Source organism: Microbispora sp. KK1-11 (assembly GCF_006874435.1).
Taxonomy (GTDB): domain Bacteria; phylum Actinomycetota; class Actinomycetes; order Streptosporangiales; family Streptosporangiaceae; genus Microbispora; species Microbispora catharanthi.
Map to the genome: position 1 here is coordinate 1 of NZ_VIRJ01000032.1, position 112,473 is coordinate 112,473.

A 112,473-nucleotide genomic window follows, 5' to 3' on the forward strand; every position below is an offset into this window, starting at 1 on the left:
TTGGCCTGCCCCGCACCATGCACCCGCCCCACCCGATCCGCCAACGCACACGTGATCCGATCCCGCGCGAACAGCAACTCCTCAGCCTCAGCAAGACAGATATCCGCATCGTCCGGCAACGGCGCCAGCGCCAACGCCTGCGCCGACTCGCGAAGAGAGCCAACCAGCACCCACGACGATCGGCCTCGACCGGCGCCTGATCCACAAGGACCGGCTCCCGAGCCATTTGCAGCACTGGCACCGTCCTCAGCGGCATCACCTTCGGCCGCATCACTGGCAGCGGTATCGCTGCCGGCGGTGTCGCTGCCGGCGGTGTCGCTGCCGGCGGAGCCCGAGACCTTGTTGTCGGCTCGACAGCCGCAGGAATGTGAGCCCCTGGGCGCCCACAACGGCGAGTCGGCGGTCAACCGGTCCCACCAGTCGCCTTCAGCGTTATTCGAACGACGAGAGCGGTCAGGATCGACAGCAAACAGATCCACTGCGCCCTCCTCGCTTGATTCGAATACGTGTATGAATTCTTTCACGCCCTTGTGCCTTGCACACCCGGTGAGCAGGGAATTGTTGGAGCGACAGGTTGAGCCGTCCGGCTGCGCTCGCGCGCTTGAGGGCCGCGAGGGCTGGCTGTCCGGGGTGCCCCTCTCAGTCGTGTTCGACGCCCTGTGGGGTAAGGGCGCGCGCCGGGCGGGGGAGGCGGGGCGCGCCGCCGTTCCCGCCGCAGGGCCGTCACCGGCCGCAGGAACCCGGGACTTACGAGCTCGCAGGAAAAGAAAGGACAGGAAGGGAACGGAGGTGGCTGCCGGGGCCGTCCCCCATGCCGGGCGCTCACGCGGCTCCGGCCTTCCTGCGCGCCGGACGTGGACCCGCTGCGGGGCCGGCCGCCAGCACGTGCGAACGGAAGGTAGGCCCGGCCCGTGCAGATGCGTGAGAAGCGGACCGGCCGCCCCGTGCAGACGCGTGAGAAGCGCCCGGTCCGTGCAGACGCGTGAGGAGTGCCCGTTAGATCCGGCCGATGTCGGCGGGCAGATCGAGGGCGAGCACGTGGTCGAAGTGGAGGAAGGTCTCGAACTTGGACCCGGGCGCGACCGACTCGTCGGCTTCCAGGTCGCGCAGCAGGCGTAGCGCCGCGGGCGTGTCGAGGTCGTCCTCCAGCGCCCGCTGGACGCGCCCGGAGTGGGCGTCGTCGATCGGACGGCTCGGTGACTCCGCCCATTCGGCCACCCGCCGCCGAAGCCGCCGCAGTTCCTCGTCGGCGGCGTGAAGAGCGTCCCAGGTGAGGTCGATCGGCCGCCGGTAGTGGTGTTCCAGCAGGGCCAGCCGTACGGCGAGGGGATCGAGACCGGCGGCGACGACGCCGGACAGTGGCACGACGTGCCCGGTGTCGGCCGGGCGGCCCTCGAACAGCAGGTGCCCGGAGTGCGCCCAGTGGGCGGCGGCCTCCTGACCTGTGGCGGCGTTCGACTGGGCCCGCGCCCTCTCGTGGTGGGGGAAGCACAGGTCGGCCCTGCCCACGTACAGGTCGAAGTGGGGGCCGAGGAAGCGCAGCGGCGTGGCCGAGCACTCCACGTCGCGGCCGGGGAGACCACGGCCCCAGGGCGCGTCCCAGACCGCTCCGGCGTCGCCGCCGGCCGAATCCCCCTGGGACTCCGCCACCGGCTCCCAGAGGGGCCAGTCGGACGCCGAGCCCGGCTTGCCGGAGATCTCGCCGTACGTGGGGAAGGACGCCGCGTCGAAGAACACCGCCCCCTCCGGGGTCGCGTACGCGTGGCCGCGCTCGATGAGCCGCCCGATGAGCTCGATCACCAGGCCCATCGTCTCGCTGGTCCGGGGGGAGTGCTCGGGGGCGCGCATGTTGAGCGCGAGCGTGTCGGCGTGGAGAGACGCGCCGTTTCCCTCAAGGGCGTCACCGGCATCACGGCCGTCACCGCCGTCTCGGCGAACGAGGTCGGAGACGTTGCGGCACGCGAGCACCCGCAGATTGGCGCGTTCGGCGACGCGGCGGACCAGGTCGGCGAGCAGGGCGGGGCGCAGGTCGGTGAGGCCGGCGGGCCCGTGCGCGGCGCAGGTGTACATCCGCAGAACCCGCGAACCGGCCGGGGCGACGGGCACGACCTGCCGGGTCAGGGTGTCGTGGAGCCGCAACATGCTCCGAGCCTACGTGCTGCCCCCGACATCCCCGCCCCGGCCCCTTGGCCGGGATCAGGTCAGGAAGCGGATGATGTCGCGGTCGCCGCGTTCGCGCAGGCGGTCGAGGACGTCCTCGCGGACGGCCCCCTCGGGCAGGCCGATGCGGGCGCCGATGAGACGCAGGCCCTCGGCCTCCGACGCCACCGGAGCGGTGTACCCGATCAGGTGCAGCGCATGGTTGATCGCGGGCAGCCCGGCGCCCGCCGCGGGCAGGAAGCGGGTCAGCAGCTCGCCGCCGTCGGAGACCGTGAGGAAGACATGGTCACCCTCGGACGCGTTGTACTCCGCGAGAACGTTCCTGATCGAGCCGATGGTCGGCTGGTTGTGCCAGCTGATCACCACCTCGCCCGACGCGGTGGAGGCGGTGAGCTGCCCGCCGGGCGCCATGCCGAGGTGCGCGGCGAAGCCGGTCGGCAGCGGGGAGCCCGAGCCGCGCAGGTGCTCGGCGTTCACGTCGACGCGGTGCCACCAGCGGCCGTCCCTGCTGCGGAAGCAGCGGCGGGTCATCGAGACGTCCCGGCGCGGCTGGTACGGCTCGGCCTGGTCCTGGCCGGCCACCCTGATGTAGCCGCGCTGGGTCCGCTCGAACCCGGGACCTCCGGCGTACGCCCTGATGGAGCTCTCGCTCACGTCGTAGCGGGAGGTCAGGTTGTCGACGACCGTGCTCACGGACGCCTCGCCGCCCGCGCGCTCGATCTCCCGAGTGATCATCTCCCGGATGCCGAGGTACTCGTCGCCGCCCCAGCGCCGCAGGCCGTACTTAGTGCGGTCGAGCCGGATGAACCGCTCGTCGGAGGCGAGCTGGTTGCGGATGCCGACGATGCTGTAGTCCTCGCCGATGCGGCCCTGGATGTCCTCGGGGGTGAGCGGGGCGTGGGCGACCGCCAGCACGGCCTCCGCCTTGTCGCCCATGCTGCGCGGCCAGGGGACGACGTGGCCGTCCATGACCCGCAGGTGCGGCACCGATGCCAGCCAGCGCTCGGCGACGTCCTCCCGGATGCCGAGCTGGGCGACGAGGGACACCGCCTCCTCCAGCGGCCGGGGGCCGTCGGCGAACAGCTGCCTGGTCTTCTCCCTGAGCTCGTCCGCGCCGCCCGCGACCAGCCAGCCGTCCACCTGCTCGTACCCGGTCAGCAGCGTACGGACGAACCGCCAGGCGGGGATCGCGAGAGTGGTCAGCTCGGTGCGGTGCCACGGCACGGCGGCGGCGACGTCGTCGGCGGGCACGGCCGAGCCCAGCCGGGTGCGCAGCCAGGACAGGTGGGCGTTGAGCGGCGCGGCGGCCGGGCCGTTCAGCCAGTCCATCACGTGGTCGCGCAGGTCGCGCTCGATCTGCCGAATCCGCTCGCGGGTGACCGAGAAGCGCTGGGCCAGCTCGTCCAGCGTGGCCCGCTGGGCCTGGCCCGGCTGCTGGGAGGTGTCGAAGTAGAGCCGGTCGCGCGCGATGGCCCGCTGGCGGTCGTCCAGCCGGGCGAAGATCTCGTCGATGATCTCGGGCATCGGCCGCTCGGGAAGGGCCGGAGGGACCGGCGCCCCGGCCGGCTCCCGTGCGGGCTCCGTGGCCAGCAGCTTGTCGATCACGTCGACGTACAGGTCGTGGACGCTCTCCCGGGGGCCGGGCGTCTGGAGGCTCTCCTCCGGGTGGGTGAACCTCAGCAGCGGGAGGATGTCGCCGAGGACCAGGTGTGCCCAGCAGGCGGTGGTGAGGTCGGCGAGCCGGGAGGCGACCTGAGCGGTTCCCACCGCCGCGCAGGCCCGGTCGAGGGGAAGCGCCTGCCACCACGCGTCGGGAAGACCGGGGTCGCTCGCGATCGGCTCTACCTGGCTGGGCGCGGTCCAGCGCAGCGGAGGCACGATGTCGCTAAGGCTGAGGTTCATGCAGGTCCAACCGGCAAGGGGAATATATCCGCAGTTCAGACTAGGGGATCGGACGTCAGGCCGGGATGAAGGGACTGGCGCGCCCCGAATAGGACACGTAGAGCAACTCCCCCGCTCGCGTGCACGCCACGTAGAGCAGCCCCCGTTCGCGTTGCAGATCGTGCGCCCGGGCCGTCGGGTCCTCGTCGGCCGGGGTCAGCGCGTCCGGCGCCGGCACGATTCCGTCAGCCACGCCTATCACGGCCACCCGGCGGAATTCCAGCCCTTTCATGCCATGAAGGGAGGTGACTTTGACCGTGATGCCCGCTTCGCGTAGTGCGGTGCGGGCGGTACGCACGAGGTCGGAGGTACGCGCGGCCACCGCGATCTGGGCGGTCGGCACGCCCTCCTCCAGCCATTCGGCCACGGTGGAGACGAGCCCGGCGATCTCCGCCTCCGCGTCCACGTACTCGCGCACCATCGGACGCGTGCCGTAGTCCAGCGCGCGGTAGCCGTACATCGCGGCGCTGCCCGCGACCAGGCCGTCGGCCGGACCACCGCCGCGCAGGCGCACTCCCCACGACAGGGTCTCGGCGGGCAGCCGGTGGGAGATCTTCAGGCGGAACTGGCGGGCGGGGATGCCCACGTCCGCCAGCGCGACCCGCGTGTCGAACATGCGCTGGTGCGGGTCCCCCAGGATGAACAGGTCGTTCGGGGCGACGGGGACCGCCGCCCGCAGCAGCCGCCACTGGGCCGGGTGCAGGTCCTGCGCCTCGTCCACCACGATGTGCCGGTACGGCTCCCGCCCCGGCGCCTCGTCGCCCAGCAGGTCGCCCACGGCCCGCCCGAGCAGGCCCGCCGCCTCGGAGGCGAGCTGGAGCAGGGTGCGCCGGCCGGACTCGCGCAGGCGCCGTACGACCTGCTGGACGGCCTCCCACACCATCGTCCTGGCATCGGCGTCGAGCTGGACGCCGCGCCCGGGCCGGGCGGCGGACTGATACTCCTCCAGCGTCCGCAGGTTCTGCGCGAGGATCACCTGCTCCCACTCGCGCAGCAGGAACGCGCTGCCGAAGCGCCCGACGGCCGCCTCCTGCCACAGCTCGGCCAGGTCGTCGGAGGAGACGAGGGCGGGGGCGCGGCCCTCCGCCTCGGCGACGATGCGGTGCGCGATCCTGTCGACGTTGCCCACCTCGACGCGCTTGCGGACCACCTCGTCCTTGATGATCATGTCGAGCCGCGCGGACAGCTCGGTCGCGAGGCTCTGGGAGAACGTCACCAGCAGCACCTGGCCGGTGGCCGCGCGAGCCAGCAGAGCCGCCCGGTGCAGCGCGATGACCGTCTTCCCGGTGCCCGCGCCCCCGGTGATCAGCACCGGCTGCTCGTACGCCGGCCAGTTGGCGTACGTGTGCTGCGGCGGGTAGAGGAACGTGCACCAGCCGGGCAGCGTGAGTATGCGTTCGAGTTCCGCGGCGTCGGCGGCGAACGCGGCCCGGTCGGGGCTGCGCCGCAGCGCCGCCAGGAGGTCCTCGGGATCGATCTCGTCGGCGACGCGGGAGCGGCAGGCGTCCAGTTCGCGCCAGGCCGCCGCGAGCGAGCCGCCGCAGGCGAGCGCGGCGAGCGGCGCGTACTGACTGTACGGGAGCAGCGGCTCCACGGCCGCGAGATGCGACTCCGACGTCATCAGCCGCAGCAGCGGCAGCAGGTGGGCGTCGACGCCGATGTTCAGCAGATCGGCGTCGCACCAGTTCTCGAACAGCGGCCGGCCGCCGGTCTCCGACGCGCGGCGCAGGGCCGGCTCGATCCGCTCCAGGGCCTCGGCGTCCCAGGTCTCGACGATCCCGATGGCCGTGTTGACGCCGAACCTGTGCCGCTGCGCGTACGACCACGCCTCGGCGTCCGGCAGCACGGTGAGCAGCCAGTAGACGTCCTCCTGGCGCACCACCACCCCCCGGTGGCGGTCGGCGAGCCGCAGCGTGGCGACGCGGGAGTCGCGGGAGTTGCGCACCCTCTCGGGGTGCGGCGCGGCGGACGCGTTCAGCAGGAATCGGCGTAGCGCGACGGCGACGTCCCGGCGGACCGGCCGGGTGAGCGCGCCGAGCCCGCGCAGGAACTCCGGGGAGATCGCGAGCCGGGGCATCGGCTATCCCAGCAGGGTCAGCAGGTCGCGGTCCCCGCGTTCTCGCAGCCGCGCGAGGAGTTCGGGCCGCCCGACGGGTGCGGTGAGGCCGACGCGCGTCGCGATCACCCGCGCGGCCTGCTCGGGCGTGCCGCTCGGCGCGGTGTAGCCCACCAGACGCAGCGCGCGGCTCGTCTCGTCGCCGCCGTTCGCCGCCGGCAGGTGCCGTACGCGCAGCATGCCCTCCTCGGACAGGGTCAGGAAGATGTGGCTGCCCTCCTCGGCCGAGACCTCGCTGAGAATCCGCTGGAGGGAGCCCAGGACCGGCCGCGCGTGCCAGGACAGGCCGACCTCCCCGCCCGCGCTGCGCACCGTGCGGTCCTCGCCCGGCGCGAGACCGATGTACGCCGCGAACCCGCTCGGCAGCGGCACCTCGCCGCCGTGGAGGTGGTCGCCGGAGACGTCGACCCTGAGCCACCACCTGCCGTCCGGCTGCCGGAAGCACCGCCGGGTCAGCGCGACGTCCTTGAGGCCGCCCTGCTGCCCGCCCGGCTGCCGGTCCTGCTGCCCGCCCGGCTGCCGGTCCGGCGTACTGATCTCCGACGCCTTCTGCGCGCGCAGTTGCGGCACGCTCTCCAGCCACTGCCTGGCGACGTCGGGACGGACGCCGAGAGTGCCGATCATCTCCAGCGCCTGGGGGACGGTCGGCGGGCGCTCGGCCGAGGCGATCAGGTTCCGTGTCCTCTCCCGCAGTTCCTCGATGTCGCCGGCCACGAGCCAGTCGCCGAAGAGGCGGTATCCGGGCAACGTGGCGAGCACGAACCGCCAGGCGGGCACCTCCAGCGAGCGCAGTTCGCGCCCGTGCCACTCGGCCGCCGTGACGAACCGCTCCTTCGGGACCGCGGCCCCGAAGGTGTCGGTGAGCCAGGTCAGATGCTCGTTGTACGGCTTCGCCTCCGGCAGCGCGAGCCAGCGGGACAGCCGGTCGCGCAGGGCCGCTTCGAGGTCCTGGATGACGGCGGGATGGACGGCGAGCAGCCTGGCCAGCTGCTCGGGGTCGGACGGTTCCTCGGAGAAGACCCGGTTCTGCGCCACCATCCAGGTCTGGTCGTCCAGGTCGCCGAACGCCGCGTCGATCAGCTCGGGGATGTCCGCGACCTGCTGTTCCGGGACCTGCTGTTCCGGGACCTCTTCTTCCGCGACCTGTTCCTCCGGGGGATCCTCCACGGGCTCGGAGACCGGCCCGAAGACCGGTTTGGAGACCGGTTTGGAGACCGGCGGGGCCTCCTCCGGGGACATCCGTAAGAACACGGCGGTGAACAGAGCGGTCAGCACGGGGCGGGCCTTGACGAACGGCTGGTCGGCCAGCTCCCGGCCGGACAGCGCGAGCAGGCCGTGCCACGACCCCGCCCGGTCGAGCGCGATCGCGACCTGCGGGTCGTCGGCCTCGTCGGGGTCGAGCACGTGCAGCGCGGGCAGCACGTCGCCGACGGCCGCCGCCGGCCAGTGGTCGACCGCGAGCTCGGTGAGCAGGTCGCCCAGCGCCTCGGCGTCCAGGACGGCGAGCACCCGGTGCAGGGGCAGCGTCCGCCACCAGGCGTCCGGCAGGCCTGGCCGGTCGGCCAGGGCCGTGATGCGGGCAGCGTCACTCCAGCGCAGCGGTGGCACGAGGTCACTCAGGCAGAAGTTCATGCGTTCCCCATCACTCACAAAGACCAGTCCATAGTCTGGCAAATCGCCCCGTCGTGGTGGAGATGTCAGTGACGTTCTGCGGCGAAACGGAGACGGACGTAGTCGGCCATCCAGCCGGTCTCCCGGCGCAGCGCGGGGGCGGCCAGTTCGTTGACCCGGCGCAGCAGCGGCTCCACGGCCGCCGGGGGGACCCGGCCGAGCAGCGAACCGGCGAACATCCGGACCCAGTCGGCCGCGCCGTTCGGGCACTCGTCGAGCGGGGTGGGGCGGTCGAAATACTCCAGCAGCCGGACCGTGAAACCGCCCTTCTCCAGGCGGTGGGCGTACTCGGCGGGGCTGGGGAAGTACCACGGCAGCTCGGGCTCGGGCAGGCCGTACTCCCGCCAGGCGGTGAGCACGGCGGAGGTCAGGGCCGCGCAGTTGCCCGCGCCGCCCATCTCGGCGACGAACCGGCCGCCCGGCCGCAGCGCCTCCCGCACGCAGTCGATCACCGCGTCGGGGTCGCGGCTCATCCAGTGCAGCGCGGCGTTCGAGAAGACCGCGTCGTACGGCTGCGCGACGGTGAAGTCGTAAGCGTCGCCCACGGTGAAGTCGAGTCCGGGATGGTGTGCGATGGCCTGCTCGATCATGGAGTGGGAGCCGTCGATGCCCAGCACGTGGGCGCCGCGCCTGGCGATGTCGGCGGTGAGCACGCCGGTGCCGCATCCGAGGTCGAGCACGCGCTCACCGGGGCGCGGGTCGAGCAGTTCCACCAGCGGCGCGCCCTGAGCCGAGACGTAGCCGAAGGAGCTGTCGTAGGCGCGAGCGTTCCATCGGGTGAGACTGGGAGTTTCGTACCTCAAGATCGGCTCGCATTCTGACACGTGGTGCCCGGTGTCGGGATTGCCGCAATCTCATGCCGACTTGTGAGACTGCTGGGATAACGACACACTTTACGGCTTCCGTCGCCTCCGCGAGATCGGGGGACTCAGCCGACCATCTGGGCCCAATGCGCGGTCACGTATGACTTGGCCTGATCCTGCTCGGGGATGTTCAGGATCACCGGGTCGCCGGACGCCTCCGGCAGCCTGGCGGCGGCGTCCCCGTCCAGCGTGTCGTGCATCTCCATGGCCTCCATCCGGGCGGGCCGCGCGTACGCCTTGAGGAAGAGGTTCTGGCCCTCGTCGGACAGCAGGAACTCCTCCCACAGCCGGGCGGCGGCCGGGTGTGGCGCGTCGGCGCTGATCGCCTGCATGTAGTAGGAGGCGAGCACCTCGTTCTTCGGGATCGTCACCCGCCAGGCCGCCGCGCCGCGGCCGGAGGCCGCCCGCGCCGCGTTCATGTAGTCCCAGTCCACCACCGCGGTCGCCTGGTCGGGCCGGCCGAGCATGCCGCCCTTCTTCAGCCGCGCGAACAGGTCCACGCCCCGCGCGGCGTTCGGCAGTCCGTTGCCGAGCGAGGCGGCCATCACGGCGCTGAACGCCGACGCCACCCGGCGCGGGTCGCCCGGCAGCGCCACGATCGTCCCCGGCCTGACCAGCGCGCCGTACGACGCGGGGGCGGGAACCTTCCTCGGGTCGTAGCCGATCGACATGTATCCGCCGTAGGCGGCGAACCAGCGTCCCCGCTGCTCCTTGGCCTCGTCGGGGATGTCCGCCCAGCCGGTCACGCGGTAGGGCGCGAACAGCTTGGCGTCGGCGACCGCGACCTCCAGGCTGAGATCGAACACGTCAGGCGCCTGATTCGTCCCCTTCAGACGGGCCGCGGTGTCGATCTCCTGCTTGCTGCTCGCCTCCGGCACGATCGAGGTCACCTTGATGCCGTACTTGTCGGAGAAGCGGGCGATGATCTCCTTGTAACCGACCCAGCCGCCCGGCAGGCCCACGACCGTGAGCGCGCCCTCCTTCTTGGCCGCCTCGACGAGCCTGTCCATGGTGCCGAACCCCGACTCCAGGCTGTCGGCCCGGGGGTTCAGGGGCGGCAGCGGCTTGTCCGACGACGACGGCTTCGAGCACGCCGAGGCCGCGAACAGGAGGACGGCCGCCGAGGAGATCGTCACGACGCAGGCACGTTTGGTCACGCCGCGTATGCTCCCCGCGTCGCGGCGGTCGTTCGCGGCGGCGCGCTGAGGCATTACCGAGTCGGCGTCCGCATCATGCACGCCGATTACTGGCGCGGCGATTACCGGGCGGGCGGCGCGGGCGGCACGACCTTGGCCGCGGCCAGGGTGTCCTCGGCGATCTCTACGAGGCTTCCGTCCCGTTTCCGCACGGTGAGCACCCCGTCGTGCCAGGATTCCAACACGCCGACGGCGTCCCGGTGCCCGCCGGGCACCCTGCGTCGCGTCGTCACCCGTTTGCCCACGTCGGCAGGGGTGATGGCGACCACGAGACGGGCTCCGAGCCGAGGGGCCACGACGATTGCCCCCCTCCTGTTCCGGCTAGTCGGCAGGCACCGCAATACTAGGGCTAGCAACCCGCGGTCGAGCCGTGCAACCCAGAAGGAGCCCGAGGTGACGTACGTCATCGCGCAGCCTTGCGTGGACGTCCTGGACAAGGCGTGCATCGAGGAGTGCCCCGTCGATTGCATCTACGAGGGCGAACGCATGCTCTACATCCACCCCGACGAGTGCGTGGACTGCGGTGCGTGCGAGCCGGTGTGCCCCGTAGAGGCGATTTTCTACGAAGACGACCTTCCCGAGCAGTGGAAGGACTTCTACAAGGCCAACGTCGACTTCTTCGAGGAGCTGGGCTCGCCCGGCGGCGCCTCGAAGGTCGGAAAGATCAACAAGGACCACCCGCTCGTCGCGGCGCTCCCGCCGCAGGGCGAGGACCACTGACCGACGCCTGAACCGGCGCGGTCCGTGACGACTGGGGGATTTTCTTTGCTTGTGTTGCCGGACTTCCCATGGGATCGGCTCGTGCCCTATCAGGACCTGGCGCGGGCGCATCCCGGCGGGATCGTCGACCTGTCGGTCGGCACGCCGGTCGACCCGGTGCCCCCGGTCGCCCGTGAGGCGCTCGCCGCCGCCGCCGACAGCCCCGGCTATCCCCTGACGTACGGCACGCCGCGGCTGCGTGAGGCGGCCGCGGGCTGGCTGCGGCGGCGGCACGGTGTCACGGTCGATCCCGCCGACGTGCTGCCGACCATCGGCTCCAAGGAACTGGTGGCCTGGCTGCCGACGCTGCTCGGCGTGCGGCCCGGCGAGCGCGTGGTCTTCCCCGAGCTCGCCTACCCCACGTACGACGTGGGTGCGAGGCTGGCCGGGGCCGAGCCCTACGCGACCGACGGGCTCCTCGCGCTGGGCCCCGAGCGGGTGCCCCTCGTCTGGGTGAACTCGCCGTCCAACCCCACCGGGCGCGTCCTGCCCGCCGAGCACCTGCGCAAGGTCGTCGCGTGGGCGCGCGAGCGCGGCGCGATCGTCGCGTCCGACGAGTGCTACATCGAGCTGGGCTGGGAGGACCACCCGATCTCCGTCCTCCACCCGGACGTGTGCGAGGGCTCCCACGAGAACCTGCTCGCGGTCCACTCGCTGTCGAAGCGGTCGAACTTCGCCGGATATCGCGCCGGCTTCGTCGCCGGCGACCCCCGGCTCGTACGGCGGCTGCTGGAGGTGCGCAAGCACGCCGGCATGATGATGCCCGCCCCGGTTCAGGCCGCGACGGCGGCCGTGCTCGACGACGACGCGCACGCCGACGAGCAGCGGGAGCGGTACGCCCGGCGCAGGGCGGTGCTGCGGCCCGCGCTGGAGCGGGCCGGCTGGCGGATCGAGCACTCGTCCGCCGGGCTCTACCTGTGGGCCACCGACGGCACCGGCTGCTGGGACCAGGTGCGCGCCCTGGCCGAGAGGGGCATCCTCGTCGCGCCGGGCGAGTTCTACGGCGACGCCGGGCGGGGTCACGTCCGCATCGCCATCACCGCCACGGACGAGCGCGTCGATGCGGCGGTGAGCCGCCTCCAGTAGGATCGCCCGCCATGACGACAGCGATCGTGATCGTGCTGGGCCTCGCCACGGTCGTCGTCGTGCTGGGCGCCATCGCCGCGACCCGGCGCACGCGTGCGCGCGAGCCGGTCCGCACTCCGCCCGCCGCTCCGGGGGAGTCGCCCGCGCGTGACCCCGAGGCCGATCCCGACTTCTTCGACCCCCGCACCATCAGGGTGGGCGACACCGTCTACGTGGAGGCCGCCCGCTATCGGGCCGTCGGCGCCCTGCACTGCACGATGCAGGGCGAGAAGTGGACGGAGTACCTGCTGGACGAGGGCGCCCGGCGCTACAACTGGTTGTCGGTCGAGGAACGGCCGGGCAAGGAGGGCGAGCCCCTCCACCTGGAGGTCCTGTTGTGGACCGACGTGCCGACCCAGGGCATGGTGCCGGCCAGGCACATGCTCATCGTGGACGGCCTGGAGTTCTATCCCATCGAGCGCGGCACGGCCGCCTTCCGCTCGGAGGGGACCACCGGGCTGCCCGAGCGCGGCCTGCTCGACTTCGCCGACTACCGGGCCGGCGACGGCCGCCTGCTGTCGTTCCAGCGTGTGCAGGGCGGCCAATGGGAGTCGTCCTACGCCCGGCCGCTCACTCCGGGGTCCATCCGAGTGGATCGGCTTCCCTGATCACACGGGTAGGTTCTGCTTGTGGAACGGCGCCTTACCAAACCTGTCGTGACCGTCATGGTCATCGTCGTCCTGCTGGGCGCGGCCATCTTCTACGGCGCCTATCACCTGCTGAAGCGGACCCAACCGTTCGCTCTCGGCGAACACTGCATGATCAAGACTGCCGACGGCACGCTCGACCTCGACATCGAGCAGGCCCAGGTGGCCGCGACCATCGCCGCCGTCGCTGTGCGGCGCAAGCTGCCCGAGCGCGCCCTTCAGATCGCCTACGTCACGGCGATCCAGGAGTCCAAGCTGGCCAACCTGCCGTACGGCGACCGCGACTCGGTGGGCGTCTTCCAGCAGCGGCCCTCGCAGGGCTGGGGGACGGCCGAGCAGTTGCAGGACCCGGTCTACGCGGCGCGGAAGTTCTTCGCCGCCCTGGAGAAGGTGAAGCACTACCGGACCCTGCCGCTGCACGAGGCGGCCCAGGCCGTGCAGCGCTCCGCCGACGGCTCGGCCTACGCGGAGCACGAGTACAACGCCAAGATCCTCTCGGCGGCGTTCATCGGGCGCGTGCCCCAGGCGGTGCACTGCTGGTACCCGCCGTCCGACAAGCCGGTCACGCCGCAGACCGAGGCCGCGCGCAAGCAGCTCGTGCGCGCGCTCGGCACGGACTCCGCGCCCAAGCGCGGCTGGCTGGTCGCCGCCTGGTACGTCACCCACGCGCAGAAGTACGGCCTGCGCCAGGTGCGCTTCGAGGGCGTGACCTGGACGGCCGCCAGCGGCCACGACGGCTGGCGCAAGGCCACCAAGCCCGTCGCCACCGTGCAGGTCGCGTGAGCCCGTGGATTCCCGTGGATTAAGGTCGGATGGCATGCGGCTTGACCTTGCCCAGGACGTGGGCGCGCTGACGGCGCGACTGGTGGACATCGAATCGGTGAGCGGCGCGGAGAAGGCGCTGGCCGACGCCATCGAGGAGGCGCTCGATCCGCTGCCGCACCTGACGGTGCTGCGGGACGGCGACGCGGTGGTGGCGCGGACCGACCTCGGCCGGGCCGAGCGCGTGGTGATCGCCGGGCACATCGACACGGTCCCGGTGGCGGACAACCTGCCCAGCAGGGTCGAGGACGGCGTGCTGTACGGCTGCGGGACGTCCGACATGAAGAGCGGCGTGGCCGTCCAGCTCAAGCTCTGCCTGCTGGCCGAGCCGAACCGCGACCTGACCTTCGTCTTCTACGACTGCGAGGAGATCGAGGCCGAGCGGAGCGGCCTGCTGCGGCTCACCCGCACCCATCCCGAATGGATCACGGGCGACTTCGCGGTCGTGATGGAGCCGACGGACGGGCTGATCGAGGGCGGCTGCCAGGGCACGCTGCGCGCCGAGATCACGGTGAAGGGCGTGCGCGCGCACAGCGCCCGGTCGTGGGAAGGCGTCAACGCCATCCACGGCGTCGCGCCGGTCCTGGAGACCCTCGGCCGGTACGAGGCGCGGCGCCCGCTGGTGGACGGCCTCCAGTTCCGTGAGGGGCTCAACGCGGTGGGCGTACGCGGCGGCGTGGCCGGGAACGTGATCCCGGATGAGTGCGTGGTGACCGTGAACTACCGTTTCGCCCCCGACCGCACCCTGGAGGAGGCGTTCGCCCACGTCCAGGAGGTCTTCGACGGCTTCGACGTGCGGCTCACGGACGGAGCGCCGGGCGCGCGGCCGGGGCTGACCCACCCCGTCGCCGCGGCGTTCGCCGCCGCGATCGGCGGCACGCCCCGGGCCAAGCTCGGCTGGACCGACGTCGCGCGGTTCTCGGCCCTCGGGATGCCCGCCGTCAACTGCGGCCCGGGCAATCCCGACATCGCGCACACGGCGGGGGAGAACGTGAGCCTGGCCAAGATCGTCGAGAGCGAGCGCCGGATGACGGCCTGGCTGGCCGGATAGCCCGTAGACAGAAGAAAGTGGCTTTCCTCGCCGGCCATTTGGCGGGGAAAGCCACTTTCGTCCCGAGCAGCACCCTCGTTTCTTAGACGGAGCCTCGGCGACGACCGGTTCCGTCCTTCCGAGGATCTTTTCAAGATTCTTCCGGTGCGTTTGGGGCGCGGGGCGCCGGGCAGTGCGAGCGTCTTGCACCGTTCCCGATCCCGACCGTTAGCGTGACCGTCATGAACCACACCCGACCCGAACGCCGGCAGGGTCCGTCGCTGGTCCGCGGCGGACTCGTCCCCGAATCCACCCACGACCAGCGCCTGCTCGACCGTCGCGGCCCCACCGGCTGGCTGCACGAGGATCCCTGGCGGGTCCTGCGCATCCAGTCGGAGTTCGTCGAGGGCTTCGGCGCCCTCGCCGACCTTCCTCCTGCGGTGACCGTCTTCGGCTCGGCCCGCACCGGTCCCGACAGCCCCGAGTACGAACTCGGGGTGAAGGTCGGCGCGGCGCTCGCCAAGGCGGGCTACGCGGTGATCACCGGCGGCGGCCCCGGGGTGATGGAGGCGGCCAACAAGGGCGCGCTGGAAGCCGGCGGCGTCTCGGTCGGCCTCGGCATCGAACTGCCGCACGAGCAGCGCCTCAACGACTACGTGGACCTCGGCATCGAGTTCCGCTATTTCTTCGTGCGCAAGACGATGTTCGTGAAGTACGCCAGCGGATTCGTGGCCCTGCCCGGCGGGTTCGGAACGCTCGACGAGCTGTTCGAGGCGCTGACCCTGGTGCAGACGCGGAAGGTCACCTCGTTCCCGGTGATCATGATGGGCGTCTCGTTCTGGTCGCCGCTGATCGACTGGATCCGCGACACGCTGCTGGCCACAGGGAAGGTCTCGCCGCAGGACGTCGAGCTGGTCTCGGTCACCGACGACCCCGACGAGGCCGTGCGCCTCATCGTGGAGGCCGACCGGCGCTCCGCCACTCAGTAGGGTTGCGACGTGTTCGTCTGCGTGTACTGCTCGTCCAGCCAGAAGATCGACCGCAAGTACGTCGACCTCGCCCGGGAGGTGGGCGCCGAACTGGCCCGCCGTGGCCACGGCCTCGTGAGCGGGGGCGCCATCGTCTCCTGCATGGGCGAGGTCGCCCGGGCCGTCCGCGACGGCGGCGGCCACACGGTCGGGGTGATCCCCCAGGCCCTCGTCGACGTCGAGATCGCCGACACCGACTCCGACGAGCTGATCGTCACCGCCGACATGCGTGAGCGCAAGGGGATCATGGACGCCAGGTCCGACGCGTTCCTCGTGCTTCCGGGCGGCATCGGCACCTTGGAGGAGCTGTTCGAGATCTGGACCTCCCGGGTGCTCGGCATGCACGAGCGGCCGCTGGTCGTCCTCGACCCGTGGGGCCTGTACGGGCCGCTGCGCGACCTGGTCGACGGCATGTACGAGCAGGGCTTCACGCGGCCGAACGTGTTCGACGCGATCTCGTGGGCGACCACGGTGGAGGAGGCGCTCGACATGCTGGAGCGGCCCACCCTCCACCTCAGCCCCACGGGCGAGGAACTCGGCGAGAGCTAGGAGGGCCTCTAGGCCAGGCCGCGGCGGGTCAGGGCGGGGGGCCGGCGGCCCAGCAGGGCCTCGGTCATGTCGAGTGCCTGCCGTACGTCGTGGGACGTCCGGAAGACGCTCGCGCCCGCCCAGGCGTAGGCCGCGGCGGCCGCGATCGCCTCGGTCTCGTCGCCGGGGAGCGTCACCACGACGGTGTGTCCCGCCCGGGCCAGCGCGGACGCCTCCGGCAGCGAGGCGGCCTCGACCCAGCCGGACTCGATCTCGTCGTCGGGCCCGATCACGCGCGTCATGCTTCCATGCTCGCATGCGGAAGAGTTGTGGCACGATTCGTATGTGCTGGTCGTACTCGTCATCGCCGGACTCGCCGTGATCGCCTGTGTGGTCATGGTCTCGCTTGGACACGGCGGCGAGATGGCGGAGTTCCCCCCTGACGCGCCGCCGCTCGAACTGCCCGCGGCCGGCCAGATGACTCCCGCCGATCTGATCGCGCTGCAGCTTCCGATCGGCCTCGTGGGCTACAGCACCCAGGCGGTGGACGAGACGCTGCACCGCGTCTCGGTCGCGCTCGGGGAGCGCGACACCCGCATCGCGGTGCTGGAGCAGCGCGTGACCGAGTTATCGTACGCGCGGCTGCAGGCACGCGAGGAGACGAAGCAGGCCGAAACCAGGCAGCCCGAAACGAAGCAGGCCGAAACGGCTGAAACGAAGCGGGCCGAGGACTCCGAGCGTGAGCAGGAAGTGCCTTCGGCGGCGGCCCGCGAGGGCTGGGACGGCGACCGCGCCGACGCGGAAGAGGCATGGTGACAGTGCACGACGACGGGCTGGTCCGCTGCGGATGGGCGGGCACGACGCCCGACTACGTCGCCTACCACGACGAGGAGTGGGGCCGCCCGGTCCACGGGGACGACCTCGTCTTCGAGCGGATCACCCTGGAGGCGTTCCAGTCCGGCCTGTCGTGGCTGACGATCCTGCGCAAGCGGGACAACTTCCGCAAGGCGTTCGCCGGGTTCTCGATCCCTGCGGTGGCGGCCTTCGACGAGGGCGACGTGGAGCGGCTGCTCGGCGACGCGGGCATCGTGCGCAACCGCGCCAAGATCGATGCGGCCGTGGCCAACGCCCGCGCCGCCCTTGAGGTGCCGGGCGGGCTGTCGGCGCTGGTGTGGAAGTACGCCGAGGAGCCCGGCAGGGTCCCGGCCACTCTCGCCGACGTCCCGGCCCGCACCGCCGGTTCCACGGCGCTGGCCAAGGAGCTCAAGAAGCACGGCTTCCGCTTCGTCGGCCCCACCACGGCGTACGCCCTGATGCAGGCCATCGGCCTGGTCAACGACCACGTGACCGACTGTCACGTCCGTGAGGCCGTCACCGCGCAGGTCACCGGCCTCCGAAGGTAGGGCGTTCCTTGTTGAGGAACGCCTTGGTCGCCGCCAGGTGGTCGGCGGTCGCCGCGCACTCGTCCTGAAGCTCCGCCTCCCGCTCCAGCGCCTCGGCGAGGGAGGACGACGCCGCGTGGTCCAGTGCCGCCTTGGTCGCGGCGTACGCCCGGGTGGGCCCCTGCGCGAGCCGTACGGCGAGGTCGCGGGCGGCGGACACCAGCCGGTCGGCCGGGACGACCTGCCCGACCAGGCCGAGTTCCAGGGCCTTGGCCGCGTTCACGACGTCGCCGAGCAGCAGCATCTCCCGGGCGCGCGCGGGACCCACGAGCCGTTGGAGGGTCCAGGACGCGCCGGAGTCGGGCGCGAGCCCGATCCCGGTGAACGCCATCGAGAACTTCGCGGTCTCGGCCGCCACGCGGAAGTCGCACGCGAACGCCAGCGAGGCCCCCGCCCCCGCGGCCACCCCGTTGACCGCGGCCACGACGGGCTTGCCCATCGTGGCGATGGCCAGCACGACCGGGTTGTAGTGCTCGCGCACGGTGTTCGCCAGGCCGAGGCCCCGGTCGAGGTTGTCGGCGTGCTCGCGCAGGTCCTGCCCGGCGCAGAACGCCCGGCCCGCGCCGGTCAGGAGCACGGCCCGCACCGACGCGTCGTCGGCGGCGCGCCGCACGGCCGCGAGCAGGGCGGTCTTCATCGCGACGGTCAGTGAGTTCATCGCGTCGGGGCGGTTCAGCGTGATCGTGGCGACGGCTTCGTCGACGTCATACGTCACGGTCATCTCGGGCGGCTCCATTCAGGTCGTCGATCAGGTTGCCGTCAGATTGCGCTCGACGAACGCGGCGGCGGCGGGCAGCAGCCGGGCGGCCTCCTGCTCGAAGAAGGCGCGGGCCTTCTCGCCCGGCCAGCCCGGCGGCAGCAGGTCGGCGGGCAGCCCGGGGTCGCGGAACAGGAAGTTGCGCCAGCCGTGCACCAGTCTGCTGCGGACCGCGAAGACCCGGTCATCGGGGGCGTCCTCCGGCAGCGAGCCCACCAGGTCCGCCGCACTGGCCAGCCAATCCTCGTACGCGCTGCCGATGCCGTCCAGGTCCCACGCGCGCGCGAGCAGGTCCCGCGGGTCGCCCTCGTACGCGGCGTCGAACCGGTGGCCGGGCACCCGCAGCGCGTCGAGTTCCGGCGAGGGCCGCGGGCCGATCCAGGTCGTCTCCGACAGCGGCGCGTACCCGAGGAAGGCGAGGTCGGCGCGCAGCCGCTCGCGCCGCGCCCGGTCCCTGACCGGTTCGAGCACCAGGACGTGCCAGCGGCCGGCCCACGGCGCGTCGCCCCGCCGGTAGACGCGGGCCGCCGTCTCGTCGAGTCTGCGTTCGCACTTCGGCGTGACCGCGTACCCCGGTCCCTGCGGCAGCCGTACGGGGTCGAGCCAGCCCTGCCGGACCATGCGGGATATCGCGGTCCTGACGGCCGGCGCCGCGATGTCGAGCGGCGAGAGCAGCCTCACGAGCGCGGCCACGGAGGCACGGCCGCCACGGGTGCGAAGGTGGTCCCCATAGAGATCGAAAAGCGCGGCTCGGGCGTTCACCCCACCCAGTGTGGGGTCACGTCCGGTCCGCCCACAACGCGTGGCCCGTCGCATTGATCCACTGACCGGAGCCGGGCCGTTACCTTTTTGAGCTCGGAGGCGGGATAATAGAACATCACAGAAACGTGAATACGCCGGTTACCCTCCGGGGCGGCCGACAACGCGGGAAGGGATACACGCATGGCGGCGATGAAGCCGCGGACCGGTGACGGTCCGCTGGAGGTCACCAAGGAAGGACGGGGCATCGTCATGCGGGTCCCTCTCGAAGGTGGCGGCCGACTCGTCGTGGAGCTGTCCGCGGACGAGGCCAGCGCCCTCGGTGACGCGCTTAAGAAGGTGGTCGGCTGATCCGTCAGCCGACCTGTTCGATTCACGGCCCTGGCGGCGGGTGATCCCGCCCCGGGGCCGCCCTGTTGGAGGTGGACGTGCCCATCGAGACCACGCCGGTCCTCGCCGGTCCTCACGGTAGTCAGGGTGCTCACGGTGCCGGGCCCGCGCCGGACGCCGACCTGGTGGCCGTGCCTTTCGGACCCGGGCCGACCCCGGCTCCGGCGCCCTGGCTGGAGTCTCCCGTGCCGGTGGACGCGCTGCTGGCGCACTACGAGGCCAAGGGAGAGCCCGGCGAGGTCGTGGAGGTGCCCACCGTCAGGGCCGGCGGCGTGCGGCGCGTCCTGCTGTACGGCACCGGCGACGGCTCGGCCGCCGCGCTGCGCAAGGCCGGGGCGGCCGTCGCGAGGCGGGCCAAGGGCCGGGCGTCGCTGTCGGTCGTCGTCCCCTCGGAGGGGGACGCGGCCGCTCTGGTCGAGGGCGCGCTGCTCGCGGCGTACACGTTCACCATCGGCAACGGCCGCACGAAGCCGGTCGGGGAGATCGTCTTCGTCGGCGGGGACGAGCGGGACCTGAAGCGCGGCGAGGCGGTCGCGCGGGCCACCGCGCTCGCCCGCGACCTCGTCAACACCCCCTCCTCCGTGAAGACGCCCGCCTGGCTCGCCGAGCAGGCGAAGGCGGTCGCCGCCGAGTCCGGGCTCGACGTACGCGTGTGGGAGGAGCCCGAGCTCGGCGAGTTCGGGGGCATCCGGGCGGTCGGGCAGGGATCGATCAGCCCGCCGCGCCTGGTCCAGCTCTCCTACACGCCGGAGAACCCGCGCGCCCACGTGGTGCTCGCCGGCAAGGGCATCACGTTCGACACCGGTGGCCTGTCCCTGAAGCCCACCGAGGGCATGAAGGCGATGAAGACCGACATGGCGGGCGGGGCCGCCGTCATCGCCGCGATGAGCGCGCTGGCGGCCTTCGACGCGCCGGTGCGGGTCACCGGTCTCGTGGCGTGCGCGGAGAACTCCATCTCCGGCTCGGCGCAGCGGCCCGGAGACGTCATCACCCAGTACGGCGGGCGCACGGTCGAGGTGCTGAACACCGACGCGGAGGGCCGTCTCGTGCTGGCGGACGCGCTGGCGTACGCGCACGCAGAACTGGACCCGGACGTCGTGATCGACGTCGCCACGCTGACCGGCGCGGCCAAGGTCGCGCTTGGCGTGAACCTGGGCGCGCTCTACACCACCGACGAGTCGCTGGCCGGGGACCTGATCGCCGCCGGAGAGGCCGGCGGGGAGCGGCTGTGGCGGATGCCGCTCGTCGAGGACTACCGCGCGATGCTCGACTCCGACGTGGCCGACCTGGCCAACGTCGACAAGGCGATGTCGGGCGCGGCGGGGTCGATCGCCGCCGCGCTGTTCCTGCGGGAGTTCACCGGCGGGCGGCCCTGGGCGCACCTGGACATCGCCGGGCCCGCGCGGGCCGCTTCCGACGAGGGCGAGATCACCAAGGGCGGCACCGGCTTCGGCGTCCGGCTGCTCCTGCGCTACCTCACCACCGTTTCCGCGAACGGCGTCTGACGGGCCCGATCGCAAATTCCGCCGCTGCGAACTTTCCGGCGGCTTCCGGTCTCCAACCCTCTGGAAGACACAGGAAGCCGCACAGAACGGAAAAGAACAGCGATGAAGAAGCTGCTGCTCGCCACGGCCGTCGCCGGTCTGGCCTTCGCCACCCTGGGCGCCGCCTCGGTATCGGCCTCCGCCTCCGTCTCCGCCGCGGCCTCGCCGCTCGCCACGGCGCGCATCGGCGACGGTCACGGCAACGCGCTGGCGGAGGCCACGCTGACCGACCGCAACACGATCATCATCTGCGACCGCAGCACCGACCACCGCTACGCGATGGCCAGGATCCGCTACGGCGGTCACACCTACCGCTACATGAACTTCTACAAGAACGTGGACTGCGTCGAGCAGAAGACCAGGAAGATGAACAGCGGAAAGATCGAGCTCTGGGCCTGCGTGAGCACGCCGTACAAGCTGAGGTTCGCCCGCTGCGGGGCGAAGCAGACCCTGGTGAGGGCCTACAAGATGGCCTGAGACGGAGCGGAGCGGTCCGTGGAGCGCTCCGCGGCGCCGGTCAGTCGAGCCTGACGGCGGCCAGCAGCCCGGAGCCGAGCGGCAGCATCAGGGGGCGCAGCCGCTCGTCGTTCCTGACGAGCTTGCCCAGCTCCCGGATCGCGACCGTGTCCGGGTCGCGTTGGGTGGGGTCGGCCACCTGGTCGTCGCAGAAGGCGTCGCCGAAGACGACGACCCCGCCCCGGCGCAGGAGCCGTACCGACTCGGTGAGGTAGTCGATGTACTCCTGCTTGGCCGCGTCGCAGAAGACCATGTCGTAGCCGCCGTCGGCGAGGCGGGGAAGGACGTCGAGCGCACGGCCGCCGATCAGCCGGATGCGGCTGCCGGAGAACCCCGCCTCCGCGAACGTCTGCCGAGCCATGCGCTGATGCTCCGGCTCCACGTCCACGCTCGTGAGCGTGCCGTCCGGGCGCATGCCGCGCAGCAGCCACAGGCCGGAGACCCCGCACCCGGTGCCGACCTCCACCACCGAGCGTGCGTTCACCACGGTGGCGAGGAAGCAGAGCGCCGCTCCGCACCCGGGCAGGATCGGGCGCGCCCCGACCTCGATGCCACGCCGGCGCGCGGTCCGCAGGATGTCGTCCTCCGGGACGAACTCCTCCGCGTACTCCAGGCTGGCCGGTGTCGCCATCGGCCTCTCCCTCCCCTGCTTCATCTTGGACGCAGCCTAGGGGAGTCGGACCGGAACGGGAACTCACGCCACAACGGGGACGTTGCACGCTTTGAACGGTCTTTGTTCGAGACCGCTCAGCCCGCGGTGCGCAGGAAGGGGCGAAACCAGGCACTATGGCTGTAGCGACGATCCTGCAGAGAGGAATGCCGGTGGACGAGCACGACCACCAGGCGGAGACTTCGGTGTCCGACTGGACGCCTCCCACTTGGGAGGAGGTCGTCAGAACTCATTCCGCTCGGGTCTACCGGCTGGCCTATCGGCTGACGGGCAACGTCCACGACGCCGAGGACCTCACTCAGGAGGTCTTCGTCCGGGTCTTCCGGTCCCTGTCGAGCTACACCCCGGGCACGTTCGAGGGGTGGCTGCACCGGATCACGACGAACCTCTTCCTCGACATGGCGCGGCGCAGGCAGCGCATCCGCTTCGAGGGGCTGGCGGACGACGCCGCCGAGCGGCTGCACGGCCGCGAGCCGTCCCCGGCGCAGGCGTACGACGACGCGCACCTGGAGCCCGACATCCAGGCCGCGCTCGACGCCCTGGCGCCGGAGTTCCGGGCGGCCGTGGTGCTGTGCGACATCGAGGGACTGTCCTACGAGGAGATCGCCGCGACGCTCGGCGTGAAACTCGGCACGGTGCGCAGCCGCATTCACCGCGGCCGCGCCCAACTGCGGGAGGCACTCGACCACCGGGCGCCCTCCGCGAACCGGAACGGCGATCAAACCCCCCCTTCAATCAGCAGGGAGGGACTGTGAGTCATCTTGGCGAGCGCGTCTCCGCGCTCATCGACGGCGAACTCAGTCACAACGAGCGGGAACGCGCGCTCGCGCACCTGACGTTCTGCGCGGACTGCCGCGCGGAGGTCGACGCGATGCGGGCGCTGAAGACCCGCCTGCGGTCCATGGATCCGCCCGCCATGCCGGCGGACCTCACCATGTCGCTGCTCCGCATGGCGGAGCCGGGAGGGCCGTTGCCGCCGCGAATGCGGCCCTTTCCCGACCATCCGGCCTTCGGCACCGGAAGGCTCCCCGGCATGCACGCCGCCGGGCCCATGGACAACCGGCCCCGGGGCCGGGACGAGGGACGATCGGGGCCGGGACGGCCAGGAAGGGCCAGACGCGCGGGATACGTCGCCGTGGGAATGGCCGGCGCCGCCGTCGCCCTCGGCACCATGCTCATGGCCGGAGGATCCACGGCCACCCCGAACCCGACACCCGGCCAGATGTTCGTACAGCATCCCGCCCAGAACAGGGCGCCCGTGGTGAGCGTGTCGCCCACCCCGTCACCGAGCGTCACCAGAGGGCTTTCGCGCTGATTCGAGGAATCGGCATACGATCGGACACCGTAGCCGACGTGTGCCGCTTCCCTCGTTACCGCGGCTGCCCAAGCGGATGACGCCGTGTGCGAGGAGTGACTGCCGCGATGACCGACAACACGCGTCCCTACGGCGCGTCGGACCGGCCCGAGTTCCTTCCCGCGGGCGAGGAGCCACAGGGCTCTCCGGGCGGCCCTCCGCCCTCCACCGGCCCGTACGGCATGGGCCCCGGATGGGCTCCGCCGCCGCTGTATCCCGTCGTGCCGCAGCGGGAGCCGCGCGGCCCCAACATCGCCCTGTACGCCGCCCTGGCCGTGGTCATCGCGCTCGTGGCGGCCGGGGTGGCGAGCTGGGGCACGTTCCTGCTGACGCGCCAGTCCTCCGGCATCGACCCCGGATACGCGCTGAGCACGCCGTCGAAGCAGCCCACGGCCCGGCCGCCCGAGTCCGTGGCCGGGGTGGCCGCCAAGGTCCTGCCCAGCGTGGTCTCGCTGGAGGTCAAGGGCAACAGCGAGTCCGGCACCGGATCGGGCTTCGTCATCAAGGGCGGCTACATCGTCACGAACAACCACGTGGTGGCCGTCGCGGGACAGGCCGGGGAGATCCGCATCCGCTACAACGACCGCACCTCCTCGGGGGCGCGCGTCGTCGGCCGCGACCCCAACTCCGACATCGCGGTCGTCAAGCCCGACGGGACCGTCAAGGCGCCGGAGCTGCCCCTCGGCAACTCCGACGGCGTGGTCGTCGGCGACCCGGTCATCGCGGTCGGCTCGCCCCTCGGCCTGTCCGGCACGGTGACCACCGGCATCGTCAGCTCGCTCAACCGGCCCGTCGAGGCGGGCGGCAGCACCGGGTCCGACTACGCGCTCATCAACGCGATCCAGACGGACGCCGCCATCAACCCCGGCAATTCGGGCGGCCCCCTGGTCAACGCCGCGGGCCAGGTGATCGGGGTGAACTCGGCGATCGCCACCGTCGGCGGGTCCCTGCTCGGCCAGCAGTCCGGCAGCATCGGCCTCGGCTTCGCGATCCCGGTGAACCAGGTGCGCCGGATCGCCCAGGAGCTCATCACCACCGGGACGGCCCGCACCTCCAGGATCGGCATCACGATCGACCAGAGCTACCAGGGCCAGGGGGTGCGGATCGCCACCCAGACCGCGGGCGGCGCCGTGCCGGTCACGCCGGGAGGTCCGGCCGCGAAGGCGGGCCTGCACGCCGGGGACGTCATCCTGGAGGTCGACGGCCAGCCCGTGAGCGACAGCAGGGAACTGATCGTCACCATCCGCAGCAAGGCCCCCGGCGACCAGGTGCGGATCAAGTTCCGGCACGACGGCGAGGTGCGGACGGCGACGGTCACGGTCGGCGCGGCTCCCGCCCCCAGCGCGCATCCCTCATGAAGCAGGGCGTCCCCTGTCCACAGCTTGGGGCGCGGGCATTAGTCTGATTTCAGCGTCGCACGTGCAGGAGGAGATCGCCATGTTCGGACTCGGCTGGGGGGAGGCCCTGGCGCTGGTGGTGATCGCCCTACTCGTCTTCGGACCGGAGAAGCTTCCTCAGGCAGCCTCGCAGGCGGGCCGTACGCTGCGGCAGCTCCGGCAGATGGCCAACAACGCGAAGGCCGACCTGCAGGCCAACATGGGGCCCGAGTTCGCCAACTTCGACCCGGCCGACCTCAACCCCAAGAACTTCGTGCGCAAGCACCTGCTCGACGACCTCGAGAAGGACTGGAACGACACCTCGGCGACGACGACGGCCGAGCCGGTCGCCCCCACGCCGGAACTGGGCGTGGGGGAGATCCCGCCGTACGACAACGAGGCGACCTGACCCGCTCTAGTGCTTGACCGGTGAGATGTCGAGCTTCAGGCCCTTGAGGCTGGTCGACTTCTTGCCGAGCCCGGTCGCGATCCGGCGCAGCTCGGCGGCCGCCGGGGCGTCGGGGTCGGTCAGCACGAGCGGCTTGCCCTCGTCGCCGCCCTCACGCAGCCGCATGTCGATCGGCACCTGGCCGAGCAGCGGCACGCGCGCGCCCAGCGTGCGGGTCAGCGCGTCGGCCACGGTCTGGCCGCCGCCCTCGCCGAACACCGAGATGCGCTCGTCGCAGTGCGGGCAGGGCAGCCACGCCATGTTCTCGATGACGCCCGCGATCTGCTGGTGGGTCTGGGCGGCGATCGACCCGGCGCGCTCGGCCACCTCGGCGGCGGCCTGCTGCGGGGTCGTCACGACCAGGATCTCGGCCGTGGGCAGGCGCTGGGCGACCGAGATCGCGATGTCGCCGGTGCCCGGGGGCAGGTCCATCAGCAGGACGTCGAGGTCGCCCCAGTAGACGTCGGTCAGGAACTGGTACAGCGCGCGGTCGAGCATCGGGCCGCGCCACACCACCGGCGTGTTGCCCTCGGGCTTGAACATGCCGACCGAGATGACCTTGATGTCATGCGCCACCGGCGGCATGATCATGTCCTCGACCTTGGTGGGCCGCTCGCTCACGCCGAGCATGCGCGGCACCGAGTGGCCGTAGATGTCGGCGTCCACGACGCCGACCTTCAGGCCCTGGGAGGCCATCGCGGCGGCGAGGTTCACCGTGACCGACGACTTGCCGACGCCGCCCTTGCCGCTCGCGACGGCGAACACGCGGGTCAGCGAGCCGGGCTTGGAGAAGGGGATCTCCTTCTCGGGCCCGCGGTCGCCGCGCAGCTTCGTCTGCAGTTCCTTGCGCTGCTCGGCGCTCATGACGTCCATGTCCACGTGGACGCGGGACACGCCGTCGATCCGGGATACGGCTCCGGTGACGTCGCGGGTGATGGTGTCCTTCAGCGGGCAGCCGGCGACGGTCAGGAGCACGCCAACGCGCACCACCCCGTCGGGGGAGATGTCGACGTTCTTGACCATGCCGAGCTCGGTGATCGGCCGGCGGATCTCCGGGTCGTTCACCGTCGCCAGCGCGGCCATGACCAGTTCAGGGGATGGTGCCATGAATCCATGCTATGGACTCAGCGGGAATCCTCCGAACCCGCCCCGCGTGATCTGGCCCCGGCCTCGCTCAGCTCCTCCTGCAGGCGCTGGAGCTCGGAGCGGATGTAGTCGCGCGTGGCCACCTCGCCGAGCGCGATGCGCAGGCCGGCGATCTCCCGGGTGAGGTACTCGATCTCGGCCTGGTTGCGCTCGGCCGTCACCCTGTCCTGCTCGTACTGGATGCGGTCGCGGTCGGCCTGCCGGTTCTGCGCCAGCAGGATCAGCGGCGCGGCGTACGACGCCTGGAGCGAGAGCATCAGGGTCAGGAAGATGAACGGATAGGGGTCGAACTTGTACGGCGCGAACACGTTCCACGCGAGCCACACCCCGACGAACACGGTCATGTAGACGATGAACCGCGCCGTGCCGAGGAACCGCGCGAACCGCTCGGAGAACTCGCCGAACGCCTCGGGGTCGTAGTACAGCCGCAGGCGGGGAGTCAGCTCGCGCGGCTGGTCGAGACGTTCTGTCATGGGCGTTCCCGCCAGTCCTCCGGAAGCATGTGGTCGAGCACGTCGTCGACGGTCACCGCGCCGAGCAGCCGGCACAGCTCGTCCACGACGGGGACCGCGACCAGGTTGTACGTCGCGAGGTAGGCCGCCACCTCGTGCACCGTGAGCTCGGGCCTGATCGGGTCCACCGTGATGTCTATCACGCTGCCGAGCAGCGTCGACGGCGGCTCCCGCAGCAGGCGCTGGAAGTGCGCCATCCCCAGGAAGCGCCCGGTCGGCGTCTCGCTCGGCGGGCGGGTGACGTACACCTGGGCGGCGATGGCGGGGGGCCGCTCCTCCTGGCGGATGTGCGCGAGGGCCTCGGCCACGGTCGAGGTCGGCGGGAGGATGACCGGCTCGGTCGTCATCATGCCGCCGGCGGTGAACTCGCCGTAGGTCAGCAGCCGCCGGACCGGCGCGGCCTCCTCCGGCACCATGAGCCGCAGCAGTCCCTCGGCCTGCTCGGTGGGCAGCTCCTGCAGCAGGTCGGCGGCGTCGTCCGGGCTCATCTCCTCCAGCACGTCGGCGGCGCGCTCCTGGTGCAGCCGGCTCAGCACGAGCACCTGGTCGCGCTCGGGCAGTTCCTCCAGGACGTCGGCGAGCCGGTCGTCGTCCAGGGCGGCGGCGACCTCGGCCATCCGCTTGGTGGGCAGCTCGTGCAGCATGTTCGCCATGTCGGCCGGGCGCAGCGCCTCGAAGACGGCGAGCAGGTTGGCCGCGCCCTGGTCCTTCTGGATCCCGGTGAAGCCGGTGACCTCGTCCCAGTCCACGATCAGCGTCTCGCCCCTGCGCCGCGTCCCGCGGCGCACCGCCACCTTCGTGATGAGCCAGTCGGACGGCCGGGGCTGCTCCATGGCCAGGTCCTGTACGGTCACCCGCTCGCCCTTGTACTCGACGGTGCGGTCGAGCATCTCCCCGATGGCGAGCGTCTCGGCGTCCCGGCACTCGAACCTGCGCATGTTGAGCTTGCCGGTGAAGATGAGGGCGCGGGCCTCGATGCTGGTGATCCTGGTGATCGGCAGGAAGACGCGGCGGCGTGGCTGGACCTCGACGACGAAGCCGTGGACCCTGGGGAGCAGCGGTCCCCGCAGCGAGACGACGACGTCCCGGATCCGGCCGATCTGGTCGCCGGCCGGGTCGAAGACCGCCAGCCCCGCCAGGCGGGCCACGAAGATCCGATCCACTCTGTCAGGTTACGCAAGGATGCGGACCGCTCCGGGTTATGACAGGATCAAAGCCGTTTATTGGTAATTACATGGGCAGGTGACGATGAGGGCTGTCAGCCTGGCGATCGCGGGCGTCTCGGCCTTCTGCTTCGGGTTCTCCGGACCGATGGCGAAGATCCTCGGCGTGGCGGGGCTCGCGCCGCTGGAGGCCGTGTGGGTCCGCATGGCGGGGGCCGGCGTGCTCCTGCTGGCGGTCCTGGCCGCCGTCAGGCCGCGCGCGCTGCGCATCCCCCGCGACCGCCTGCTGTTCTTCGCGGCGTACGCCGTGATCGCCGTGGCCGCCGTGCAGGCCCTGTACTTCGTGGCCATCACCCGGCTGCCGGTCGGTGTGGCGCTGCTTATCGAGTACACCTCTCCGGTGGTGGTGGTCCTGTGGGTGCGGTTCGTCCGGCGGCTGCGGCTGCCGCGCTCGGCCTACCTGGGGGCGCTGATCGCGGTCGTCGGGCTGGCGATCGTCGTGCAGGTCTGGGAGGGGCTGCGCCTCGACGCGCTCGGGCTGCTGCTCGCCCTGGTCGCCGCCGCCTGCTGCGCCGGATATTTCCTAATGAGCGATTCGTTCGGGGACGACGTGGACACGCTGGGCCTGATCGGCTGGGGCATGCTCGGCTCGGCGGTGGTCCTGCTGCCCCTCTCCCGGCCCTGGAACATCGACTGGCCGGCGTTCACCCGCGCCGTGGAGGTCTCCGGTCACACGGTGCCGGTCGCCGCGGCCGGCGTCGTGCTGGTCGTGGTGGCCACCGTGGTCGCGTACGCGACCGGGGTCACGGCCGTGCGGCGGCTGTCGGCCGCGGTCGGGGCGACGGTCGCCTCGGTGGAGGTCATCGCGGGGGCGGTGATCGCCTGGGTGCTGCTCGGAGAACGGCTGGGAGCCGCCCAGATCGCCGGAGGCGTGATCGTGCTCGCCGGGGCACTGCTGGCCCAGACCGCGACCGTACGGCTCGGCTCGGCGCACCACACCGCAGAGGTGGCCGAGACCGTACGCGTGTGAGGCTCAGGCGCGGGCTGGTTCAGGCGCTGGGTGGTTCGGGTGCGGGGGTGAGCCGTACGACGGTGGACTCCTCGGCCCAGCGGGCGGTCAGACCGGCGGCGTCGCGGGCGTTCAGGCGCTCCTTGGCCAGCGCGGCCACGGCCTCGGGGGCGGCCGCCTGGTCCGCCACCTCGGCGACGGCAGGGAAACGGACGAGTTCGGCGCCGTTGTCCTTGCTGCGCAGCACGACCTCGATCTCGCCCCGCCCGGCCGCGAGCTCGGCCAGCCCGGGCAGGGACTGCTCCCCTCCGCCGGTCACCACGTAGACCGCGCCGTCGTGCCACACGTGCCAGGCCAGCCGGACCCCGGAGGGCAGGCCGAGCCACAGCACGTTGGACTTCTTCGCGCCCTCTTCGATCACCGGGAGGTTCATGCCTCCCAGCCTATTGACCGCGCTACGGTGTGCCCATGCGCGCTCGACGTTCGTGCCTGGCGGTGCCGGGCAGCAACCCGCGTTTCCTGGACAAGGCCCAGGGCCTCGCCGCCGACGAGGTCTTCCTCGACCTGGAGGACTCCGTCGCCCCCGGTGCGAAGGACGAGGCGCGCCGCAACGTCGTCGCCGCGCTCAGGGAGGGCGACTGGACGGGGAAGACGGTCGTCGTCCGGGTCAACGACCTCACCACCCGCTGGACCTACCGGGACGTCATCGAGGTCGTCGAAGGCGCCGGCGACCGGCTCGACTGCCTCATGCTGCCGAAGGTCGGGGACGCCTCCCAGGTGGCCTGGCTCGACACCCTTCTCGGCCAGATCGAGCGGGCCACCGGCCTGCCCGAGGGCGGCATCGGCATCGAGGCGCAGATCGAGGACGCCCGGGGCCTCGTCAACGTCGACGACATCGCCGCCTCCTCGCCCCGGCTGGAGACGCTGGTCTTCGGCCCGGCCGACTTCATGGCCTCGATCGGCATGCGGACGCTCGTCGTGGGCGAGCAGCCCCCCGGGTATGGCGAAGGGGACGCCTACCACTACATCCTCATGCGCATCCTGATGGCCGCCCGCGCGCACGGCCTCCAGGCGATCGACGGGCCATACCTGCAGATCCGCGATCTGGACGGCTTCCGCCGGGTGGCCATGCGGTCGGCCGCCCTCGGGTTCGACGGCAAGTGGGTGCTCCACCCGTCGCAGGTGGAGGCGGCCAACGAGGTGTTCTCGCCGTCGCAGGAGGATTACGACCACGCCGAGCTCATCCTCGACGCGTACGAGTACTACACGACGGTCGAGAAGCGGGGCGCGGTCATGCTGGGCAACGAGATGATCGACGAGGCGTCGCGGAAGATGGCCTTGGTGGTGGCGGCCAAGGGCCGCGCCGCCGGCCTTCCCCGGTCAGGCTCCTTCACCCCGCCCAGCTGATCACCCGCGGCACGCGAAGAATGGACATATGAACGAACCACAGCCGGGCCCGGATCAGGCCGCCGGCCCGAACCAGCTGCCCGGTCCCTACCTGGCGCCCGGGCCGTACGCGGGCGGGACCGCCTGGCCGGCCGGTCCGCCGCAGCCGCTGCGACAGCCGCTGCCGCAGCCGCCGCCACACCCTGCGGCCCAGCCGCAGTGGTCGTATCCGGGGCCGTATGCGTGGGGGCCGCCCCCGCGTACCCGCTGGGACGTCCCGCCTCCGCCCGGCACCCGCTACGACCGCCTGGCCCGGACGCCGTTGCACCGCTGGTGGCGGCCGATCGTCGGCACCGTGGCGATCATCGTGGTCTTTCTGGCGCTCTCGATCCTCGTCGGCCTGGTGGCCTTCGTGGTCTCGCTCTTCACCGGCGTGCCCATGGTGCGGACGGGGACCCGGCTGTTCGCCGATCCCGTCCTCGACCTCGGATTCCAGCTGGGGGTCATCGCGCTGCTGCTGCCGCTGGTGCTCGGCGCGGCGTGGCTGTTCCAGCGAAGACCGCCGGGGTCGCTGTCGTCGGTGGCCCTGCGGCTGCGGTGGCGGTGGCTGGGGGCCTGCCTGCTGGTCGCGCTGGTGGCGGTCGTGCTCGGTCAGGCGGTCGAGGCGGGGACGCTGATGTCCGCCGGCGTGGATCCCGGATTGCGCTGGGCGGGCTGGGAGGAGTTCCTCCCGGCCATCATCGTGATCCTGCTGCTGGTGCCGTTCCAGTCGGCGGCCGAGGAGTACGCCTACCGCGGGTGGATCATCCAGGGGTTCGGGGCGTACCTGCGCACTCCGTGGCCGGCGATCCTGGTGGGCGCGGCGGCCTTCGCCGCCTCGCACGGCTACACGGGCTGGGGGATCGTCTACGTCTTCGCGTTCGGCATGCTCATGGGGTGGCTGGCGGTCCGCACCGGCGGACTGGAGGCGCCGATCGCCCTCCACGTGACCAACAACGTCGTGGCGTTCGGAGTCGTCGCGGCCTCGGGGGACATGGGAAGCGCGATGGAACAGGGCGAGGTGCCCTGGGAGGCGCTGATCGGATCGGCCGTCCAGTTCGCGGTTTTCGGCATCGGCGTGCTGATAATCGCCCGAAAGTGGGCAATTCAGACTCTCTCCCGATAAATCTCACTAGAGAGGTATGGCCCCCGCGCTTTTCCCGTGTTGCTCTGGATTCGTGATGGGGTATCACTGTGATCGCTTTGCCGTACGACAGGTGGAACGGTCCGGATTGACCTCTCCGGGGAGGAGGTACTGAGCGTGGCCTCAGGCCCCCACGAGCGCGACCGCCGGCGCGACGCAGGCGAACCCTCCTCCGTGCCTCCGCCGGAGCTGCATCACCGGCCGCCCGGCCCGTCCCCGTGGGCGCTGCCTCCGTTCGCGGCCCCGATTCCCGAGGACATGGCACCGGATGACGCGGGTGAGCCGGGGGACGACGAGGACACCCGGCCGTACCCCAGGATCGGCGACCCGGACTTAGGCGATCCCGACTTACGCGGCGACGTCTGGGCCCCGCGCCCCGGATCGGACGCGGGCGGCGGGCCGGAGCCGGACGCACGGCGCGACCGCGGGCCCAGAACAGGCCGCAGGCCGTACGCGGCGCCGTACGGGACGGGGCCGTCCGGGACGGGCGAACCGCGGCACAGCCGCTCCGGCGGACGAAGTCCCGAGGACCCCGGCGAGCCCGGCGACGCCGGCGCGACCGGCCCGCCCGGCCGCGCGGACGCCCCCACGACCTGGCATGGCGAGGGTGCCAGGTCGGCGGGGGAGACGGCACAGGAGTCCACAGCGCAGGATGAGGGCCGGCGCCGCCGGATCGTGAACCGGCCGGACAAGCTGGTCGCCTCAGGCCCGCCCCGGCGGCGGCGTGCCCAGATCCCCCGCGAGAACCCGGACGGGCCCGGCGCCCCCGAAATCGACACCCCTACGCCGGGACCGCTGCGCGAGCACGACGCCGATGAGCACGACCCCGGCGAGCGGGGGGAGCACGTGTGGGCGCACACGCCACCCGAGCCCGCCTCCCGTCACGGAGTGGGAGAGCCCTCCGGCATTCGCATGAGCCCCGAGATCCCGGTCGAGCCCGAGCACGACGACGAGCCGGTCGAGCCGGTCGAGCCGGTCGAGCGCATCGGGCGTCCGCCGGGAGGCCGCCCGGCCCGTCCCGACGTGCTCGTGGCCGTCGGCCCGTCCCGGGGGAGCGGCGGGCGCCGCCACAGGCGGGTGCTGCCGGTCCGGCGGTTCCCTCCGCGCCTCCCCCGGATGGTCGCCCCTGCGGTGATCGCCGTGGTCCTCGTCGCGGCCGCCGTGCTGGGCGTGGCCGTCGTCAGGTGGGCCGGCGGCCCGTCCACGGCCGGGCTGCGCCTCGCCGCCGGCGACGGCCAGTCGGGCGACGCGGCGTTCTCGGCGCCCGGGCTGCCGGGCAACGGCTCCAGCCAGGTGCTCAACGCGTTCGCCGCGGCGGGCGCGACGGTGGTGGCGGCGGGCAGCGACACGACGAGCCCGCTCGCACGGCCGCTGTTCCTCGTGTCCGCCGACGGCGGCGCGCACTGGCAGACGGGCCGGGTCGCCGACGCCCCGGGGTACGAGTCCTCGCCCGGGGCTGTCGGCAGGGTCGCGGGCGGCGACGGCCGCTGGCTCGCCGTCGGAACCGACGCGCCCGGCTCCGCGGGCCCGGCCGCGCGCGGCATGTGGACCTCCTCCGACGGCCGGTCCTGGACCGCGGTGGACCCCGCCCGGCTGACCGCGTTCTGGAGCCAGGACAGGATCACCGACGTGGCGCGGACCGCGACCGGCTTCCTCGCCGTGGGCGCCACGACCCTCCGTGACGGCACGGCGGGCCCGGTCGCCTGGGTGTCGCCCGACGGCGTCGGCTGGACGAGGGTGGACACCGACCAGATCGGCACCCCGGACAAGGTCAGGGCGATGCGGGCGGTGGCCGCTCGGGGCGACCGGGTGGTGGCGCTGGCCGATCCGGGCTCGGGCGACTCCATCTCGGTCGTCCTGCGCTCAGACGACGGCGGCCGCACGTGGTTGCGCACGGCCGCGGCCCTGGCGGACGTACGAGCGGAGCCCGGCGCGCTGGCCGTGACCGGGAAGGGCTTCGTGCTCGTGCCCACACGGCAGAAGTCGGACGGCGGCGAGGTCCGGGTCTACTGCTCGCCTGAGGGCGCCGACTGGACCCAGTGCGGCACGATAGGGCCGCTCGGCGCGGAGGGGACGGGCGTGCGCGGCCTGGCCGCGTCGGCGGCGGGCGTCGCGGCGGTGGCCGAGTCGGCCTGGGAACGGTACGCCGTCTACACCAGCCAGGACGGGCGCAAGTGGACCAGGAGCGCCGACCTCGGCGGGATCCCCGGGACGCTGCGCGGGCTGGCCATCACCGACGCCGGGGTGCTCGTGGCCGGCGGCGACAAGCGCGGGCCCGGCGACGTGGAGAACCTCCCCGTGCTGATCACCGCGGGGAAGGGCGAGGCGGCGCACACCGTGCCGCTCAAGGAGATCGCCGGGCTCAACCGGCTCGCCAGGGACACCGCCGACGTCGCCGCCGCCAGCGGCACGTTCGTGGCCGTGGGCGCGGCCAACGGCGACGCCGCGATCTGGACGAGCGGCAACAACGGGGCCAACTGGAAGGACGCGGCGTTCCCCGACCTGCTGGGCGGACCGGGTCGCCAGGCGCTCAGCGGCGTGGCGCACGGCCCCAGGGGATGGCTCGCCGTCGGCAGCACGACGACCGACCCGGCGGTGACCCGGCCGCTGCTGGTCACCTCGGCCGACGGGAAGAGCTGGCGGCCGGGTCCCGCCATCGAGGTGCCCGCGGGTCACTTCCTGCTCGCGCCCGGCGTGGTGGCCGCAGGGCCGAAGGGCTACGTCCTGGCGGGGGAGGACAGGTCGGCCACAGGGACGCTGCCCGCCCTGTGGTTCAGCCCCGACCTCAAGCGGTTCACCCGTTCCGCGCCGGGGAGCATGCCGGCCGGAGGGGCGGGGGTGCGCCTCTACGACGTCACGGCGACGCCCGGCGGGTTCGTGGCGGTCGGCGGGTCGGGCACCGCCGACCGTGAGACCGGGGTGGTCTGGGTCTCCACCGACGGGCTCAACTGGAACGCCCGCGGCCGGGTCCTGCCGCCGGACACCACCTCGGCCGGGCTGCGCCACGTGGTCGCCACCAAGGCCGGCGTGGTGGTGGCCGGCACCGCGATGACCGAGGACGGTCCCCGCCCGTTCTCCGCGCTGTCCACCGACGACGGCGCGAGCTGGGAGTACGGCACGCTGCCCGCCGACGCCGCCGCCTCGGTCCTCGACCTGACCGCGACCGGGCGGGGACTGGTCGCCGTCGGGTCGCACCGGTCGCCCGCGGGGGGCGGCGAGGCCGACAGCGCCGCCTGGGTGTCCGAGGACGGGGTGGACTGGTCGCGCCAGACGCTCACCCAGGACGGCCTCGGCGGCCAGGGGACGCAGTGGCTCGGGGCGGTGGCGGTCTCCGGCGACCGGGTCGTGGCCATCGGCAGGTCGGCCGGCTACGCCGACGACCATCTGACCATCTGGCGCAGCACCGTCACGGAGCGGTGATCCCGGAGACGACCCCCCATCCGGCGAGGGCGTCGGCGAGGCCGTCGGTCAGCGGGAGCCGTACGAGGTCGGACGGCGCGCACCAGCGGGCGTCGGCGGCGTCGTCCCCGGCGACCGGCACGCCCGAGGCGGTCGCCACGTAGTCGTGGATCTCGTAGGTCGCGCCGCCGGGGGCGGGCCGCAGCACGGTCCCGGCGAGCCGCACGACGGTGACGTCGAGGCCGGTCTCCTCGCGCAGCTCGCGGCGCAGCGCCTGCTCGTCGCTCTCGCCGGGCTCGACCCTGCCGCCGGGCAGCGACCACAGCCCCTCGCCGGGAGGGCGGCCCCGCCGCACGAGCAGCAGACGCCCCTCGGCGTCGGTGACGATCGCGCCCACACATCTGATGCACCGCACATCACCAAGATTACGACTAGATAACGGGCAGACTCTTGACGTACGGACGTCACGGAAGCACCGTGAATATTTGTGAGAACCGCGCCAACATGTCCGCGGTGCTTCGGGCCGCTACACGAACCGAACGTCTGGTCGAGTTCCTGGCGATGCGCCGCCCACGGGGACGTCCTGCCCTTCCAACCGCCCCGCCGGCCCTCTCAGGCCGCTCTGGAGGCCCTGTGCGAGGCGGCCAGGGTGCCCGTATGGCTCCCGTGGCCCCTGCCCTCCGGATGGCTGGTGACGGGCTTCGGCGAGGTGGGTGACGAGCGCTCCGGCATGAGGGCGAGCGTCGTCGCCCTCTCCGGCCCGTCGGTCACCCACGGTCCCGCCGACATGCTGCTCATCGCAGAGGAACCCGGCATCGGTCTCGGCGCCGCGTACGCCGGGCTGCCGGGCCCGGACCCCGGGGCGGGCTTCGACGCCGGTCCCCCGCACGCCAAGATCGACGCACGCGGCCATCCGACCGCGCTGTGGTGCGCGGGGCGGGGGGTGCCGGGAGACCGGGCCGTCTATGTGGGCGAGGCCCTCGGCAACTGGCTGTGGACGGTCGCCTGGCCGGTCGAGGCCGGCTGCTTCATCGCGCTGGCCAACCTGTCGCTGCGTGACCTGCGGGACCAGGACCAGGCGCTCGACCTGCCCTTCGGCGCCTTCTCGCCGCGCCTCGACGGGGATGTCTAGTACGGCGGGTCCGAAGCGTTGGGGATAGTAAGGTTCTGAGCCGTGACAGCGCGCATCGAACGAGTGGTGACCTCGGGCCTCGTGGACATCGAAGGCGACGAGCACAAGGTCGAGAACAACACCTGGATCGTGGGCGACGACGACGAGGTGATCGTCATCGACCCGGCGCGGGACGCCGACAAGATCCTGGAGAAGGTCGGCGACCGCGAGGTCCTCGCCGTCATCTGCACCCACGGCCTGCCCGACCACGTGGGCGCCGCGATCGAGGTGGCGGCCAGGGACGAGGCCGTGATCGCCGTCCACCCCAAGGACAAGCGCCTGTGGCGCCAGACCTGGGAGGAGACCTGGCCCGACATCGAGATGGAGGACGAGGGGCTGTTCTCCGTGGCCGACGTCGAGCTGGAGGTGCTCTCCACGCCGGGCGTCACGCCGGGCGGCGTCTCGCTCTACTGCGAGGGCCTCGGCGCGGTCTTCACCGGCAAGACCCTGCTCATGGACGGCCCCGGCAAGCTCGGCGGGGAGTACCCCGCGCTCGCCGACCAGCTCACCTCGATCGGCGAGAGGCTGTTCACGCTGCCGCACGAGACGAGGGTTCTCCCCGCGCACGGCGAGGAGGGCAGGATCGGCGACCTGGAGCCGGAGTTCGACCGCTGGCTGTCGGGGTCGCTGACCGGCGCCCAGGAGCCCGAAGCGGCGCCGCCCCTCGTGGACGGCACCGGGGCGTCCGGCATCAAGCTGAACCTCGACGAGTAGGGCCGTGGAGCAGCTCGGCCTCGACGGCATGCCGAGGCGGCTCTACACGTGCACTCCGTCGCGCCTGAACACCTGGCTCGACTGCCGGCGTCGCTACCGCTTCACCTATCTCGACCGGCCCGCGCCGCAGAAGGGGCCCCCGTGGGCGCACAACAGCGTGGGGGCCTCCGTCCACAACGCGCTGGCCGCGTGGTGGCGGGAGCCGTACGACCGGCGTACGCCGGTCATGGCGGCCGTGCTGCTCACCAACGGCTGGATCCGCGAGGGGTTCAGGGACGAGGAGCAGTCGGCCGCGTGGCGGGACCGGGCCCGCGAGATGGTCTCCTCCTACGTCGCCACGCTCGACCCCGGTGACGAGCCGGTGGGCGTCGAGCGCACCGTCGCCACGCGTACGTCGGTCATCGCCGTCTCGGGCCGCGTGGACCGGCTCGACCGGCGCGGGGACGAGCTGGTCGTGGTCGACTACAAGACCGGCCGCCGCCCGTCGACCTCCGACGACGCCCGTTCGTCGATCGCGCTGGCCGTCTACGCGATCGCCTCGTCCCGCATGATGCGCCGGGCCTGCCACCGGGTGGAGCTGCACCACCTGCCCACCGGGACGATCGCGGAGTGGGAGCACACCGACGAGTCGCTCGCCCGGCACCTGAGCCGGGCCGAGGACATCGCGACGGAGGCGGCCGACGCCGACGACGCCTACCGCGAATGGGCCCGGAACGCGGGGGAGGGCCGTGCCAAGGGCGCCGTTCCGGCCCCGCGGCGGGAGAAGGGCGCGGGGGCGCTCCCCGTGCCGGAGATCACGGTGCCGCCCGAGATCGACCGGCTGTTCCCGCCGGAACCGGGCCCCATCTGCTCCTGGTGCGACTTCCGCCGCCACTGCCCCGAGGGGCGGGCCGCCTCGCCCGACCGGCTCCCCTGGGACGGCCTGGCCGAGACGCCCGGCTCTTCCGGCCTCAGCCCCGCGCAGGGCCGGGACGGCGGCGAGGATCGACCAGCGCCCTGAGGCCCTTGCCGACGTCGTATCCGGCGCCGCCCAGGCGTTCGCGCGAGGCCCGCAGCATCGTCCTGGTGCCCTCGTCCAGCACCTGCTGGTGCAGGAAGTCGGGAATCGTGTTCATGGTCAGCCGGAAGGCCCGCAACGCCGCCGTGACCGCGATCTGGGGCACCTCGGGAAGCGTGCCGTACAGGCGGCGGGCCCAGTCGGGCAGCGTGTAGTAGCACAGGGCGCCGAACGGGAAGTAGGCCGGCTTGGCCGGGGACAGGAAGCGCATGCTCTCCGGCAGGCGCGGCCAGAGCAGGAAGCGCACGGCGGCGGCCGATTCGGGAATGACCCGCAGGACCGGCCGCATCCGGGCGAAGTAGTCGTTCATCTCGCCGACCGAGCCGGGCACGTCGTCCGCGTGAAGCCCGACGTACGTGGCGCTGCGCCGCTGCTCCGCGAGGTACTGGTCGGCCTGCCGGTCGCTGATCGGGGCGCCCGCGCGGCGGACGACCTCCAGGTAGGACGTCACCTCCGCGCAGTGGACCCACAGCAGCAGCTCGGGCTCGTCCACCCGGTGGGTCCTGCCCGTGTCGGGGTCGCGGATGCGCAGGGTCCTGTGGATCGCGCGCACCCGCCTGCCGATCTCCTCGGCCTCCTCGGGGCTGCCGTACGTCACGCGGCCCACGAAGTCCGCCGTGCGGCGCAGCCGGCCGAAGGGATCGTCCCGGAAGTTGGAGTTCTGCCACACGCCCCGCATCGCCAGCGGATGCAGGGCCTGCAGCATCAGGCCGCGGACGCCGCCCACCCACATGGTCCGGTCGACGTGGACCAGCCACGTCGCGGACTCCGGAGGCTGGGCGGTCAGGCCGCCTGTCGCGGGCATGGCGACCGGGTCATCCGTGCTGGTGCTGGAGCAGCCGGCTCTCCGCCGTGTTCCAGAATCGGGTCAGGGCCGCCGCGGTGGTCTCGGGGGCCTCGACGGCCGGCGAGTGGAGCGCCCCGGGCACCACGACGCACTCCGCGTCGAGCCTGCGGGCCATCTCCGCCTGCAGCAGCGGGGGCCAGCCGTCGTCGTGCTCGCCGTACAGGACCAGGAGGTCGAGCCCGCACCCGGCCAGTTCCGCACAGCGGTCGGGAGCGCCAAGGACCTCGTGCGCCATCGCCACGAGACCGGTGGGGTGGTTGGCGAGCAGCCGTTTGCGCAGGAACGCGACGATGTCGTCGGGGACGCCCGCCGCCAGCGCCTCGGGCTCCATCCTGTTCGACCACATGTAGTCGAGGCCGTACTCGGGAAGCTCGGCCAGCATGATCCGGCCCATGCGCTCGCGCGGCCCGACGATGCCCGCGGGCCCCGAGCTCATGAGCGTGAGCGAGGCGAGCTTGGCGGCGCCGTTCAGCGCCGTCTCCCGGGCGACGAGGCCGCCGAAGGAGTGTCCCAGCAGGTGGACGGGCTCACCCTGGCCGACCACCGCGGCGATCGCGTCGATGTCCGCGCCGAGGGCCCTGCACGAGTACGCCGACGGATCGTCCGGGCCCGGCGTCTCGTACTGCCCGCGCATGTCGACCGCGATCACCCTGCGGCCGGCCTGCGCCAGCGTCTGCAGCACGGCGATGAAGTCCTCCTTCGACCCCGTGAAACCGGGGACGAGAAGGGCAGGCCAGCGCTCGGGGACACCGCTGGACGGAAGCGCTTCGAGGGCCGCGAACGAGCCCAGCGGCGTCTCGATCTGCTCACTGCTGACACCCGGAGGAAGGGTAAGGAACCGTGGCGTGCTCACGAGGCCTCCTCCACCTCACCCCGGATCCCGGGAACCGATGGGCCGGGCCGGCCCCACGTCCTGGACCGTCTGCTGAAGGCTCGCTCACTCACGTGGCATCACGATACCCAGGGAAGATCCCGGCGACACTGCCGAAGGGACTACGAGGGTTTCGGACGGTCATTGCGCATGCCTCCTGTCCAGGTCATACCCACTGCGGGCGAAGCGGCCCTCAAAGAACGGGGGCAGGGAGAGCGCCGGTTGTCCGGTGCCCTCCCTGCCCCTGCGGTCGTGCTCATCGCCGAGTCGAGCCTGTGCCGGCCCCTCACCCCGTACGGCGGGGACGCGGCCGGGGCGGGCGGCGCCGCTGCTGGGCGCGCTCGCTCGCGGCGGACGGCGCGGGATCGTCGTCATCGGTCGCGAGGTCGGGAGACCTGAACACGATCATGAACGGACTGGCCGGGACGATCCGCTCCGGCTCCGGCTGCGGCTGCGGGGCCGGTCGCTCGGCGGGCTCGTCGGCGACCTCGGTCACGGGCGCCTCCACGGCCGGCCCCTCCACCGGGATCGCCTGGTCGGCGGTCTCGGCGGCACGGGTCCTGCGGCGCCGGGCCGGACGTTCCTCCACCTGCTCCTCGACCGCGGGCGCCGGGTCGGCGGCGCGGGTCCTGCGGCGGGTGGTCCTGCGGGTGGCCGCCGCCTCAGGCTCCGGCCCGTCACCGGTCTCCACGCCGTCCACAGCGCCCTCTACCGGGCCGTCCTTGCCGGGCCGTACGGCTGTGACGTCGGCCAGCGCGCCGGTCAGGGCCGCAGCGTTCGCGCCCCTGCGCCCACGGCGCCCCGGCGCGGCCTCGGCAGCGGTCTCCAGAGAGAGCTCCGCATCGGCATCCACAGCGGCCTCGGCAAGAGCCTCCACAGGGGCCTCCAGCGGAGCCGGCGCCTCGGTCTCTCCCGAGGGAGCCCCGACGTCCTGGAGGCGGCCTCCACGGGTCCGCCGCCGCTCGCGGGTGCGGGCGGGGCGCTCGCGGCGCTCCTCGGTGTTGTCGCGGGTGTTCTCGCGGCCGTTGTCGCGGGTGTTGTCGCGGCCGTCCCCGCGGCGGGACTTGCCGCGGGTGCGGGTGCGCCCGGTCTCCCCGAGGTCCTCGATCTCCTCGGCCTCCAGGCCCGCCCGGGAGCGCTGGGCGCGCGGCAGCACGCCCTTGGTCCCCTCGGGGATGTCGAGGTCGGCGTACAGATGCGGGGAGCTCGAATAGGTCTCGACGGGCTCGGTGAAGTCCAGCGAGAGGGCGTTGTTGATGACCTTCCAGCGGGCCAGCTCGGTCCACTCGACGAAGGTCACGGCGACGCCCGTGCGGCCCGCCCGGCCCGTGCGGCCGATCCGGTGGACGTATGCCTTCTCGTCCTGCGGGCAGTCGTAGTTGACGACGTGGGTGACGTCGTCGATGTCGATGCCGCGCGCCGCGACGTCGGTGGCCACCAGCACGTTGATCTTGCCGCTGCGGAACGCCCGCAGCGCCTGCTCGCGCTGGCCTTGGCCGAGGTCGCCGTGGACGGCCGCCACCGCGAAGCCCTTGTCCTTGAGCTGCTCGGCGACCATGTCGCAGGCCCGCTTGGTCTCGCAGAACACCATCGTGAGCCCGGCGCCCCTGCTCTGCAGCAGGCGGGCCACGATCTCGATCTTGTCCATGCGGTGCGTGCGGTAGACATGCTGCGTCGTCAGCGTGGTCGTCTCGGCCTCGGCCGTGCCGCTCTCCGCCCGGACCCGGGTCGGCTGGGTGAGGTAGCGGCGGGACAGGTTCACGATCTCGCCGGGCATGGTGGCGGAGAACAGCATGGTCTGCCGCTTCTCCGGCACCAGCCTGATGATCCGCTCGATGTCCGGAAGGAAGCCGAGGTCCAGCATGCGGTCGGCCTCGTCGAGGACGAGCATGGTGATCTGGCCGAGGTCGAGGTGCTTCTGCTTGACCAGGTCGAGCAGCCGCCCCGGCGTTCCGACGATCACGTCGACGCCGTTCTTGAGCGCCTCGATCTGCGGCTCGTACGCGCGCCCGCCGTACACGGTGAGGATGCGCGACCCCAGCTTCCCGGCGGCGAGGACCAGGTCCTCGGTCACCTGGAGGGCCAGCTCGCGGGTCGGCACGAGAACCAGGCCGCGGGGCTTCTTGCGGTTCTTCCTGGGTTTGCCGACGAGCTGGAGCATGGCGACGCCGAAGGCATAGGTCTTGCCGGTGCCGGTGCGCGCCTGTCCGATGACGTCCTGGCCGGCCAGCGCCAGCGGGAGCGCCATCTCCTGAATCGGGAATGGTGAAGTGATGCCCTCGGTCTCGAGCGCATCAGCGATCTCTGGGATGACTCCCAGGTCTCGGAACGTCGTTGTCAGCGTGGCCTGCCTCAATCAGTGCGAAGGCGGCCCTCCGGGACAGCCGGCCGGCAGAGCCTCCCCGGTCCGGGTCCTCGCGGACAGTCGCGCCCTCGTCGTGAATCAGCGACCGCGGCATCCAGTGGTTCCTGGGGGTCCGGGGATGGCCCCGGATCGACACAGGGATCGATACGGTGATCGACACCGTACTGATCCACGCAGTGCGGTCGCACTTCCACGAAGCAGTCTACTCGATACCACAACACGGAACCGATTTCTGCGTCTTCTCGCTAAAAGCTCTTGCTGTGCCGGAGGGGAAGCCGCCGGGAAGCGGGTGACGAGCGGGGCGCCGGCGAGGCGGCGCGGGAGCCGTACGCTGCACCCATGAGTGATTCCTCTCCCGGGACCGTGGACCTGCTCGGTGTCCTCGCGTACGCCGAGCTCACCGCCTTCCTCCGGCTGGCCGAGGACGCCGCACTGCTGGCTCCGACGCTGAACGACAGGGCCGCCCTCGGGGACGTGGCCGCGACCGAGTACGGGCACTTCCGGGTGCTGCGGGACCGGCTGGCCTCGCTCGGCGTCGATCCTGAGGAGGCCATGGCCCCCTTCGTGGAGGCGATCGACGCCTGGCACGCCCAGACGAGGCCGAAGGACTGGTACGAGGCGCTCATCAAGGCGTATGTCGGCGTGGGGATCGCGGGCGACTTCTACCGCGAGGCGGCGCGCCGCACCGATCCCTCGATCAGCGCCCTGGTGGACGAGGTGCTGACTGACGAGAGTCGTGGGGAGTTCGCGGTGGAGCGGGTGCGTGCCGCGCTGGACGCCGACCCGCGGCTGTGCGGCCGTCTCGCGCTGTGGGCGCGCCGCATGGTCGGCGAGGCGCTGAGCCAGGGGCAGCGGCTCGCCGCCGTCCGGCCGCAGCTCGCCGCCCTGCTGGTGGGCGAGGAGGGCGAGAACCTGGCGGAGGTCGGGCGGATGTTCGCCAGGCTGACCGAGGAGCACGGCAAGCGGATGGCCGCCCTCGGCCTCACGCCCGGTCCGTGATCTTCATGGCTTCGGGCGGGGACGTCGATGCGGCGCTTCGCGCCCTCGATCCCCGCTGACCTGGCGCGAATCCTGAAACGGCGGTGATCGGGAGGGCCGGGAGCCCGCCCCGGACACCGGCCGGTCAGGCGTTCATGGGTCGCGCACGTGCCAAACGGATGTACGGTGCGAGCATGAGGGCCTCGCGCCGCTACGGCACTTCCTTGACGAGATGTGGGCCGAACACCTGGACTCCGCGTGCGGTGTTGCGGAGAGGAAGCGCGGGCTGTCCGACGATCAGCGGGAGGCGGGATCCCCATCACGCGGATCTGACCCGTCGCCCCCGCGGATGCGGTTACCGACGCACCTGACCGCGGGCCGATCACCTCAGCGCGCCGATCACGGTCGGCCGCCGGGGCGGCGCGCGTGGTGGGCGCGCGCCGCCGGCCGGCCGGTGACGATGGCGGAGGCGCTTTAGAGCGTCCCGCCGAAGCCGACGGGGCGCGACTGGTCCTCGCCGATCTCGACGAAGCCGAGCGAGTCCACGGGGACGACCACTCGGCGGCCCTTCGTGTCGGTGAGCGAGAAGACGCCCTTGTCGGAGGCGAGCGCCTTGCGGAGCTCCTCCTCGATCTCCTCGGCCGACAGGTCGGTCTCCACGACGAGCTCACGGTGCACCGACTGCACGCCGATCTTTATTTCCATCGGGCTCCCCTTTCGCGAGGGCTGTTCCCTGTCCATCGTCGTCGCCTCGGGGAGCGGTCAGCTCCGTGATCGCGTGAAGCGAACAGGATTCCGGTCAGCCGGTGCGCGGGAAACCGCTGATGCCGCGCCAGGCCAGGCGCGCCATCAGCTGGGTCGCCGCCTCCTTGGGGATCGAGCCGTGGCTGCTCAGCCAGTAGCGCGCGCTCACCTCGGCCATGCCGACCAGGCCCACGCCGAGCAGGTGCGCCTCGTCGCTTGAGCAGCCGGTGTCCTCCTGGATCACCCGGCTGATCGCCTCGGCGCTCTCGTGCAGCGAACGCTCCATCCGCTGCCGTACGGGCGCGACGTTGCGCAGGTCGGACTCGAAGACGAGCCGGAACGCCTCGCCCTGGCTGGAGACGAAGTCGAAGAAGGCGCCGATGGCGGCCTGCACCCGCTGCTTGTTGTCGGTGGTGGACTCGAGCGCCTGCCGGCATCGGGTCACCATGTCGTCGACGTGCAGGTCGAGCAGCGCGAGGTACAGCTCCAGCTTGCCCGGGAAGTGCTGGTAGAGCACAGGCTTGCTCACACCGGCCCGCTCGGCGATCTCGTCCATCGCCGCCGCGTGGTAGCCGTTCTCCACGAACACTTCCTGTGCCGCGCTCAGCAACTGGCGGCGGCGGGCCATCCGGGGTAGCCGGGTGCCCCGGGGCTTGGCGTCCGGGGTAGCGGTCACGGCAGTCTCCTTGCAAGATGCGCATCGGGGGCTCCCGCCCCGCGGCCTCATCCTACGTGTCGGTAATCCGGATCAGCGATAGTCGTCGTCGTCGAGGTCGACCGTACGCTCCTGCTCGGCCACGTCGGCCGGGTCGGCGTCGAACGGAACGCGCTCGGGCCAGCGCCTGTCGTCGGCGACCTTGACGAGCTGGTGCTGCTCGACCGCGTCGGCCTCCGGGGCCTCGATCGAGATCTCCTCGACCACCTCGTCGAGGGGGTCCATCTCGGGCATCTGCTTGTCCTTCCGTTCGAAGGTCGGCTGCGACAGGTCCCACACTACGGCCAGGGTGGCGGCCGGGCTAAGCGGTGAGGGGTGCGAACAGGTCGCCGTGTTCCGCCACGCGCCGCAGCACGTCAGACGCGGTGAACACCAGCTGGTCCGGGCTGTCGCACGCCTCGACCTCCTCCCACAGCAGGGGAGTGGACGCGGTCGGCCGCTCGGCGGCGCGCAGGGAGTAGGGCGCGATCGTCGTCTTGGCCGGGTTGTTCTGGCTCCAGTCGATGAAGACCTTGCCCGGCCGCTCCTTCTTCGCCATCACGCTCGTCACGAACGGATGCTCGGCCTGCATCCGCCGGGCGAGCGCCTTGGCGTAGTCGGAGGTGCCCGGGCCCCGGTCCCAGGGGACGTAGAGCTGCATGCCCTTCTGGCCGCTGGTCTTGGGGTGGCTGTCCAGGCCGTCGTCGGCCAGGGCCTGGCGCAGCAGGACGGCGACCCGGCAGCAGTCGACGATCGTGGCGGGGGCGCCGGGATCGAGGTCGAAGACGAGGGTGTCCGGCGGCTGCGGCTCGCCGTCCTTGGCCACCCGCCACATGGGCACGTGGATCTCCAGGGCGGCCAGGTTGGCGTAGTAGACCAGGGTCGGCAGGTCCTCCACGACCGCGAAGTCGATCTCCTCGCGGTTCTTGGTGCTGCCCGGTGCGGGCAGGGTCACCGTACGGACCCAGTCGGGCGTGTGCTCGGGGACGTTCTTCTCGAAGAAGAACTGGCCGTCGACGCCGTTCGGGTAGCGCTTGACCGTGAGCGGGCGCCCCTTCAGGTGCGGCAGCAGGACCGGTGCGATCCGGGTGTAGTAGTCGATCACCTCGGCCTTGGTGAACGCGGCGTCGGGATAGAGAACCTTGTCCAGGTTGGTCAGGACAAGCAGGCGGCCCTCCACCTTCACCCGCACCTTATCCGTCATCGCTGCTCCTCCCGCCGCACCTCCGCGGGGATCTTGTCGGCGCGCACGCCCCGCCACACGGGGGTGCGCAGCCGTCCGTCGCGCGTCCACATCGTGAACGCCACCTCGCCGACCACTTCGGGCCTGACCCACCGGGCGTTCCTGGAGATCTCCCTGGGAAGCCCGCCAGAGAAGGGGCTCTGCCCGATCTCGAGCGGCTCAATCAGGCGGAGGACGTCGCCGAGCATCGCGTCGGTGAACCCGGTGCCCACGTGGCCGACGAAGAGGAACTCGGCCGGGGAGGCCCTGGCGTACATGCCGAGCAGGAGCGAGCCGACGCCGCCCGCGCGGCGCCCCTTGCCCGGCCGCCAGCCGCCGACGACCACCTCGGCGGTGCGCAGGTTCTTGACCTTGATCCACCACTCGGCCCTGCGCCCCGGCCGGTAGGGCGAGTCGAGGCGTTTTGCGACCACGCCCTCCAGCCCCTGTCGCCTGGTCGCCTCCAGCACCGCCGGTTCGCAGGGAAGGTACGGCGGCGCGCCCAGGCCGAGCGAGTCGAGCAGCGCCCGCCGGTCCGCGTACGGTAGGTCGAGCAAGGTGTGACCGTCGAGATGGAGCAGGTCGAAGGGCACATAGGAGACCGGCAGCCGGCCGAGCAGGTGGGCCCCGGCGGGATCGGTGATGTGCATGCGTCTTTGCAGCCGGGCGAAGCTGGGCCGGCCCTCGGGGTCGAAGGCCACCACCTCGCCGTCGACGACCGCCCTGCGCCCGGCCAGCGGGGCCATGGCGGCGGAGATCTCGGGATACCGGGAGGTGAAGTCGGCGCCGTGCCGCCCGCTGACCCGCACGCCGCCGTCGACGTACGCGAGCGCGCGGATGCCGTCCCACTTCACCTCCAGCGCGTACGCCCCAGGATCGGAGGGGATTTCTCCTGGAATGGCAAGCATCGGCTCGATCGGATACGGCACCGCCATAGTGGGTACCTGCCCATGAGGTAACTCCCTTGAATCCCACCATGGCGTTGTTCGAACACAGAGACGAGAATGTGGCTATGCGCAGCATCTGGAAAGGCGCGATCTCGTTCGGTCTTGTCACCATCCCGGTGAAGCTCTACTCGGCGACCGAGCAGAAGGACGTCACGTTCCACCAGGTGCACCGGGAGGACGGCGGAAGGATCAAATACAAGAGGGTCTGCTCGGTCGACGGCGAAGAGGTGCCCTACTCCGACATCGCGAAGGGGTACGAGCTCGCGACCGGCGAGATGGTCGTGCTGACCGACGAGGACTTCGCCGACCTGCCGCTGACCACCTCCCGCAGGATCGACGTGCTGCAGTTCACCCCCGCGGACCAGATCGACCCCATCTACTTCGCCAAGTCCTACTACCTGGAGCCGGACGGGCAGGGCGCCAAGCCGTACGTGCTGTTGCGGGACGCCCTGGAGCGGTCGGGACAGGTGGCGGTCGTGAAGGTCGCCCTGCGGCAGCGCGAGTCGCTGGCCGCGCTCCGGGTCCGCGACGGCGTCTTCGTGCTGGAGACCATGCTCTGGCCGGACGAGATCCGCGAGGCCGACTTCGGGTTCCTGGAGGAGGACGTCGACGTGCGGCCCCAGGAACTGAAGATGGCCGAGTCCCTGATCGACACGATGGTGGCGGACTTCGATCCCGCGGAGTACAAGGACGCCTACCGTGAGGCGCTGCAGGAGGTCATCGAGGCGAAGGTGGCGGGCAAGGAGGTCGTCGCCCCCGAGGCGCCCGCCGAGGCCGGGCCGGCCGTCGACCTCATGGCCGCGCTGCGGGCCAGTGTCGAGGCGGCCAAGCGGGAGCGTCAGGGTCCCGCCGCGGCCGCCAAGTCGCCCGGCAGAGCCGCCAAGGCCAAGGCCGCCGCCTCGGGGAAGGCCACATCTGACGGTGCGGACGAGGAGGAGAAGGCGCCGAAGAAGCGGAAGACCCGCCGCTCCGCCTGAGCCCGCCAGGTCTGTTCGGATCTCTTCTGTTCGGATCTCTCCAGAGGAGCCCCGGCGGCAATGCCGCCGGGGCTTTCTTCACGGTACGGAAGTGGGCGATCCGTACAGGGCCGCAAGCTCTCGGCCGCCCGTTCGCCGCCGCCCGATCGCCACGGAGATGGCGGAGGCGTGATCAGGGCGGGCCCGGACACCGCGGCTTCGCGCCGACGGCCCCGTACGACTGGGTGTCATCCGTCAGTCGTCGTCGTCGCCGTCGATCTCGAGGACGGCGTCACCGGATGCGTGTGCCTCGACGGGCCGGATGACCTTCTTCTCCTTCTTGAACTTAAGGACGCGGAACTCGTTACGGTTGACGGCCGTGTTACGGCAACCGCGTCCGCGACGTCCGCAGTGACCCGGGCCGTGGCCCCAGTTGCTGCTGATGGTCGGGGTGCCAGGGGTGGCTGCGTGGGCCGTGGTGGCGCTCAGGGCGAGCGCGCCGCCGGTGATTGCCGTGCTGACCGCCAGACCGGTGATGACGTTCCGGAATTTGGGCATTGAGGTCCTCCTCGAAGGATGGAGTGCCCGAGTGCGACATTCCCGGTGACTGTCGGAAATGTCCGGGTGATGTCCTGTATGTCCGGTCATCGCCCGTGGCGTCTTAATTGCCGATGTGGCCTGCCGACAAACTCGGCCGGAGGGGATTTGGGCTCGCGTTGTGGTGCGATGCCCCGGGATAGGCGACCGCTGACCTGATCGACGTTCACGTCTGACGTGCCCATGCGGAATCGGGGGTACGTTCCCCGCCGCGGTGGTCCTCAATCCCCGTTCTCGTTCGCTTCGGCCAGTGAGAGCCGGTTCGCCGAGGACGGTGCCGTGCGGTGACGGTGGCGGGATCGGGCGCGCAAAGGTCAGGGCTCCGGCGAGGATCTCGCCGGAGCCCTTGTCTCATGCCATCCGATGGACGGTGTTTTCAGGCCTCCTGCCGCTCGGCGCGCGGATGCGCTGGAAACACCTGGCTGCACTCACCGGCGCCGTCGTCCCCGGCCGATGGAAGGATTCGCAGGCGATCCCGCCCACTGGCTCCCGTCACCCGACCGGACGGCGCGGTGTCGCGCGAGGCGTCAGGCCTCGCGGATCAGACGTCGTTGTTGTGGTTGTTGTCGTTCTTGTTGCGGTGATCGCGGTCGTTGCGGTTCCACCAGTCGTTGTTGTTGTGGTCCCACCAGTTCTGGTCGGCCCACCAGTTGTTGTTGAGCCAGTTGAAGTCCTTGTCGTCCTTCTCCTGGAAACCGAAGGCGACATCCTTGGCGACGAGACCGAAGGCGTCGTGCTCAGACTTGTCGTCCTTGTAGAGGTTCTGGCCCCACCAGTTGTTGGTGTCCCACCAGTTGTTCTGGTTGCGGTCGTTGATGTTGTGGTCGCGGTCGTTGCGCTCCCGGTCGTTGTTCGGGAAGAACGCGCGCGGAGAGAAGTCGTTCCCCTTCTTGTTGTCCTGGGCGATGCCGCCCGTGCTGTCGTCGACGCCGTTGGCCGCGCCGTCCTTGACGATGGGGCGGTCCTCCTTCTTGAAGAAGAAGGGGTTGTCGTCGGCGCTGGCGGCCGTGGCGCCCATGGCGACGGCCCCGCCGACGGCCACGGTGCTGAGCGCGAGCCCTGCGAAGATCTTCTTGAGGTTGGGCATTATGGTTCCTCCCTGACAGGATTCAATTTCGAATTGCCCTGCGTCTGTCGGCATTTCCCGTCCGCCTGCTGTGGACGGGAATTCCTTCGTGGCCCTTATTGAGCCTTGCTTCCGACGCTAGTTGTGATTTCCTGCCGGGCGGTCCGACAAACTGACGTCTGCTGCTTTTAGTTAATGATTAGCTGCGTATAGGCTTGATTCGATGGATAATGCGCCTTATGTAGTGATAGGTACGATTTGCCCCCCCTGATGCGGCCGCCGTTCTGACGCTCGGCGAGCGGAGGCGCCGGCTTACCCGTATCGCGATGTGGTGGGGCTGGCCGGTGAGGCATGGGAGCGGCTGCGACCGCGGGCGGGGAAATGCGCGGAGGGAAGCGAGCGGCGGCGATGGCCGCGGTCGGGGAAAGAGCAGGGCTCCGGCGGAACCTTCCCGCCGGAGCCCTTGGTTGTCACTGTAGGAGGATTGACGGCCGTTCCCGTTCAGACTGCCGTCGCTCGGTGAGCGAGCGGCCGGCCGGTCGAGGAACGTGTCTCTGCACTCAACGGCGCCAGTCCCTGTGCCGGGGTCGGAAACCTGGTGGGAGGTTCTCCGGACCCGTCACCTTCTCGGAACGGCGCGATCGTCTCGCAGGAGCCGCTGGACCTGCCTTCTCAGTTCACGCGGTCGTTGTTGTTGTGGTTCCACCAGTTGTTGTCGTTGTTGTTCCACCAGTTGTTGTTGTTCCACCAGTTGTTGTTGAACCAGGTGTTGTCCTTGTTCGTCTTGTCCTGGAAGCCGATCGCGACGTCCTTGGCGACGAGCCCGAAGCCGGAGAAGTCGTCCCGCTTGTCGGAGAACGCCCCCTGGTTCCAGAAGTTCTGGTTGTTCCACCAGCAGTTGTCGTCGTTCTTGTTGAAGTTCTGGTTACGGTCGTTCCGCTCGTTGTTGTTGTTGTTGTTCGGGTTGAAGAAGACAGGGAAGACGTTCTCCCGATCACCGCGCTCGCCGATACCCCGGTTGCCCTGGGCGATGCCGCCCGTGCTGTCGTCGACGCCGTTTGCCAGGCCGTCCCGGACGATGGGACGGTCCACGTCGCCCGTCCTGGTCGCGGCGCCGGCGGCGCCGGCGCCCATCGCGAGCGCGCCGCCGACGGCAGCGGTGCTGAGCGCGAGACCAGCGATGATCTGGTGGAGCTTGGACATGCGTGTCCCCCTTGACAGGATTCAGATCCCTGAATTTGTTTAGGCCATTTCTGAGAGAAATGTCCTTCGGGCTCTTAATTGAGCCCTAACTTCCTGTGCTGTCATGATTTCCAGCGAGGTGGTCCGACAAACGGCCATCTAAGCCTTTTGATCACTAGTTAGAGTCTTATGAACGGACTTAGAAGTATTAGGAGAGAAATGTCTCGATTGCCCGATTTATGCCAGGGGTGTTCCCGTCGGAGCTCGGCCGTGAGACGGAAACGGAGGCGATGGCCCGAGGGCCTGTGGGGTTGTGAGCGTCGTCCGCCTGTGTGCCGCTGCCGCACGGATGGGGGGCCTGGCCGGCCGGGCGGGGAGTGGCGCCCTGGAGGGTCCCGCGCCGTCCGGGGCCTGCGCGTGAATCCGTCGCTTCGGGCTCCGTGCCTGGGCCCGCCGTACGGGGGAAAAAGTCAGGGCTCCGGCGAGGAGTCTCGCCGGAGCCCTTGTCTCTGCTGGATCGAACGGCCGTTCCCGGAGCGGGGATTGCTCACGGAGCTTTCGACGCCACGGGAACGTGACTGCGCCTTAGGGCGCCGTTCTCCTGTCAAGGCGGTGGAGGACGGTGCGGCCGGCCGTTTCCGTCATCCCTTCACCTGTCAGGATTCCGAGCGGCGCGGTCGTCTCGCGGGCCGTTGCCGGCCCCGCCTTTCTCAGTTGCAGAAGTTGTTGTTGTTGTTGTTCCAGTTGTTGCAGTTGTTGTTGTTCCACCAGTTGTTGTTCTGCCACCAGCCGTTGTTGGCCCACTTGCTGTCGCGGTTGGTCTTGTCGCTGAAGGCGATCGTGGCGCAGGGGCCGACGATGGCGAAGTTGGAGTCGCTGTCCAGGTTGTCGCAGAACGCGCTCTGGTTCCAGAAGCTCTGGTTGTTCCACCAGTTGTTGTTCTGGTTGTTGTTGCACCAGTTGTTGTTGTTGCAGTTGTTGTTGTTGCCGCAGTTGCCGCAGTTGTTGTTGTTGTTGTTGTTCAGGCCGATGGGACAGAAGTTGTTGTTCTGGGGCGGCATGCCGCCGAGACCGAAGAAGCCGTCTCCACAGTCGGCGCTCGCGGCTGTGGCGCCCATGGCGATCGCGCCACCGGCGATCGCGGTGCCGAGTGCGAGTCCGGCGAGAACGTTCTTGAACTTGGGCATTGCTGTCCCCCTTGAAAGGATTGGAATTCCCCGCATCCTCCGATATTTCTCACTTGGAGATTCGAGAGAAATATCTCTATGGCCCCCCGTGGGCCGGGTTCCTGCGATACGTTGATGTCCGGCGGCATCACCCGACAAACGCGCCTCTATGGCTTTTGATCAGCTATTAGCAGGCTATGGAACGAATTGGAGACAAAAGGGGCGACTTGTCCCATAATGTCCGATTCCAATGGGAAGGTGCCGGGTGCGCGGAAGCGGCGGCGCGGGCATGGCCACGCGGGCGTGGTGGCAGGCCGGCGGAAGGAAACAGCCGAGAGGCGGGCGCTTTCGCGTAGGGCGTTCGAGGGGGCGTTCCGAGGGGCGCTTCGAGGGGCGCTTCGTAGAGGGCATGGAGCGAGCCGCGGCGGGGGAGACGGCTCCAGCGGCGGTGGCCCCCGTGCGGACTCGGGAAACGCGACTGAGGCTCCCGTCCGCGGCGGGGTGGGGCGGCGCGACCCTGAAGGTCGGCGGCTGAGGGAAGGCGGCTGGAGGCAACCGGGCCTGGATGACGAACCCTGGGGTGGGCGCGGCGAAGAGCGGTCGAAGTGGGGGCGAAGAAGAGTGCCCGTGCTCACGATGGGCGTGGAACTTCATCCCAGGTGAGCACGGGCACGTTCATCCGGCGCCCGGGCCTACGGCCCGAGGCTCAGCGCGACCGGTCAGCGCGGCCGCGTTGTGGACGCTGCGAATCAGGGGACGGCGTCGTAGGACGGCCGACGGTAGTCGTCCCGCTTGTAGTCGTCCTTCTTCTTCTCCTCTTCCTTCTTCTTGATGTCGGCGTCGACGTCGATGTCGACATCCTTGGTCTTGGCCTTCGGGTTGATCTCGGTGGCCGTGTTCGTGCGCGGGTCGGCCTGCGAGTCCTGGTCCTGCCGCGGCTGGTTGTGCATCTGGTTGTAGTCGCTGGTGTTGGTGTACGGGATGGTGGAGTTCTGCGACCACTGGGCGTTCCACGGAACCGCGGCGGAGCCGTTCGACGACTTCTGGAACGGCGTGAGAACGAGCGTGAAGTCACGCAGCAGGAACTGGCTCTGGTTCTCCGACTGACGAGCGTGCTGCCACTCGTGGTTCTTGTTCTTGTTCTTGTTCTTGTTCTTGTTACGGCCCTTCTGCCCCTGGGCCTGCCGGTTGGTGTTGTAGTTGCGGTTGTAGCTCGGCCGGACGTAGCGGACGCCGCCGGACGGAGCGGGAACGTACCCGCCCATGACGGTCGCTGCGCTCGCCGTGCCGGCGGTGGCGCCGCCGAGCGCGATGGCCGCGCCGCTCAGCGCGGTGCCGAGGGCGAGAAGCCCGGCGATGTTCTTCAACGCGGACATTTGGGTGTTTCTCCTCTGAATATCGCGACCCCAGCCCGGTCCGATGAGGGACCAGGGCGGGTGGTAGTGGGTTCGGCGCCGTCGTGTGTGACGCGGCGCGATGCGTTCGCCTGGCACCGGCGGTCCTCTCCTCGAACACGCCGCCGGTGCTCTGCTCTCTCAACTGCTTGCTCGACCGCGGACGGAGCGGCGGACGGGCGTGCCCGCCGCTCCGTCACTCGCGTGTGTCTTGCGTCGCTCGCGGGCCGCGGCTCAGATGAGGCCGCGGGTCACGAGCACGGGTGGCCTTCGGCTGCCGCGCCACCCGCCGTGGCCGGGACGTTCACCGAGGCCGCTCGTGCGGAACCGGTCAGGGCACGATCTCCGGCCGGTAGTCGCGGTCGTAGTCCCTCTTCTCCTTCTCGATCTTCTTCTCCTTCTCCACGTCCACGTCGATGTCCGCGTCGATGTCCTTCTTCTTGATGCGCGGGTTGACCTCGGTGGCCGTGTTCGTCTTCGGCTGGGCCTGCGCGTCCTGGTCCTGACGCGGGTTGTTGAACTGGTCGCTGTAGCTGTTCGTGCGGGTGTACGGGTAGGACTGCGTGTTTCCGTACTGCCAGTTGTACGGAAGCGCCCGCGCGTCGGTGTCCGTCTTCTGGAACGGCGTGAGGACGAGCGTGAAGTCACGCAGCAGGAACTGGTTCTGAGCCTGGTTCTGCCGCTCGTGCTGCCACTGCTTCGTCTTGTTCTTGTTCTTGTTCTTGTTGCCGTTCAGACCCTTGTTCTTCTGCCGCTGCGCGTTCCGGTTGCGGTTGTAGTTCGCGTAGGGGTAGTAGCCACCGCCGCCCACGTAGCCGCCCATGACGGTCGCGGCGTTCGCGCTGGTGGCGGCGACAGCCGTACCCAGGGTCACGGCACCGCCGGTGAGCGCGGCGCTGATCGCGAGGATCCCGACCAGGTTGTTGAACTTGGGCATTTCATGTCCTCCTTGAAGGATTGTTGCCCCGACACTCCGGCGTTTTCCAAGTCGTTCGGAAAATGCCCTTACTGATGATCCTTGGTGGATCATCCCTGCATTGTCTTGTTTTCCTCACCGTCCGAGCGACAAACGGCGATCAGCGGCTTTTGCCATTCACTTATCGCTTTATTGGCATCGTTGGCACCGATAGGTCACTTTGGTCCGAATTGCGATTCGTATCCGCATTTCGAAATGTCCGAATAAGGGTGATATTGCCCCTATGTCGCCCCTTGTTGATCGGGGCGAACCCGGATGATCGATCCCGCGCCGCCGGGGTAGCGGGAGTGCCCGCCGAGGTGGCGTACGGGCAGGGTTATGGTCGAGAAACGCGAGGCGAACAGGGGAGGACGCGTGGGTGTCGAGCCGATTCCAGCGTGGCCCGGCCGGCTCATCGACGTGGGGGACGCGCGCATCCACGTGCGGACGACCCCGGAGGGGCCACCGGAGACCGCGATATTCGTGCACGGCCTGGCGGGCTCGGGGACCAACTGGACCGACCTGATGGGCGAGCTCGCCGGCGAGGTGCGGGGGGTCGCCGTCGACCTGCCGGGAGCCGGACATTCCCCGGAGCCCGCGGACGGCGACTATTCGGTTCCCGCCCACGCCAGGGCGGTGGTCCGGCTCGTCGAAGCGCTGGGGGAGGGGCCGGTGCACCTGTTCGGCAACTCCATGGGCGGCGCGGTCTCGGTGCGGGTCGCGGCGACGAGGCCCGACCTCGTCAGGTCGCTGACGCTGGTCTCGCCGGCGCTGCCCGACCTGCTGCCGAGGTACGGCCCGGCCAGGATCGCCATGTCGGCCGCGCCACGCCTGGGTGAGCTGGCCGTCCGCTGGCTCAGCGCGCTGCCGCCGGAGCGGCGCGTCCAGGCGACGCTCAGCATGTGTTACGCCGACGCCGGGCGGGTCCACCCGGAGCGGTTGCACGAGGCGATCGAGGAACTGCGCCGCCGCGACGGCCTGCCGCACGCGGGGGCGGCGATGGTCGGCTGCGCCCGCGCGATCGTGCGCGAGTACTTCCGCGTGGGCCCCGACAACCTCTGGCGGCAGGCCGAACGGGTCTGCGCGCCCACCCTCGTCGTGTACGGGCTGCGCGACCGGCTGGTCCACGCCCGCATGGCGCACCGGGCCGGACGGGTCTTCCGTGACGTGCGGCTGGTCACGCTTCCGCACGCCGGTCACGTGGCGCAGATGGAGTATCCCGAGCTCGTGGCCCGGGAGGCGCGCCGCCTGCTGGCCTACACGAGGACGTCCCTGCGCCGAACAGCGTGATTGGGGAATGCGGGGCCACCCCGGTTAAGTTGTGAGAAGAGCTTGTGTTGGGCCCATGGAGCCGAGCGCGACCATTGGCACGAAAACGGGACACGGAAAGCAGGAGTGGGACTGTGTCGTTGCCACCGCTGGTAGAGCCGGCAGCAGAGCTGACGGTTGACGAGGTGCGCCGCTACTCGCGCCATCTGATCATCCCCGACGTCGGTATGGCCGGTCAGAAGCGTCTCAAGAACGCCAAGGTGCTGTGTGTGGGCGCGGGCGGCCTGGGCTCTCCCGCGCTGCTGTACCTGGCCGCGGCCGGGGTCGGGACGCTCGGCATCGTCGACTTCGACGTCGTGGACGAGTCGAACCTGCAGCGCCAGGTGATCCACGGGCAGTCGGACGTGGGCCGCCTCAAGGCCGAGTCGGCCGCCGCGAGCGTGCGGGAGATCAACCCGCTGGTCAACGTCATCATCCACAACGTCGCTCTCACGACCGACAACGTGATGGACATCTTCTCCGGCTACGACCTCATCGTGGACGGCACGGACAACTTCGCCACGCGCTACATGGTCAACGACGCGGCCGTGCTGCTCGGCAAGCCGTACGTGTGGGGGTCCATCTACCGGTTCGACGGCCAGGCGAGCGTCTTCTGGGCCGAGCACGGCCCGTGCTACCGCTGCCTCTACCCCGAGCCCCCGCCGCCGGGCATGGTCCCGAGCTGCGCCGAGGGCGGCGTGCTCGGCGTGCTGTGCGCCTCGATCGGCTCCGTCCAGGTGAACGAGGCCATCAAGGTCATCACCGGCATCGGCGAGCCGCTCGTCGGCCGCCTGATGATCTACGACGCGCTCGAGATGAAGTATCGCGACGTCAAGGTCCGCAAGGACCCCGAGTGCCCGCTGTGCGGCAAGAACCCCTCGATCACCGAGCTGATCGACTACGAGGCGTTCTGCGGCACGCTCTCCGACGAGGCGCAGCAGGCCGCCGCGGGCAGCACGATCACCGCGGGCGAGCTCGAGGCGATGCGCGAGCGGGGCGATGACATCATGATCATCGACGTTCGCGAGCCGAACGAGTACGAGATCGTCAACATCCCCGGCGCCGTGCTGATCCCCAAGGGCGAGTTCCTCAACGGCTCGGCCCTGGAGAAGCTGCCGCAGGACAAGAAGATCGTGCTGCACTGCAAGTCGGGCGCCCGCTCGGCCGAGGTGCTCGCGGTCCTCAAGAACGCCGGCTTCTCCGACGCCGTCCACGTGGGCGGCGGCGTGCTGAGCTGGATCAAGACGGTCGACCCCAGCCTGCCGACCTACTGATCCGCGACGACACGACGACGGCCGCCGCCTCAGGACGAGGCGGCGGCCGTCGCCGTTCACGGCTGGACGCGTTCGTCCGGCACCACGGTGAGGCCGCTGGGCGCGACGATGCGCTGCAGGTTCTCGACGTACGCGGCGAATGCCGCCCGTCCCTGGTCCGTGAGCTTGAACCACGTCTTGGGCCGCTTGCCCACGTATCCCTTGCGCACGGCGACGTAGCCGGCGCTCTCCAGTGCGCTGCCGTGCTTGGACAGGACGGAGTCGCTGACGCCGACGGTGTCGCGGACGAACCCGAACTCCGCCTCCTCGGCCGCCGCGAGCAGCGAGACGATCTGCAAGCGGGCCGGCGCGTGGATGACCGGATCGAGCTCCATCACGAGCGGCTCTCGATCCCCCGGGCGAGCAACGCGGAGATCCGGCGCCCGACGAAGGGCCCGGTCACGAGCTGGAACACCGTCATGGCGAGGCCGCCGTACGTCCGGGCGTAGGCCACCTCGGCCGCGTCCAGCCGGAAGGCGAGGGCCAGGCAGATCACGATGCTCAGGAAGAGCCAGAGCGCGAAGAGCGCCATGGCGTCCAGGCGAATCAGGCTGCGGTGAGTCGTCATGGCACGCGTCCGGACGAAGACGGCGACCAGCGCGCCCAAGGCGGCGAACAGCAGGACACCTGTGATCACCGTCACCGGAACGGGTGTGCCCGGCTCGGTGACGAACTGCACACCGGTCACGAACAGCCCGACGGCGACGACGTACCAGGTCGGGAACCAGGGCTGCGATCTGACCGCCTTCGCCTGCGTCTGCCGGATCGTCGCCAGGCTCCGCGCCGCTTCCTCGGGGTTCATGGGGGGCTCCTCTCCAGACTCTTTCCAATTTGGAAAGTACTTTTCACTTTCCGAAGCGTCAAGTACTTTCCGGGGGCATTTGTGGGGATGGCGGGCGGTAGGTCGCGTTAAGGTCACTGGAGGAGGGAGGCCGCGACGGGAACGGAGGCGCAGTGGGCGAGACACGGACCTGGCCGGCCGTGGCCGTGGCCTCCGCGATCACCCTCGTCTGCGCGATCGTCGGCGGGATCGCGGCCAGCGCCGCCGTGGCCGAGCTGACGAGAGGACCGAGCGCCGCGGAGCTGCGCGAGGCGCAGGCGGCCGAGACGGCGCTGCGGTGGGAGCGCTGGCCGGCCGGCCGGATCTTCCCCGCCACCCTGGTCTACACGAGCGAGCAGGGCGGGCGTGAGCTGGCACGGCGGGTGGGCATCTCCTCGCGCACCGACTGCCGCGGCGCCGTCGACACGGCCATCGCCGGCCAGATGACGGCGGCCGGCTGCCGGGCGATCCTGCGGGCCACCTATCTCGACGCCCTGCAGGGCGTCGTGGTGACGATCGGCGTGGCGGCCTTCCCCGACGAGCTCAGGGCGCGCTCGGCCATCCCCATCTTCCCCGGCGGCGGGGCGGCCGCCCCCGGGCTGCGCGCCCTCGCGTTTCCCGGCACCGTGACCGACCGCTTCACCGCGAGCGGGCGCCAGTCGCTGACCCTGCGTACGGCCGGGCCGTACCTCGTGATGACGACGGCGGGGCAGGTCGACGGCCGCCCGGCCCGCGCGCTCGGGGAGCAGCGGGAGACCATGTTCTCGTTCACGGCGGATCTGGCCGAGGAGGTCGGCGCGATCCTCACCGCGCCGGCGTCCCCGGACTGCACCGCCAAGGAGTGGCGGTGCTGACCGCGCTGCGCCGCGGGGTCCTCGCGGCGTCCGCCGCCACGCTCGCCCTGTCGGGCGGCGCGTTCCTCGTTCCCGGCCCGGCCAGGGCCGACGACGTACGGCTCAGCCAGCAGGACGTGCTGCGCACGCTCGACGTCGACGACGCCTGGCGGCTGACGAAGGGCAGGGGCGTGACCGTCGCGGTGCTCGACTCGGGTGTCGACCCCGATCACCACGACCTCGCCGGATCGGTCGTCACCGGACGGGACTTCACGGCCGGGGCCAACCCGCGCGGGGTGCAGCCGGTGCGCCTGCACGGCACGTACATGGCCTCGCTCATCGCCGGGCACGGGCACGGTCCCGGCGGGGCCGACGGCATCATCGGCATCGCGCCGGAGGCCAGGGTGCTGTCCGTGCGGGTGATCCTCGAAGACGAGGAGCCCGGGTTCCGCACGTTCAACTCCGACGCGCGGTACGAGGCCGTGGTCGCGAAGGGCATCCGCTACGCCGTGGACCACGGCGCCGAGGTCATCAACCTGTCGCTGTCGAAGGACATGCCGACGAAGGACGAGCGTACGGCGATCAGGTATGCGATCTCCAAGGGCGTCGTCCTCGTCGCCGCGGCGGGCAACGACGGCGCGGGCAAGCGGACCGCGCCGTACTCCTATCCGGCGGCGATCCCCGGCGTGATCTCGGTGGCGGCCGTCACGTCCACGCTGCGCCGGGCCTCGTTCTCCAACCGCAACTCCTCGGTGATGGTGGCCGCGCCGGGCGTCGACGTCCTCGGGGCCGGTCCCGGCGACGAGTACTGGGTCGGCCGGGGGACCTCCCAGGCGACCGCGCTCGTCTCCGGCGTCGCCGCGCTGATCAAGTCGCGTTATCCCCGCATGTCGCCCGCCCTCGTCGCGCAGGCGCTCACGTCGTCGCCGGCCAGGAAGGGGCCGTACAACACCGGCACCGGGTTCGGCGTGGTCAACGCGTACCGGGCGCTGAGCGTCGCGGCCACCCTCGCCCGCCACCGCGCCACGGCGTCGGGGGCGGGCGTGCAGAGCCCCTCGCGTCCGGTCCGCTCGGCCGCGAACGACCAGGACCCGATCGTGGTCGTACGGCGCGACACGGGGGCGATCCTCCTCGACGGAGCCATCGCGCTCGGCGCCTTCGCGGGCTCCGGCGCGGGTGTGGCCGTCCTGCTCGTGCTCACCCGGCGGGCACGCAGGCGACAGCAGCAGGAGGAAGACGACGCGCTGCCGCCGGCTCCTTGGCCGACGGGCCTGCCGACGTAGCATCGAGGTATGCCGCCCGAGCAGTCCCGCATCCCGCAGACGGCGCGTACGTCGTCCGGCCTCCGGCGGGCGGGTCCGCGGGCACTGCCGCTCGGCGCGTCCGCCCGTCGCGCCCGCGCGCGGCCCTGGACGGCGTCGAGGGGACGGGCCGCCGCCGCCCGGGCGGCCAGGGAGCGGGCCGAACTCGAGCGCGGCATCCGCTTCCGCTCGCTCTATCTGACGATCATGGGTGTCGTCCTCGCCGTCGCCGCGGTGAACGTGCTGCTGGGGTCGGTCGGGCTGATCCACGAGAACAGGTCCAGGCCGCTCACCGACGCCGAGCGCGCCCGCTACGTGGCCGAGGACGTGGCCCGGAGGTGGCGCGCGTGGCCCGCCGGCATGGTCTTCCCCGAGGAGCTTCCTTACACGGCGCTCGGCCGTGCCCAGCAGTACGCGCGCAGGGTGGGCATCGCCCCCGAGGCGGCGTGCGCCGCGGCGGTCGACTCGCCGGTGGCGTCGGTGCTGCGCAAGCACGGCTGCCAGGCCGTGCTGCGCGCGACCTACGTCGACCAGACCTCGACGTTCGCCGTCACCGTGGGCGTCGCCGTGCTGCCGAGCGAGCAGGCCCGCGCCGACGCGGCGGGCGAACTGCCCGTGGACGACCGGGTGGGCGTACGGCCCGTGGCCTTCCCCGGCACGGTCACCGACACCTTCGGCGCGGCCCAGCGCCAGCGCACGGGATGGGTGGGCGCCGGGCCGTACATCGTCTTCTCCGCTGTGGGGTACACCGACGGAAGGACTCGTGCCTCCGTCCCCCTGGAGGAACAGGTGAACAGCGAGATGTGGCCCGTGGCCGAGACCGTGGCCGGGCGCATCGCGCGCGCCCTCGGAGAGCCCCCCGACGTGCCTCGCTGTACCCAGGGGAACGTGTGCTGAGGCCGGCCTTCCTCTGCGCGGCGCTCACGGCCGTCCTCCTGGGGACCGGACCGGCGGTCGCGGCGGCGCCGGCGCCCGGCGGCGAGGACTCGCGGTGGGCGCTCGACGCCGTCAACGCCGCCGCCGCCTGGAAGGTCAGCAGGGGCGCGGGCGTGACCGTCGCGCTGCTCGGGAGCGGGCAGCCCGACGCCGGCGTGCCCGAGTTGAGCGGCCGGGTCGAGCGCGGGCCGGACATGACGGGCGCGATGTTCGGCGATGACACGGTGCGGCCGGGCGACGACGTGACCGCGCTGGCCTCGGCGATCGCCGGGAGCGGGCGCGGCGGGGGGACGTCCGGGATCGCGCCGGAGGCGCGGGTGCTGTCCCTCCCCGTGGTCCGGAGCCGTCCCGGGGGCGGTTCCGCCGAGCCGCAGGGCCCGGCGGGAGGGACACCCGCGGAGACACAGGACAGTCCGCTCGCGCGCGGCATCCGCTACGCGACCGGCCGGGGCGCCAAGGTCATCTGCCTGCCCGTCCCCGCGTACGCCGTGGACCGCGTGGAGCGGGACGCCATCTCCTTCGCGCTGGCGAGGGGCGTGGTGGTCGTCGCGGCCGTGGGGGACGCCGGCCGGTCGCCGTACGCCCGGCAGAACGGCACCTCCTACTGGGCGTTCCCCGCGGGCTATCCCGGGGTGGTGGGCGTCGCCGCCGTCGACCGCAAGGGCGCCAAGACGCCGGGCAGCAGTGACAACCTCTCGGTCCTGGTCGCCGCGCCGGGGGATCGCGTGCCCGTCACCCTCGCCGGGGGCCGCCGGGGGGCCGTGTCGGGGACCGGTGTGGCCAGCGCGCTCGTCGCGGGCACTATCGCACTAATAAAGGCGAAATATCCGGATTTGCCGCCGGAATTGGTGTCACGCGCTTTGACGGCGACCTCCCGTCCTCATCCGTCCGCGGGTTATGACGACAAAATCGGATTCGGCGTCGTGGACGCGGCGGCGGCCCTGCGGAAGGCCGCGGAGCTGACCGGATACGGCCACGCGTCCTCGGTGCAGGACGACGCGCATTTCGGCAAGGGGCCGGTCTCGCAGGGACCCGCGCGCCCGGGGCCGGATCCGGTTAGGCTCTGGATCTACGGCGTCGCCGTCGCCCTCGGGCTCGGCGGTTTCTGTGCCGCGGCCGTCGCGCTGCGCCGCCGGTGAATCAGATGCCGCCGGTGATCACATGTTGGCCGCCGTTCTGCAGCATTTCGGACGCGGTCTTCCCGATGTTCGTCTTTCCGGTGACAAAGCCGGGTCAAATTTCGCTAGGGTCGCGGCTCATGGGGTACGAGCTGCGCGTAGAGCGGGATGCACCGCTCGCCTACGCCGAACTCGCGAGCGTTTCGGCGCGGGCCGGATTCGAGCTGCGCGGGTCGCACGAGGCGGGCGAGATCGTCGCGCGCCACGGCGACTCCGTGCACCAGATCGCGACCTGGTCGGGACGGCTCTCCGGCCAGCCCGGGTCCGACTGGCAGGTCGCCCAGCTGGCACTTCTCACCGATCTCATGGGGGCCCGGCTCGTGGGTGAGGACGGAGAGGCGTACGGCATCAGGAACGGCGTCGTGGAGCAGATCAACGGATCGTCCACCTACGAGTTCGGCAAGCTCGAAGAGATCATCGCGGCCGGGCCGACCGAGTGGAGCGCTTGAGCGACGACCGCGGCCAGCCGCCGCCGTACGCGGAGCGGGTGCTCGACCTGGTCGAGCGGATCCCGCCCGGCACGGTGATGTCGTACGGCGACGTCGCCGAGTATCTCGGCGAGGGCGGCCCACGGCAGGTCGGCCGGGTGATGTCGCTGTGGGGCGGAGCCGTGCCGTGGTGGCGGGTGATCCACGCCGACGGCACCCCGGCGCCCGGTCTCGAGGCCGAATGCCTGGCCCGGTGGCGCGAGGAGGGCACCCCGCTCCGCGGCGCGCGGGCCGACATGCGCACGGCTCGCTGGGACGGCCGGGACCGGCCGTCGCGGTGATCACCGTAGCCCGTTCCCGGCCCTGACTTGGGGGCTGACAAGCCGCGCCCCGGGCGGTCGGACCGGCGCCCTCCCCCCCGGCGTAGTGCCGCTCGTCACCCGGTGCCACAGGGGTGTCACCCGCTGATTCACAGGAAATCCACAGGCTTCCGCGAGTCAGGTCTGGCAGTGTTCTGAGGGCATTACCATTTTCTGAACACAGGTCTGGCGAAGGGTGGTGCCTCCCGAATGACACCCGCACCCACGAGCGACGCCGTCGCTGAACGACTGCGGGCTGTCCAGGAGCTTTACGACCGAGGCGAGCCGATCGACGCGCTGGTCGCGCTCGTGCGCGCGGAGGGGCTCAGCCCCGCGCAGCGCCGGGAGGTCGACCGTGAGGCGATCGTCGGTCCCCTGGGTCTGCGCCTCGACGCCGCAGCCAAGCGCGGGCCCGCCCGCCGCCGCCAGACCATCGACGCGCTCCGGCCCTACCTCGCGGAGGTCGACCCGAAGGTCAAGCGGGAGCTGCCGGTCGGGCGCCGGGTCGCCTGTCACCTGATCGAGACGCAGGACCCGGGCGAGCTCGCCGAGAGCGACGCGCTGGCCAAGCTCGCCGCCGCCGCGGCCGAGCCCTCCCGCCGGGTGCGGCGGGGCCTGCGGTGGTACGCCGACCTGCCGGTGGAGGTCGGCGACCCCTCGCTGCTGCGCCTGCGGGCGGCCGACCTCGTGCCGGTCACGCAGATCGACGACATCACCTGGGTGGGCAACCGCCTGAGGGTGACCGGGCACGCCTACATCGCGGGCCTGTCGGTCCGCAGCGGGCGGTTCAACCGCGCCACCGTCGTGCTGCACGGCCCCCGCTGGCTGCCCCGGGTCACGATGAAGACCCGCAGGACCTATCGCCCCGAGGCCACCCACGCGGCCCGCGAACCCGGATGCAACTACGACTGGGCGGGCTTCACGGCCGAGCTGCACCCGTTCGCCCTGCGGTGGCGCGCCGGGGTGCGGGCCCTGGTGCGCGGCACGAAGCGGGTGCTGCGCCGCCGCCACACCGTCCAGGACACCACCACCTGGCGGGCCGAGATCGTGATCTGGAGCCGCGCCGCCCGTGCCAAGGGCGTGCTGCGCGGTCCGGTTATCGGCCGCACCGAGCGCCCGGCCGGTTTGCAGGTGCGCCCACGCTGGTGGGTGCGGCCCGTGTGGACCTCCGACAAGGCGCTGCAGGTGGTCTACCAGCCGACCCGCGCCCAGCTCACCGGTGTGCGGCTGAACGGCGACAACATCGAGCTCACCGGCTTCCTGCCGGGCCGGCCCGTCACCAAGGGCAAGGCCCGTGTCGGCGGTCACCGCATGTCGGCCGACTTCGCCCCGGTCGAGGGCGGCAGCCGCTTCTCGCTGTCGCTCGGGGTCGGCACCCTGCTCAACGCGGAGTCCCGGCGGCTGTGGGTCGAGCCCAAGGGAGACCCGGCCGCGGCCGTCATGCTGGAGGGCGCGGAGGAGACCCGCCTCCTGCTCGGCGAGCGCGAGATCACGGTGCAGGGCGACCGGCGCGACCGGGTCGTCATCTCCGGTCACAAGATCCTGCCCGTGATCACCTCGGCCGAGTGGCGCGACGAGTCGATCACGCTCACCGGCCGCTACCCCGACCCCGACCAGGGCCCGCGCGACCTCGTGCTGCGGCACCGGGGCGGGCTCACCATCCGTGTGCCGCTCGAGCGCGACGGCGAGCGCTTCACCGTACGGCTGTCGCCCGGCGCGATGCCGCGCTTCGGATCGGCCGTGCCGCTGGCCGAGGGCACCTGGAACGTCTCGGTGGCCCCGCCCGGCAGGTACGGCCCCGCCATGGTGCCCGTCCGGTTCGACCACGCGGGCCTCGACGCGCTGGACGAGAGCCCCCGGCTCATCGGGGGCCGGGTCTACCGGTTCGTCGCCACCCGCTACGACGTGCCCGTGCTGGTGGCGGCCGAGGACCGGCCCGGCGACGAGCGGAGCGCGGCGGGAGTGTGGGCGCTCAGCCGCACCTTCTACCCCGCCGAGCGCGCCCGGCCGCTGCGCGAGGCCACCGTCTACGTCTCCTTCGACGGCCGCGCCTACTCCGACAACCCGCGTGCCGTCTACGAGGAGCGGATGCGGCGCGGCGACGAGGGCGAGCACATCTGGGTCGTCAGGGACGGCGCGTTCGTCCCGCCGGGCTCGCGCGAGCTGGGGCTCGGCGACGGCGTGGTGCCCACGGTCGTCCGCGAGGGCAGCCGGGAGCACTACGAGGCGCTGGCCCGCGCCCGCTACATCGTGTCCAACGGCTTCATGCCGCAGTGGTTCCGCACCCGTGAGGACCAGGTGTGCGTGCAGACCTGGCACGGCACGCCGGTCAAGCACATCGGCCGCGACCAGGCCCACATGAAGCGCGAGCCCCGGCCCCCGGTGTGGCACCGCCAGGCCGTGGAGGTCCGCGGCTGGGACCTGCTGCTGTCGCAGAGCCCGTGGGCGTCGTCCGTCCTGCGCAAGGCCTTCGGTTACGAGGGCGAGATCCTGGAGTCGGGCTACCCGCGCAACGACGTCCTCGTCTCCGGCGAACGCGACGCGCTGGCGGCGGAGATCCGGCGCCGGATCGGCATCCCCGAGGGCAAGCGGGTCGTCCTGTACGCGCCGACCTACCGCGACTACGACCGCAGGAACGCCACGGTCAAGCTCGACCTGGCGGACGCGAAGCGGGCGCTCGGCGCCGACCACGTCGTGCTGGTCCGCGGCCACATGATGCAGGCCTTCCCGCACGTGAACGCGCACGACGGCTTCGCGATCGACGTGACGACCTACCCCGACACCGCCGATCTGCTGCTGATCGCCGACGTGCTCGTCACCGACTACTCGTCGGTGATGTTCGACTTCGTGGCGACCGGGCGGCCGGTCGTGCTGTTCACGCCGGACCTGGCCAAGTATCGCTCGTCCCGTGGGCTGTACCTCGACCTGGAGTCCCAGCGCCCGGGGCCGCGCCTGGAGACCTCGCCCGAGGTCGTGGAGGTCCTGCGGAACATCGACGCCGTAACCGCCAAGCTGACCGACCGTTACGCGGCCTTCACGCGGACCTACGCGCCGCACGACAACGGCAAGGCCACCGCACGGGTCATCGATCGCGTCTTCACGTCCTGACCGGCACCGAGAACGTCGCGGATCGTGAGGCAGGGGTGTCGGACGGACGAGGTTCGCAGGGGACGAGACCAGGTATGCGGCCATACGGGCGGATGATCGTGCTGGCCGCGCTGGTTCTTCTCGTGGACCAGGCCTCCAAGTTCTGGGCGACCTCCGCGCTTTCGGACGGTGAGAGCATCACGGTGATCCCGCGGCTGCTCCGGTTGCGGTTGTTGCTGAACCCTGGTGCCGCCTTTTCGACCGGCACAGGGGTGACGTGGGTGTTCACCCTGGTGACGGCCGCCGCGGTCGCCGGCATCCTTTACGTCGGGCGGCGGCTGCGCTCGACGGCCTGGACCTTCGTGCTGGGTGCGTTGCTCGGGGGCGCCACATCCCATCTGCTCGACCGCCTCTTCCGCCCGCCCGCCTTCGCCCAGGGCCATGTCGTGGACTTCATCGACTACGGCGGCCTGTTCGTCGGCAACGTCGCCGACATCGCTCTCGTGGGGGGCTGCGCCTTCCTCCTGCTGCTGAGCCTGCGCGATGTCCCCCTCGGAGGCGTGCCCGACAAGGGACGTCCATCCGCGTAGGCGGACCCCGACGCCTGGCGGAATCCCGTCGGCATGTGTCGCCAATGCCTCTGGGAGGGCGTGCCGTCGGCTGGTTGGCTTTCTGACGCGGGTTCGCCGTCGCCATCCGCGGTGCCGGCCGTCTGCTCGCGCCATCGAGAGCCATTCCAGAAAGCCGCACGATGATGAGTCTTGTCATGCCGATCCTGATCGGCCTCGCCTACGCCGTGCTGATGTCGTTGATCCCCGAGCCGCACCGCCGTCGCTTCAACGCGATCATGGTGGGCGGAGCGGGGGCCGCCTATCTCAGCGGCGGGGGCCTCGGCGGCTGGGAGTTCCCCTTCACCGCCCTCGTCGCGTACTGCGCCTACCGCGGCCTGGAGTCGTGGACGTTCATCGGGATCGCCTGGCTGCTGCACACCGGATGGGACATCCTCCATCACCTCAAGGGCAGCCCGATCATCCCCTTCGCCCACGACTCGTCCTTCGGCTGCGCCATCTGCGATCCCGTCATCGCCCTGTGGTGCTTCTGGGGCGGTCCCTCGCTCATCGGCCTCGTCCGGACCCGAGTCACCCGGCCGCACACCCCGGATGGGGTTTCCTCCTAGCGGACCTCAGGCCTGGTTCGTCGGCAGCACGACGACCTGACGGAGGTTGACGTGCTTGGCCCGGCTGACCGCGTACGCGATCAGGTCGGCGATCTCCTCGGCGGTCATGGGCGTGATGACCTGGAACATGCCGGCCAGTTGCGCCCCGAGCTCCGGGCTGTCGACGTGGTCGCCCAGCTCCGTCGCCGTCAGGCCCGGCTCGATGTTGGTCACCCGCACGCCGCGCGGGCCGAACTCCGCGCGCAGGTTCGCGGACAGGTGGGTCAGGGCGGCCTTGGTCGCCCCGTAGACGGCATAGCCGGGGAAGACGAGGTGGGAGCCGATCGACGAGATGTTGACGAGGTCGGCCGTCCGGCCCTCTTCGGCCGCCGCGAGCAGGTCGGCGGTGAAGGCCCGCGTGATCCGCAGGGCGCCCGCGACGTTCGTGTCGAGCATCCGCGTCCACTCGTCGATGCGGCCGTCGTCGATCGGGTTGGGCAGCATCACGCCCGCGGCGTTGACCACCAGGTCCACAGGCCCGAGCTCGGCGTGGACACGGTCCACGGCGGCGGCCACACTGTCGTCCCGGGTGACGTCGGCGGTCACGGCCAGCGCGGTGCCGCCGTCCGCGGCGATCTTCCGGACCAGGTCCTCCAGCCGGTCGGCGCGGCGGGCGAGCAGCGCGACCTTCGCGCCGGAAGCGGCCAGCAGCCGCGCCGTCGCCTCTCCCATGCCGCTGGCGGCCCCGGTGACAACGGCGACGCGTCCGGCCAGGTTCTCGTAGCTCATCGTGACTCCTTCGCGTTCGAGCTTGACGAGAGCCACTCTGGCCGGGCGGGCCGGCTCCACCCAGCGCACGCCTTTTACTGGTAACCGCAGTACTAGGCTTGGGCCCCATGGATGGTGATCTGGGACGGTTCCTGCGCTCTCGCCGGGCCCGGATCCGCCCCGAGGACGCCGGGCTCCCCGCACATGGGCGGCGGCGTGTCAGCGGGTTGCGGCGCGAGGAGGTCGCGCTGCTCGCGGGCATGAGCGTCGAGTACTACATCCGCCTGGAGCAGCAGCGCGTACGCAACGTCTCCGACGAGGTGCTCGACGCGGTCGCCCGGGTGCTGCGCATGGACGGCACAGAGCGGGCGCACCTGCGCCGCCTTCTCCGCCCGCCGGACGACCGGCGGGCTCCCAGCGCCCGCATCCGGCCCGGGGTGCGGATGCTCCTGGACGCGGCCGACTCCCTGCCGGCGTGCGTCCTGGGGCCGCGGATGGACGTGCTCGCCTGGAACGCCCTCTCCGACCGGATCAACGGGTTCTCGGCCATGCCCGAGGGCGAGCGCAACATGGCCCGCCAGACGTTCCTGACTCCGCGGGCGCGCTCGTTCTACCGCGACTGGCTGGCCGTGGCCGCCGAGACCATCGCCCACCTGCGCCTGTACGCAGGGAGGCACCCCGACGACCCACTGCTGGGCCCGCTCGTCGCCGACCTGTCCGCCGACCCCGACTTCGCCCGCCTGTGGGAGGAGCACCGGGTCGCCGAGAAGACCTTCGGTACGAAGCTGCTGCGGCACCCGGAGCTCGGCGACCTGGACTTCGCGTACGAGACCCTGGCCCTGCCCGGCGACCCCGACCTGCTGGTCGTCATGTACACCGCCGATCCGGCCTCCCCCACCGGCCGCGTACTGGCCCGCCTTTGGCAGGACCATCGCGGCGACCTGGACAAGCCGGACGTACGGGTGACGACCGCCGGCTGATTCACCCGACCAGGACATGGAGTGGGCATTCGGGCACGATCTGTCCCAGTGATCTGGTGGAATGCTGTGTTGTGAGTGGTCAGAACTACCGGCTGGTGCGTCGCGGGGGCGTGGGACGCCGCGCGGCTCCCGTGCTGGACGAACATCAGCGCGCCGTCGTCGAGCACGAGAGCGGGCCCCTGCTCGTGCTCGCCGGACCGGGCACCGGCAAGACCACCACGATCGTCGAGACCGTCGTCGACCGGGTCGAGCGCCGCGGCGTGGACCCCGAGCGTGTGCTCGTCCTCACCTTCAGCCGCAAGGCGGCCGGTGAACTGCGCGAGCGGATCACCGCCCGGATGCGCAGGACCACCAGGACCCCGCTCGCCCTCACCTTCCACAGTTACGCGTACGCGCTGCTGCGCCGTGAGGCGGTGCTGGCCGGTGAGCCGCCGCCGCGCCTGCTCACCGGTCCCGAGCAGTTGCTGGAGATCCGGCGGCTGCTGCACGGCGAGCTGGAGGACGGCGCGCGGCACTGGCCTCCGGACATGCGCGAGCTGCTCAAGACCCGGGGGTTCGCCGAGGAGCTGCGCGACTTCCTGTCCCGTGCGGCCGAGCGCGGTCTGTACGGCGACGCGCTGGTGCAGCTCGGCCGCGAGCACGGCAGGCCCGACTGGGAGGCCGCCGGGCTGTTCTCCTACCGCTACCAGGACCGCTTCGACCTCGATCCGGTGCCCGCGCTGGACTACTCGGAGCTGATCCGCGAGGCGGCCGGCCTGCTGGCCGACGGCGAGGTGCGGCGGCGCGAGCGGGACGCGTACGACCTGGTGCTCGTCGACGAATACCAGGACACCGACCCGGCGCAGGAGTTCCTGCTCAGGCAGCTCGCGGGAGACGGCCGCGACCTGATCGCCGTGGGCGACCCCGACCAGTCCATCTACGGCTTCCGCGGCGCCGACGTGCAGGGCATCCTGCGGTTCCCCGAGCGGTTCCCGGCCCGGGACGGGCGGGACGCCCCCGTCGTCGCGCTGCGGGTGTGCCGCCGCAGCGGCCCGGCCCTGCTCGAGGCCTCGCGCCGCGTCGCCTACCGCCTGCCCGCCGTACCGGGTCACGAGAACAGGACCGGAGGCCATCGCGACCTGATCCCGGTCGGGGACGCGGATCCGGGCGAGGTGAAGGTCCTGCTGGCCGACAGCGCCAGCCAGGAGGCCGCGGTCGTGGCCGACACGCTGCGCCGGGCGCACCTGCTCGACGGGGTGCCGTGGTCGCGCATGGCGGTGCTGGTGCGCAGCGCCGTACGGCACGTGCCGCTGCTGCGGCGGGCGCTGGTCACCGCGGGGGTGCCCGTCGTGGTCGCGGGCGACGAGCTCCCGCTGGTGCAGGAGCCCGGCGTCCGGCCGCTGATCACGTTGCTGCGGATCGCCGTCGCGCCGGGCACGCTCGACGTGGCGACCGCCGAGGAACTGCTGACCGGCCCGCTCGGCGGCACCGACATGATCGGCGTACGCCGGCTGCGCCGCGCCCTGCGGATCGCCGAGCACGAGGCGGTCGCCGCGGAGGCCGGCGCCGCGGAGGAGGCAGGTCAGCCGGCGCTGCCCTTCACCCCGCGCTCGTCGGACGAGCTGCTGGTCGCGGCGCTGCGCGACGCCCGGGAGCTGGGCGGCGTCGAGCCGCACGTCGCGGCGCCGGCCGAACGCCTCGCGCGGCTCGTCGCGACCGCCCGCGAGGCCGTACGGCACGGCCAGGGCGCCGAGGAGACGCTGTGGGAGATCTGGCAGGCCAGCGGGCTCGCGGAACGCTGGACGGAGGCCAGCCTCGCGGGCGGGGCCCGGGGCGCCCAGGCCGACCGCGACCTCGACGCCGTCGTCGCCCTGTTCGACCACGTGGCCCGCTTCACCGACCGGCTGCCCAAGGCCGGGGTCGCGGTGTTCCTCGACGACCTCACCTCCCAGGAGATCGCGGGCGATTCCCTGGCCGAGTCCGCCCCCGAGGGCGACGCCGTACGGATCCTGACCGCGCACAGGTCCAAGGGCCTGGAATGGGACGTGGTGGTGGTCGCCGGTGTCCAGGAGGGCCTGTGGCCCGACCTGCGCCTGCGCGGCTCGCTCCTCGGCACCGAGGCACTGATGGAGTTCGCGGGCGGCTCGGCGCTGGACACCACGCAGGCCGCGACGGCCGCGCTGGCGTCCAAGCTGCTCGCAGAGGAGCGGCGGCTGTTCTACGTCGCGGCCACCCGCGCCCGCAGGAAGCTCGTCGTCACCGCCGTCGGCGGCGAGGACACCGACGAACGGCCCTCCCGGTTCCTGACCGAGCTGCTGCCCGGCGGCGTGGAGCCGGCGACCGTGGACGACCGGGCCCGGTGGCTCAGCATGTCCGCGCTGGTCGCCGACCTGCGCGCGGCCGTGTGCGACACGACCAAGCCCGAGGCGGTGCGCCGCGAGGCCGCCGCGCACCTCGCCAGGCTCGCCCAGGCCGGGGTGCCCGGCGCCAATCCCGGCGAGTGGTACGCGCTGACCCCGATCTCCGACGACCGGCCGCTCGGCTGGCCCGACGACGTCGTCCAGATCTCGCCGTCGTCGGTGGAGAGCTTCACCAAGTGCGGGCTGCGCTGGATGCTGGAGACCGCGGTCGGGGCCGGGTCGTCGAACGTCACCCAGAGCCTCGGCACGGTCGTCCACGCGATCGCCGCGATGGCCACCGAGGACGGCACCGACTACGTCAAGCGGCTCGACGACATCTGGGACCAGTTCGACTTCGGCGGGCTGTGGTTCAACCGCAAGCAGCGCCGCGTCGCCGAGCAGATGGTCGACAGATTCGTCCGGTGGCAGAAGGACAAACCACGCGACCTGGTCGCGGTGGAGGAGGCGTTCACCGTACGGGTGCCGGGTCACGACATCCAGATCACCGGCCGGGTGGACCGGGTCGAGCGGGACGAGGCCGGCCGGGCCGTGATCATCGACATCAAGACCGGCAGCGGCAGGCCCAAGGACACCGAGATCGACCGGCACCCGCAGCTCGGGGTGTACCAGCTCGCCACGACGCTCGGGGCGTTCGAGCGGCACGGCCTCGTCCAGCCGGGCGGCGCGTCCCTGCTGCACCTGGGCAAGGCGGCGGGCCAGTCGGCCGACGCCAGGGAGCAGGCGCAGCGGGCGCTCGCCGACGACACCGAGCCCGACTGGGCGGAGAACCTGGTGAAGACGGTGGCGACCGGCATGTCCGCCAACGTGTTCGTCGCCACGGTCAACGACGGCTGCCGCACCTGTGCCGCTAAAATCGCCTGCCCTGTGAACGACAACGGAGGACAGGTGTGCTGACACCGGGTGAGCTGGCCGGCCGGCTCGGGATCCTCCCGCCCACCCCCGAGCAGGCGGCCGTCATCGAGGCGCCCCTGGAGCCGATGGTGGTGGTGGCGGGGGCCGGGTCAGGCAAGAGCGAGACCATGGCCGGGCGGGTGGTCTGGCTGGTCGCCAACGGCCTGGCCAGGCCCGAGCAGATCCTCGGCCTCACCTTCACCCGCAAGGCCGCCGCCGAGCTGGCCGAGCGGGTGCGCCAGCGGCTGGCCGGGCTGGCGGCGGCCGGGCTGGTCGAGCCCGAGCTGCTCGACTCCGAGCCGACGGTCTCCACCTACCACGCGTACGCCGCCCGCCTGGTGACCGACCACGCGCTGCGGGAGGGGCTGGAGCCCACTATGCGGCTGGTCACGCCCGCCGTCGCCTGGCAGATGGCGGCCCGGGTGGTCGGGCAGTACGACGGGCCGATGGACCGGGTGGACCTGTCCCCGCCCAGCGTCACCGCCGCCGTGCTGGAGCTGGCCGGGGAGCTGGCCGAGCACCTGCGCGACCCGGCCGACGTCCGCGAGGTCGGCGACTGGCTGCGCGAGCGCCTGGCCTCGCTCACCGGGCGCATCGTCAAGGACCAGCGCAAGCCGGTGGAGACGCAGGCCATCCGCGAGCAACTGCTGCCGATGGTCGAGGCGTACGAACGGCTCAAGCGTGGCCGGGAGGTCATCGACTACGGCGACCAGATGGCGCTGGCCGCGCGGATCGCCTCGCGGCATCCGGAGGTCGGCGCGTCCGAGCGGGCCCGGTTCTCGGTCGTGCTGCTCGACGAGTATCAGGACACCAGCCACGCCCAGCTCGTGCTGCTGCGTTCGCTGTACGGCGGGGGCCACCCGGTCACCGCGGTCGGCGACCCCTGCCAGTCGATCTACGGCTGGCGCGGCGCGTCGGCCGGCAACCTGTCCCGGTTCCCCGGGGACTTCCCGGCGGCGTCCGGAGACCCCGCGGAGGTGCGGCGGCTGTCGGTCAGCTTCCGCAACGGCGAGCACGTGCTCGCCGTCGCGGCCCGGATCCAGGTGCCCCTGCGCCGGGAGGCCCGTGAGGTGCCGGTGCTGGTGCCGGGCGGCAACCGGGCGGGCCGGGGGCGGGTGCTGTGCGCCTTCCACGAGACGGCCGAGGACGAGGCGGAGTGGATCGCCGAGGGCCTGGCCGGGATGCTGCACGGCGAGGGCGCCCCGGACGGCCTGCCCTGGGGCGAGGGCGAGCGGGCCAAGCGCGGCCCCGCCCTGCAGCCGCAGGACGTCGCGATCCTCGCCCGCAAGCGGTCGCAGTTCCCTGCCCTGCGCCGGGCCCTGGAGGCCCGGGGGATCCCCGTGGAGGTCGTGGGCCTCGGCGGGCTGCTCACCGTGCCCGAGGTGGCCGACATCGTGGCGACCCTGCGCGCCCTGTACGACCCGACCGCAGGGGACGCGCTGGTCCGGTTGCTCGCCGGGCCGCGCTGGCGGATCGGCCCGGCCGACCTGAAGGTGCTCGGCGATCTGGCCCGCGAGCTCAACAAGGAGATCAGGGCGGCCAGGGGAGGGCCGCGCCCGGAGGATCCGCTCGACCAGGTCGTCGCCGACCTCGCCGAGGAGCGCGGCAGCCTGATCGACGCGCTCGACGAGCTGCCCGACCGGCCCGACTGGCTGGAGAGGTTCTCACCGCTCGCGCGGATGCGGCTGCCCGCCGCCGCCCGCGAGTTGCGCCAGCTGCGCGCCCACGCCGGGCAGCCGCTGCCCGACCTGATCAGCGAGATCGAACGCCGGCTCGGGCTCGACGTCGAGGTGGCCGCCAGGGGAGGCAGCCCGCTGGCCGCCCGCGCCGACCTCGACGCCTTCCTCGACTCCGCCTCCCGGTTCGCCGGAGACTCGGAGGACCCGACGCTCGGCGCGTTCCTCGCGTACCTGAAGGCGGCGGAGAGCGAGGAGTTCGGGCTGGAGGCCGGGCGGGTCGGCGACAGCAACACCGTCAAGCTGATGACCGTCCACGCGTCCAAGGGACTGGAGTGGCCGGTCGTGGTGGTGCCGGGCCTGTCGCAGCTCACCTCCCAGAAGGGCGGGCTGATCAAGGGCAGCATGTTCCCGGCGACCCCGGTCACCAACTCCCGGTGGACGGAGAACCCGCGCAAGCTGCCGTACCCGCTGCGGGGGGACAGCGCGGACCTGCCCGAGCTGGCCGGGCTGGACCGGGAGGCACTGGGCGCCTTCGACGAGCGCTGCCGCGACCGCGACCTGATGGAGGAGCGGCGGCTGGCGTACGTCGCCGTCACGAGGGCGCACTATCTGCTGATCGCCTCCGGCTACCGCTGGGGCACCTCGTCCCGGCCGCTGGAGCCGTCGGACTTCCTGCGAGAGATCCGCGAGGCGGGCGCCCAGGCCGTCCGCTGGGCCGAAGATCCGGAGAGTTCGGACAACCCGCTGCTCGCCGAGCCGCCGGTGGCCGAGTGGCCGTCCGTCACGGTGCGCGACGCGATCCTCGACGGTGCCCGCCTCGTCGAGGAGGCGATGATGGGCGACGCCCCGCCGGCGGCGGCCGCCGGTCATGTGCTCCTCAGGGATCGGGACCGGGAGCGGATGCGGGCCTGGGCGCGCGACACCGACCTGTTGCTGCGCGAGCGGGAGACGAACCGCCGGCGGGCCGGGGCGGTGGTGGAGCTGCCGTCGCGGCTGTCGGTGTCGTCACTGGTCACGCTGGCCCAGGATCCGGCGGCGTTCGCCCGGCAGGTGCGCCGGCCGGTGCCGCGCAGGCCCGCGCCGCTGGCGCGCAGGGGCACCACCTTCCACCGGTGGCTGGAGTCGCGCTGGGGCCAGCAACGCCTGATCGACGACCTGGAGCTGCCGGGCGCCGCCGACGAGATGTCGGAGACCGACGTCCAGCTCGCCGAGCTGCAGGAGCGGTTCGAGGAGAGCGAGTGGGCGGCCCGTGAGCCGGTCGACCTGGAGGTCCCGTTCGAGACGATGATCGGCGACCGCCTGCTGCGCGGGCGGATGGACGCGGTCTTCCGCGAGGGCGACCGCTACGTGGTGATCGACTGGAAGACCGGCGAACGGCCGCAGGGCAGGGCCGCCGAGACCGCGTCGGTGCAGCTCGCGGCCTACCGGGTGGCCTGGGCCTCGCTGGCCGGGGTGCCGCTGGAGAAGGTCGGGGCGGCCTTCCATTACGTCCGCTCGAACGAGACCGTCCGTCCCGTGGACCTCCTGGACGCGGACGGCCTCACCGCGCTCATTCAGCGGGTTCCCGAGGACTGACCACCGGCTCGTCCTGGTCGAAGAGCGCGCTCGTCTCGATCTTGACTCCGAACGGTTCGGGCAGTTCCAGGATCTCGCCCTCCTCGGCGGTGACAATCCGCCGGTACGCCTGCCGGCGGTAGTCGAGGGGTTCCAAATCGGGGAGAGGATCGCTCATCAGCGTCACCCTGCGCGGAGACGTCAGGGGGTCCACGATCAGGTAGAGCGGCACGCCCGCACGCGCGTAGTCGAGCGGCTTCTCTCGCCAGTCGACCTTGTACGTCCCGGGCGAGCACACCTCAACCACGAGCAGGAGACCGCGCCCGTGCGCACGCATTTCGTCGAACGCTTCGGCATGTTCCGGTATGACCATGAGGTCCGGCAGTCGAAGGTCGGGCTGGGGTGGAATATGAACTCCCCAGTTGTAGAAGAAGCGCCAGCGGTTGGCCAGCTTGAGGGCGTACAGCAGGTTGGAGAGCCGGTCAAGAATGAGCTCGTGCTGCATGTTCGCCGCAGGGCTCACGACGACCTGCCCATTGTGGATCTCCGCCCGGTAACCGGCCTCGTTGAGTGCCAGGCACAACCGCAGCAGCTGGTCCTCGAGACTTTCGGACTGCACGGCCTCTGGGGGCTCGTGCTCGTCCGCGACGAGACCGTCGGGGACGAGGTCGTCCTGCCTCTGTGGGACCGGGTGGTCGTGCCCGCCGCGCTTGGTCGGCTTGGTGAGGGCCATGTCGCCATCCTCTCCTGCTCCTCCATCGATGGTACGGAGGGTTTCAGGGTCGCCACGGAAAGTAACAGGGAGGTGATGGGAGGGAAATTCCTCGGAAGGGGCGGCGAGGTGAAGAAAAGCCCTACCAGGGAGAGGAAAACCGGCTCTGTGAATCGGTCATGAGCGACGCACCTGCCGCAAATGTCCCGTGCCGGGATCGGGATTCTCCGCAAGAGCGATTATCTATTCCACCGCCGCCGGCTGTTCATGATCGGCTATGAATGGCCTATGTCGGTTTTGCGGATGGCGATGGCGGCGGCCTGTGTCGCGGCGGTGACCGGATGTTCGGCGTCGTCGGCGGTGAATCCTCCGGATCTCGCCCTTCCCCTGGACGCCTACAGCCTCGGCGCGAAGGAGCGCGCCCAGGTGATACGAGCCCGGTTCATGCTGATGGAGGAATGCATGCGCCATGTGGGGCTCGATTTCCGGTTTCCCGACGTCGAACCGGTGACTGACCTCCGCAATGTCGATCTCCTCGGATGGCTCGACCCCGGCCAGGCCGCCAAATCCGGATATCTGGGGAAGGGGCGAAACCCGGATGAGATGACCGGCATTCCGTCGTACTCCGTCGGCGACGATGAGTTCTATGTGCTGTACGGGAAGGTCCGGCGGTTCCACGGGCGTACGGTGCCGCCCGGGGGTTGCATGGCCAAGGCGGACGCCCTGCTGAACCGTGGAGCACGAGGCGTGAATCCGGCCGACGCCGGCAAGAGGTTCGACGACGACGAGGTCCCGCGTTACGTCGACAGCGCGGCCGACCTCGCCCTCAAGGACCCGCGGATCGCGGCGGCCGAGCGCGAGTGGAGCGACTGCATGCGGTCGGAGGGCCTCGACTACCGAAGCACCGGCGAGGCCGAAGGCGACCCGCGCTGGGCGACGACCGTCAACGACGACGACCTGAGCCCCAAGCCGCGCGGCACGCGGGCCGAGATCGACACCGCGGTCGCGGACGCGCGATGCCGGGCCGAGACCGGCTACTCCGACGTACGCCGCACGGTCTTCGTCGAGACCCAGAACCGGGTCATCGGCCATAGCCGCGCCCGGCTCGACGTCATCAGGTCGCTCAACCGGGCCCGCCTCGCCGACTCCGCCAAGGTCCTCGACGGCACGCTCACGCTGTCCTGGTAGCCCCTCACCGCAGGTAGTGGAACGCGGGCTTCGGGTGCATGAGGAAGTCGTGGTGGGAGATGTTCCAGGCGTACGCCCCGGCCATGGCGAAGGCCACGACGTCGCCGACGGCGAGCGAGGCGGTCACCCGGCGGGCGAAGACGTCCTTGGGCGTGCAGAGTCGCCCCACCAGGGTCACCGGCCCGTCCTCGCCGTCCTCGCCGTCCTCGCCGTCCTCGCCCCTCGCGAGGACGGCGAACGGCTGGTCGTGTCCCTTCGTCACCGGCGTCCGCAGGTGGTGGGTGCCGCCGGAGAGCACGGCGAAGCGCTCCCCGTGGACGCGCTTCACGTCGAGCACGGTGGTGAGATACCAGCCGCAGTAGGCCGTCAGGGCACGTCCCGGCTCCACACGCAGGGTCTCGCCCGGCCGGGCCAGCGCGCGCAGGCCCGCGCTGTACGCCGCCCAGTCGAACCGCTCCTCCGGGCTGGTGTAGGAGACGGCCATGCCGCCGCCCAGGTTGAACTCGCGCAGGCCGAGGCTCCTGCCGTACGCCAGGACGGCCTCGGCGAGCGTGAGCAGGTCAGGGGCGGCCAGGCCGCTCGCGAGGTGGGCGTGGACGCCGCGCAGCCGCACCGGCGAGGACCCGAGCAGGGCCAGGCACTCGGCGACCCCGCCGGGGTCCATGCCGAACGGCGTGGCGCCGCCGCCCATCGCGAGGGCCGCGCCGGTGACGTTCACGTCGAGGTTGACCCGCAGCAGCACGTCCGCGGGTTCGCGCATACGCCGCAACTCGGCCGGGCTCTCGACGTGCCAGCGGTACGCCGAGGGGGCGAGGGCCAGCTCCGCGCCGGTCTTCCCCGGCCCGCCGAAGCTCAGCGGGACCTCCGGCAGCGCCCCTCTGACGTGCTCGAACTCGCCGCCGGAGGAGACCTCGAAGCCGTCCACGTGCGGCGCGAGCGCCCGCAGCACCTCCGGGTCGGGATTGGCCTTGACGGCGTAGCAGATCTCGGTGCCCGCCAGGGCGGTCCGCACGTCGGCGGCGTGGCGGGCGAGCCCGGCCAGGTCGTAGACGTAGGCGGGGACGTCGTCCAGCGACCCGGCGACCGTCCGCACGCCCGCCGGCACCTCGATGCTCATCGGCGCTCTCCTTCCGCCTCGCCGAATGGGCTCGGAACGGGCACGTATCCGGCGGCCCGGTCGGCCGCCCTCGCCCAGCGCACGCCCAGGTTGGCCTTGGCCGGCAGCGGCGCCCCGGCCAGCAGCCGCGTCAGCGGCTCGGCCGAGTCGGCGGCGTGGTCGGCGACATAGCGCTTCAGGGACTTCCGGGCGACCGCCCACAACGCGCGCAGGACACCGTCGGACGGGCCGGCGACCGTCGCGGCCACCTCCGCCAGGTGGTTGACGAACAGGCAGTAGGCGACCCGGTCCCAGCCCCGCGCGGCGTCGTACGACAGGGGACCGGCCACCTCACCCGGCACGCCGGTCAGGTCGTGGCGGCCGGAGACCAGCTTGGTGCCCTCCAGGTCGCGGAAGACCGCCTCGACCGGCGCCCCGGCGGCGTCGAACCCGACGAGCACGTTCTGCACGTGCGCTTCGAGCACGACCCCGTGCTCGTAGAAGGCGCCGAGCACCGGGAACGCCACGCGCTCGACGTACGCCTCCCACCACCCGACCGGGTCGGCGGCCCGGCGGGCCAGCACGGCCTCGGGAACCCCGTCCGCGCCGGCGGCCAGGGCGCCGGCGAGGACCGGCGTGGTCCCCGGCCCGCACACCGCCCACGGGCCGGTACGCACGATCACCCCGAGCCCTTCGAGCAGCCGGGTGCCGAGGGCGGCGGAGCGGTAGCCGGGCTCGGCCAGCCACCGCGTGCCGGGAAAACATCGGGCCAGCCGTTCGAAGACGGGGGTGAGCCGCCGGGTCAGCTCGACCGCGCCGGACAGCTCATACCACGCGTTCTTGCGCACGCAGTTGGTGATCCGCACGTCCAGGCTGAACTTCAGGCACATGCCGGTGCCGGGGTCGTACACGGTCCTGACCGACGACGTGGGCACGATCACGCGGGGGCAGGTCCCGAGGTCGGCCAGCCGACCGTCCGCGAGCGGCCCGCGCAGCTCGGCGGCCAGCAGGTCGAGCTGCCACGGATGGGCGGGCAGCGGGACGTATCCCGCCGGCGCGTCCCCGAACGCGTCGAGCGCCGTCGTGTCGCCCTCCTGGGCCACCAGGTCGGCGCGCACCCCGAGCAGGCGCGGCGCGAACCGCGCGTGGGTCTCCGGCGCGTAGTCCAGCCAGCCGTCCCCCGAGCGCGCCTTGGGCGCGGGGTGGAACGGGTGTCCGGCCACGAGGGCCTGCTCGGAGGCGAGCCACGGGTCGGCGGGCGGGACGGCCCGCGCGCGGGCGGCGAGGATCGCCGCGACCGCCTCGCGTCCCGCGCGCACCTGAACGGCGAACTCCTCGTTGCCGCCATCCAGCTCCCGTTCCACCAGTGCGACGAGCGAGGGCAGGTCGAGGGGCCGCCACCGCCCCTCCACCAGATGCTCGGGCGGGCCGTCGAAGCGCAGCGCGATGCCGCCGCTGACGCGGACGCGCACCGGCGTCCCGGCCACGCGGAGCGTCAGGTGAGCCCCGGCGGCGTGCACATGGCCACGGGGGCCGCCGACCTCGCGCAGCCAGCAGCGCAGCAGCGCCCCGAGCGCCGCCTCCTCGGCCGGGGCGGCGTGCGGGTCCAGCAGGAGGCGGTCCATGGCTCAGGCACCCCTCAGGTAGTTGGGGCCGGTCGTGCCGTAGAACTTGTTGACGTCCCTGGCCCCGGTGCGGTCCTTGGCCACGAGCGTCCCGGCGACGACCATCGACTTGCCGGTGAGACGGGCGGCCTCCAGCGTGCGGGCCCGCAGCAGCCGGGCCATCGGGTCGTCCCCGTACGGCTCCAGCGCGGCCGTCAGAGCGCGTACGACGAGCGTGGCGGCGGAGCCGGGCAGCGCGCCGTGGGTCACGGCCATGGCGGCCAGGTGCAGGGTGATCGTCACGAAGACGTCGGCGAGCGCGTAGGGGTCGTCGGTCAGCATGCGCTCGTCGCCGAAGCCGGGCGCCTCGATCCCCGCCGCGTGCAGCCGCCGGGGCGAGGCCAGCAGCCCGTCGTTGTCCTTGACCAGCAGCCGCATGGGTCCGTCGCCGAACACCAGCGCGAGGTTCTGCTGGTGGGCCTCCAGCGCGACGCCGTACCGGACGAACAGCGTGACGTTCCACGCGAGCAGCGCCGTGAGGTAGTCGCGCAGCAACGCCTCCGCGTCGCCGCCGTGGTGGCGCTCGGCCACCTCGTGCAGGACGAGCCGCCCGCCGGAGTCGGCGAGCGGCGCGAGCAGGGCGGCGACCGGCACGATCTCCCCCTCGGGCAGGTCGCGGACGAGCCAGCCCAGGTATTCGTGCTCCGCGTGCCCGTAGGTCTGCTCGCCCGCGAGGCGGACGCGCAGGCCGGGCTCGCGCGCCAGGATCTCGCGCAGCAGCGACTCGGCCAGCGCTCCGTCCCGCAAGGTGCCCGGTTTGATCGACCGGCGGTTGCGCAGGCCCAGCGTGCTGGCCGGGAGCGGCACCTTGAGATGGACGCGCTCGGAGACCTCCACCGTCCGGGTCGACAGGGTCGGCCGCACGGTCGCGTACGGCCGCGGACCCGCGACCAGCCCGGGAAGCCCGGCCACCAGCGGCTCCGTCAGCGGATGAACGGGAAGGAGCACGTGCGTGCGGGCCAGGCCGGGCGGCAGCCCGACGTCGCCGGGCGCGGGCCACCACCCCGGGAGATCCGGCCGCGAGAGCGTCACCCGCTCGCGCGGCGCCGCGGTCCACCTCATGCGGAACTCGGGGGCGAACTCCGGGGCGTAGGCCGCCAGGTCGGCGGGGGAGACCCCGAGGCGGCACCTGGCCGTCGGATAGAGCGGATGGTCCACCGCGGCCGCCAGCGACTCGTAGCGGATGAGGCCGTGACGCCTCCGCAGCCGCCGCGCCACCTCGCCGCGCATCCGGTGGTGGGCCTCCAGGGCCGCGAGCGTCTCGTGGCACTCCCGCTCGAAGGCGGCGACCCCCTCGGCGTCGGCGGGGTGGGCGACGGCCTCCAGCGTCTCCAGCACCTCCGCCAGGCGCAGGCGCTCGTACGGGGCCGTGGCGAAGTCCTGGAACGGGTTGCCCGCGGCGAGCCCGACCCGCCGTCCCGAGGCGAGGACGATCGCGACCCCGTCCTTGTCGTGGGTGACCCTGGCGGAGATCCCGGCGTAGTCCTCCCGCAGCAGGGCGTTCAGCACCCGCGCGGCCAGGTAGTGCTCCTCGCCCGTGGCCCCCCGGTGGTCGCGCGCCGCCGGGATCATGCGAGCACCCAAGGGTGCTCCTTCCTGAAGGTGTCGATCGCGGCGTCGACGCCGGCGGGGTCCGGGCCGACGGCGCGGAGCAGGCCGAGGTAGTCGCGGTTCGTGCCGGTCACCTCGACGTGATCGCCGATCTCGCGCAGTGCCCGGTGCCACAGCCGCACGCCGTCCGCCGGCTCCGTGGGGGACAGGTCCGGCGGGGACAGGTCCTGCGGCGCGGCGGTGACCGTGCCGGAGCGCTCGGCCACGAGGCTCACCACGGATCCGTACGCCGGGCGAAGGCCGTCCAGGTCGAACGAGGACACCGGCTCGCCCGCGTGGACGCGCAGGATCCACTGGTGCAGGGGCACGCCGAGCAGGTCCGCCAGCAGGAAGTCGCAGTTGTCGCCGATCAGCCGATAGTTGATCTCGATGACGCGGGGACCGTCCCGGGTGACGGCATACTCGGTGTGGCACACCCCGAAGCCGACCCCCGCCGCGTCGAGCGCCGCGCCCAGGTGGGCCAGGTGGTCCGCGTCGGGCGGCCGCCAGTCCAGGCGCTCCTCCACGAAGTGCGGCAGCGGGCCGAGCGTGGTGGCGAACCCGCCGAGGACTTCCCGGGTGGTGTCGTCGCCGAGCGTCTCCAGCGTGCGGACCGGCCCGTCGAGGAACTCCTCCGCGACCAGGACCTCCTCCGGCCGCCGCTCCCTGATCGCCGCGACGGCGGCGGCCAGCGCGTCCCGGCCGTCCACCAGCACGACGTCCTCGCTGGCCACGCCCAGCGCGGGCTTGACCACGACCGGGTACGGCAGGCCATCCGGCACCCCTCCGCCAGGCGGCAGCCGTACGGACCTGACGGGTTCGACGGCGGCGAGGGCGCGGCGGGTGAGCGCCTTGTTCTTGGCGGTCACGCAGGCCCGCCAGTCCTTGCCGGGCAGGCCGAAATACCCGGCGGCGAGCGCGGTGGCTGCCTGGAGGTGGTCGGAGTTGGAGAAGATCACATCGGGCCGGTGGTGGGCGGCCACCGCGTCGATCACCGCCCGGGGGTCGCGGACGTCCGCCGCCACGACGTCGTACCCCGGATACCGATCAGGCTGGTCGGTGAGTATCGTCACGTCCCAGCCCAGCGCGGCCGCGGCGGGGAGGAACCCGCCGGTCACCGAGTCGGTCGGGTTGAGCGTGGTGAGGTACAGCCGCACCGGCCCTCCATAGGTAAGGCTAACCTAAGCGACTGCATCCTAGCGGGATCGCGATCTCTTGGCCGGAAGATTGCCGGCGCGGCGGCAGTGGAAGGATGACGGCGTGGAAATCCCCGAAGGACTGCTCGGCCCCCTGCTCCTGGCCAGGAGCGCCATCGACAGATCGGCGGCCCTGCGCGGCGACGAGGAATGGCTGCGGCGCGCGTGGGAGGCGGAGAAGACGAGAGTCTTCCTCATCCACGACGGCCGCACGCTGGTGCGCCGCTTCACCGACGGCGCGGCCCTGGTGCTCACCTCGCCGGCCGAGGCGCCGGAGGGCACGCGTTACCTGCTGGGCGTGGACGAGGACGGCGTGCCCTACTTCGCGGTCAACGCCCCCCTGCCCGAGCCCTTCCAAAGCGCCGGCGACGACGCGGTGGGCCTGCGGGAGGCCGCGGTGCTGCTGGACGACCGCGACGCCGGGCTCCTCGTCTACGCGGTGGCCCTGGAGGCCTGGCACGCGAGCCACGAGTACTGCCCGAGGTGCGGCGGCCGCACGGACGTCACCGCGTCGGGCCACATGCGGGTGTGCCCGCGCGACGGCAGCCAGCACTTCCCGCGCGTCGACCCCGCGGTGATCATGCTGGTGCACGACGACGAGGGCCGCATCCTGCTCGCGCGCGGCCCCGAGTGGCCCCGGGGCCGGATGTCGGTGCTGGCGGGGTTCGTCGAGCCGGGCGAGTCGCTGGAGCACGCGGTGGTCCGCGAGGTCCTGGAGGAGGTGGGCGTCGCCGTCACCGCGCCGCGGTATCTCGGCAGTCAGCCCTGGCCGTTCCCGCGCAGCCTGATGCTCGGCTTCTTCGCCCGCGCCGTCACCACCGACCTGCGTCCCGACCTGGAGGAGATCGCCGAGGCCCGCTGGCTGTCCCGGGAGGAGCTGGAGGCCCAGGTGCGTTCCGGCGACCTGGTGCTGCCCGGCCAGGTCTCGATCGCCCGGCGGCTGATCGAGACCTGGTACGGAGCGCCGATCCCCGACACCGGCTGGTGAATCAGCAGGCGCCTTGGAGGTGCCGCTTCACCTCGGCGACCGAGGGGTTGGTCATGGTGTGGCAGTCGGCGACCACGGTGGGGACGACCTGGTTGCCGTTGTTCACGCTCGCGACGAAATCGGCGGCGTCCGGGTGGCGCTCGATGTCGACCTCGCTGAAGACGATGCCCTCCCGGGTGAGCTGGCTTTTCAGCCGTTTGCAGGGGCCGCACCAGCTTGTGGTGTAAACCGTCAGCGCCATCTGTCGTCCCTTCCGTGCGCATCACTGTTGCCGAGAGCAGTCATGGCAACATCGCGAGCCCGCCGCGTGTTCCCGGCTACCCGGCGACGCGCCCCAGCCGGGCGACGATCCAGGCCTGGACGGTCTCGGCGACCCCCGGCTCCCGGTACAGCGGGGCGCTGTGCTGGGTGCCGGCCATCGTCTTGACGGTCATCCGGACCCCGACGCTCTCCAGCGACTCCTTGAGCATCTCGCTCTGGTACGGCGGGACGAACTCCTCGGAGGAGTGGAAGGCGAGCATCGGCGGGTCGCCGGGCGAGGCGTGGAACGGCACCTCCATGCTCGACCAGATGCGCGGGCACTTGGCGGGCGTGCAGCCGCCGGCCAGCTTGATGGCCGCCTTGCGCAGTTTCTGCTGTTCCTTGCTGCCGAACGCGCTGCCGTCCGTGAACGCCGACAGCGGCGAGACGGGCGGGGAGATCCCGACGACGCCGCGCAGCCCCGGCCGGCCGTCGCCGTACGCGCCGACGGCGGCGGCGAGGTGCCCGCCGGCGGAGAACCCGACCAGGACGTAGCGGTTGGGGTCGGTGTTGAAGAACGCCGCGTGCCTGCGCACGGCGTTGACGGCGCTCAGCACGTCGGTGCGCTGCGCAGGCCAGGCCGCGTCGCCCGACAGCCGGTAGTCGAGGTTCACGACGGTGTAGCCGAGCTGGGAGTAGCTGCGGCTGATCGACGTCATGTACTTCTTGTCGCCCCCGGACCACCAGCCGCCGTGGATGACGAAGACGGCCGGGCGCCGCGGTCCGACGGTGTGCCACCACACGTCCATGGTCTGGCGCGCGTGCGAGCCGTACGCGTAGGTGCGGATCCGCACCTCGGACGGCGTGAGGGCCGGCGAGGGCGAGCCCGAAGGGGACGGCGAGGGCGACGGGCTCGCGGAGGGCGAGGCCGAGGGCGCGGCGGAGGGCGTCGCGGACGGGGTCGGGGAAGCTGAGGGGCGGTGGACGGGGGCGCCCGCCGAGGTGGCCGCCTGGGCGTCCGGCGAGGCGAGCATGAGGGCGGCGAGGGCGGCGGCGCCCATGCCTAAAGCAGTTCGGACCGCGGTGGCCACGGCGTGTTCCTCCCCGATGTCGCGTCGTGCGCCGACCGGTCCCCGGGACACGCTCGGTCGGCTGCTGGAAGGATGATGCCAGTAACAACGTCCGCAATGCATGTTGGGAGCCGTTCCTTGGACGTCCTCGACGGTCTGGATCCCGAGCAGCGCGAGGTCGCCCAGGCGGTGCGCGGACCGGTGTGCGTGCTCGCCGGGGCGGGGACAGGCAAGACCCGCGCCATCACGCACCGCATCGCGTACGCCGTGCAGACCGGGGTGGTCGAGCCGCAGGGTGTGCTCGCCGTGACCTTCACGACCCGCGCGGCGGCCGAGCTGAAGCAGCGGCTGCGCGGTCTCGGGGCGCCCGGCGTGCAGGCCCGCACGTTCCACGCGGCGGCCCTGCGCCAGCTCAGCTACTTCTGGCCGCGAGTGATCGGCGGCGACCCGCCGCAGGTGGTCGAGTCGAAGCTGCCGCTGCTCGTCGAGGCGGCCAGGCGCCTGCGCAGGAACCCCGACCGTGGCGAGCTGCGCGACGTCGCGAGCGAGATCGAGTGGGCGAAGGTCACCCAGATCGGCCCGGAGGACTACCCGGCCGCCGCGGCCAAGGCCCGCCGCACCCCGCCGATCGCCCCCGAGGAGGTGGCGCGGCTGTACGAGGGGTACGAGAGCCTGCGCCGCCAGCGCAACCTGATCGACTTCGAGACGATCCTGGAGCTCACGGCGGCCGTGATGACCGAGCACAGGGAGGTCGCGGCGCAGATCCGCCAGCAGTACCGCTACTTCGTGGTCGACGAGTTCCAGGACGTCAACCCGCTGCAGAAGCTGCTGCTCGACACCTGGCTCGGCGGGCGCGACGACGTGTGCGTGGTGGGCGACCCCAACCAGACCATCTACTCGTTCACCGGTGCGACGCCCCATTACCTGACCAACTTCGCCGTCGAGCACCCCTCGGCGGCCGTGATCAGGCTGGTGCGCGACTACCGCTCGACCCCGCAGGTGGTCACGCTGGCCAACCGCGTCATGGCGCGCTCGCCCCACCGGCTGGAGCTGGTCGCCCAGCGGCCCGAAGGACCCGAGCCGGTCTTCACCGAGTACGACGACGAGCAGGCCGAGGCGCTCGGCGTCGCGCTCACGGTCAAGAAGCTGATGGCGGACGGCGTGCCCACCCGCGAGATCGCGGTGCTGTTCCGCGTCAACGCCCAGTCGGAGGCGTACGAGCAGGCGTTCACCGACGCCGGCGTGCCCTACCTGCTGCGCGGGGCGGAGCGGTTCTTCGAGCGCCCCGAGGTGCGCCAGGCCGTGGTGCTGCTGCGCGGCGCGGCCCGGTCGTCGGCCGACGAGCCGCTCGCGCCCGCCGTGCACGCGATCCTCTCGGGGATCGGGCTGACCGCCGAGCCGCCCGGAGGCGGCAAGGCCAGGGAGAAGTGGGAGTCGCTCAAGGCGCTCGCCGATCTGGCCGAGGACATGGCGGCCCAGGGCGCCGACCTGCCGAGGTTCGTCGGCGAGCTGGAGCGCAGGGCGATGGAGCAGCACGCGCCGCCGGTCGAGGGTGTGACGCTCGCCTCCCTGCACGCCGCCAAGGGCCTGGAGTGGGACGCCGTCTTCCTGGTCGGCCTCACCGACGGCATGGTCCCGATCGTCTACGCGGAGACGCCGGACCAGATCGAGGAGGAGCGGCGGCTGCTGTACGTCGGGATCACCCGGGCCCGCGAGCACCTGCACATGTCGTGGGCGCTCGCCCGCTCGCCGGGAGGCCGCCGCGCCCGCAGGCCGTCGCGCTTCCTCGACGGGCTGTCCCCGCGTACGGCGAGCCCGGCCAGGGCCGAGCGGCCGGGAGGCTCGGGCGGGCGGGCGAAGCGGTCGGCGGCGCCGCTGCACTGCCGGATCTGCGGCAAGACGCTCTCGGCCGCGGCCGAGCAGAAGCTGGGCCGCTGCGCGACCTGCCCGGCGGACTACGACGAGGCCCTGCTCGAACGGCTCAAGGCGTGGCGCACGGCTGCGGCGAAGGAGGCCAAGGTGCCGGCGTACGTCGTCTTCACGGACGTCACCCTCCAGGCCATCGCCGAGCGGGTGCCCACCTCTGAGGAGGACCTGCTCGCGATCGCCGGAATCGGACGCGTCAAACTTGAGCGGTACGGCGACGCGGTCCTCGAGCTCTGCCGCGGCGCCGATAGTGTTACCGACGAGTAATACCCGCGTGCGCTGGAGGCCCCCGTGAACTCGGCCCTGAAGGAGCTGCTGGACCTGCTCGACCTCGAACCGATCGAGCTCGACATCTTCCGGGGGCGCAGCCCTGAGGAGCGCATCCAGCGGGTCTTCGGCGGCCAGGTGGCGGCGCAGGCGCTCGTGGCGGCCGGCCGTACGGTGCCGTCCGACCGGGTGGTCCACTCGCTGCACGCCTACTTCATCCGGCCGGGGGACCCGGCCGTCCCGATCGTCTACAACGTCGAGCGGGTGCGCGACGGGCGGTCGTTCACCACCCGGCGCATCACGGCCATCCAGCACGGCAAGGCGATCTTCTCGATGTCGGCGTCGTTCCACATCCAGGAGCCGGGCGTGAGCCACCAGGCCGCGCGCATGCCGCAGGTGCCGGACCCCGAGACTCTGCCGACCTTCCAGGAGCGCATGCTCGACGTCGTGGGCGACGAGCCGGGCTGGCGCGAGCTGCTGGCCAAGCCGCGCCCGGTCGACGCCCGATATGTGAACGCGCTGACGTGGGAGGCCGCCCACGACCCCGCCCTGGTCACCCCGGAGAACAACGTCTGGTTCCGGTACGACGCCGACCTGCCCGACGACCCGCTGCTGCACGTCGTGCTCGCGGCCTACGCCAGCGACTTCACGCTGGTGGACACCGTGCTGCTGGCCCACGGGCTCGCCTGGGGGTCCTCGGCGGTGTCCGGCGCATCACTGGACCACGCGATGTGGTTCCACCGGCCCTTCCGGGCCGACGAATGGCTGCTGTACGCCCAGGAGTCGCCCTGGTCGGGGGAGGCGCGCGGGCTCGCCCGCGGGCAGATGTTCACCGCCGCGGGGGAACTCGCCGTGTCCGTGGTCCAGGAATGCCTCATCCGGGTGTCGCCCGCGCTGCATCCCGATGTCACGAAGTCGTGAAAATCGCAGGTAGAAAATAGGTTGCCCACCCTGCCGCGGCGGTTTAGGGTCTTGGACAAGTCAGCCGGACGCTCAGGTCCGGCGCGATCGCACTGAAATGGAGGTGAGTCCAGTGAGGAACATGACGACGTCCCGCGCGCTGGTGCTCGCCTTCGCATGCCCGGCCGCCATTGTCATGCCGACGAAACTGCGGCGTGGCGAGGCCGCTCCTGCCCAGGCTCTGGTCACCGGAGTCGCGGGTTCGGCCGCCTTCGGCGTGTTCGCCAGCCCGGCCAGCCACGGCAACCCCGCCCACCGCCCGGTTTATGTCAACCGGCCGATGAGCGATGAGCAGATCCGCACCGCCGCTCGCGGCGGTGCGCAGGGTCCGCACGATGCCTGGAGAGGACCAGTCATACCCTGACCGGTCTCCACCTCCGGGCCGCGGATCCGCACCAGGATCCGCGGCCTTCTTGTTTGTCGGCCACGAATCCACACCCCACAACGAGGACACCCAGACCAATCCATTCAAAGAGGTGACGCAGATGGCGGCCCCGGTCATGGACCTGATCGAAGCCGAAATCCCCTGTCGTACCGACCCCGACCTGTGGTTCGCCGAGTCTCCCGAGGACGTGGAGTTCGCCAAGGCGCTCTGCGGCGGCTGCCCGATCCAGAAGGCCTGCCTGGCCCGCGCGCTGGAGCGCGAGGAGCCGTGGGGCGTCTGGGGCGGGGAGCTCATCCTGAGGGGGGTCGTCGTGCCCCGCAAGCGTCCCCGTGGGCGCCCGCGCAAGTCTCCTGTCGCCGCCTGACCAGCAACCACAGCAATTCCGGAAGGAACCGATCCAGATGAGCATCTCCCCGACCACCGCCCTGTATCTGCATCAAGAACTGGCGCATGAGCGAATACGAACCCTCCACCGCGAGGCTGCGGAGGAGCGGCTGGCCGGCCGGATCAAGAGCGTGCAGAGGGCACGCCGGCAGGCCGAGCGCGCGTCCCGGCGGCTGAGTTCCGCGCTGGCGCGCGTGTGAGGCGAGCCTGACGCGCCGCCGATGGTGCGATCCGAATGACGAAGGCCCGGGCCCGGTGAACGGCCCGGGCCTTCGGCCGTTCCCGTCAAGGCGCACTCGTTAAAGAAGAGATCACCGGACGCACAGAAGATCGCCTGCCGTGGGAGCGGGCGAGGATCACGGGGTATGAGCCGGAGCGTCGCCGGGGCCTGATGGTCACGGGCGGCAGGCGAAGCGGTGCGCGAGTGGTGGGTGGGACTTGGATGGGCGACCGGACGTCAGGCGCGCTTGATCTCGTGGCGGGTGCGCGGCGGTTCGCCGTCACCGCGCTCGTCATCGGACTGTGGGGTTCGGCCATGCCGGGGGCCGGGGCCGCGCCGATACCCGGAGCGTTCCGGGTGGCCCGCCATGGCAGCGGCCACGGTCACGGCGACGGTCACGGCGACGGAGCGACCCAGGTCACCGGGGGCACCAACACCTCGAACTCGCCCACGATCAAGAGCCCGCCCAAGCAGATATCGGGGGGCCGGCGCAACGTGAACGCCCCCGCGGCCAACAGCGCCGTCACGTTCGTGGGCATCCAGCAGGTGTCGAGCGTCAGCGTCTTCACCAACACCCTCAACGGCAACTGCAAGCGAGGGATCAACCGCTGCGTCATCAACCAGAATCTCCGGACGGTCGAGAGCAGGGGCGGCCGATAGCCCGGAGTGCGCCGGCTCAGGTCAGGGCGAGCGCGTTGTCCTCGGACTCGCCCGTCTCGTCGGCGAAGCCGGGGACCCAGCGCACCACCTCGTCGCGGAAGCGGGCGGTGGCGCCGAGCTGGCACAGCACGCCGACGCCGGCCGCGTGCACACGGTGGATCAGCACGTACGACGCGGGCAGGTTGAGCTGGCGGACCACGTTGTTCGGCCGCAGGTCGGCCACGGTCGCCGCCTGCTCCCGCAGCCACTCCCTGCTGAAGGCGAACTCCTCGACCCGGGTCGGCTCGACGTACGGCGCGAGGAAGGCCCGCAACGCGTCGACGTCGACCTCGATGTGCGGGCGGATGAACCCCTCCGCGCGCAGCCCGCGCACGACGGTGTCCATGTCGCCCTGGTTGAAGATGCGCGTGAGCCTGCCGAAGGCGACGGGGTAGCCGTCGGGCATGCGGTTGACCGCCCCGAAGTCCAGAACGCCGAGCCGCCCGTCCTCCGTCAGCCAGAAGTTGCCGGGGTGGGGGTCGGCGTGCAGCATCCCGACCCGGGCCGGAGAGCAGAACAGGAAGCGGACGAACAGCAGGCCGGCGTGGTTGCGCTCCTCCTGCGTGCCGTCGGCGATGATCCTGGAGAGCGGGGTTCCCGTCATCCACTCGGAGACGAGGATCTGCTCGTTGGCCGCGATCACGGCGGGCACGTGGAAGTCCGGGTCGTCGCGGAACTCCTCGGCGAACGCGTGCTGGGCCTCGGCCTCCTTGAGGTAGTCGAGCTCCTCGGACACCCGCTCCTTCAGCTCGGCCAGCACCGGCTTGATGTCCAGGCCGGGCAGCAGCGCGCCGAAGAGCTTGCCGAGCCGCGCGAGCTGGTTGAAGTCGGAGATCAGGGCCTTGCCCGCCCCCGGATACTGGATCTTCACGGCGACCGGGCGGCCGTCGTGCCACACGGCGCGGTGCACCTGCCCGATCGACGCCGCGGCGCTCGGCCGGTCGTCGAACTCCAGGAAGTTCTCCCGCCAGTCGTCGCCCAGCTGCTCGGTCAGGACCCGGTGGACGGTGGCGGCCGGAAGCGGCGGCGCGGCGTCCTGCAGACGGGTCAGTGTCGCCCGGTACGGCCCGGCGATCTCGGGCGGCAGTGCGGCCTCGAAGATCGACAGGGCCTGGCCGAGCTTCATGGCCCCGCCCTTGAGCTCGCCGAGCACCTTGAAGACCTGGTCGGCCGTGCGCTGCTGGATCTCCTGGGCGACGAGCTCCGCGGAGGCGCCACCGAGCCGCCTGCCCAGTCCGAGCGCGGTGCGGCCGGCGAACCCGAGGGGGAGTGTCGCGAGCTTTGCCGAGCGGGTCACGGCGCGGTGGGGAAGGTCACTCACACGACCCATTGTCGGCGATGAAGAGTGCTTTCGACCACAATTTCCGATCGCGCGACCGCCCGAGCTCCGGCGGTCGCGAGCCTCCCGGGGGAATAGGCCGTCTATGAGATTCCTCACACCACCGCTGTCGTGACGGGAGTCTCCGCCGGTGAGAGGCGTGACGGGCCGTGTGGCGCCGTGCCCCGCGCGAGCCGGGTCAGGCGGAACCGGGCCCGTCCTCATGTCCAGGGGTGCGCGTGACCGGCACGGGTTCCACGGCTGCAGACCGTGCCGGCCCTGGTCGCGGCGGGAGCCGGCGTGGCGTTCGTGCCGGCCGGCGCCGCCCGTATCGCGCCGCCGACGGTGACGATCACGCCGATCGACCACCCGGCCGCGGTCTGGCGGATCGGCGTCGTCTGGAGCGGAGCGCGTCGCACCGCCGTGATCCGCAACTTCCTTGAGGTGGTCCGGGACATCCGCGCCGTTTGAGAGGCCGGTTCACGCGGCCTGGCCGGGATCCCGCGGCGCGATCACGGCGGCGCCGGCCGGGTCGCTCCGTACGCAGCCGCAGTCGGCGTGCGGCTCGCAGGCGCGGTGCCGCCAGCGCCACCCGGGCGACACTTCCAGCATGCCGCCGGGCACGCGCCCCTCGTCGAGATAGGCCAGAGCCTGACCGGCCGCCTGCGCGGCGACCAGGCAGGACAGCACCACGTCGCAGGCGATCTCGCCCGCGGGGTAACCCCCGAGCCGGGCGCTCACGAGCGGCCAGGAAGGGTCGCGGTCGCGGCGGGTCAGGTCGAGGCAGCGCAGGCAGGGGGTGAGCCCCGGGACGACGAAGGGCCCCACCGAGCCGTGTCCCTCCACGGCGCAGACCAGCAGGTGCGCCACGCCCTCGGCGACGATCTCGTGGACCAGCGTGGCGTCGAGCGGATCGGCGGTGGCGAGGATCACGAGGTCGGGGCGCACCCCGCCGTCGGACAGGCGGGAGGCGGCCCGTCCCGGCCAGGCGTTGACGGCGGGGGAGATGCGCCGGGCCGCGAGCACGGCGGCCTCCTCGCGGGTCATCCCGGTCTCCGCGCGGCCGAGCCCGCCGGGGACCACGTCGCCCGCGGTGGCCGTGCCGGGATCGACCACGCAGATGTGGCCCACTCCGGCCGCGGCGAGCAGGGTGACGATCCGGGCGCCGACCCGGCCCGCGCCGTACACGCGGACCCGGGCCGCCCTCCGCACCGACAGGGCGCCCATGCCGCCGTCGGTGGAGGTCAGCGACAGCCTGTCCAGATCGGGGCGGAGGCGGTCGCGCTCGGCCAGCGGCAGGTCGGCGAGGGGTTCCGGCCGGGTCGCGGCGTCCTCGATCAGGCCGTGCGCGGCGAGCCGGGCGACCACCTCCTGGGCGGACGCCTCGTCGAGGCCGCTGCCGGCCACCGCCTGCCCGAGGGTGCGGGTGCCGTCCAGGCCGTCGATCAGGCGGCGTACGGGCGGCTCGACGCCGGTCAGCACGACGGCCCGCAGCGGATGGACACCGAACTGCAGCGTGCGGCCGTCTCGTTCGATCCGGCGCAGGGCGGGCTTGAGGCGAGGTCTCATAATCGCCAGACCTTGCCATACGCAGGGAAGCCCCGGTCTTGGAACCAGCGGGGCTGTGGATAATTACCGGGGTGATCGTGGTCGGTGAATATCCGCAACCCCGTAGTTTTCACGCCCGCAAGGTCACGTTCGCCCGATTGACCAGGGAGAACGTGTACCACCCCCTGTGGAATTCGGCGCGTGTCGGCTACCTTTCATATGTGCCCCCCGAGACAGTCGAGGTTCGTCGGAGCGCACGACGGCGGCGAACCGTTTCCGCGTACCGCGATGGAGACAAAACCATCGTGTTGCTTCCGGCTGGTCTGAGCACGACCGACGAGGAGCAGTGGGTACGCCGCATGCTCGACCGCCTTGCGGCCAAGGAGCAGCGAAGACGCCCGAGCGACGACGACCTCCTCGAACGGGCGATGGAGCTGTCGGCGCGCTACCTGGACGGAAAGGCCCTGCCGGCCAGTGTGCGCTGGGTGGAGAACCAGCTCCACAGGTGGGGCTCATGCACCCCCGACCACGGCACGATCAGGCTGTCGGCCCGGCTGCGGGGCATGCCGGCCTGGGTCGTCGACTACGTCATCATGCACGAGCTCGTCCACCTGCTCGTGCCGAGTCACGGCCCGCGTTTCTGGGCCCTCGTGGAGCGCTACCCTCGGGCGGAACGCGCCAGGGGCTTCCTTGAAGGCTTCTCGATGGCCGCCAACGGCTCCCTGGAGGAGTGTTGACCCGGGTCGCCGCGGTGCTGGTCACGCCAGGCATGGCGGAGGCGGCTCCGCCCGGTGTGGACCCGGCCGAGTTCCTGACGGCGATGGCCGAGGACACCTACGAGATGGTCGCCGGGCTCGAACTGGTGCGCCCGGTGATCCTTTCGGCCGGCGTGCCGGGGCTCGAGGACATCGCCTGGCCGGGCACGCCCGTCCTGCCGATCGCCTCACCCGCCGACGCCTTCGCCGCGCTGCCGCAGGAGGAAGAGGCCGTGATCGTCAGCGCCGACGCCCCCGACCTGCCGCCGCTGCTGATCGGAAAGCTCTTCCGGGAACTCGGGCGGGCGCACCTCGCGGTCTGCCCGGCCGAGGGCGGCGGCGCCGTCGCCGTGGCGGCGCGCCTGCCGGTCCCCGAGTGGGCCGCGCCCGACCTCGACGAACCCGACGTCGTCGCGGCGATGCGCCGCCGGGCGCCGGGTCCCCGCATGGTCGCCACCGGTCCCGGCTGGCATCGGCTCAGGAAACCGCAGGACGTGGCCCGTCTCGACCCCGGCCTCGAGGGCTGGGACAACACCCGGGCTCTGCTGACCTGAGTCCTGCTCGTAGGGGTCACAGGCTCCGGGGCAGGCGAAGCTCGGCGAAGAACGCCCGGTGGTCGCTGCCCGGGACCCTGTGAACGCTTGTGTTCACCGCCGACGCCCGCCGGTCGAACAGCACGTGATCGATCGTGATCAACGGCGGATACCGCCTGTCGGCCGGCCAGGTGGTGGTCAGGCCGTCGCCGGTCGCGTCGGCCGCGTCCGCGTAGCCCCGCCCGAGCACCGCGCGCAGGGCCGCGTGATCGAGGCTCGCGTTGAAGTCGCCGGCCAGGACGCGTACGACGCCGGGGGACGCGGCCGGGAGCGCCGCCAGCTCAGCGGTCCACTGGGCCACGTCATGCCCGTTCAGCGGGGCGAGGGTGTGCACGTCGACGATCTCCACGGGCGGCCCGGACGGCAGGGTGAGCCGGGCCCTCGGCATGTTGTGGCCGCCCTCGGGCGCGAAGTCGGGCGCCTCGGCCAGGGGGTGGCGGGCGTAGATCCCGCTGCCCGAGGGCCCGGGCCCGTCCTCCAGGTGCCGGTACGGCAGCAGCCTCGCCACGCCCGCCGCGTCCAGCGCCTCGACGGCCTCGGGAGTGAGTTCCTGCGTGTTGAGCACGTCCGGGTCGAGCCTGCGTACGAGGTCCACCACGGTCGCGGCGTCGCCCGCGCCGAAGAAGAGGTTGACCGTGAGGATCCGCAGCGACGGCCCGGTGGCCGTGGGGGCCGAGCCGGCCGCACGCGGCAGGACCACGGCGGCCAGGAGGGCCGACGCCGCCACCGCCACCGCGATCACGGCCGCGCGACGGGCGGCCAGTGCGATCAGCACCGCCAGGAGCGACGCGGCCGCGACATAGGGCGTCCCCGTCATCAGCGCGACGCCTACCCCCCGGATGCGAGCGGCGCTGTCGACCCCGGCGAGCCGGGCCGCCGCCCAGACCGCGAACGGCGCCACCGCGATCCACGCCAGGAGCGGGGAGACCCGGAGCCTGCGGCGCGGGGGAGAGACGATCTCGCCGCCCACGTCAACCTTGGTCATGTGGCGACACTAACCACCTGATGTGAAGGGCGGTGTAAGGGAGACGTGCGCGAACCGTGCAGAAGTGAACCGTGCAGAAGTCAGGCGCGGCACAGCGACCGGGCGCGGCGGGCGAGCCGCCGGGTGGCCTCGTCGCTCAGCTCCGGGATCTCCTCCACCGGGAACCAGCGCAGGTCGAGGGACTCGTCGCTGATCACCGCCTCGGCCCCCGGCGGCGCGACCGCGCCGTACTCGACGTCGAGATGCCAGCTGTGCGGCGGGTGGCACCAGACCTTGTGCCGGTCGAGGGCGAGCGGCCCGTCGAGCAGGGTCAGTCCGGGAATGCCCGACTCCTCGGCGGCCTCGCGCAGGGCGACCTGCGCGAGCGTGGCGTCGGACGTCTCGCAGTGCCCGCCCATGGGCAGCCACATCCCGGCCTTGGGGTGCAGGGTCAGCAGCACCCGCTCGCCGTCGTGCGACAGGACGGCCGTCGTCGCCGTGAGATGGCCGGGAGCGCACTCGCGCCACATCGCGTCCTCGTGGCTGCGCAGGTGCGCCAGGAACTCCTCGCGGAGCCGCTCCTCCTCGGGGGTGGGCGCGACCCACCCGGCCAGTACGGCTTGCGCGTCACGATGCAGGCTCACCGGCGCAGCCTACCGACAGCCGGCGAGCCTCGCGGCCGGTGCTACTCGCCGGTCTCCCCGTCGGAACCGGGCTCCTTGGGCTCTTCCAGCGCCGACAGGTCGAACTCGGCCTCGCCCTTCACGAACGACTCGGGGTTGTCCAGGTCGTCCGCGGTGGGCATAAGGTCGGGGTGACCCCAGACGGCGTCCCTGCCCTCGACTCCGCGCTCGTCGCCCAGGGCCTTCCACAGGGCGGCCGCCTCACGCAGCCGTCTCGGGCGCAGCTCAAGGCCCACCAGCGTGGCGAAGGTCCGCTCGGCCGGGCCGCCCGTGGCGCGCCGGCGCCGTACGGTCTCGGCCAGCGCCGCGGCGGACGGGAGCTTGCCCTCTGCGGCGGCGTCGACCACCGTGGCCACCCAGCCCTCGACCAGCGCGAGCGCGGTCTCCAGCCGGGTGAGCGCGGCCTTCTGCCGCTCGGTCTCCTCGGGCTTGAGCAGCTCGCCGCCGCCCAGGACCTCCTGGATCCGCTCGGGGTCGCTGAGGTCGAGCCCCTGGAGCTTGTCCTGCAGGGCGGACACGTCCACCGTGATGCCCTGGGCGTACTCCTCGACCGTGCCGAGCAGGTGCGCCCGCAGCCACGGCACGTGCTGGAAGAGCCGGTGGTGCGCCGCCTCGCGCAGCGCGAGGTAGAGACGGATCTCGTCCGAGGGCGTCTCCAGGCCGCTGCTGAAGGCGGCGACGCCTCCGGGCAGCAGGGCGGCGGTGTCCGACAGGGGGAGGCCGATGTCGGAGGAGCCGACGACCTCACGGGCGAGCGAGCCGAGGGCCTGGCCGATCTGCTGGCCGACCATCATGCTGCCCATCTGCCTGAGCATGCCCATGAGCGGCCCGGCCATGGCCTGCGCCTCCGGCGGCAGACCCGCCCCGCCGAGTGTGCCGCCCATCGTCTCCACCATCTGGGCGGCGACGGGATCGCACAGCTGCTTCCAGACCGGGATCGTCTTCTCGATCCACTCCGACCGGCTCCAGGCCTGCGGGGTGGTCACGCCGCTCGGCAGCGTGGTCACCTCGTTGAGCCACAGGTCGGCCAGGTTGAGGGCCTCGACGATCTGACGTCGCTCGCCCTCCATGACGCTCGGATCGCCCTCGGCGACCACGGCGTGCCGTGCGATGTTCTTCGCCATGTCCCAGTTGACGGGCCCGGCCTCCGGTGAGGCGGACAGCATGTCGGCGAACTGCCGCATGGCCGCGGCGATCTGCTCCGGGCTGCCGAACATGGCGAACGGATTGTCGTTGGGGTCGTTTTCGCGACCTGGCAGGTCAGTCACCGCGCCACCTCGTGCAGGATGGAGGAGTCCACATCCGCCACGTTATCCGCCGTGGGGCGGATCAGTGCAAAGTGAGGACCTCGTGCCTACCTCGAAACGCCTGCGTCCCCCCGTCGTCGCCGTCACCGGCGCCGCCTCCGGTCTCGGCCGGGCGTTCCTCGCGAAGGTGGCCTCGTCTGCGGATTTCCGCCGAGTGGTGGCCATCGACGAGCAGCGCGGCGACATCCCGGACGTCACCTGGCGGGTCCTCGACATTCGTGATCCGCTCTTGGCGAACCGGATCTCCGATGTGGACGTCCTGGTGCATCTCGGCACGGACGAGTCGCTCGACACCGATCACGCCGAGCGCCGCCGCTACAACCTGCGGGCCGCCCAGACCGTGCTCACGGCCTGCGCCGCGGCCCGGGTGCGGCGGGTCGTGCTGGTGACGAGCGCGATGGTGTACGGCGCCGCCGCCGACAACCCGGTGCCCCTGCCCGAGGACGCCCCGGTCGCGGCCGAGCCCGACACCGGCCTGGTTGGCGATCACCTGGAGATCGAGGCCCTGGTGCGGCGGTCGCTGCGGGCGCATCCCGGCCTGGAGGTGACCGTGCTGCGGCCCGCCGCCCTGGTCGGTCCGGGCGTCGACACCGTCATCACCCGCCACTTCGAGGCGCCGCGGCTGCTCGTGGTGAAGGGCTGCCTGCCGCGCTGGCAGTTCTGCCACGTCGACGACCTGGTGTCCGCGCTTGAGGCCGCCGCCCTGGGCAGGGTCGGCGGGGTCGTGGCGGTGGGCTCCGAGGGCTGGCTGGAGATGGAGCAGGTGGAGGAGATCTCCGGCCTGAAGCGGTTCGAGCTGCCGGCGGGCGTGACGTTCGGCACGGCGCAGCGGCTGCACCGGCTCGGCATCACGCCGACCGCCGCGACCGACCTGCACTACGTGGTCTATCCCTGGGTGGTCGACGGCGTGGCGCTGCGGGAGGCGGGCTGGAAGGCGACCTGGACCAACGAGGCCGCGCTGCGGGAACTGCTCGAACTGTGCGAGGGCAGGCACGCGGTCGTCGGCCGCCGCCTGTCGGGCAAGGAGGCCACGATCACCGCCGCGGGCGCGACCGTCGCGGTCATCGGCACGGCCGCGATCGTCCGCGCCGCCCGCCGCAAGCGCCGCACCTGACAGCGCCGCATCTGACAGCGCCGCATCCGACCCTGCTCAGGCACTAACCTCGGGGACGTGGACGTCATCCGATTGCTGGGCATCCGCGACACCCCGTTGTCCGTGGACGAGGTGCTGGGCGCGGTGGAGGATCATGCCGCCGGTGGCACGGCGGTCTTCGTCGGCACCGTACGCGAGCAGGACGGCGGCAGGCCGGTGACGCTCCTGTCGTACTCGGCGCACCCGTCCGCCGAGGAGCACCTGCGCAGGGTCGCCGAGAAGGTGGCGGCCGACCACCGGGTGACGGCGCTGGCGGCAGTCCACAGGGTGGGCGACCTGCGCCTGGGGGAGATCGCCGTCGTCGTGGCGGCCGCCTGCCCCCACCGCGGCGAGGCGTTCGAGGCCTGCCGCAGGCTGATCGACGATCTCAAGCACGAGGTGCCCATCTGGAAGCACCAGGTGTTCGCCGACGGAGACGCCGAGTGGGTCGGGGCCTGCGATTAGCGGCCGCGAAATGCCCGGAGCCCGGAACGCATAGAGTTCGTCCATGTCCCGACGCGCTCTGACCCTGCTGGTCGCGGGTTTCCTCGCGCTCGCGTTGGCCGTGATCGGCGCCATGCTGCCGGTGCCGTACGTCGTGCTGAGCCCCGGCCCCACCGAGAACACGATCGGGGACGTCAAGGGCAAACCGGTCATCACGATCTCGGGCCATGAGACCTATCCCACTCAGGGCAGGCTGAGCCTGGTCACCGTCGCCTACCAGGGCGGGCCCGACAACCGCCTCGACCTGCTCACCGCGCTGCGCGGCTGGCTCGACCCGACGGTCGCCGTGGTGCCGGAGGAGGCGCTGTTCCCGAAGTCCACCTCGGCCCAGCAGGTCGAGGAGCAGAACACGCAGGAGATGACCGACTCGCAGCAGTCGGCCACCGCCGCCGCGCTGAACGCCCTGAAGATCCCCATCGAGAAGGTGGTTACGGTCGCCGAGACCGACAAGGGGGCGCCGGCCGACGGGAAGCTCAAGCCGGGCGACGAGATCACGGCGGTGGACGGCACGACGGTGGGCGAGCTCGCGTCCGTCGCGGCGTCCGTGCAGAGCCGCAAGCCCGGCGAGCAGGTGACGTTCACGGTCAGGCGCGCCGGCGCCTCGACGCAGGTGCAGGTCGGCACCGTGGCGGGCAAGGACGGCAAGGCCAAGGTCGGCGTCCAGATGCGTTCGGGCTACCGGTTCCCGTTCACGGTCGACATCAGCGTCGGCGAGGTCGGCGGGCCGAGCGCGGGCCTGATGTTCTCGTTGGGCATCTACGACAAGCTGACGCCGGGGGCGCTCACCGGAGGCATGTCGGTCGCGGGCACAGGGACGATCGACCCGGCCGGCCAGGTCGGCCCGATCGGCGGCATCGAGCAGAAGATGGTCGGCGCGCGCCGGGCGGGCGCGACGGTCTTCCTCACGCCCGCAGGCAACTGCGCCGACGCCGTCAAGGCCGCGCCCGCCGGGCTGCGCCTGGTGCGGGTCGAGACGCTGGACGGCGCGATCAAGGCCATCGACGCCCTGCGCGATCACTCGGGCGAGGTCCCGGCCTGCCCGGCCGGCTGAGCGTACGCCGGGGGCGCGGGGGCCGTGACCTGCCCGTCTTGAGGCCGGGGGGCGTCACGAGAACGATCAGATCTGTTACCACGACCACGCCGGTCGCAGTGTAGGTTTCCAAGCACGGACCGTTGCCCTCTGACAATCATGGCCCTGCCATTCTGAGACAAGGGGTTGAGCGTTGAGCTTCCGGAGCCCCGGAGCCGGACGGGCGGTGCGCTTGCCCCGACGGCCGCGCCTTCTGATACCCGTGCTGATCGCCGTCGTGGCGATCGTCGTATTACTGCTGGTCTTCTCGGGGATCTACACCGACTACCTCTGGTACGACTCGGTGAACTTCTCCTCGGTGTTCTCCACGATGCTGCTCACCCAGGTGGTGCTGTTCGTCGTGGGCGCCGCCCTGATGATCGTCATCGTGGGCGGCAACATGGTGCTCGCGCACCGCACCCGCCCGATGTTCGGGCCGGGGATGTTCGGGGCGCCGCAGGGCGCCGACCGCTACCGCGTCGCGCTCGACCCGCACCGGCGGCTGGTCTTCCTGGTCGGCATGGGCGTCCTCGCCCTGTTCACGGGCTCGTCCACGGCGGGGCTGTGGAGGACCTGGCTGCAGTTCGTGAACCGCACGCCCTTCAACGAGAAGGACGCGCAGTTCGGCCTCGACCTGTCGTTCTTCGTGTTCACGATTCCGTTCCTGCGGATGCTGCTGAACTTCCTGTTCACGGCCGTGGTGCTGTCGATCATCGCGGCCACGGTCGTGCACTACCTGTACGGCGGGTTCCGGATCTCCTCACCCGGCGGGGTGCACGCCACCCGGGCCGCCCGGGCCCACCTGTCGGTGCTGCTCGGCGTGTTCGTCCTGCTCAAGGCCGCGGCCTACTGGCTCGACAGGTACAGCCTGGTCTTCTCCGACCGAGGCAAGACCTTCGGCGCGTCGTACACCGACGTGCACGCGGTGCTCCCGGCCAAGGGGATCCTCGCGGTCATCTCCCTCATCTGCGCGCTGATCTTCTTCGCCGGCGTCATCAGGCCGGGCGGGATGTTCCCGGGCGTGGCGTTCGGGCTGCTCGTGCTGTCGGCCGTCCTGATCGGCACCGTGTATCCCTCGCTGGTCGAGCAGTTCCAGGTCAAGCCGAACCAGCAGAGCAAGGAGCAGGCGTACATCCAGCGCAACATCGACGCGACCCGAAAAGCCTACGGAGTCGATACGGCGAAGGTCACGGAGTACAGCGCCAAGACCGACACCGACGCCTCCGTGCTGCAGACCGAGGCGTCGGCCATCCCCGGCATGCGCCTGCTCGACCCGAGCCTGCTGTCGCCGACGTTCCAGCAGAAGCAGCAGATCAAGGGCTACTACCAGTTCCCCGAGCAGCTCGACATCGACAGGTATCCCGTCGACGGCAAGCCGCGTGACACGGTGGTGGCGGTCCGCGAGATCGGCCGCCCGCCGGACGGGCAGCGCAACTGGATCAACGACCACCTGGTCTACACACACGGTTTCGGCTTCGTCGCCGCGCCCGGCAACAAGGTGGACAGCAGCGGCCTGCCGGAGTTCAGCGAGCGCGACATCCCGCCGGTCGGCGACCTCGGCGACTACGAGCCCCGCGTCTACTTCGGCGAGAACTCGCCCGACTACTCGATCGTCGGCGGCCCCGCGTCGGGCAAGAAGATCGAGCTCGACTACCCGCAGCAGGGACAGCCGGGCGCCGCCCAGCAGAACAACACCGGCCAGGTCAACAGCACCTACGAGGGCAAGGGCGGCGTCTCGATCGGGAACTTCTTCCGCCGCCTGCTCTACGCGGTGAAGTACGGCGAGACCAACCTGCTGCTGAACTCGAACATCAACGCCGAGTCGCGCATCCTCTACAACCGCGAGCCGGTGGAGCGCATCCAGCAGGTCGCGCCGTTCCTCACGCTTGACCGCGACCCGTACCCGGCCGTGGTGAACGGGCGGATCGTGTGGATCGTGGACGCGTACACGACCTCCGATTCCTACCCCTACTCCGAGCGCAAGAGCCTGGAGTCGCTGACCACCGACGTGCAGTCGAGCCGCCTCGGCGTGCCGCAGGTGCCCAGGGACGAGATCAACTACATCCGCAACTCGGTCAAGGCGACCGTGGACGCCTACGACGGCACGGTGACCCTGTACGCCTGGGACGAGTCCGACCCGGTGCTGAAGACCTGGGAGAAGGCCTTCGGCGGGGTCGTCAAGCCGGCGTCGCAGATCAGTCAGGCGCTGCGCGCCCACCTGCGCTACCCGGCCGACCTGTTCAAGGCCCAGCGGGAGATCCTCACCTCCTACCACGTCACCGACGCCAACGCGTTCTTCGGAGGCCAGGACTTCTGGAAGGTCCCCGAGGACCCGGCGACCGGCAAGAGCAAGCAGCCGCCGTACTACGTGACGATGAAGATGCCGGGCAGCGACACCGAGCGCTTCTCGCTGACGACCACGTTCGTGCCCAACCAGCGGCAGAACATGGCGGCGTTCATGGCGGTCGACGCGACGGCCGCCACGCCGAACCCGCCGCTGGAGATCCTCCAGTTGCCGAGCACGACCGCGATCCAGGGTCCGCCACAGGCGCAGAACCTGTTCGAGTCGAACACCTCGGTGTCGACCGAGCTCAACCTGCTGCGCGGCGGCGGCACCGACGTGCTGTACGGCAACCTGCTCACGCTGCCGTTCGGCAACGGCCTGCTGTACGTCGAGCCGGTCTACATCCAGCCGCGCGCGGAGACCTCGGGCAAGTATCCGACCCTCCGCCGGGTGCTCGTGCTGTACGGCGAGAAGGTCGGCTTCGGCCCCACGCTCAGCAACGCGCTGGAGCAGGTGTTCGGCGGCACCGTGGCCACGCCGCCGGATCAGACACCCGACCAGACGGCGAACCAGCCACCCGGTCAGGTCACTCCGCCGGAGAACTCCTCGGCGCTGACGTCGGCGCTCGACCGGGCCCAGCGGGCGTACGACGATTCGCAGAAGGCGCTGTCGTCGGACCCGCCCGACTGGAAGGCGTACGGCGACGCGCAGACCTCGCTGAAGAAGGCGCTGGACGACCTGGCCAAGCTCAAGGGCAGGACGCCCGTCCCGGCGGCGTCCCAGGCCCCGGTTCCGAGCGGGAGCCCGAGTCCGAGCGGGAGTCCACCGGCCGGTGTGACTCCCAGCCCCACACCGAGCGGCTGAGCCCTTCCGGAGCCCCGCGTCCCCACGGGCGCGGGGCTTCGGTTTGCCTCCCGCGCGATGTCGGGATAACCTCAAAGAGCCGACGCGGGGTGGAGCAGCTCGGTAGCTCGCTGGGCTCATAACCCAGAGGTCGCAGGTTCAAATCCTGTCCCCGCTACCAAGCGGAAACCCCCGAACCCACGGGTTCGGGGGTTTCTTTTTGTTCGAAGGCTGGTAACCGGCCATGGTGCAAGCCGTTAGGCGCCGAATCGGCGTATTCACGACGGCCATGCTGGACCGGCTTGTCAGGGCGATGGTTCACGATCACTGTGGGACGCGGTGGCGCCACCTGAGCGGATATGCCCCGGGCCTCTGAACAGGGGCGATGATCGGCTGCATAGGACGCCGGGAAGACCGGGAACATCGGGGAGATCTTTGCCATGATGGGCCGTGTAGCGTCCGCATGCCCGGTAGGAGGAGGTGAAGCGGTTGTCCTACAGTCCGAAGCTCGCCGCGGCGCTGTCGGGTGCCACGCTTCGCCAGCTCGCCCACTGGCGGAAGGCCGGTTCGGGTCGTGGGGCTCTGCTGGTCCCCGAAATCTCCGCTGTCCGTCCCGTCCTGTACTCCTTCAGGGACGTCATGGCGTTGCGAACCTGCGTCAAGCTGCGCAATGACGCTTCGCTGCAGAAGATCAGAAGGGCGTTGGACACGCTCCGCGACGATCTGGGAGAGCGTGAGCACCTTTCGGAGTACCGCCTCGTGGCCGACGGCAGCAGCATCTACTTGGTGGAGCCGGCTCAGGCCGTCGATCTGGTCCGCAGTAAGAAGAACATCGTCATTCACGAGATGGTGGACGTCCTGCGACCGTTCTATCGAGACGGTCGCCATATTCCCGACCTCCTGCGCCCGCGTGACCACGTCACGGTGGATCCGGCGGTCAGGGGTGGAATCCCGGTGATCGAGGGCACGCGGGTGCCTTATGACGAGGTCGCCGCGCTCCTCCGGGACGGCGTTCCGGCTGATCGGATTCCTGTCTACTACCCCAGCGTCACCGCGACGGCCGCGCTGCAGGCCGCGGATTTCGCCGATTACGTCGACAGCTACGACCCCCGAGAGGGCCGCGTGAGGCTGCTGCTGGATGAGAATGTCCCCAAGCCGCTCTACCAGGCCCTCACCGCCTTCATTCTGAATCACGAGATCGTTCACCTGCTTGATATGCCTGGTTGGTCCGGCACTCGCGACGAGAGCCTTTACCCGCTGGCGGCGGCTGAGGGCTTCCAGGTGGTTGTGACAAACGACGGGCGGCAGATGCAGCGTCCGCGGGAGGTGGCGGCGATCGCGGCTTCGGGCCTGCATCGAGTTGAGTATCCACACAAGCACCATGGCCTGGCAGGGATGGGGATTGCCATCGCGACAGTTGCTGCGGGCCTCCCCGGTGCCTTGGCCGTGTTGCAGGAGGCGAACGGCCAGAGGCTGATCACTTTTGCGTAGCATCGACCCGACACCGAAAGCCCGGTATCAAGTGATCGACCCTTTGGCGGATCCACCGAAGTTCTGGATCTCCTACTCCACGGACTGAAGCACAATCCGACTGCTGAGGGCGCGCGGGCTGCTGGCCGGACAGGTCAGGGCTCCGGTCCTCGACGAGGTGCCGCTCCTGCTGTCCTGGTGATCCGCTCGCCACCGCGTGGGGTGCTCAGCAGGGCGCCGCCGGTTCCGGGTGGCCCAGCGACAGACGCGGTGCGTGCAGGGGAAACCGATTTGGCACTCGTCCCCGCCGGCCGGTAAGCTTCAAACACAACGACGCGGGGTGGAGCAGTTCGGTAGCTCGCTGGGCTCATAACCCAGAGGTCGCAGGTTCAAATCCTGTCCCCGCTACCAAGAGTCGAAGGCCCGGCCTCCGGAAACGGAGACCGGGCCTTCGGTCTTCCACGGGTCCGGTCCAGTTCAGTGCAGTCCGATACGGGCACAGCCGTCGATCTCGGGCGGGAGTAGCGCATGATCACGTTGGATCGCCTGGTCAACGTGCTGGGCGCGTACGGCGTACGGCTGTGCGGGCGGCCCGAGAGGCGCTCGGCGCGGCTGCGCAGCGTGGCGGTGCCGGACGCCACCGACGGCCGGGTCACCGGTGACGTGCTCGTGGCCGTGGGAGCCGGGTCGGTGACCGAGGCGGTGCGGTGGGCGGTCACTGCGCAGGCCACGGTGGTCCTGGTGCGGGCGGGCGCGGAGACCGCGCGCGAGGCGACCGTGGCCGGCGAGAGCAACGACGTGGCGGTGATGCTCGTCGACCCCGCCGTCTCGTGGAGCCACCTCGTCGGAGTGGTCTACGGACTGGTGCTGGAAGGACGGGAGACCGAGTCGGGGCGGGGGCCCACGGACCTGTTCGCGCTGGCCGACAGCCTGGCGGACGCCGTCGGCGGCGCCGTGACCATCGAGGACCCGCTCTCGCGGGTGCTCGCGTACTCCCGCTCGCAGCAGGCGGGCGACCCGGCCCGGCTGGAGACGATCCTGGTGCGGCAGGTGCCGGAGCGGCTGCGGGAGATGTTCCTGGCGCGCCGGGTGTTCGCCCGCCTGGCGGCGACGGATGAGCCGATCTTCGTCGAGCCGGACCCGTCGCACGGCATGACCGGGCGGATGGTGGTGGCGGTGCGGGCCGGGCGGGAGCTGCTCGGGTCGGTATGGGTGACGTGCGGCAGCCCGCTGACCGGGACGCGGCACACCGCGCTGGCGAACGGCGCGCGCACCGTGGCGTTGCACCTGCTGCGCTCCCGGGCGAGCGCGGACCTGGAACGGCAGGTGGAGTCCGACCTGGTCGTCCTGCTGCTGGAGGGCACCGCCGACGCCGCGACCGTGGTCAGCCGCCTGGGACTGGCCGCGCGGGAGATGCGGGTCGTCGCGGTGCGCACGCACACCTCCGAGGAGCCGCACGCCATGCTCCTGCTGGCCTTCGAGCGGGCCACCACCGGTTTCGGCTGGTCCAGGCCCGGGAGGAGCACGCTGCTCGGCGACACGCTCTACACGATCCTGCCGGACGCGGGGGCGACGGCGGCACGGGAATGGGTGGCCGCGCTGGGGGCGGGGCTGCCGCCGCGGGTGCGCGTCGCGGCCGGGATCGGCGCGGCGGCCCAGGCGGCGGAACTGCCGGCGAGCCGCAGAGAGGCGGAGGAGTGCCTGGCGCTGCACGAGACCTCCCGCGCCGTGCCCGCCGGCGGGCCGCCCGCGTACGACGAGTCCTGGGACGACATCCTGCTGCACCGGTTGCGCGCCGCGGCGCGCGCGGGCCGCGTCCCCGCACGTGGACCGGTGAGCGCGCTGCGCCGGCACGACGCGCTCCACGACACCCACTACGTGGCGACGTTACGGGCGTGGCTGGAGGCCCAGGGCGATCTCATGGTCGCCGCCGAACGGCTCGGCGTGCACGCCAACACGGTACGCAACCGCCTGCGCAGGATGAGCGAGGTGACCCCGCTCGATCTGGACGACCCGCGCAAGCGCCTCGCCATGGTCATCACTCTGGCGGCCGAGGACGAATAGGCGGTTGTCCGAAACCCACAACAGGGACGCCGTGATTGTGCGGCCGCTACAACGCTGCGCGGCGTCGTCCGGGCGATGCTGACCGGGCAAGCAGTCGCCTGGTGTGGAGGTGGGACATGTCCGAGCGCGTTGACGACTGGCCGCGGTCGGTCGTCGTGGTGGGCGCGGGGATCGTGGGCCTGTCCACCGCGTGGTTCCTGCAGGAGCGCGGTGTGGAGGTCACCGTGGTCGACCGCCGGGGCGTGGCGGCCGGCGCGTCCTGGGGCAACGCGGGCTGGATCGCGCCAGGCCTCGCCATCCCGCTGAACGAACCCTCCGTGCTGCGGTACGGCCTGCGCTCGCTGCTCAATCCGGCCGCGCCGCTGCACGTCCCGGCGACCGTCGATCCGGGACTGTGGGCGTTCCTCACCCGTTTCGCCGCCAACTGCCGATGGTCGTCGTGGACCCGGGCCGTGCGCGCCAACCTGCCGCTCAACGACGAGTGCATCGAGGCGTACGAGGTGCTCGCCGCCAACGGCGTGGCCGCCCCCGTCGAGGACGCGCCGATCACCGCCGGCTTCCGGACGCCGCGCCAGGCCCAGGGCCTGCTCCACGAGCTGCGCAGGATGGCCGAGGCCGGGCAGCCGGTCGACCACACCGCGCTGGACGCACGGCGACTGGCCGAGGCCGTGCCGCTCGCCTCGGAGGCGTTGACCGCGGGCGTGCGGATCGACGGGCAGCGTTACGTCGACCCCGGCCGCTTCGTCCACGCGCTGGGCGAGGCCGTCGTCGCCCGGGGCGCCACGGTCGAGAAGCACGAGGTCGCCGACGTGCGCACCGACGCCAGGAAGGTCGCCGTGGTGGCCGGGGACGGCTCCGTCCTGTCCGCCGACGCGGTGGTGCTGGCCACCGGCGCCTGGCTGTCCCGGCTGGCGGGCCGCTGGGGCGTACGCGTCCCCGTGCGGGCCGGCCGCGGCTACTCGTTCACCGTGCCGGTGGACCACCCCGTCCCCGGCCCGATCTACCTGCCGGACGTGCGGGTGGCGTGCACCCCCTACCAGGGCGGGCTGCGCGTCGCGGGCACGATGGAGTTCCGCGACCCGGACGCTCCGGCCGTCGAGGCCCGGCTGAAGGCGATCATCGCCTCGGCACGCCCCCTGCTGCGGGGCGTGCGCTGGGAGGAACGCACCGACGTCTGGGTCGGCCCCCGGCCGGTCACGCCGGACGGGCGACCCCTGATCGGCGCGACCGACGCCCCGGGCGTCTACATCGCCGGCGGGCACGGCATGTGGGGCCTGGCCCACGGCCCGGCCACCGGACGGCTCCTCGCCGAGCAGATCACCACCGGCAAGCAGCCCGCCGTCCTGCGGGAGTTCGACCCGCTGCGCTGAGCCCGTTCAACTGAGCCCGTTCAACTGAGCCCGTTCAACTGAGCCCGTTCAGCTGAGCGCCGCCTTTCCGGCCTTGTCGCGGGGCGACAACAATCGCCCGATAGATGTCGCACAGTGACATTGAGGCGGGACCGTCCGGTGGTGAAGGCTCCCCGCATGCAGGCCCGCATCACACTGGAGGACGTCGCCGCGCTGGCCCGCGGCTGCGCCGTGCTCGGCACCGGCGGCGGCGGGGACGTCCGCCCCGGCGCCATCGCCGCCCGGCGCGCGATACGCGAGCACGGCGAGGTGCCGCTGGTCACCCTGGACGAATTGCCCGATGACGCGCTCGTGCTGCCGCTGTCGGGGATCGGTGCCCCGACCGTCAGCAACGAGATGGTCCACGGCACGGACGAGCCGGTCAGGATCGCCGAGGAGATCGAGCGGATCTTCGGCCGGCCGCCCGCCGCGGTCATGTCCTCGGAGATCGGCGGCGGCAACGGCGTCGCCCCGGTGGCCTGGGCGGCCAGGCTCGGGCTGCCGCTGCTCGACGCCGACGCGATGGGCCGGGCCTTCCCCGAGGTCCAGATGGTCTCGATGTACGTGGCCGGGATCCCGGCCAACCTCGTGGTCATGACCGACGTCGTCGGCAACGTCGTGACGATCAGGCCGGTCGATGGCCTGTGGTCGGAGCAGATCGCGCGCGCCGTCTGCGTGGCGGCGGGGTCGAGCGCCCTGATGGCCGATTACGTGCTGACCGCGCGCGAGTGCGCGGGCGCGGTGATCGAGGGCACGGTGAGCCGGGCGATCGCGGTCGGCCGGGCGACCGAGGGCGCCGCCGACCCGCTGGCCGCCCTGACCGCGGAGCTCGGCGCCGTACGGCTGATCGCCGGCAAGCTGGCCGACCTGGAGCGCAGGACCACCGGCGGGTTCGCCCGGGGCACGGCGACGATCGAGGGCACCGGCGACGACCGGGGCAGGACGCTGACCCTGGAGATCCAGAACGAGAACCTCGTCGCCGTCGAGGACGGCAGGGTCAGGGCCATGGTGCCCGACCTGATCACGGTGGTCGACAGCCAGACGGCGACGGCGATCCAGACCGAGGGGCTGCGGTACGGCCAGCGGGTGACCGTGCTCGCCTGGCCCTGCGACCCCCTGTGGCGTACGCCGAAGGGCCTGGAGACGGCGGGCCCGCGGGCGTTCGGCTACGACATGGACTACCTGCCGGTGGAGAAGATCGCATGAGGACGACGCTGCGGGTCGGCATCGACGTGGGCGGCACCAACACCGACGCGGTGGTGCTGGACGACGACGACCGGGTCCTCGCCGCCGCCAAGCGGCCCACCAGCCCCGACGTGACCGAGGGCCTGCGCGCGGCGCTCGACGCGGTCCTCGCCGAGCTGCCCGAGCCGGGCCTGGAAAAGCGTGTGAAGCGGGTGATGCTCGGCACCACCCACGCGACCAACGCCATCCTGGAGCGGCGTGCGCTCGGCAGGGTGGCCGTGCTGCGTCTCGGCGCCCCGGCGACCACGTCCGTGCCGCCGCTCAGCGAGTGGCCCGACGACCTGCGCGACACCGTCGCGGCGGGAACCGCGATCGTGCGGGGCGGGCACTTCGTCGACGGGCGCGAGATCGCGCCTCTCGACGTGGACGCGGTCAGGAAGTTCGTGGCCAGCACGCCCGCCGACGCGGTCGCCGTCGCGGGCGTGTTCAGCCCGGCGAGCGCCGACCAGGAGAACCGGGTCGCCGAGATCATCCGTGCCGAGATCGGCGACGTGCCGGTGAGCCTCAGCCACGAGATCGGCTCGCTCGGCCTGCTTGAGCGCGAGAACGCGACCGTGCTCAACGCCGCCCTGTACGGCGTGGCCCGCGACGTCACCGCCGCGCTGCGCGGGGCCCTCGAGGCGAGGGGCCTGGAGGTCGAGACGTACTTCGCGCAGAACGACGGCACGCTGATGGCCGTCGACTACGCGGCCCGCTACCCGGTGCTGACCATCGGCTCGGGGCCGGCCAACTCGCTGCGCGGCGCGGCGTACCTGTCGGGCGTGACGGACGCGATCGTGGCCGACGTCGGCGGCACCTCGACCGACCTCGGCGTGCTCGTGGGCGGCTTCCCCCGGGAGTCGGCCGCGGCGGTCGAGATCGGCGGGGTCACGACCAACTTCCGGATGCCCGACATCCTGTCCATCGCGCTCGGCGGCGGCACGATCGTCGGGGCGGAGCCGCGTTCTGTGGGCTACCGGATCGGCACGGAGGCGCTCGTCTTCGGCGGCTCCACCCCCACCATGACCGACGCCGCGGTGGTGGCCGGGCGGGGAGCGGTGGGCACCCGTCCCGTCCCCGAGGAGTGGCACGAGCGACTGGCCCGGGCCGTACGTGCGGCCGACGAGGCCGTCGCGGACGCGGTGGACCGGGTGGCGCTCGGCCGGTCCGACCGGCCGCTCGTGGCGGTCGGCGGCGGCGCGTTCCTGCTGGCCGATCAGGTGCCCGGGGCGCGTGAGGTGATCCGTCCCGCGCACGCCGAGGTGGCCAACGCCGTGGGCGCGGCCATCGCCCTCGCCAGCGGCAGGCTCGAAACGATCGTGCCCGCTTCTGGAGGCGGGAGCTCCAGGGCTAGATTGATCGACAACGCCAAGGAGGAGGCGGCCGCGCGGGCCGTCGCCGCCGGGGCCGACCCCGCAACCGTTCAGATCGTCGAGCTCAGCGAGATCCCTCTCAGCTACCTTCCTGAGCCCGCGGTGCGCCTGCACGTCAAGGCCGCCGGCCCCCTCGCCCGGCAGGCCGGATAGGAAAGGAACTCCCTCACATGCGCTGGCACAAGCGTCTTCTCGCCGCGGGAGCCGTGACCGCCGTGACGGTCACCGCCGCGGCCTGCTCGGGCGGGCAGGTCCGCGGCGCCGCCGACTCCACCCCGCAGCCCGGCTCCTCGGCCGGCTCGGCCGGAGGCGCGGCCGACAGCACGTTCGTGTACGTCCCCAACCTGGACGTCGTCACCGACTGGGACCCCGCGAGCTCGTATTCCAACGAGAACATCGCGATGGAGAACATCTACGAGTCGCTGACCCGCTACAACCCGCAGACGAAGAAGGCCGAGCCGCGGCTGGCCGCCTCGTGGACCTCCTCGCCCGACGGCAAGAAGTGGACGTTCACGCTGCGCGAGGGCGTGAAGTTCCACACGGGCAAGCCGGTGGACGCCGCCGCGGCCAAGGCCGCGATCGAGCGCACGATCAAGGAGGGGCAGGGCGCGGCCTACATCTGGGGCGCGGTCAAGAAGATCGAGGCCAAGGACGCCACGACGCTCGAGTTCACGCTCAAGTACCCCACGCCGCTCGACCTGGTCGCCTCGGCCGGCTACGCGTCGTACGTCTACGACACCACGGCCGCCTCCGGCGACCTGAAGAAGTGGTTCGGCGAGGGCCACGACGCGGGCTCCGGGCCGTACACGATCGAGAGCTGGCAGAAGGGCAAGGAGACCGAGCTCACGCTCAAGGCGTTCGACGACTACTGGGGCGGCTGGGACGGCCAGCACTACAAGAAGGTCGCCTATCGGGTCACGCCCGAGCTGACCACCGCCTGGCAGTTGCTGCAGCGCGGCGAGGTGTCGTTCGTCCAGCGGCTCAACTCGCAGCTGTTCGCCCAGGCGGGCAGCACGGACACGGTGCAGACCTCGCAGACGCCGTCGTTCCAGAACCTGCTCGTGCTGTTCAACACGGCCGACGGCCCGCTCAAGGACGTGAAGCTTCGCCAGGCCCTGCAGAAGGCGATCGACTACGACGGCCTCGTGGCGGCGATGAAGGGCTCGGGCGTGGCCGCAAGCGGCCTGGTCCCCGAGGGCCTGCTCGGCAACATCCCCGGCATGACGCCCAAGCAGGACCTCGCGGGCGCCGAGGCGCTGCTCAAGGAGGCCGGGTACGGCCCCGGCGGCAAGCAGCTCGACCTGACGCTGACCTACGCCCAGGGCGACAGCGACCAGGAACTGCTGGTCACGCTGCTCTCCTCTGCGCTCGACAAGCTGAACGTGAAGCTGTCGGCCAAGCCGCTGCAGTGGACCACGCAGTGGGACCAGGGCAAGGCGAAGGACCCGTCGAAGCGCCAGGACGTCTTCGTCATGTACTGGTTCCCCGACTACGCCGACGCCTACTCGTGGTTCGTCAACGTCTTCCACAGCGAGAAGGACGTGCAGTTCAACCTCTCCTACCTGAAGGACGCGGCGATCGACAAGGAGATCGACGAACTGCCCGCGCTCACCGCGACCGACAAGGCCGCGGCGGAGAAGGCGTACGCCGACCTCCAAAACAAGATCATCGGCGAGCAGGCGGCGGTGGCCGTGCCGTACGTGCAGAACTACCAGCGGGCCTTCGCCAAGTCGGTCCAGGGATACGTGGACAACCCGGCCTACCCCAACGTGGTGTTCGTCTACGACCTGAAGCCCGGCGCCTGATCATGCCGAGGTACCTGATCCGCCGGCTCGGCCAGGCCGTCCTGGTCGTGGCCGGCGTGATCGTCCTCACGTTCGCCATCATGCGCCTGGTGCCCGGCGACCCGGCCGTTGCGTACGCCGGGCCGAAGGCGACGGCGGCCGAGCTCGCCGACGCCCGGCGGCGGTTCGGCCTGGACGACCCGCTGCCGGTGCAGTTGTGGAACTACGTGCGCGACCTGCTGGGCGGTGACTGGGGGACCAGCCTGCACACCCGGCAGCCCGTGCGCGACGACCTCTTCCAGGCGTTCCCCGCCTCCCTGGAACTCGTGGGCGCGGCGCTGATCATCGCCCTGGTCGTGGGAATCCCGCTGGGGATCGCCGCCGCCCGCTACAAGGGCCGCCTGCCCGACCTGTCGGTGCGGCTGTCGTCGATGCTGGCCGTGTCCGTGCCGGTGTTCTGGCTCGCCCTGGCCCTGCAGACGGTCTTCGCCAGCGGGCTCGGCTGGTTCCCCGTCGCCGGGGAGTACGACGCGTCGCTCGACCGGACCAGCCCCCTGCACCTCTACACCAACATCACGGCCGTGGACGCGCTGATCACCGGCAACTGGCCGATCCTCACGAGCACGCTGGCGCACATGGTGCTGCCCGCCCTGGTGATCGCGGCGTACCCGGCCGGGGTGGTGGCCCAGATGACCAGGGCCGCCCTCATCGAGGAGTCGTCGCGCGACC

106 protein-coding genes, 2 tRNA genes and 1 pseudogene (1 of these 109 only partly in view) are annotated in these 112,473 nt (G+C 71.6%); 63 read left to right on the forward strand and 46 right to left on the reverse strand.

The genetic code is table 11. The features are described from left to right. From FLW16_RS34075 to FLW16_RS34110, 8 genes and pseudogenes are all read right to left on the reverse strand, one after another. Positions 1–479: pseudogene (locus FLW16_RS34075) on the reverse strand (hypothetical protein); the annotation flags it as partial. Between the two features lie 517 nt (positions 480–996). Next, a complete protein-coding gene (locus FLW16_RS34080; protein WP_142564462.1) occupies positions 997–2,142 on the reverse strand; it encodes a cysteine--tRNA ligase in 1,146 nt (381 codons plus the stop codon). Between the two features lie 54 nt (positions 2,143–2,196). Beyond that, entirely contained in the window at positions 2,197–4,062 is a 1,866-nt protein-coding gene (locus FLW16_RS34085; RefSeq protein WP_142564464.1) for a sigma factor-like helix-turn-helix DNA-binding protein, read from the reverse strand. A gap of 55 nt (positions 4,063–4,117) precedes the next feature. After that, positions 4,118–6,178 (reverse strand): UvrD-helicase domain-containing protein, encoded by a 2,061-nt coding sequence (locus tag FLW16_RS34090; RefSeq protein ID WP_142564466.1) that lies wholly within the window; start codon positions 6,176–6,178, stop codon positions 4,118–4,120. Between the two features lie 3 nt (positions 6,179–6,181). Further along, positions 6,182–7,849 (reverse strand): hypothetical protein, encoded by a 1,668-nt coding sequence (locus tag FLW16_RS34095; RefSeq protein WP_142564468.1) that lies wholly within the window; start codon positions 7,847–7,849, stop codon positions 6,182–6,184. 65 nt (positions 7,850–7,914) lie between these two features. Continuing rightward, entirely contained in the window at positions 7,915–8,691 is a 777-nt protein-coding gene (locus tag FLW16_RS34100) for a trans-aconitate 2-methyltransferase (protein WP_142564470.1), read from the reverse strand. A 125-nt stretch (positions 8,692–8,816) separates the two neighbouring features. Further along, positions 8,817–9,908, reverse strand: coding sequence for an ABC transporter substrate-binding protein (locus FLW16_RS34105; RefSeq protein WP_260615874.1), 1,092 nt, complete (start codon positions 9,906–9,908; stop codon positions 8,817–8,819). Positions 9,909–10,009: 101 nt separating this feature from the next. After that, positions 10,010–10,243 (reverse strand): hypothetical protein, encoded by a 234-nt coding sequence (locus FLW16_RS34110; protein ID WP_142564472.1) that lies wholly within the window; start codon positions 10,241–10,243, stop codon positions 10,010–10,012. Between the two features lie 97 nt (positions 10,244–10,340). Here FLW16_RS34110 and fdxA point away from each other — a divergent pair, with 97 nt between their 5' ends. The 7 genes from fdxA to FLW16_RS34145 all read left to right on the forward strand — a co-directional run bounded on the left by fdxA (position 10,341) and on the right by FLW16_RS34145 (position 15,907). Further along, the gene (fdxA, locus tag FLW16_RS34115) at positions 10,341–10,667 is read left to right on the forward strand and encodes a ferredoxin (RefSeq protein ID WP_030507471.1); all 327 of its coding nucleotides are present in this window, start codon (positions 10,341–10,343) and stop codon (positions 10,665–10,667) included. A 45-nt stretch (positions 10,668–10,712) separates the two neighbouring features. Beyond that, positions 10,713–11,792, forward strand: coding sequence for a succinyldiaminopimelate transaminase (gene dapC / locus FLW16_RS34120; RefSeq protein ID WP_142564474.1), 1,080 nt, complete (start codon positions 10,713–10,715; stop codon positions 11,790–11,792). A gap of 11 nt (positions 11,793–11,803) precedes the next feature. Continuing rightward, entirely contained in the window at positions 11,804–12,439 is a 636-nt protein-coding gene (locus FLW16_RS34125; protein ID WP_142564476.1) for a DUF4178 domain-containing protein, read from the forward strand. Positions 12,440–12,496: 57 nt separating this feature from the next. After that, positions 12,497–13,261, forward strand: coding sequence for a hypothetical protein (locus tag FLW16_RS34130; RefSeq protein WP_260615898.1), 765 nt, complete (start codon positions 12,497–12,499; stop codon positions 13,259–13,261). A 34-nt stretch (positions 13,262–13,295) separates the two neighbouring features. After that, the gene (gene dapE, locus FLW16_RS34135; RefSeq protein WP_142564481.1) at positions 13,296–14,351 is read left to right on the forward strand and encodes a succinyl-diaminopimelate desuccinylase; all 1,056 of its coding nucleotides are present in this window, start codon (positions 13,296–13,298) and stop codon (positions 14,349–14,351) included. Between the two features lie 221 nt (positions 14,352–14,572). Further along, complete coding sequence (locus tag FLW16_RS34140; RefSeq protein WP_142564483.1) at positions 14,573–15,319, forward strand: TIGR00730 family Rossman fold protein; 747 nt, start codon at positions 14,573–14,575, stop codon at positions 15,317–15,319. 9 nt (positions 15,320–15,328) lie between these two features. Further along, on the forward strand, positions 15,329–15,907 hold the full coding sequence (locus FLW16_RS34145; protein ID WP_142564485.1) for a TIGR00730 family Rossman fold protein: 579 nt from the start codon (positions 15,329–15,331) through the stop codon (positions 15,905–15,907). 8 nt (positions 15,908–15,915) lie between these two features. Here the strand turns inward: FLW16_RS34145 and FLW16_RS44090 are convergent, their stop codons facing one another. Continuing rightward, the gene (locus FLW16_RS44090; RefSeq protein WP_185949718.1) at positions 15,916–16,188 is read right to left on the reverse strand and encodes a hypothetical protein; all 273 of its coding nucleotides are present in this window, start codon (positions 16,186–16,188) and stop codon (positions 15,916–15,918) included. Between the two features lie 43 nt (positions 16,189–16,231). Here FLW16_RS44090 and FLW16_RS34155 point away from each other — a divergent pair, with 43 nt between their 5' ends. Next, positions 16,232–16,702, forward strand: a complete 471-nt coding sequence (locus FLW16_RS34155) for a hypothetical protein (RefSeq protein ID WP_142564487.1) — start codon at positions 16,232–16,234, stop codon at positions 16,700–16,702. Then, complete coding sequence (locus FLW16_RS34160) at positions 16,696–17,289, forward strand: DNA-3-methyladenine glycosylase I (RefSeq protein ID WP_142564489.1); 594 nt, start codon at positions 16,696–16,698, stop codon at positions 17,287–17,289. Before FLW16_RS34155 ends, FLW16_RS34160 begins: the two co-directional genes overlap by 7 nt. On the opposite strand, the gene FLW16_RS34165 is transcribed toward FLW16_RS34160, so the two are convergent. Then, entirely contained in the window at positions 17,270–18,064 is a 795-nt protein-coding gene (locus FLW16_RS34165) for an enoyl-CoA hydratase-related protein (RefSeq protein ID WP_142564491.1), read from the reverse strand. The genes FLW16_RS34160 and FLW16_RS34165 overlap by 20 nt on opposite strands. Positions 18,065–18,076: 12 nt before the next feature. Further along, entirely contained in the window at positions 18,077–18,901 is an 825-nt protein-coding gene (locus FLW16_RS34170; RefSeq protein WP_260615879.1) for a PaaX family transcriptional regulator C-terminal domain-containing protein, read from the reverse strand. A 126-nt stretch (positions 18,902–19,027) separates the two neighbouring features. On the opposite strand from FLW16_RS34170, the gene FLW16_RS34175 reads away from it, so the two are divergent. The 3 genes from FLW16_RS34175 to FLW16_RS34185 all read left to right on the forward strand — a co-directional run bounded on the left by FLW16_RS34175 (position 19,028) and on the right by FLW16_RS34185 (position 21,255). After that, the gene (locus tag FLW16_RS34175) at positions 19,028–19,195 is read left to right on the forward strand and encodes a DUF3117 domain-containing protein (RefSeq protein WP_076433904.1); all 168 of its coding nucleotides are present in this window, start codon (positions 19,028–19,030) and stop codon (positions 19,193–19,195) included. Positions 19,196–19,272: 77 nt separating this feature from the next. Continuing rightward, positions 19,273–20,739, forward strand: a complete 1,467-nt coding sequence (locus tag FLW16_RS34180; RefSeq protein WP_396686884.1) for a leucyl aminopeptidase — start codon at positions 19,273–19,275, stop codon at positions 20,737–20,739. 102 nt (positions 20,740–20,841) lie between these two features. Further along, positions 20,842–21,255 carry a hypothetical protein gene (locus FLW16_RS34185; protein WP_142564494.1) on the forward strand — a complete coding sequence of 138 codons (414 nt, stop codon included), beginning with the start codon at positions 20,842–20,844 and terminating at the stop codon, positions 21,253–21,255. 40 nt (positions 21,256–21,295) lie between these two features. On the opposite strand, the gene FLW16_RS34190 is transcribed toward FLW16_RS34185, so the two are convergent. After that, the gene (locus FLW16_RS34190) at positions 21,296–21,925 is read right to left on the reverse strand and encodes an O-methyltransferase (protein ID WP_142564496.1); all 630 of its coding nucleotides are present in this window, start codon (positions 21,923–21,925) and stop codon (positions 21,296–21,298) included. A 185-nt stretch (positions 21,926–22,110) separates the two neighbouring features. On the opposite strand from FLW16_RS34190, the gene sigE reads away from it, so the two are divergent. From sigE to FLW16_RS34210, 4 genes are all read left to right on the forward strand, one after another. Continuing rightward, positions 22,111–22,719, forward strand: coding sequence for an RNA polymerase sigma factor SigE (gene sigE / locus FLW16_RS34195; RefSeq protein ID WP_079319394.1), 609 nt, complete (start codon positions 22,111–22,113; stop codon positions 22,717–22,719). After that, positions 22,716–23,279, forward strand: a complete 564-nt coding sequence (locus FLW16_RS34200) for an anti-sigma factor (protein ID WP_142564498.1) — start codon at positions 22,716–22,718, stop codon at positions 23,277–23,279. The genes sigE and FLW16_RS34200 overlap by 4 nt, the downstream gene beginning before the upstream one ends. A gap of 107 nt (positions 23,280–23,386) precedes the next feature. Then, positions 23,387–24,676 carry a S1C family serine protease gene (locus tag FLW16_RS34205; protein ID WP_142564501.1) on the forward strand — a complete coding sequence of 430 codons (1,290 nt, stop codon included), beginning with the start codon at positions 23,387–23,389 and terminating at the stop codon, positions 24,674–24,676. Positions 24,677–24,755: 79 nt separating this feature from the next. Continuing rightward, entirely contained in the window at positions 24,756–25,103 is a 348-nt protein-coding gene (locus FLW16_RS34210; protein ID WP_142564503.1) for a sec-independent translocase, read from the forward strand. Between the two features lie 6 nt (positions 25,104–25,109). On the opposite strand, the gene FLW16_RS34215 is transcribed toward FLW16_RS34210, so the two are convergent. Genes FLW16_RS34215 through FLW16_RS34225 form a run of 3 tightly spaced genes read right to left on the reverse strand, consistent with a single transcriptional unit; the run spans position 25,110 to position 27,963 of the window. After that, the gene (locus tag FLW16_RS34215; RefSeq protein ID WP_185949719.1) at positions 25,110–26,249 is read right to left on the reverse strand and encodes an Mrp/NBP35 family ATP-binding protein; all 1,140 of its coding nucleotides are present in this window, start codon (positions 26,247–26,249) and stop codon (positions 25,110–25,112) included. A 17-nt stretch (positions 26,250–26,266) separates the two neighbouring features. Further along, a complete protein-coding gene (locus FLW16_RS34220; protein WP_142564505.1) occupies positions 26,267–26,761 on the reverse strand; it encodes a DUF1003 domain-containing protein in 495 nt (164 codons plus the stop codon). After that, positions 26,758–27,963: a magnesium transporter MgtE N-terminal domain-containing protein gene (locus FLW16_RS34225; protein ID WP_142564507.1), complete on the reverse strand. Its 1,206-nt coding sequence runs from the start codon at positions 27,961–27,963 to the stop codon at positions 26,758–26,760. Before FLW16_RS34225 ends, FLW16_RS34220 begins: the two co-directional genes overlap by 4 nt. Before the next feature lie 85 nt (positions 27,964–28,048). Between FLW16_RS34225 and FLW16_RS34230 the strand changes: the two genes are divergently transcribed. Further along, on the forward strand, positions 28,049–28,993 hold the full coding sequence (locus tag FLW16_RS34230; protein WP_142564655.1) for an EamA family transporter: 945 nt from the start codon (positions 28,049–28,051) through the stop codon (positions 28,991–28,993). A 19-nt stretch (positions 28,994–29,012) separates the two neighbouring features. Here the strand turns inward: FLW16_RS34230 and FLW16_RS34235 are convergent, their stop codons facing one another. Then, a complete protein-coding gene (locus tag FLW16_RS34235; RefSeq protein WP_142564509.1) occupies positions 29,013–29,405 on the reverse strand; it encodes a hypothetical protein in 393 nt (130 codons plus the stop codon). A 35-nt stretch (positions 29,406–29,440) separates the two neighbouring features. Between FLW16_RS34235 and FLW16_RS34240 the strand changes: the two genes are divergently transcribed. The 3 genes from FLW16_RS34240 to FLW16_RS34250 all read left to right on the forward strand — a co-directional run bounded on the left by FLW16_RS34240 (position 29,441) and on the right by FLW16_RS34250 (position 34,961). Further along, positions 29,441–30,379 carry a CoA ester lyase gene (locus FLW16_RS34240; RefSeq protein WP_142564511.1) on the forward strand — a complete coding sequence of 313 codons (939 nt, stop codon included), beginning with the start codon at positions 29,441–29,443 and terminating at the stop codon, positions 30,377–30,379. 28 nt (positions 30,380–30,407) lie between these two features. Beyond that, on the forward strand, positions 30,408–31,523 hold the full coding sequence (locus FLW16_RS34245) for a CPBP family intramembrane glutamic endopeptidase (protein WP_142564513.1): 1,116 nt from the start codon (positions 30,408–30,410) through the stop codon (positions 31,521–31,523). Positions 31,524–31,799: 276 nt separating this feature from the next. Beyond that, positions 31,800–34,961 carry a DUF1513 domain-containing protein gene (locus FLW16_RS34250; RefSeq protein ID WP_142564515.1) on the forward strand — a complete coding sequence of 1,054 codons (3,162 nt, stop codon included), beginning with the start codon at positions 31,800–31,802 and terminating at the stop codon, positions 34,959–34,961. Here FLW16_RS34250 and FLW16_RS34255 read toward each other — a convergent pair. Next, positions 34,948–35,355, reverse strand: a complete 408-nt coding sequence (locus tag FLW16_RS34255) for an NUDIX hydrolase (protein ID WP_142564517.1) — start codon at positions 35,353–35,355, stop codon at positions 34,948–34,950. The two genes, FLW16_RS34250 and FLW16_RS34255, sit on opposite strands and share 14 nt — an antisense overlap. Before the next feature lie 72 nt (positions 35,356–35,427). Between FLW16_RS34255 and FLW16_RS34260 the strand changes: the two genes are divergently transcribed. The 3 genes from FLW16_RS34260 to FLW16_RS34270 are packed head-to-tail and all read left to right on the forward strand — an operon-like array spanning position 35,428 to position 37,825. Continuing rightward, positions 35,428–36,072 carry a DUF6758 family protein gene (locus tag FLW16_RS34260; RefSeq protein WP_142564519.1) on the forward strand — a complete coding sequence of 215 codons (645 nt, stop codon included), beginning with the start codon at positions 35,428–35,430 and terminating at the stop codon, positions 36,070–36,072. A 42-nt stretch (positions 36,073–36,114) separates the two neighbouring features. After that, positions 36,115–36,825 (forward strand): MBL fold metallo-hydrolase, encoded by a 711-nt coding sequence (locus FLW16_RS34265; protein ID WP_142564521.1) that lies wholly within the window; start codon positions 36,115–36,117, stop codon positions 36,823–36,825. Between the two features lie 4 nt (positions 36,826–36,829). Further along, a complete protein-coding gene (locus FLW16_RS34270; RefSeq protein ID WP_142564523.1) occupies positions 36,830–37,825 on the forward strand; it encodes a PD-(D/E)XK nuclease family protein in 996 nt (331 codons plus the stop codon). Here FLW16_RS34270 and FLW16_RS34275 read toward each other — a convergent pair. The 3 genes from FLW16_RS34275 to FLW16_RS34285 form a co-directional block, all read right to left on the reverse strand. Further along, complete coding sequence (locus FLW16_RS34275) at positions 37,776–38,687, reverse strand: oxygenase MpaB family protein (RefSeq protein WP_142564525.1); 912 nt, start codon at positions 38,685–38,687, stop codon at positions 37,776–37,778. The genes FLW16_RS34270 and FLW16_RS34275 overlap by 50 nt on opposite strands. A 10-nt stretch (positions 38,688–38,697) precedes the next feature. Next, entirely contained in the window at positions 38,698–39,582 is an 885-nt protein-coding gene (locus tag FLW16_RS34280) for an alpha/beta fold hydrolase (protein ID WP_142564527.1), read from the reverse strand. Between the two features lie 304 nt (positions 39,583–39,886). Further along, a complete protein-coding gene (locus FLW16_RS34285) occupies positions 39,887–41,848 on the reverse strand; it encodes a DEAD/DEAH box helicase (RefSeq protein WP_221891421.1) in 1,962 nt (653 codons plus the stop codon). A gap of 456 nt (positions 41,849–42,304) precedes the next feature. Here FLW16_RS34285 and FLW16_RS34290 point away from each other — a divergent pair, with 456 nt between their 5' ends. After that, entirely contained in the window at positions 42,305–42,964 is a 660-nt protein-coding gene (locus FLW16_RS34290) for a ferritin-like fold-containing protein (protein ID WP_142564531.1), read from the forward strand. Between the two features lie 453 nt (positions 42,965–43,417). Here FLW16_RS34290 and FLW16_RS34295 read toward each other — a convergent pair whose 3' ends face one another. From FLW16_RS34295 to ligD (FLW16_RS34315), 5 genes are all read right to left on the reverse strand, one after another. Further along, the gene (locus tag FLW16_RS34295; RefSeq protein WP_139579282.1) at positions 43,418–43,648 is read right to left on the reverse strand and encodes a DUF3107 domain-containing protein; all 231 of its coding nucleotides are present in this window, start codon (positions 43,646–43,648) and stop codon (positions 43,418–43,420) included. A 94-nt stretch (positions 43,649–43,742) separates the two neighbouring features. Next, entirely contained in the window at positions 43,743–44,363 is a 621-nt protein-coding gene (locus FLW16_RS34300) for a TetR/AcrR family transcriptional regulator (protein ID WP_030507436.1), read from the reverse strand. Positions 44,364–44,435: 72 nt separating this feature from the next. Continuing rightward, entirely contained in the window at positions 44,436–44,636 is a 201-nt protein-coding gene (locus tag FLW16_RS34305; protein ID WP_079315499.1) for a hypothetical protein, read from the reverse strand. 67 nt (positions 44,637–44,703) lie between these two features. Next, positions 44,704–45,585 (reverse strand): non-homologous end-joining DNA ligase, encoded by an 882-nt coding sequence (gene ligD / locus FLW16_RS34310; protein WP_142564533.1) that lies wholly within the window; start codon positions 45,583–45,585, stop codon positions 44,704–44,706. Beyond that, a complete protein-coding gene (gene ligD / locus FLW16_RS34315) occupies positions 45,582–46,511 on the reverse strand; it encodes a non-homologous end-joining DNA ligase (RefSeq protein WP_260615884.1) in 930 nt (309 codons plus the stop codon). The genes ligD (FLW16_RS34310) and ligD (FLW16_RS34315) overlap by 4 nt, the downstream gene beginning before the upstream one ends. Before the next feature lie 104 nt (positions 46,512–46,615). On the opposite strand from ligD (FLW16_RS34315), the gene FLW16_RS34320 reads away from it, so the two are divergent. Next, positions 46,616–47,527 (forward strand): Ku protein, encoded by a 912-nt coding sequence (locus tag FLW16_RS34320; protein ID WP_142564537.1) that lies wholly within the window; start codon positions 46,616–46,618, stop codon positions 47,525–47,527. Between the two features lie 234 nt (positions 47,528–47,761). On the opposite strand, the gene FLW16_RS34325 is transcribed toward FLW16_RS34320, so the two are convergent. From FLW16_RS34325 to FLW16_RS34350, 6 genes are all read right to left on the reverse strand, one after another. Further along, positions 47,762–48,064 carry a hypothetical protein gene (locus tag FLW16_RS34325; protein ID WP_142564539.1) on the reverse strand — a complete coding sequence of 101 codons (303 nt, stop codon included), beginning with the start codon at positions 48,062–48,064 and terminating at the stop codon, positions 47,762–47,764. A gap of 580 nt (positions 48,065–48,644) precedes the next feature. After that, entirely contained in the window at positions 48,645–49,190 is a 546-nt protein-coding gene (locus FLW16_RS34330; RefSeq protein WP_142564541.1) for a hypothetical protein, read from the reverse strand. A gap of 651 nt (positions 49,191–49,841) precedes the next feature. Next, complete coding sequence (locus FLW16_RS34335) at positions 49,842–50,372, reverse strand: hypothetical protein (RefSeq protein WP_142564543.1); 531 nt, start codon at positions 50,370–50,372, stop codon at positions 49,842–49,844. Between the two features lie 689 nt (positions 50,373–51,061). Beyond that, a complete protein-coding gene (locus FLW16_RS34340; RefSeq protein WP_142564545.1) occupies positions 51,062–51,538 on the reverse strand; it encodes a hypothetical protein in 477 nt (158 codons plus the stop codon). A gap of 728 nt (positions 51,539–52,266) precedes the next feature. Next, positions 52,267–52,893 (reverse strand): hypothetical protein, encoded by a 627-nt coding sequence (locus tag FLW16_RS34345; RefSeq protein WP_142564547.1) that lies wholly within the window; start codon positions 52,891–52,893, stop codon positions 52,267–52,269. Between the two features lie 349 nt (positions 52,894–53,242). Next, positions 53,243–53,848, reverse strand: coding sequence for a hypothetical protein (locus FLW16_RS34350; protein WP_142564549.1), 606 nt, complete (start codon positions 53,846–53,848; stop codon positions 53,243–53,245). A 393-nt stretch (positions 53,849–54,241) separates the two neighbouring features. Between FLW16_RS34350 and FLW16_RS34355 the strand changes: the two genes are divergently transcribed. Continuing rightward, a complete protein-coding gene (locus FLW16_RS34355) occupies positions 54,242–55,156 on the forward strand; it encodes an alpha/beta fold hydrolase (RefSeq protein ID WP_142564551.1) in 915 nt (304 codons plus the stop codon). A gap of 113 nt (positions 55,157–55,269) precedes the next feature. Further along, the gene (moeZ, locus tag FLW16_RS34360) at positions 55,270–56,448 is read left to right on the forward strand and encodes an adenylyltransferase/sulfurtransferase MoeZ (protein WP_142564553.1); all 1,179 of its coding nucleotides are present in this window, start codon (positions 55,270–55,272) and stop codon (positions 56,446–56,448) included. A gap of 56 nt (positions 56,449–56,504) precedes the next feature. Here the strand turns inward: moeZ and FLW16_RS34365 are convergent, their stop codons facing one another. Continuing rightward, a complete protein-coding gene (locus tag FLW16_RS34365) occupies positions 56,505–56,822 on the reverse strand; it encodes a transcriptional regulator (protein ID WP_142564657.1) in 318 nt (105 codons plus the stop codon). After that, complete coding sequence (locus FLW16_RS34370) at positions 56,822–57,289, reverse strand: hypothetical protein (RefSeq protein ID WP_142564556.1); 468 nt, start codon at positions 57,287–57,289, stop codon at positions 56,822–56,824. The genes FLW16_RS34365 and FLW16_RS34370 overlap by 1 nt, the downstream gene beginning before the upstream one ends. Before the next feature lie 152 nt (positions 57,290–57,441). Between FLW16_RS34370 and FLW16_RS34375 the strand changes: the two genes are divergently transcribed. The 9 genes from FLW16_RS34375 (at position 57,442) to FLW16_RS34415 (ending at position 66,606) form a co-directional block, all read left to right on the forward strand. Next, positions 57,442–58,161 (forward strand): hypothetical protein, encoded by a 720-nt coding sequence (locus FLW16_RS34375; protein ID WP_260615886.1) that lies wholly within the window; start codon positions 57,442–57,444, stop codon positions 58,159–58,161. Beyond that, on the forward strand, positions 58,155–59,423 hold the full coding sequence (locus FLW16_RS34380) for a S8 family serine peptidase (protein WP_142564557.1): 1,269 nt from the start codon (positions 58,155–58,157) through the stop codon (positions 59,421–59,423). The genes FLW16_RS34375 and FLW16_RS34380 overlap by 7 nt, the downstream gene beginning before the upstream one ends. A 9-nt stretch (positions 59,424–59,432) precedes the next feature. Continuing rightward, on the forward strand, positions 59,433–60,338 hold the full coding sequence (locus tag FLW16_RS34385) for a hypothetical protein (RefSeq protein ID WP_142564559.1): 906 nt from the start codon (positions 59,433–59,435) through the stop codon (positions 60,336–60,338). After that, positions 60,332–61,516 carry a S8 family serine peptidase gene (locus tag FLW16_RS34390; RefSeq protein ID WP_142564561.1) on the forward strand — a complete coding sequence of 395 codons (1,185 nt, stop codon included), beginning with the start codon at positions 60,332–60,334 and terminating at the stop codon, positions 61,514–61,516. Before FLW16_RS34385 ends, FLW16_RS34390 begins: the two co-directional genes overlap by 7 nt. Before the next feature lie 119 nt (positions 61,517–61,635). After that, positions 61,636–62,004: a hypothetical protein gene (locus FLW16_RS34395; RefSeq protein ID WP_142564563.1), complete on the forward strand. Its 369-nt coding sequence runs from the start codon at positions 61,636–61,638 to the stop codon at positions 62,002–62,004. After that, positions 62,001–62,324 carry an MGMT family protein gene (locus tag FLW16_RS34400; protein ID WP_396686885.1) on the forward strand — a complete coding sequence of 108 codons (324 nt, stop codon included), beginning with the start codon at positions 62,001–62,003 and terminating at the stop codon, positions 62,322–62,324. Before FLW16_RS34395 ends, FLW16_RS34400 begins: the two co-directional genes overlap by 4 nt. Positions 62,325–62,552: 228 nt before the next feature. Next, positions 62,553–65,450, forward strand: coding sequence for a CDP-glycerol glycerophosphotransferase family protein (locus tag FLW16_RS34405; protein WP_142564568.1), 2,898 nt, complete (start codon positions 62,553–62,555; stop codon positions 65,448–65,450). A gap of 74 nt (positions 65,451–65,524) precedes the next feature. Then, positions 65,525–66,019 carry a signal peptidase II gene (locus FLW16_RS34410; protein WP_142564570.1) on the forward strand — a complete coding sequence of 165 codons (495 nt, stop codon included), beginning with the start codon at positions 65,525–65,527 and terminating at the stop codon, positions 66,017–66,019. Between the two features lie 176 nt (positions 66,020–66,195). Next, positions 66,196–66,606: a DUF6010 family protein gene (locus FLW16_RS34415; RefSeq protein WP_260615888.1), complete on the forward strand. Its 411-nt coding sequence runs from the start codon at positions 66,196–66,198 to the stop codon at positions 66,604–66,606. A 6-nt stretch (positions 66,607–66,612) separates the two neighbouring features. Here FLW16_RS34415 and FLW16_RS34420 read toward each other — a convergent pair whose 3' ends face one another. Further along, positions 66,613–67,374: an SDR family oxidoreductase gene (locus tag FLW16_RS34420; protein WP_142564572.1), complete on the reverse strand. Its 762-nt coding sequence runs from the start codon at positions 67,372–67,374 to the stop codon at positions 66,613–66,615. Positions 67,375–67,481: 107 nt separating this feature from the next. Here FLW16_RS34420 and FLW16_RS34425 point away from each other — a divergent pair, with 107 nt between their 5' ends. The 3 genes from FLW16_RS34425 (at position 67,482) to FLW16_RS34435 (ending at position 74,877) form a co-directional block, all read left to right on the forward strand. Continuing rightward, complete coding sequence (locus FLW16_RS34425; RefSeq protein WP_142564574.1) at positions 67,482–68,333, forward strand: helix-turn-helix transcriptional regulator; 852 nt, start codon at positions 67,482–67,484, stop codon at positions 68,331–68,333. A gap of 71 nt (positions 68,334–68,404) precedes the next feature. Continuing rightward, positions 68,405–71,626 carry an ATP-dependent DNA helicase gene (locus FLW16_RS34430; RefSeq protein WP_142564576.1) on the forward strand — a complete coding sequence of 1,074 codons (3,222 nt, stop codon included), beginning with the start codon at positions 68,405–68,407 and terminating at the stop codon, positions 71,624–71,626. Further along, a complete protein-coding gene (locus tag FLW16_RS34435; RefSeq protein WP_142564578.1) occupies positions 71,620–74,877 on the forward strand; it encodes an ATP-dependent DNA helicase in 3,258 nt (1,085 codons plus the stop codon). Before FLW16_RS34430 ends, FLW16_RS34435 begins: the two co-directional genes overlap by 7 nt. Here the strand turns inward: FLW16_RS34435 and FLW16_RS34440 are convergent. Next, positions 74,852–75,589 (reverse strand): Uma2 family endonuclease, encoded by a 738-nt coding sequence (locus FLW16_RS34440; RefSeq protein WP_142564580.1) that lies wholly within the window; start codon positions 75,587–75,589, stop codon positions 74,852–74,854. The genes FLW16_RS34435 and FLW16_RS34440 overlap by 26 nt on opposite strands. Positions 75,590–75,856: 267 nt before the next feature. Here FLW16_RS34440 and FLW16_RS34445 point away from each other — a divergent pair, with 267 nt between their 5' ends. Next, positions 75,857–76,756 carry a hypothetical protein gene (locus FLW16_RS34445; protein ID WP_142564582.1) on the forward strand — a complete coding sequence of 300 codons (900 nt, stop codon included), beginning with the start codon at positions 75,857–75,859 and terminating at the stop codon, positions 76,754–76,756. 4 nt (positions 76,757–76,760) lie between these two features. On the opposite strand, the gene FLW16_RS34450 is transcribed toward FLW16_RS34445, so the two are convergent. From FLW16_RS34450 to FLW16_RS34465, 4 genes are read right to left on the reverse strand one after another with little or no spacing between them, the layout of a single operon-like run. Further along, complete coding sequence (locus FLW16_RS34450) at positions 76,761–77,873, reverse strand: type III PLP-dependent enzyme (RefSeq protein WP_142564584.1); 1,113 nt, start codon at positions 77,871–77,873, stop codon at positions 76,761–76,763. Then, positions 77,870–79,477 (reverse strand): IucA/IucC family siderophore biosynthesis protein, encoded by a 1,608-nt coding sequence (locus FLW16_RS34455; protein ID WP_142564586.1) that lies wholly within the window; start codon positions 79,475–79,477, stop codon positions 77,870–77,872. Before FLW16_RS34455 ends, FLW16_RS34450 begins: the two co-directional genes overlap by 4 nt. A gap of 3 nt (positions 79,478–79,480) precedes the next feature. Then, entirely contained in the window at positions 79,481–81,100 is a 1,620-nt protein-coding gene (locus FLW16_RS34460; protein WP_260615889.1) for an IucA/IucC family protein, read from the reverse strand. Further along, entirely contained in the window at positions 81,085–82,263 is a 1,179-nt protein-coding gene (locus FLW16_RS34465) for an acetyl-CoA carboxylase biotin carboxylase subunit family protein (protein ID WP_142564587.1), read from the reverse strand. The genes FLW16_RS34460 and FLW16_RS34465 overlap by 16 nt, the downstream gene beginning before the upstream one ends. Positions 82,264–82,366: 103 nt before the next feature. On the opposite strand from FLW16_RS34465, the gene nudC reads away from it, so the two are divergent. Next, the gene (gene nudC / locus FLW16_RS34470) at positions 82,367–83,290 is read left to right on the forward strand and encodes an NAD(+) diphosphatase (protein ID WP_142564589.1); all 924 of its coding nucleotides are present in this window, start codon (positions 82,367–82,369) and stop codon (positions 83,288–83,290) included. Position 83,291: 1 nt separating this feature from the next. Here nudC and FLW16_RS34475 read toward each other — a convergent pair whose 3' ends face one another. Next, entirely contained in the window at positions 83,292–83,531 is a 240-nt protein-coding gene (locus FLW16_RS34475) for a mycoredoxin (RefSeq protein ID WP_142564591.1), read from the reverse strand. A gap of 76 nt (positions 83,532–83,607) precedes the next feature. Next, on the reverse strand, positions 83,608–84,621 hold the full coding sequence (locus tag FLW16_RS34480; protein WP_260615890.1) for an alpha/beta hydrolase: 1,014 nt from the start codon (positions 84,619–84,621) through the stop codon (positions 83,608–83,610). A gap of 96 nt (positions 84,622–84,717) precedes the next feature. Here FLW16_RS34480 and FLW16_RS34485 point away from each other — a divergent pair, with 96 nt between their 5' ends. The 6 genes from FLW16_RS34485 (at position 84,718) to FLW16_RS34510 (ending at position 89,402) form a co-directional block, all read left to right on the forward strand. Continuing rightward, positions 84,718–86,793, forward strand: a complete 2,076-nt coding sequence (locus FLW16_RS34485) for an ATP-dependent DNA helicase UvrD2 (protein ID WP_142564593.1) — start codon at positions 84,718–84,720, stop codon at positions 86,791–86,793. Positions 86,794–86,817: 24 nt separating this feature from the next. Beyond that, positions 86,818–87,714, forward strand: coding sequence for an acyl-CoA thioesterase II (locus FLW16_RS34490; RefSeq protein ID WP_142564594.1), 897 nt, complete (start codon positions 86,818–86,820; stop codon positions 87,712–87,714). Positions 87,715–87,835: 121 nt separating this feature from the next. Continuing rightward, positions 87,836–88,117 carry a hypothetical protein gene (locus tag FLW16_RS34495; protein ID WP_142564596.1) on the forward strand — a complete coding sequence of 94 codons (282 nt, stop codon included), beginning with the start codon at positions 87,836–87,838 and terminating at the stop codon, positions 88,115–88,117. 121 nt (positions 88,118–88,238) lie between these two features. After that, a complete protein-coding gene (locus tag FLW16_RS34500; protein ID WP_079315495.1) occupies positions 88,239–88,502 on the forward strand; it encodes a WhiB family transcriptional regulator in 264 nt (87 codons plus the stop codon). A gap of 37 nt (positions 88,503–88,539) precedes the next feature. Continuing rightward, positions 88,540–88,722: a hypothetical protein gene (locus FLW16_RS34505; protein WP_142564598.1), complete on the forward strand. Its 183-nt coding sequence runs from the start codon at positions 88,540–88,542 to the stop codon at positions 88,720–88,722. Positions 88,723–88,964: 242 nt separating this feature from the next. Further along, positions 88,965–89,402: a hypothetical protein gene (locus FLW16_RS34510; protein ID WP_142564600.1), complete on the forward strand. Its 438-nt coding sequence runs from the start codon at positions 88,965–88,967 to the stop codon at positions 89,400–89,402. A gap of 16 nt (positions 89,403–89,418) precedes the next feature. On the opposite strand, the gene FLW16_RS34515 is transcribed toward FLW16_RS34510, so the two are convergent. Continuing rightward, complete coding sequence (locus tag FLW16_RS34515) at positions 89,419–90,762, reverse strand: AarF/ABC1/UbiB kinase family protein (protein WP_142564602.1); 1,344 nt, start codon at positions 90,760–90,762, stop codon at positions 89,419–89,421. A gap of 258 nt (positions 90,763–91,020) precedes the next feature. On the opposite strand from FLW16_RS34515, the gene FLW16_RS34520 reads away from it, so the two are divergent. Beyond that, on the forward strand, positions 91,021–91,230 hold the full coding sequence (locus FLW16_RS34520; protein ID WP_142564604.1) for a LysR substrate-binding domain-containing protein: 210 nt from the start codon (positions 91,021–91,023) through the stop codon (positions 91,228–91,230). A 9-nt stretch (positions 91,231–91,239) separates the two neighbouring features. On the opposite strand, the gene FLW16_RS34525 is transcribed toward FLW16_RS34520, so the two are convergent. Beyond that, the gene (locus FLW16_RS34525) at positions 91,240–92,328 is read right to left on the reverse strand and encodes a ThiF family adenylyltransferase (protein ID WP_142564606.1); all 1,089 of its coding nucleotides are present in this window, start codon (positions 92,326–92,328) and stop codon (positions 91,240–91,242) included. A gap of 200 nt (positions 92,329–92,528) precedes the next feature. On the opposite strand from FLW16_RS34525, the gene FLW16_RS34530 reads away from it, so the two are divergent. Both FLW16_RS34530 and FLW16_RS34535 read left to right on the forward strand, forming a co-directional pair. Further along, on the forward strand, positions 92,529–93,044 hold the full coding sequence (locus tag FLW16_RS34530) for a M48 family metallopeptidase (RefSeq protein ID WP_142564607.1): 516 nt from the start codon (positions 92,529–92,531) through the stop codon (positions 93,042–93,044). After that, a complete protein-coding gene (locus tag FLW16_RS34535; protein WP_142564609.1) occupies positions 93,041–93,616 on the forward strand; it encodes a hypothetical protein in 576 nt (191 codons plus the stop codon). Before FLW16_RS34530 ends, FLW16_RS34535 begins: the two co-directional genes overlap by 4 nt. A 16-nt stretch (positions 93,617–93,632) precedes the next feature. On the opposite strand, the gene FLW16_RS34540 is transcribed toward FLW16_RS34535, so the two are convergent. From FLW16_RS34540 to FLW16_RS34550, 3 genes are all read right to left on the reverse strand, one after another. Next, on the reverse strand, positions 93,633–94,640 hold the full coding sequence (locus FLW16_RS34540) for an endonuclease/exonuclease/phosphatase family protein (protein WP_142564610.1): 1,008 nt from the start codon (positions 94,638–94,640) through the stop codon (positions 93,633–93,635). Between the two features lie 80 nt (positions 94,641–94,720). Beyond that, entirely contained in the window at positions 94,721–95,263 is a 543-nt protein-coding gene (locus FLW16_RS34545) for an NUDIX hydrolase (RefSeq protein WP_142564612.1), read from the reverse strand. 41 nt (positions 95,264–95,304) lie between these two features. Then, positions 95,305–96,570 (reverse strand): zinc-dependent metalloprotease, encoded by a 1,266-nt coding sequence (locus FLW16_RS34550; protein WP_396686886.1) that lies wholly within the window; start codon positions 96,568–96,570, stop codon positions 95,305–95,307. A gap of 82 nt (positions 96,571–96,652) precedes the next feature. Between FLW16_RS34550 and FLW16_RS34555 the strand changes: the two genes are divergently transcribed. The 13 genes from FLW16_RS34555 to FLW16_RS34620 form a co-directional block, all read left to right on the forward strand. Continuing rightward, a complete protein-coding gene (locus FLW16_RS34555; protein ID WP_260615893.1) occupies positions 96,653–97,723 on the forward strand; it encodes an NAD-dependent epimerase/dehydratase family protein in 1,071 nt (356 codons plus the stop codon). A 57-nt stretch (positions 97,724–97,780) separates the two neighbouring features. Further along, a complete protein-coding gene (locus FLW16_RS34560) occupies positions 97,781–98,206 on the forward strand; it encodes a molybdenum cofactor biosynthesis protein MoaE (protein WP_142564616.1) in 426 nt (141 codons plus the stop codon). Positions 98,207–98,249: 43 nt separating this feature from the next. Further along, positions 98,250–99,296, forward strand: a complete 1,047-nt coding sequence (locus FLW16_RS34565) for a PDZ domain-containing protein (RefSeq protein WP_142564617.1) — start codon at positions 98,250–98,252, stop codon at positions 99,294–99,296. 241 nt (positions 99,297–99,537) lie between these two features. Next, entirely contained in the window at positions 99,538–102,462 is a 2,925-nt protein-coding gene (locus FLW16_RS34570; protein WP_312847178.1) for a UPF0182 family protein, read from the forward strand. 83 nt (positions 102,463–102,545) lie between these two features. Further along, a tRNA-Met gene (locus FLW16_RS34575) sits at positions 102,546–102,622 on the forward strand. 299 nt (positions 102,623–102,921) lie between these two features. Beyond that, on the forward strand, positions 102,922–103,932 hold the full coding sequence (locus FLW16_RS45595; protein ID WP_260615895.1) for a DUF433 domain-containing protein: 1,011 nt from the start codon (positions 102,922–102,924) through the stop codon (positions 103,930–103,932). Between the two features lie 313 nt (positions 103,933–104,245). Beyond that, positions 104,246–104,322 (forward strand) — tRNA-Met (locus FLW16_RS34590). Between the two features lie 117 nt (positions 104,323–104,439). Continuing rightward, positions 104,440–105,975 (forward strand): CdaR family transcriptional regulator, encoded by a 1,536-nt coding sequence (locus FLW16_RS34595; RefSeq protein ID WP_142564621.1) that lies wholly within the window; start codon positions 104,440–104,442, stop codon positions 105,973–105,975. A 116-nt stretch (positions 105,976–106,091) separates the two neighbouring features. Next, positions 106,092–107,345 carry an FAD-binding oxidoreductase gene (locus FLW16_RS34600; protein ID WP_142564623.1) on the forward strand — a complete coding sequence of 418 codons (1,254 nt, stop codon included), beginning with the start codon at positions 106,092–106,094 and terminating at the stop codon, positions 107,343–107,345. 141 nt (positions 107,346–107,486) lie between these two features. Next, positions 107,487–108,569: a DUF917 domain-containing protein gene (locus tag FLW16_RS34605; RefSeq protein ID WP_260615896.1), complete on the forward strand. Its 1,083-nt coding sequence runs from the start codon at positions 107,487–107,489 to the stop codon at positions 108,567–108,569. Then, positions 108,566–110,113, forward strand: coding sequence for a hydantoinase/oxoprolinase family protein (locus FLW16_RS34610; RefSeq protein WP_142564625.1), 1,548 nt, complete (start codon positions 108,566–108,568; stop codon positions 110,111–110,113). Before FLW16_RS34605 ends, FLW16_RS34610 begins: the two co-directional genes overlap by 4 nt. Before the next feature lie 17 nt (positions 110,114–110,130). Next, complete coding sequence (locus FLW16_RS34615) at positions 110,131–111,765, forward strand: ABC transporter substrate-binding protein (protein WP_142564627.1); 1,635 nt, start codon at positions 110,131–110,133, stop codon at positions 111,763–111,765. A 2-nt stretch (positions 111,766–111,767) separates the two neighbouring features. Next, positions 111,768–112,473 carry the 5' portion of an ABC transporter permease gene (locus tag FLW16_RS34620; protein ID WP_142564629.1) on the forward strand. It continues 311 nt past the right edge of the window, so the window shows 706 of its 1,017 coding nt (coding positions 1–706); the start codon lies at positions 111,768–111,770; the stop codon falls past the right edge of the window.

Bases quoted from the DNA above. Each gene is read 5' to 3' on its own strand.
- FLW16_RS34080 (WP_142564462.1), bottom strand. From the start codon at position 2,142: ATGTTGCGGCTCCACGACACCCTGACCCGGCAGGTCGTGCCCGTCGCC.
- FLW16_RS34085 (WP_142564464.1), bottom strand. From the start codon at position 4,062: ATGAACCTCAGCCTTAGCGACATCGTGCCTCCGCTGCGCTGGACCGCG.
- FLW16_RS34090 (WP_142564466.1), bottom strand. From the start codon at position 6,178: ATGCCCCGGCTCGCGATCTCCCCGGAGTTCCTGCGCGGGCTCGGCGCG.
- FLW16_RS34095 (WP_142564468.1), bottom strand. From the start codon at position 7,849: ATGAACTTCTGCCTGAGTGACCTCGTGCCACCGCTGCGCTGGAGTGAC.
- FLW16_RS34125 (WP_142564476.1), top strand. From the start codon at position 11,804: ATGACGACAGCGATCGTGATCGTGCTGGGCCTCGCCACGGTCGTCGTC.
- FLW16_RS34130 (WP_260615898.1), top strand. From the start codon at position 12,497: ATGGTCATCGTCGTCCTGCTGGGCGCGGCCATCTTCTACGGCGCCTAT.
- dapE (WP_142564481.1), top strand. From the start codon at position 13,296: ATGCGGCTTGACCTTGCCCAGGACGTGGGCGCGCTGACGGCGCGACTG.
- FLW16_RS34140 (WP_142564483.1), top strand. From the start codon at position 14,573: ATGAACCACACCCGACCCGAACGCCGGCAGGGTCCGTCGCTGGTCCGC.
- FLW16_RS44090 (WP_185949718.1), bottom strand. From the start codon at position 16,188: ATGACGCGCGTGATCGGGCCCGACGACGAGATCGAGTCCGGCTGGGTC.
- FLW16_RS34160 (WP_142564489.1), top strand. From the start codon at position 16,696: ATGGTGACAGTGCACGACGACGGGCTGGTCCGCTGCGGATGGGCGGGC.
- FLW16_RS34165 (WP_142564491.1), bottom strand. From the start codon at position 18,064: ATGGAGCCGCCCGAGATGACCGTGACGTATGACGTCGACGAAGCCGTC.
- FLW16_RS34170 (WP_260615879.1), bottom strand. From the start codon at position 18,901: ATGCGACGGGCCACGCGTTGTGGGCGGACCGGACGTGACCCCACACTG.
- FLW16_RS34175 (WP_076433904.1), top strand. From the start codon at position 19,028: ATGGCGGCGATGAAGCCGCGGACCGGTGACGGTCCGCTGGAGGTCACC.
- FLW16_RS34185 (WP_142564494.1), top strand. From the start codon at position 20,842: ATGAAGAAGCTGCTGCTCGCCACGGCCGTCGCCGGTCTGGCCTTCGCC.
- FLW16_RS34190 (WP_142564496.1), bottom strand. From the start codon at position 21,925: ATGGCGACACCGGCCAGCCTGGAGTACGCGGAGGAGTTCGTCCCGGAG.
- sigE (WP_079319394.1), top strand. From the start codon at position 22,111: ATGCCGGTGGACGAGCACGACCACCAGGCGGAGACTTCGGTGTCCGAC.
- FLW16_RS34205 (WP_142564501.1), top strand. From the start codon at position 23,387: ATGACCGACAACACGCGTCCCTACGGCGCGTCGGACCGGCCCGAGTTC.
- FLW16_RS34210 (WP_142564503.1), top strand. From the start codon at position 24,756: ATGTTCGGACTCGGCTGGGGGGAGGCCCTGGCGCTGGTGGTGATCGCC.
- FLW16_RS34215 (WP_185949719.1), bottom strand. From the start codon at position 26,249: ATGGCACCATCCCCTGAACTGGTCATGGCCGCGCTGGCGACGGTGAAC.
- FLW16_RS34220 (WP_142564505.1), bottom strand. From the start codon at position 26,761: ATGACAGAACGTCTCGACCAGCCGCGCGAGCTGACTCCCCGCCTGCGG.
- FLW16_RS34230 (WP_142564655.1), top strand. From the start codon at position 28,049: ATGAGGGCTGTCAGCCTGGCGATCGCGGGCGTCTCGGCCTTCTGCTTC.
- FLW16_RS34235 (WP_142564509.1), bottom strand. From the start codon at position 29,405: ATGAACCTCCCGGTGATCGAAGAGGGCGCGAAGAAGTCCAACGTGCTG.
- FLW16_RS34240 (WP_142564511.1), top strand. From the start codon at position 29,441: ATGCGCGCTCGACGTTCGTGCCTGGCGGTGCCGGGCAGCAACCCGCGT.
- FLW16_RS34245 (WP_142564513.1), top strand. From the start codon at position 30,408: ATGAACGAACCACAGCCGGGCCCGGATCAGGCCGCCGGCCCGAACCAG.
- FLW16_RS34250 (WP_142564515.1), top strand. From the start codon at position 31,800: ATGGCACCGGATGACGCGGGTGAGCCGGGGGACGACGAGGACACCCGG.
- FLW16_RS34275 (WP_142564525.1), bottom strand. From the start codon at position 38,687: ATGCCCGCGACAGGCGGCCTGACCGCCCAGCCTCCGGAGTCCGCGACG.
- FLW16_RS34285 (WP_221891421.1), bottom strand. From the start codon at position 41,848: ATGGCGCTCCCGCTGGCGCTGGCCGGCCAGGACGTCATCGGACAGGCG.
- FLW16_RS34290 (WP_142564531.1), top strand. From the start codon at position 42,305: ATGAGTGATTCCTCTCCCGGGACCGTGGACCTGCTCGGTGTCCTCGCG.
- FLW16_RS34295 (WP_139579282.1), bottom strand. From the start codon at position 43,648: ATGGAAATAAAGATCGGCGTGCAGTCGGTGCACCGTGAGCTCGTCGTG.
- FLW16_RS34305 (WP_079315499.1), bottom strand. From the start codon at position 44,636: ATGCCCGAGATGGACCCCCTCGACGAGGTGGTCGAGGAGATCTCGATC.
- ligD (WP_142564533.1), bottom strand. From the start codon at position 45,585: ATGACGGATAAGGTGCGGGTGAAGGTGGAGGGCCGCCTGCTTGTCCTG.
- ligD (WP_260615884.1), bottom strand. From the start codon at position 46,511: ATGCTTGCCATTCCAGGAGAAATCCCCTCCGATCCTGGGGCGTACGCG.
- FLW16_RS34320 (WP_142564537.1), top strand. From the start codon at position 46,616: ATGCGCAGCATCTGGAAAGGCGCGATCTCGTTCGGTCTTGTCACCATC.
- FLW16_RS34325 (WP_142564539.1), bottom strand. From the start codon at position 48,064: ATGCCCAAATTCCGGAACGTCATCACCGGTCTGGCGGTCAGCACGGCA.
- FLW16_RS34330 (WP_142564541.1), bottom strand. From the start codon at position 49,190: ATGCCCAACCTCAAGAAGATCTTCGCAGGGCTCGCGCTCAGCACCGTG.
- FLW16_RS34335 (WP_142564543.1), bottom strand. From the start codon at position 50,372: ATGTCCAAGCTCCACCAGATCATCGCTGGTCTCGCGCTCAGCACCGCT.
- FLW16_RS34340 (WP_142564545.1), bottom strand. From the start codon at position 51,538: ATGCCCAAGTTCAAGAACGTTCTCGCCGGACTCGCACTCGGCACCGCG.
- FLW16_RS34345 (WP_142564547.1), bottom strand. From the start codon at position 52,893: ATGTCCGCGTTGAAGAACATCGCCGGGCTTCTCGCCCTCGGCACCGCG.
- FLW16_RS34350 (WP_142564549.1), bottom strand. From the start codon at position 53,848: ATGCCCAAGTTCAACAACCTGGTCGGGATCCTCGCGATCAGCGCCGCG.
- FLW16_RS34365 (WP_142564657.1), bottom strand. From the start codon at position 56,822: ATGGAGCTCGATCCGGTCATCCACGCGCCGGCCCGCTTGCAGATCGTC.
- FLW16_RS34370 (WP_142564556.1), bottom strand. From the start codon at position 57,289: ATGAACCCCGAGGAAGCGGCGCGGAGCCTGGCGACGATCCGGCAGACG.
- FLW16_RS34385 (WP_142564559.1), top strand. From the start codon at position 59,433: ATGCCGCCCGAGCAGTCCCGCATCCCGCAGACGGCGCGTACGTCGTCC.
- FLW16_RS34395 (WP_142564563.1), top strand. From the start codon at position 61,636: ATGGGGTACGAGCTGCGCGTAGAGCGGGATGCACCGCTCGCCTACGCC.
- FLW16_RS34405 (WP_142564568.1), top strand. From the start codon at position 62,553: ATGACACCCGCACCCACGAGCGACGCCGTCGCTGAACGACTGCGGGCT.
- FLW16_RS34410 (WP_142564570.1), top strand. From the start codon at position 65,525: ATGCGGCCATACGGGCGGATGATCGTGCTGGCCGCGCTGGTTCTTCTC.
- FLW16_RS34415 (WP_260615888.1), top strand. From the start codon at position 66,196: ATGCCGATCCTGATCGGCCTCGCCTACGCCGTGCTGATGTCGTTGATC.
- FLW16_RS34420 (WP_142564572.1), bottom strand. From the start codon at position 67,374: ATGAGCTACGAGAACCTGGCCGGACGCGTCGCCGTTGTCACCGGGGCC.
- FLW16_RS34425 (WP_142564574.1), top strand. From the start codon at position 67,482: ATGGATGGTGATCTGGGACGGTTCCTGCGCTCTCGCCGGGCCCGGATC.
- FLW16_RS34440 (WP_142564580.1), bottom strand. From the start codon at position 75,589: ATGGCCCTCACCAAGCCGACCAAGCGCGGCGGGCACGACCACCCGGTC.
- FLW16_RS34445 (WP_142564582.1), top strand. From the start codon at position 75,857: ATGTCGGTTTTGCGGATGGCGATGGCGGCGGCCTGTGTCGCGGCGGTG.
- FLW16_RS34450 (WP_142564584.1), bottom strand. From the start codon at position 77,873: ATGAGCATCGAGGTGCCGGCGGGCGTGCGGACGGTCGCCGGGTCGCTG.
- FLW16_RS34455 (WP_142564586.1), bottom strand. From the start codon at position 79,477: ATGGACCGCCTCCTGCTGGACCCGCACGCCGCCCCGGCCGAGGAGGCG.
- FLW16_RS34475 (WP_142564591.1), bottom strand. From the start codon at position 83,531: ATGGCGCTGACGGTTTACACCACAAGCTGGTGCGGCCCCTGCAAACGG.
- FLW16_RS34485 (WP_142564593.1), top strand. From the start codon at position 84,718: ATGCATGTTGGGAGCCGTTCCTTGGACGTCCTCGACGGTCTGGATCCC.
- FLW16_RS34495 (WP_142564596.1), top strand. From the start codon at position 87,836: ATGACGACGTCCCGCGCGCTGGTGCTCGCCTTCGCATGCCCGGCCGCC.
- FLW16_RS34500 (WP_079315495.1), top strand. From the start codon at position 88,239: ATGGCGGCCCCGGTCATGGACCTGATCGAAGCCGAAATCCCCTGTCGT.
- FLW16_RS34505 (WP_142564598.1), top strand. From the start codon at position 88,540: ATGAGCATCTCCCCGACCACCGCCCTGTATCTGCATCAAGAACTGGCG.
- FLW16_RS34510 (WP_142564600.1), top strand. From the start codon at position 88,965: ATGGGCGACCGGACGTCAGGCGCGCTTGATCTCGTGGCGGGTGCGCGG.
- FLW16_RS34525 (WP_142564606.1), bottom strand. From the start codon at position 92,328: ATGAGACCTCGCCTCAAGCCCGCCCTGCGCCGGATCGAACGAGACGGC.
- FLW16_RS34540 (WP_142564610.1), bottom strand. From the start codon at position 94,640: ATGACCAAGGTTGACGTGGGCGGCGAGATCGTCTCTCCCCCGCGCCGC.
- FLW16_RS34565 (WP_142564617.1), top strand. From the start codon at position 98,250: ATGTCCCGACGCGCTCTGACCCTGCTGGTCGCGGGTTTCCTCGCGCTC.
- FLW16_RS34595 (WP_142564621.1), top strand. From the start codon at position 104,440: ATGATCACGTTGGATCGCCTGGTCAACGTGCTGGGCGCGTACGGCGTA.
- FLW16_RS34600 (WP_142564623.1), top strand. From the start codon at position 106,092: ATGTCCGAGCGCGTTGACGACTGGCCGCGGTCGGTCGTCGTGGTGGGC.
- FLW16_RS34610 (WP_142564625.1), top strand. From the start codon at position 108,566: ATGAGGACGACGCTGCGGGTCGGCATCGACGTGGGCGGCACCAACACC.
- FLW16_RS34615 (WP_142564627.1), top strand. From the start codon at position 110,131: ATGCGCTGGCACAAGCGTCTTCTCGCCGCGGGAGCCGTGACCGCCGTG.